The following is a 115,343-nucleotide window of genomic DNA, read 5'->3' on the forward strand; positions in this document are numbered from 1 at the left end:
GGCGCGAATCTGCTTGGCGATTATGCCGTGATCGATTTGTTCGGAACGCCGACCTTGCTTTCTCATGGCGACCTGCTCTGTACCGACGACCTCCCGTATCAAGCATTCCGCGAAAAATCGCATACCCCGGAGTGGCAGCAAAGTGTACTTTCCAAGCCTTTATGGCTAAGACTAATCGCCGCACGCTGGTACCGCTTGCGCAGCCATTTCCACAAACGCGGCAAAACGCAAGACATCATGGACGTCAACCAACAGACCGTTATCGAGATAATGCGCGAACACGGCGTGTTGCAACTGATCCACGGTCACACACACCGACCGGCGATCCATGAATTCGAAATCGACGGACAAAAGGCGAAGCGCTTCGTATTACCCGACTGGAAAAAAGGCAGCGCGCAAGTTCTATGCTGGACCCAGCAAGACCATCGCTTCGAAGTCATTTGACACTTCAACAAATAGCGAATCAATACCGCCACTCACAATTCATTTTTCCCTTGCTATAAAATAGTGAGCAGTGAAATGATGAGGCATTTCACTTACGTGTCAAGTCCTAATTTCCTCTTTCCTCTTTCCTCTTTCCTCTTTCCTCTTTCCTCTTTCCTCTTTCCTCTTTCCTCTTTCCTCTTTCCTCTTTCACCTTTCACCTTTCACTATCAAGCATAACGCCCAAACTCCGCATCCCTTAATCGACCGGCCAAATCCGGCGCTTGCTCCGACAACTCAACAACCTGCTCGACTGACAAGCGCAGCACGGTAATATACGTTTTAGCTCTAACCGTCGCGGTTCTGACCGCCTTGGCCGATAACGCATGCTCGCCGATAAAGCTGCCTTTACGTAATTCGGCGACATGAAAGCTTTGCCCCTGCTCATCCTGTTTGAATACATTGACGCTGCCGCTGACTAATATATAAATACAATCGCCTTTGTCACCTTCATTGAACAAGGTATCTCCAGGCAAGAAACTGATATAGCGCGCCTGCTCCGCTAAGCGCTTGATTACCTCCCTCGACAACCCGGAAAACAAAGGGACGCTATCAAACCAATCGTCTCGTTTAGCCAGACTCAAACTGGCTGTCATAGCCGGCAATTGTTTTTGCGCATCGAATAAGCACTGTTCTAATCGCCGAAAGACCTTAACCGACAATTTACCTTGTTCGTATTCCTCAACTACTAACTTATGCGAATAAAGCAGCGCCACTTCTTGAAACAGCCTGTTTTCATATTGACGATAAAAATCAGGAAATAATTCGCCGAAGCGCTTTAAACGCCCTTGCCGTCGATGCAAGCGGTTCCGATATATTTTTTTAATGATATTTAATTTGTCGCCGGATAAATTCGGATCGGCAGTTTTAAGTTTTTGCAAAGCGACATGCGCCATCAATACACCGGCAATATCATGCCGAATGAGATTCGAAAACCGACCGCTTTGGTATTTAATGAGCCAACCGAGCGTCCATTCGTATTTGCTTAAAAAGTGGATCATCGACATTTCAAACCGCAAAAACGGATTATTTTCATCTTTAGCGGATTCGATGAGCAACAACTCCTCTATCGTTTTCGCCCGGTCTTTTCTCAATAGATCCTGAAAATTAAAATAGGTGTAATAATTCACCAGACCGATATCGTGCAACCGCGCCAACTCATCCGTTTCGGCTTGCAATGCCAACAAATGCAATTGTTTTAACTGCTGATCCTCGGACATCGGCTTGTCGCTCGACGGCAATTTTTTGCGCAAATCGAAGACAACCGAGTTTTGAATATCACTGTCAAGTAAATGCAAATTGGCAAAGCTATGCAAGACATCGTCGACCGAATACTTAAGCTGAACCATGCCTTGCTGTAACTCGAGCCACTCTTCGTTGCTCAATCGATCTATTTTCAACCAATGCATCAGCGGCCTAAGCGTGGATGCATTAACCAGCATACTCACCATCACAACGCCTAGCGTCAACTCTTTCAATAATTGTTTATCAGCTACTGTATCGGGTATCGAGAAAGCAATCGCCACTGCCAAACCGCCCTTCAGACCACCCCACCACATAATATGCCGGCTAGTCAGATAAATCTTAGGCAACCCGAACACATAGGTCGTAAACGGCATGAACGCATAAACACTCACGGCTCGCGCGACTGCCACAGCCATTACCGCCCACAACACCGGGTTCCAATTACCGAGCAACGAGAATAGATCGACCGATAAGCCGATCATAATGAATAGCAGCGAATTAAATATTAAAACAATAATTTCCCAAAATTCTTTGACAATATGCTCGTGGTCTCCCGATAACCTTGGCAAGCCTACTATTTTAAAACATAGCGCCGAAGCCAACACAGACATGACGCCCGACACATGAAAAATATGCTCGGCCACGATAAACGCCGAATAAGCCATAATCAGCGTAAACACCAAAATAATACTCCGACCGCTTTGAGCCAATCGAACCATCAATTCGCTAAAAAGCAGGCCGCCGACAAAGCCGACTCCCGCGCCGCCTATAAACACCCGGATAAAATCCTGAACTGCCGATAGCGAATCAGCCCAGTCATATTGTCCGGTCAAAAGAAAACCAAGCACGATATTAAACAATACGATCGCCGTGGCGTCGTTGAATAACGATTCGCCCTCCACTAATACAGCAAGCCTTCGACTGACGCCAAGTTCCTTAAACAAGGCAATCACCGCGACCGGATCCGTTGCGGAAATTAGTGCACCGAACAATAGCGCGACAATCCAATCGACGTGTAGCGATACCACCAACCCCAACCCCACCAGAAATGCCGATATCAACATACCCGGTATCGCCATCACAACCACCGGAACCAGATCTTTTAACAAGGCCCGCGCATCGAGACTCATCGCGGAATCGAAAATCAATGCCGGTAAAAAAACAAACAACACCAATTCATGAGTCAACCGAAACCCACCCACAAAGGCCACTTGATCGGTCAATGTGCTAGTTAAATTAATCATTACGCCCATCAACACCAACAAAACGGTATAAGGCAACCGCAAATGCCTGGTCAATCCGGCAATAACCATTGCAACGGTCAGAAACACCAAAACAACAGAAAGCAAGTAGGAAATTTGCATAATAGAAGGTTGTTGATACAATGACCCTGATAAGCCGAACCCTGAGCTTATATTCCCGAACGACAGTGTAATTTAAAGGCTTGTCGTCCGCCTTAAAAGTTGACTTTTAGGAAAAAATCCTTAAATTTACACACCTGGCGCGGCACTTGTTAGTTCTCCGGTAGAGGGAATGATCGTCGCCCCATAAATTACTTAAAACTAATATTAGTCTTAAAAATCATAACCCGTATTCTGTCGTGTAACAGGATACCAGGAGGAAATATATGAAGAAGCCTGTCAAAAGCTGGCTGATTGCCTCAACTGTCGCTGCCTTGCTTGCAGTACCTGCAGTATCTCAAGCGAATAGCGAAGTTGAAAAATTGACCAAGAACCCAGCGAACTGGGCGACTTGGGGCGGTAACTATCATGGTACCCGTTACAGCGAACTCAAACAAATCAACACTTCTAACGTCAAAAACCTGCAACCGGCATGGACTTTTTCAACCGGCGTTCTGCGCGGCCATGAAGGCGGCCCTCTGGTTGTCAATGACGTCATGTATATTCATACTCCGTTCCCTAACACCGTTTATGCGATCGATCAAAAAACACAAGCGGTTATTTGGGAATACACTCCGCAGCAAGATGCCGACGTCACTATTCCTGTGATGTGTTGCGACACCGTTAACCGCGGTTTAGCTTACGGCGACGGTAAAATCTTCCTGCAACAATCCGATACCGTATTAACTGCGTTGGATGCCAAAACAGGTAAACGGGTATGGAGCGTTCAAAACGGCGATCCTAAATTGGGCATGACCAACACTCAAGCTCCATTAGTCGTTAAAGACAAAGTCATCACCGGTATCTCCGGCGGTGAATTCGGCGTACGCGGCTTCTTGGCGGCTTACAACATTCGCACCGGCGAGTTGGATTGGAAAGGCTACAGCATGGGACCTGATGCCGACACCTTGATCAATCCAACTAAAACCACCACTTGGAAAGACGGTAAAGTCCAACCGGTCGGAAAAGATTCGAGCACCAGCACTTGGGAAGGCGACCAATGGAAAATCGGCGGCGGCACCACTTGGGGCTGGTACAGCTACGATCCTGAATTGAACCTGGTTTATTACGGATCCGGCAACCCTTCGACTTGGAACCCGGCGCAACGCCCTGGCGACAACAAATGGTCGATGTCATTGTGGGCTCGTGACGCAGACACCGGCGAAGTCAAATGGGTTTACCAAATGACTCCGCATGACGAATGGGATTACGACGGCATCAACGAAGTCGCGCTAGTCGATCAAGAAATCAAAGGCCAAATGCGCAAAACTGCCGTTCACTTTGACCGTAACGGTTTCGGCTACACACTGGACCGCGTCACAGGCGAATTGTTGGTTGCCGAAAAATTCGACAAAGCGGTTAACTGGGCGTCTCATGTCGACATGAAATCCGGCCGTCCGCAAGTCGTTTCTCAATACAGCACGGAATACAACGGCGAAGACGTCAACACTGAAGGCGTTTGCCCTGCGGCATTAGGAAGCAAAAACCAACAGCCTGTTTCTTACTCTCCGCAAACCGGTTATTTCTATATTTCCGGCAACCACGTTTGCATGGACTATGAACCGTTCGAGGTTGAATACACCGCCGGCCAACCTTATGTTGGCGCGACGTTATCTATGTTCCCGGCCGGTAAAGATGTCATCACAGGCAAAGAAGACGGCTCTAACAACCTAGGTCAATTCACTGCTTGGGATGCTACAACCGGCAAAATCATCTGGTCCAACAAAGAACAGTTCTCGGTATGGTCAGGTTCTCTCGCCACAGCCGGCGGCGTCGTTTTCTACGGCACTCTGGAAGGCTACCTGAAAGCGGTTGACGCGAAAACCGGTAAAGAACTATACCGGTTTAAAACACCTTCCGGCATCATCGGCAACGTCAATACTTGGGAATACGAAGGCAAACAATATGTCGGCGTACTGTCAGGTGTCGGCGGCTGGGCCGGTATCGGTATTGCTGCTGGCCTCGACTCCGGTGAAGAATCTTCTAACTCTGAAGGTTTAGGAGCGGTCGGCGCATACAGAAGCCTGAGTTCTTACACTAAATTGGGCGGCACATTAACTGTATTCGCATTGCCTAATTAAGAAATTATCTAATTTTTAGATAGAAACAAACCCCGGTCGATTTTCGACCGGGGTTTTTTTTTGACTAATACACCCTACAGAACCGGAACCCAATAATGCCTGCGTTGTATACTCTTCGCACTTCAAATTTCGGCAGTGCCTTAGGAGGCACCGGGGTGCTCGGCAAAGGCTTTGCCAGCATGGAGCTGGCATAGAGCCTACAGGGACGTATTCACGGCGTCCTTTGACGGGCACCCCGGTGCCGAATTTTGATCTCCGATAGGTATAACTTAGCCTTTACGGCTCAGATACATTAAACTAATGGACCTAGTTCCGAACTCACCAGGAGAAAGAATGACTCTCAGGACTTTATTATTTAGCGGTTTGTTATTTACCGCCATAACCTCCCCAGCTAATGCCGAAGACAAATTCAGAGTCTGTGCAGACCCGCTGGATCCTCCGTATTCCACTAAAAACGGCGATGGCTTCGAAAATAAAATTGCCGAATTATTCGCCAAGAAATTGGGGCAAGAACTTGAGTACACTTGGTTTCCCAATCGCATAGGCTTTATCCGCAACACACTAACCGCGACAGTCGGCGATTCCGAAGATGAGTATAAATGCGATGTCGTCATAGGCGTCCCGGCCGGCTACGATCGAACAATGACAACCAAGCCCTATTATCATTCGACCTATGTCTTGCTAATCGCCAAAAATCGTGGCTGGGACGATATCGAGTCTGCGGAACAATTAAACGATTTACCACTCCAGCGTCAAGAATCGTTACGCATAGCAATGTTCGACAGGGGGCCGGGTACGGCTTGGCTGCAAAAGTTGGGCTTACTCGATCAAGGCGTACCTTACCAAACCATGACCGGCGATAATGAAAACAATGTGGCGATGCAGATCGATAAGGATCTAAAAGCCGGAATAATTGATATGGCTATACTCTGGGGTCCGATGGCGGGCCATGTGCTCTCGCAAAGCCCCAAAGGCAGCTTCACAACCATCCCTATGAGCTCGTCACCGGGCATGAAATTCGATTTTTCGATAGCTATGGGGGTTCGGTACGGTGATAAGGCGCGAAAAGAAATGCTCAACCGGCTCATTGACGAAAATTTCGATGACATTCAAAAAATTATCGCCGGCTACCAGGTCCCATTATTACCGATTCCAAAACAAAAAATCCGCAAAGATGACGATTAATACAAACCGTTATCTTCCCGACTAATTCGCCGGATATTTTATTGCCCTTTTACTTGAATTCAAGCTAGGAGCAAGTCAAGCATTCGGCTTTTATAGCTGAGGCGAGAATCAAAATGCAGACATAAAACCCACCAGGCTAAATCATTTGAATTTAGCCTGGTTTTTTTCAGGATTAATTCTTTTTGGGAGGCGTTAACACCGCTTGCGGACCGGGCGCCGTTTGGCTGTGTTTTAAGACGACCCCACCTAAAGGCGGCAAGGTAATATAGAGCGAATGAGGCCGATTCATCCAAGCCTGCTCTTGAGTCCAAATACCCTCCGGTGAATTTATCACCCCGCTGCCGCCGAATTCCTGCGCGTCGGAATTAAGGATTTCATCATAACGCCCGGCTGCCGGTACACCAATGTGATAATACTCACGAGGCACCGGGGTAAAATTCAACGCCACAATGAGAAACGCGCCTGTCTCCGGATCCTTACGGATATAGATCAGCACCGAGTTATGGGCATCATGGCAATCGATCCACTCAAATCCCGCATCGGTAAAATCATTGGCATGCAAAGCCGTCTCCTTTTGATAGGTGTGATTCAGCGTCTTAACCAGATGCTGCAGTCCTTGATGGAAAGGGTAAGCCAACACATACCAGTCAAGCACTTGACTGCTGTCCCATTCGCGCCCTTGACCGAATTCACAACCCATGAACAGCAACTTTTTGCCGGGGTGGGTAAACATATAAAAATACACCAAACGCAAATTAGCGAAGCGCTGCCACTCATCGCCGGGCATTTTATATAACATCGATTGCTTGCCGTGAACCACTTCATCGTGAGAAAACGGCAACAAAAAATTTTCCGTAAAGGCGTAAATCAGACTAAAGGTTAATTCTCCCTGATGGTATTGGCGATAGATCGACTCTTTTTCCATGTAGCGCAACGTATCGTTCATCCAACCCATATTCCACTTCAAATCGAAGCCAAGCCCACCGACATAAGGAGGTTTAGTAACTTGCGGCCAAGCGGTCGACTCTTCGGCCATAATCAGCACGCCGGGAACTTGCTGATGGGTAATTTCGTTCAAAGATCTTAAAAAGTCGATGGCCTCCAAATTTTCGCGACCGCCGTATTTATTGGGTATCCACTCGCCTTCTTCACGAGAATAATCAAGATACAACATTGAAGCTACCGCATCGACTCGCAAGCCGTCTACATGATATTCCTCGAGCCAGAATAGCGCACTCGAGATCAAAAAGTTCTTAACTTCATAGCGACCGAAATTAAAGATCAATGTCGACCAATCACGATGTTCGCCGAGCCTTGGATCTTCATGCTCGTAAAGCGATGTGCCGTCGAACCATGCAAGCGCATGCGCATCTTTTGGAAAATGCGCAGGCACCCAATCGAGAATGACACCGATCTCGTGCTGATGACAATAATCGACAAACCAGCGAAAATCTTCGGGACTACCGAAACGGCTAGTTGGCGCATAGTAACCCGTCGTTTGGTAGCCCCACGATTTATCATAGGGATGCTCAGTAACCGGCAATAACTCAAGATGAGTAAAGCCCAGGGTCTTGGCATATTCCACCAAGGCCACCGCTAATTGCCGGTAATTGAGCAACTCGCCTTCGGAACCTCGTTGCCAAGACCCCAAATGCACCTCGTAAATGCTAATCGGCTTGTGCTGCCAATCGAACTTCTCACGCTGTTTCAACCATTTTTGGTCATGCCAATTAAACTTATCGTTTGCCGTTACAATGCTTGCCGTATTCGGGCGAACCTCATAAAACCGACCGTAAGGATCTGTCTTTAATAAAATATCGCCGTTCTTCGCGCGAATTTCATACTTATAAACCAAGCCAGGCTCTAATCCTGGAATAAAAAGTTCCCACACCCCATTGCCATGCACTCGCATTTGATGGCATCGACCGTCCCAGCGATTAAAATCGCCGACTACACTGACCCGCTCCGCATTAGGCGCCCACACGGAAAACAGCACACCGGCGACATTTTCGACTTCATGTACGCGCGCGCCCAGCAAACGGTAAGCATGCCAATGTTTACCTTCACTGAATAAATGTAAATCGTAATCCGGCAATTGCGGTCCGTAGCAATAAGGATCATAACCAATGTGCTCGTAATGGTCTTGATCGCGCCAAATCAGCCGATAGCGTGAAGGAACTTGTGATGCTAAGCCATGCCATTCGAAAAGAGCAGTACCTTCAATTCGAGTCAATGGCACGTTTCCTTCAGCCAATGCCACGCTTTCGGCATGGGGCAAAAAAGCACGCACCACAACCTGTTTATCATCTTTGGGATGACGGCCTAAAACGGCAAAGGGATCGCTGCATTTTGCATCGACAAGACTCTGTAATTCTGTGGACAGTTTTGTTTTACTCATCTGCTTTTGCGGGAAGCCCGCGAATTTATACCCCCTGCTTGTCAAATTTCGGCGCTGGGGAGCCCGTCAAAGGACGCCATAAATACGTCCATGTAGGCCCTGTGATAGCATCCATGCTATCAAAGCCTTTGCCGAACACCCCGGCGCCTCCATAGGCTAATGCCGAAATTTAAAGTGCGAAAGGTATATCATTCGGGTGGGGATAGCTCAGCTCGCCTCGGCAAGCCCGGTTCCCGCTCTCCTGTTCTAATGTGCTATCCTGGTTTAGCATCGATTCGGCGTCGTTAGGCACCTGTAGTTATAAAATTCTAATTTTGTCAAACCGCTTACTGCGTAGTAACCATCACTCGAACCATGCCCGGCAATAAGTCGAAATGATAAGGACTCGGCACATAAGCTAGCGGATACTCCGGCGAAAGATCGGTAAACGGCGCGCGCGACTGAACATATTGATAGAGATCGGGCGTCGAAAACTCATGACGGTGCCAAGGGTCCTTATTTAACAAGATCAAAGCTTCTTGTTGCCCGGATAGGCTGGCTTTCCAGAAAAAGAGTATCGGCGACTGCGTATAACCGATTAGGTTAAAAGGGCCCTCTTCCTGGAATATAGGGTAATCGGCTTTCACCGTGTTGACTTGAGTAATAAACTCGGTCAAATTCACCTCGGTATTTTCCCAATCCTCGGGGCGTGTATGCACCACATGCAGCGGTTTACTAAAACCGTATTCGTAACCCATCGGCATCATCACGCCGCTGCTGAACACTGCGGAAAACAAGTAACGCTGCTTTAGGGCTTCAGCATTGCCGTTGCTTTCGGCAAATAAACGAGGCGTATCGTGGCTTTCGGGAAAACCGATCGACGGAGCGGCTTGGCGCAACAATTGATACTGTTCCGGTAACCAAGGACTTTCGAAATCCCACCATTTGGAACTATTGAAAATATAATCAAACCCGGCTTGCGCGGTTTGCTTGGTACGCTCGGCGCTACAGCCTAGCGTTTCAGCGGTAAACACCACATCGGGATGTTTTTGTTTCGTATCCGTAATCAATTGCCGCCAAAGTTCGGGCGATAATTGATAGGCGGCATCGCAACGAAAGCCTTTAAAACCCAGATCGATGTATGACTCGATGATTTTACGAAAATAGGCATAAAGCCCATTATCGTGACTGCGGCCATGATCGAGTTGCGCTAAATCCTCCCACACCACTTTATGGCCGCCGTCTTCGAGACAAAAAGGACGCTGCACCTGCCCATGCTCACGAACAAACCATTCAGGGTGCTGTTTTAACAAGGGCGAATCGATCGCACAGTGATTCAATACCAAATCGGTCATAAAGCGGAGTCGGTGTTTTTTCTCAGCCTGATGAATCAAGGTCCGCAATTGTTGCTCGGCGGTCTTTTTGGATTTCGGATCGACCAACAGCGGGTTTAACTGAAAATAATCGGCAATGGAATACAGACTGCCGGACGCCCCGGTTTTTTGTAACGGGTTGACGAAAACCCAATCGAACCGCATCGCCGCGGCCCTTTCCAAGTGCGTCTCCCACTGCCCGAAGTGGCCTGCCAACAGGGGGAACAAGTTGTACATCCTCATGAATCGGCCTCTTTATTTGTTACGAATATAATCATAGATATTCAGGTAATGTTGGCCCGGATATTTCCAGGAGTAATCGTAACGCATTGCATTTTTTATCAATTCCCGAAAATGATCCGGAAATTGATAATAACAATCGATCGCTCGCGACAATGCCGACTCCAGTCCTTCATTGTTGTAATCCCTAAAAACATAACCGTTGCGCTCGTGTAAAGCTTTATGATGAGCATGGTCCTTATCGAATACCGTATCGGCCAAACCGCCGACCTCGCGAACGATTGGAACCGTGCCGTATTTCATCGATATCAACTGCGTTAACCCGCAAGGTTCAAATAGGCTAGGCACGACGATCATATCCGCACCGGCATAAATCAAATGAGCCAAGCCTTCGTCGAAGCCGACTTCGATATGGCAATCGGGGCTGTCGTTCAAATGCCGCTTCAACTCCCAGAAATAGCTATTGATATCCCGCTCGGGACTTGAGCCTAGCAACACGAACTGCGCCCGATGATTCAATGAATAAAACAATGCATGACGAACCAAGTCCAGCCCTTTCTGAGGATCGAGCCGACCGACGAAGGCAACAATCGGTTTTTCATTATCCGCTAGCAACAAGCGACCGCGTAAAGCTCGTTTATTGACATATTTATTGTCTACTTTTTCCACGGTAAAGGGAGCGGCGATATGCGGGTCGATTTCGGGATTCCAGACATCATAATCGATCCCGTTGACCACACCGCCGAACTTATAATGATGCGTATGAAGGGTCGGTTCCAAACCGAATCCTTGACCGCCGTCTTTGGTTTCTCCGGCATAGCGAGGCGATACCGTCGTAACGAAGTTGGAATAGACTATACCGCCTTTCATTAGATTCAACGCATGCGGAATCCGATTATCCAACAAGCGATCATGATGAAAATAATACTCCGGTCGATGCAGGCCCGTCGCATTCAATAAGAAGTCGCCCGTCAACCCTTGATGTTTGAAGTTATGAATCGTAAAACATACTCTCGGATGCCAGAAGCCTAAATTCTGATAGATTTCATATAAAAACACCGGCACCAATGCCGTTTGCCAATCATGGCAATGAATCACATCGGGATGCTTGCCGGATTTCCAAAGAAATTCCAATGCGGCGCGGCAAAAGAACGCATAACGCAGCACGTCATCATTAAAGCCGTAAATCGTGCCGCGATTGAAGAAATTATCCGGGGAATGGGGCTCGATGAAAAAGCATTTACGGCCATGAACGAAACCGAACCAGACCGTGCAATGAATATGGCCGTTATACCAAGGCACCCAAAGGTCGTCATAGGTTTGACATAAGCCCCAAATATGATCGTAATGCATACAATCGTATTTAGGCAAAATAATCTCGACACTGTGTCCGCGCAATTCCAGCTCCCGGCTCAAACCGGTCACAACATCCGCCAAACCGCCAACTTTCGCGAGGGGCGCCAATTCCGGAGTAATCTGCACGACAAACATATGCGGATAGTCGGGACCGGGTTGGTCGTGGTAGGGAGCATGCTCGAGGTGCGACATCATGTCGGCAACGGGCTCGGGCTCCGGCGCCGAAGATTCGGGTGTCGGCGATATTGGCTCTGCCTTTCTATAATCGGGCTGCCGATAAAGCTTTTCCGACGGCAAATCGGGACTGATGGATGCCGCCTGAGCAACCTCGGGTAAAGGCGTGATAAATGCCGTATTGGGCTCCCGGTATACGGATTCGGCGCCCTTGGAAGATGTCGTGGCTTGGGTTTCTACGGTGGTAGCGGACGGTTTTGGAACGGCTTTTTCGGGAACTTGACTAGGAGCCACAGCACCCTTCGAAGGAACATTCTCTGCCACCGCAGTCTCGTTTTGCGGAACAACAGGCAAAACCGGCGCAGGCGACAACGACTCCGTTTTCGGCTTTTCCTGCTCTGTTGTTTCTGGTGCTTTATTTTGCCGATCAGATTCAGTCGGCTTATCTGATATTGTGTTCGCTGACTTACGCACTGGCGCCGACTTAAGTTGCTCTGCAGACTTAGTGTTCGGAGAATCCTTAGCTTTTATTTCGGCTTGACCCTTCTCTTCATCCTTCTTAGCTTGAGTCGGCGTCTTGACGCTAGAGACGGTCTTGGTTTTTTCAGAAGGCTTGTTTTTAGGAGCTGCTTTCGCTTTAGGCTTAACAGGAGATTTTGCCGCATTTGCAGTTTTTGACGAAGCCTTTTTCACAGGCTCTGCTTGGGACGGTTTTGTAGTCTGCGCTTTAGGTGAAGACTTAACTTCCGGCGCCGTTTTAGCTTTCGGATCCGCTTTAGATTTTGCTGCCGTTTCGGATTCCGAAGACAGACTAGGCTTCGGCGCTTCATCTGCCTGAGTCGGCTTCTCCATTGCCGAAGACTCGGCTTTAGGGTCGTCTTTTACGGTCGACCCAGCTTCCCTCTCCGCCTCAAGTGTTAACTTCGATTGATTCTCTATCTTCGGCTTTTCGGGCGCCTTATTCGTTGTTGCTGTTTTTGTTGAGCTTCTGGTTTTAGTTGTAGTTTGCTTTGCCATAAATCAGACCTATCATGCCGATTAAAAGATATACCATCCCTCTGGCCTTAGTATGTTGTCCGCGGTTGTGTTTTATAAGTCCGAAAATCAAGCATCGGAAAAATATCATCCATCACTTCTAACGCCGTCAAATAGTGTTCGTTTATTGTATCCATACGAATGTTTTCTTGCAGATAATTAAAGCGAGCCAAATGATCGAGAATACGCTTTTTAGCGTACTCGACGGTCGTCCCTGCCTTCATAATGAACGGCCAGTCCGAGGCCTGCGCCAATAATAACGACCGTGCCGCCTGATTCAAAGCCCGCTCCTCCAAGGAAAAACGGGGAACTTGTTGAAACTCTTCGGCTAACTCCTCCATCAACATCGCCGATTTGTGTAAAACGGGATAAATCCAAGCATTGGTTTCATTGAGCCAGTATCCGGAATAGCCCTGTTCGCCCCAACTCGATGCCGAAGGCGTTGCGGTTTGCAAGTGTTGAAAACGCGACAAATAATCGCTGCCACTGACCAACTGCATTCCCGACTTATTGCCGCCAACTAGGCGTAATAAAAACTCCAGCCATTGCGGCCCCTCAAACCACCAATGACCGAACAGCTCTGCGTCGTAGGGGGCCACAATAATCGGCGCTTTTCCCATACGATAACTCAGATCGTCAAGCTGTCGTTGCCGCTTCAAATAAAAGTCTTGAGCATGCTGCCTAGCCTTAATCAATGCTTGACGCGGTCGATAAGCCGCTTTCGGGCCTCCGCCTCCCGTCACTCGCCGATATTTGATGCCGACGGGTACGCGAATCGTTTCTTCCAATAAATACGGTGCGAGATAACTGTCCGGAATAGTGGAATCATAACCGATATCGCAATGATATTCACGATAGTCGCTGTCTCCCGGATACCCTTCCTGCGCGCTCCAGACTTGACGCGACGATTCGGGATCACGGGCAAAAGCCGCGACTCCGTTGGCGCAGGCTATCGGCGCATAAACGCCACATTCAGCTTGGGGTCTTGCTTGAGTTAAAGCATGACTATCCACAAAAAAATAACCTAGACCGGCTTCGTCAAGCTGTATTTCCAAGCCAGGGTAATAACCGCATTCGGGCAACCAAAATCCTTTAGGCATAAAACCGAAACACTGCTTGAAGGTTTCAACGCCCATGTTGATCTGATTGCGCACCGCGCTTTCGGAAACGTTCAGTAACGGCAAAAAACCGTGGGTAGCCGCGCAGGTAATCAATTCCAGGCCGCCTAATTCAGCCTGTTTTTTGAAAGCCGCAACTAAATCGCAATCATAATACTGCCGATAACATTGCAATGCCGCCTTGAAATTACGTCGATATAAACGAGCCAAATACTGATATTCGGCTTGCTTGCGAGTTCTGATAATTTCCTGCTCAGCTAACCTGATTAAACCTTGCAAATGGCGAACATAGCGCTGTTGCAATAATTCATTATTCAACATCGTCAACAAGGTCGGCGATAACGACAGTGTCAGTCGATATCGCACACGATCCCGATTCAAGCGCTCGCACATGTTAAGCAACGGCAAATAACACTCGGTTATCGCTTCAAATAACCAGCGCTCTTCAAAAAATTGCTCATACTCGGGATGATGTACATAAGGCAAATGGGCATGTAATACAATGCATAAACCGCCCCTATCCATCTTAAGTACCTAAGGAACGAGCATGAAATAACTTCGACAACTGTTGTAAGGCAGTTTGCTCGGCAATTCCCAATTTGGGCATCAAAAAGGGTATCGGAGATGCTTTGCGAGGGTTTCGGCAGCGGGGAGTTACCCACATGCACCCACGAATGGGCTTACGACATTCTGTCAAGCGATCCATCGAACCGCCGCAAAGCCTATTACTTGTAAGAGTTATTTTGTGCATATTCCTAAGTGAGTTTTATTTCTATTCTGCAGACAGGATATACCTGCGCTCGAATAACTATCCATATCATGAAGCTCAAATCGTTCCGCTGGGCTCAAGTGAATCGGAGACGCCGGAGAAAAAGGGATTTTTTCGACATCCGGCTCGCTTAATGTTTGCCGAATTTTAGCGTCAATATCGGCTTCATCAAAGACTAAAGGCCCTGTTAGTTCGGTCACCGGCGTCATCGCAGAAGAAGGCATACTAACAGGCAGCGAGCGAACATATACAATAAAATCTCCATTACTGTCGCATTGACCGATCGCCGCCGTATAAATTGCGCCGGCGACCGGCAATTGAATTTTAGCATTGGCGTACGAGGATACTTCGCCGGCATCAAACCATGGACGCTGATGCTCTTGTGTATCCGCCCAATCAAGTTGCCAGAACAAGCGTAATATTAACGGATTATTCTTCGCCTGCAGCAAAGGAGTTACGCCAGCAATACGCCAATAGGCATGAAGATGATAGGGATCTATCGGTAAAATAATGAGCGCTGGAAAATTAAGCGGTTCAGCCTGACTGAATTGCAAAGGATGATAGGTATGACTAATGGTTTGACTGATGTGTTGAATTTCTTGAGACGATAGAGCGAGCTTAGGGTTATGCCTGGAATGCCAATATCTCATTCATTATTTCCTGATTTTATAAAACTTTTACTCCCTTTTGATCGAAAAACAGTCTAAGAATAAAAGGTATGGGAGTGTCTATCGAGGACCGCCGTTCACCCAGCACCTAAATTCCATAGCCCAATGACTATGATTAACTATCCGGGATAATTTAGGTGCTGGGTAAAGCCATCCATGGGGGCTCTGACGGCAGCTCGAACGCCAAGGATGGCGTGAATGCGGATTCTGCAGGAGAAAAAAATCCGCCCTGCTGCCGACATCCTCGCTAGCCACATCTCATACCTTCATCAAGTTAGCCATTTTTTGAGTATAAGGGGAGTAACCGCATTCGCAGTACTGAAAAGTAACCGTCATATCGACATGACTCATTAGCGGATTATCCTGACTGAAGCCTTAAAGTGTCAATTTAAATTATTCTTTTTGCCCGCCAATGTTGCTGAAAAGGTAAACCTCAGCAAATCTTCGGCAAACGACAACCAGCTTAATCTCGCCCGTAAAGTTTAATCGCACGCGCCAAACGTTGACTGTGCAATGGTAATAACTGATCCCATGTAAAACGCCACAGCCAATTCCCTTCGGTCGTACCGGGAATATTCATGCGATGCTCGGTATCTAACTCAAGAATATCCTGCATTGGAATGATAGCGAGATTCGCAACCGAAGCTAAAGCGGTTTGTATTAGCGTATAGGGCATCGAGCTGGCAGGCTGACCCAAGTATTCATAAACATAAGCTTGCTCTTGCTCACTGATCTGACGGTACCATCCTAAGGTAGTGTCGTTATCGTGCGTGCCGGTATAAACGACGCTGTTTTTATCCAGATTGGCCGGCAAATAAGGATTACTCGGCCCGCCGCTGAACGCGAATTGCAGAATTTTCATGCCCGGCAAAGAAAAATCGTCCCTGAGCTTTTCGACTTTATCGGTAATTACGCCTAAATCTTCCGCAACCAATGCAATAGGCCCAAACGCATCGAAGATCATTTTTAACAAGGCTTGCCCCGGGGCCTTGATCCAGCAACCATTGATTGCCGTAGGTTCGGATACTGGAATTTCCCAGGCGGCCTCCAGCCCTCTGAAATGATCGATACGGATAATATCGAACATTTCGACTTGTGTCTTGATTCGATCAAGCCACCAATGAAAGCCATTTTTTTTAAGATATGACCAGTTGTAATGCGGGTTACCCCAACGCTGCCCTGTTTCCGAAAAATAATCGGGCGGAACTCCTGCCACAACCGACATTTCGAACTGCTCATCCAGTTTAAACACCTCCGGATGAACCCAAACATCGGCGCTATCGTAAGAAACGAAAATAGGAATATCGCCAAACAACAATACACCATGGCGCGCAGCATAATCTTTAAGCTCTTGCCACTGTGTAAAGAATACGAATTGCTCGAATTTAATTGCTTCAATTTCAGTGCTTAAGCGCCTAGAGGCTTCTTTGAGCGCCGAAATATTGCGCGATTTGTACCGTTCAGGCCATTGATTCCAGCTAAGGTTATTGAATTCTTTTCTCAGCGCGATAAATAAGGCGTAATCATCCAACCAAAACTTTTTGTCGATACAAAATTTGGTAAATTCGATTTTTTCGTGCTCGGTCGCGTGCAGCTTAAAGCCATAGTATGCGTGATTGAGTAAGCACTCCCTTGCAAATGACGGACTGCCGCCACACTCTTGACAACGCTCGCCACGACTCAGCCAACCTTTGTCAACCAACTTATCCAAATCGATCAAGGCGGTATTACCGGCATGAGCGGAGATGCATTGATAGGGAGACCCATCATCGTGAGGCATGTTTAATGGCAAAGTTTGCCAAACCGTTACACCGACACTGTTTAGAAAGTCGACGAACCGATAAGCTTCCGGTCCTAAATTACCATTATCACTATTGCCTGGGAGTGATGTAATGTGCAATAAAATTCCGGCACGGCGTCTATGTAAAATATCAATCACAAACGGCTTCCCTGGCTAAACGTTTTCAATACCCGGCCTCATCGTGCCGCCCATGGCGGGAGCTCCGGATCCCTGAGTGAACGATAATGCCAGATAAGCCGGCGGATCTTCTCCTAACAACAGATAGAGATTACTCAAGTTTAAACGAAACTGTTTTTCAAAGCTGCTCACAGCCTCCCCCGGATTGTAATCGCCGAACCACCAAAACCAATCCGAACCTTCGCAAATAGCAAGCTGATGCTCGGCAAGAGCCAACTGCTCATCGGTCAAGCGCCCGGTGGATACGACTTTGTCAAACGCCCATTTGGCATCGCCCAACATATCCCACCCCCGATTTTTATCGACATCGCCGATCCAGGTAGAAAAAGTTCCGTATACCCAGCTGCCGGCCATCAACTTCGGCAGAGATTGTATTTCAATGGCTTGGTCGAGGCATTCGGAAAATGTTGTCAGCTGAATCTCAGGATGATGGCTCAAGCGTTTATAGAGCGCGCTGAGAAAATGATAGCCGTTTTGCGGAAAATACTCCCAAGCATTTTCGCCATCCATGATAATCGATACCACCTTATCCGTAGAAGTGTCATGCTTATGGATTTGTTCCAAATGATTGACCAAATCGGCAACCGCATCGTCGGCATGCCACTTGGAATATTCGAATCCGATCAAGTCCGATAAACCATCGTCCCTAAAAAAACAAGGAATACCGGTTCCGCTAGCGCGAAACGGATGATGCGGACTCACGCCATCGATGTCAGATAATCGCAAGCTGTTATGCAACACGTTACCGCCGGTTGCAGCCCAATCAAAACCGAACTCGGAGAGCATCTTCAATGTCTCGGTACTGACCGCTCCTTCTGATGGCCAACAGCCTCTCGGGATGAACCCGAAAAATCGCTTAAAGGTTTCGACACCGTGTTTCAGATGCCATTTCACCCTTTCCTCGCCTCCCGGATAAGTATCCAGTTCGGGAAGCGGAGCATCCGGCATCGCCTGCAACGTGCTTTTGATATCGATTAACAAAGGCATAATCGGATGCGCATAAGGCGTTACCGAAAGCTCGATGCGTCCTTTTCTTGCCAACGCCTTGTATCGGCATATTGCCGTCGAGAGCTGTTCACCGATGACTTCGACGATTTCGATCCGTTCATGTAATGTGTAGCCTGAGCCTTTGGCAATCAAGCGCTTGACTCTGACATCGGTCAGTTTGACACTTTCGCCCATCCAAGCCAGATGATACCACGCCAAAAGATCGCTAATGAATTGGGAATTCATATAGCTCAACGCATCATGATTCTGTTCCATCCATTCGGCCATTTTGACCAGTTTCTGGAACGTCGGATATCGTCCGATCTGCCGCTCTCGATTAGCGCGCATGCAATCCTTAACCAGTTTGAGCCGTGCATCGGGATCCGAGGGAGTCGATGGAGCAACCAGTGCCGCCAACAAAGGATCCTTGAATGAAATGCGATCGTGCAGATAGCGACCCACTTGCCTGGCATAGTCCTCGATCTGCTCTAGAAGAATCGGCGCAAAATTAACTACCGCTTTGGCTTCCGGCGCTGCTTCAAGATGAGCGATCATGTCGACATAATCCTTCATGACATGCAAATAAGTCCAAGGTAGTTGAAATTCGCCGGTTTGCAAATCGCGATACTCAGGCTGATGCATGTGCCAACATATCACTAGCTTCAGTTTTTTATCTGACATAGTGCCTGCTCTGTCCTAACATATCCGGGGTCACCAATACGACTCCGCCCGGGCTGACATGAAATCTTTTTTTATCGTCCTCGAGGTTCTCTCCGATTACCGTACCTTGGGGCACTTCGCAACCTTTTTCGATGATTGCCTTGGTAATTCGGCAATGCCGTGCAATATTGACCTCAGGGAGCACCACCGCATCTTGTAACGTCGTGTAAGAATTAACCCGGACATTGGAAAATAACAATGAATGCCTGACCTTGGCGCCGGAAATAACGCAACCGCCGGATACCATCGAATCGACCGCCTGCCCTCTTCTTTTGTCGTCGTCGAAGACAAATTTTGCCGGCGGCGTTTGTTCCTGATAGGTCCAAATAGGCCAAGTCTTATCGTATAAATTCAAATCGGGCTTGACGCCGATTAATTCCATATTTGCCGCCCAGTAGGCATCTATCGTCCCTACATCGCGCCAGTAACTTTGATCGCCTTGCAAATTCAAAAAGGGGTATGCACTGACCCTATATTTATCGATAACCGCAGGAATAATATCCTTGCCGAAATCCCGGTTCGAGCCTTTGGTGTCGGCATCCTTGATCAACTGCTCGAATAAAAATGCCGCATTGAAGACATAGATACCCATCGAAGCCAAGGCTTTGTCAGGCTTACCCGGCATCGAAGGCGGATTGGCGGGTTTTTCGACAAAGGCTTTTACCCGTCGATTTTGATCGACATCCATGACCCCGAACTCGGTCGCCTCTTCAAGGCTTACCTCGAGGCAACCAATGGTCAAGTCTGCATTATTGGCCACATGATCGGCAAGCATTTCGCCGTAGTCCATTTTATAGATATGATCGCCGGCCAATATCAGAACATACTCCGGTCGGCGGGTTCTTAGAATGTCGATATTCTGATAAACCGCATCGGCGGTTCCCTCATACCAAGACGTTTCGAGGCGTTGTTGAGCCGGCATCAAATCGACATATTCACCGAATTCGCCGCGTAAAAAACCCCAGCCTTGTTGAATATGTCGAATCAAAGAATCGGCTTTGTATTGCGTTAAAATGCCGATTTTCCGGATTCCGGAATTAATGCAATTGGATAGCGGAAAGTCGACAATCCTGAATTTTCCGCCAAAAGGAACCGCCGGTTTGGCGCGCCAATCAGTCATGTTTTTTAACCGTGAGCCGCGGCCGCCCGCAAGAATCAAGGCAATTGTATTTCTAGTTAGATGACTGACGAACCTGTCTTGAGGTTGGTTGATTGACTCTGACATTTTAATCCCCTTCTGGAATTGACTATTACATCTGTTGCTTAGGTGGTAACATTCCGATAAAAATCATTCTACTACATTGAGGCGTTTCGAAGTGAAAAAGCAATCCAATATGCCGCTGTGTGATGATTTATGCAAAATCATTGAAGCCAAACATCACGATCCTTTTTCCGTTTTAGGTCGACTCAGCGATAACAATTTGAACAAGGTAAGTCCTACCAAAATAAGGCTCTATTTGCCTTACGCCGATTCGGTCCGTTTTGCAGAGAAAGGCCCTGAAATACTTCGACTCGCAGAAACGGACTTTTTTGAATATACCGCTCAGCCCGGCGAATTACCAGAACATTATCAAATTTCTTGGATCGACAAAGAAGGCCAACAACACACCGATTACGACCCTTATGACTTTCCCGAGCAATTGCCGGAATTCGATCGTCATTTGTTCGGCGAAGGCAAGCATTGGCATATCTACCAAAAACTTGGCGCGCATCGACACAATATCGACGGAATCGGTGGCGTATTATTTACCGTCTGGGCCCCGAACGCGGCGCGCGTTAGCGTGGTCGGCGATTTTAACCGCTGGGACGGTCGCTGTCACTTAATGCGGGTGCTAGGCAACAGCGGGATCTGGGAGCTTTTTATTCCGAGTCTCGACGCGGGCTGCTTATATAAATTCGAAATACTGAACCGTCAAAACCAAGAAATTTTAATTAAAACAGACCCTTATGCCCAGCAATATGAGCATCGCCCTAAAACCGCTTCGATCGTCGTCAAAGAAGAAGCCTATCAATGGCAAGATGCGAAATGGATGACTTATCGCAAAACCCGCGACTGGCTACACGAACCGATGTCGATTTACGAAGTGCATTTAGGCTCGTGGCAACGGGACGATGCCGGCAATTTCTTGAATTACCGAGAGATCGCGAAACAGTTAATCCAATACGTCAAAGACATGGGCTTTACCCATATCGAATTATTGCCTATCACAGAGCATCCTTTCGATGCGTCTTGGGGTTACCAATCAACGGGTTACTTCGCCCCGACTAGTCGGCATGGGACGCCCGACGATTTCAGGTACTTTATCGACCTCTTCCATCAAAATAATATCGGCATTATTTTAGACTGGGTCCCCGCGCATTTTCCGAAGGACTTTTTCGCACTGGCTCGGTTTGACGGTAGCGCGCTCTATGAGCACGAAGACCCCCGCAAAGGCGAGCATAGAGATTGGGGCACCCTGATCTTTAACTTCGGCCGCAACGAAGTTAAAAATTTCTTACTGGCGAGCGCGATATTTTGGCTTGAAGAATTTCACCTTGACGGCCTTAGGGTCGACGCCGTCGCATCAATGCTTTATCTGGATTATTCCCGCGATGAAAACGACTGGATTCCCAACATGTATGGCGGCAACGAAAATCTCGAGGCCATCGCTTTTTTGCGAGAACTCAATACCGTAACGCATGAACAACACCCCGGTACAGTCATGATGGCAGAGGAGTCGACCGCTTGGCCTCAGGTAACCCGCCCGACCTGGACAGGAGGCCTCGGTTTTTCGATGAAATGGAACATGGGCTGGATGCACGACATTCTCGATTATATAAGCCGCGACCCGATACACCGACGCTATCACCACGATCAACTGACCTTCGGCCTACTTTATGCCTTTACCGAAAACTTCGTCCTTCCGTTCTCTCATGATGAAGTCGTTCACGGCAAAGGTTCGTTACTCTACAGAATGCCGGGAGACGAATGGCGAAAATTTGCGAATTTGCGCCTACTTTACACCTTGATGTTTACCTACCCGGGTAAAAAATTATTGTTCATGGGCAGTGAGTTCGGGCAAGGCACCGAATGGAATTTCAACCAACCCTTGGATTGGTACGTGCTGCAATATCCTCGACACCAAGGCTTGCAAACTTTGGTCAAAGATCTTAATCATTTGTATAAAAACCACCCCGCACTTTACCAATACGACTTCAATCACAGCGGCTTTGACTGGATCGATTGCCATGATGTCGAACAATCGGTTATCAGCTACCGCCGCAAAGGCGCCAGCGATGATTTGATCATCATACTTAATTTCACACCGATTGTGAGAGAAAACTATCATATCGGCGTGCCTTTCGAAGGGGTTTATTTTGAAATTTTTAATTCAGACTCTGCCTATTATGAAGGCAGCAACGTCGGCAACCGCGAGATACTATCGGAACCGGAGCCTTGGATGGGACACCAACAATCTATATACTTGACTTTACCTCCGCTAGGCGGAATCATCTTGACGCAGCAAACGAAAGTCATAAACAACTCTGCTTCCTAAATTGAGTCCTGTTTGAGAAAAAAACCCAGCGAGCCGTTGCGCATCGCAAATTAACTGACGACAGCCTAGCTTATAGAAAATTCGCTTCGATATTTATGCGTGATAGGCGCACCTACGGGCAAAATATCCGCCAAATAGAGCTGCCGCAGCCCCGAAAATGAACTTAACCCAACCTCAACATCTGCCGAACATAAGCTGTTGAATATTATAATAAAATCAATATTTCGGCATTACAAAGCCATTTTCGGTACATTTTTTAATCCTTATGATTCAATAATATAGCCCGTAGATACTACCTTTAGTTAAAGCTGGGTTAAACTGATTCTTCAATAAAGCCGGACGACTCTACTACAGCAGACAGTGAGCCAATAAACCCTCAATCGACTATTTTGGTGAAATATACCTCGATAAACTTAATTCCTTGAAATGCCTAGAACCGAATTTTGACTGCCATTAAATTTAATTATGAAACGAATTCTTTTTGTTACCAGTGAAGCACATCCTTTAATAAAAACCGGCGGCTTGGCAGATGTTTCAAGCAGCTTACCTAAGGCTTTGGCGGATCTAGGCCAAGATATCCGTATCATCATACCCAACTATCAAGCTATAAAAAAAACCGAAAACGTCCAACATCGGTGTACGTTGAGAATCAATAATTGCGATGTCAATATTCTCGAAACCCGCTTGCCGGATTCGAAAGTGATTGTATGGCTGATCGATTGCCCCCAGTTTTTTGACTACCCGGGCAATCCATATCACGATGAATACGGTAATGCCTGGGCAAACAGCGCCGATCGCTTTTCGCTGTTCTGCCGCATAACCGTAGAAGTCGCGATGAACAGAGCCTACTTAGATTGGAAACCGGAAATCGTCCACTGCAACGACTGGCAAAGCGGTCTGGTTCCCGCCTTGTTGACGCTGGAATATAACCGCCCGGCAACCATTTTTACGATCCATAACATGGCCTACCAAGGAATCTTTCCCCACTCGACCTACCATGCGCTTAATCTTCCAAGACAGCTTTGGAATCCAAACGCACTTGAGTATTACGGCAACATGTCGTTTTTAAAAGGCGGCATTGCTTGCTCCGATCGAGTAACGACGGTAAGTCCTACCTATGCCAAAGAAATTCAATCATCCGAGTTTGGTTACGGGCTAGAAGGCTTGTTAACTCATCGCAAGGAATTTCTAAGCGGTATACTCAACGGAACCGACAATGACTGGAATCCCGAATTCGACAGCAACATCGTACAACGCTACAGCCATAAAACGCTCCATCACAAACAAGCCAATAAGGCTGCATTACAAGAACGGCTCTCGCTGCCTCTCGAGCCGTCCATTCCCATTTTCGGATTAATTAGCCGTTTGGTTGAACAAAAAGGTATCGACTTGTTATTAGAATGCTTGCCGGAGTTACTAAGTATGTCAGTACAATTTGTCTTACTTGGCAGCGGCAACAAAAGCTTCGAACAACGTTTATATAATTTTGCCGAAGCCTACCCTGAAAAAATGTCTATTACTATCGGCTACGATGAACAATTGGCTCATTGGATAGAAGCGGGAAGCGATATTTTCTTGATGCCATCGCGCTTCGAGCCCTGCGGATTAAACCAAATGTATAGTCAACGCTATGGAACTTTGCCGATCGTAAGGAAAACCGGCGGCCTTGCAGATACGGTAGTCGATGCTCTACCCCATACGATTGACAACAAAACGGCAACCGGAATTACCTTCAATGAATCGACCCCCAGTTCGCTTCTGGAAGCCATCAAACGCGCGTTGATTTTATATAGGGTCCCGGAAATTTGGACACAACTGCAAACCAATGCCATGAAGAAAGACTTTTCGTGGAATAGTAGCGCTAAACAGTATTTATCGCTCTATGATCATTTATAACTCGATTGATTAAGGGTTTGGTCGTAAATATACCCATCGCAGATGAAAATTCGGCCTTGGGGTGCCCGCCAAAGGACGCCGTAAACCCAGCACCTAAATTCCATAGCCTATTAGCCATGATTGATTACATAGATAATTCATCCAGCACCTAAATAAGCCATGATTTTGAATCATTGCCAAGGACCTATGGAATTTAGGTGCTGGATTTAGGTGCTGGGTAAATACGTCCATGTAGGCTATGCTGACAAAGCCTTTACCGAACACCCCAAGGCCTCCTGCGATAATGCCGAAATTTGAAGTGCGAAAGGTATAACTTCCCTGTTTTATGGAGGGCTCGGTAACCCGATTGACAGGTATCGGCGGCAGGACAGATTTTTTGCTCCTCGGCAATTGCTGAGTAACTCACAAAACCCTTAACCCAGCTTTAACAAGTGTAGTACCTACCGCCTATGCTATTGAAATATAATAATTAAAAATCATGCCAAATTTAACTTTGTAGTGCCATAAAATTAATTATTGCATATTATTCAATAACCTATTGACGCGCAATGTTAAGGCTGGGTTAAGCCAATTCTTTACATTTAAGCTTTTCCGGGCCCTTGCCATCAAACCGAGACATGCGCTTTTTTCGCCGGCGCGCATTATTCGCTCTTTTCTTATTTGAATTAGCGTTTATTTTTTTGATATCCAGCTTTTGCCGTTGAATCTCAATCGTTTTCAAATGGTGAAAAATATCCTCCGGCATGCCTTCCGGCAATTCCACAATAGTAAATTCATTACGCATATCGACAAGGCGAATCATTTTCCTTTCGACACCGGATTCATCGACCAACACATCTTTGATTAGCTCTTTCGACGCGCCATGTTTATGACCGACCGACAATCGATAACGAACCATTTTGGGCATAACGGAAACTATGTCCGAAATAGACGAATCCAAAACATTCGTTTCCGACATCATTCGCATGCCGCCTTCAAGCTGTTGCAGATGCAACAAAGCAGCCGCGCAATCCAATAACCCCAGGTTTAATTCATCCAGTATTTGCTGAAGCATTTGTCGCTCATCGTGCAATGCTTGCGTTTCGATAACACGCCTTAAACACTGTATTATCCTGTCTTCCTTAAGTCTCATTGAGGTCTCGATGCCAAACGCGCGATTATCGTGCTAAACGTGAATTTAAAGCAAACCTCATCGAATCAAAGCCTATCATGAAATATCTCGACATAAGCTTCATCGCGCAAACGCCGCAGCCACAATTCGGTTTCTTCTTCGATCTTACGTTTACGAATCGCTTCTCTTACTTGTTCCTTTTTGTAGTCCTCACTATCGTCTTGCTGCTTTCTGCCGAGCACCTGTATCAGATGCCAACCGAATTGCGTTTGAACCGGTTTACTAATTTCGTCGATCGCCAATGCATTCATCGCCTTTTCGAACTCGGGAACCAACGCACCGGGGGCCACCCAATCCAAACTTCCGCCATTAAGTGCGGACCCTTTATCATCGGAATGCGCTCTGGCCAGCGCATCGAAACTGTCACCATCGGCAATTCTGCGCTTTAAGTTATTCAGTCTTTTTTTCGCTTCGTCATCGTCAATCAGCTCATTGGTTTTAATCAATATGTGACGAACATGCGTCTTAGTCACAATATGCTGCTGATCGCCGCCTCTGAGCTCTAGCATTTTTATGACATGGAAACCGCTGGGACTTCGAATCGGGTCCGAAACGTCGCCCTGCTTCAGGTCGCCGACCTCATCGACAAATAAAGTCGGCACTTGATTAATCGAGCGCCAACCTAAATCGCCGCCGGTCAAGGCTTCGCTGCTGTCGGATTGACTCATCGCCACCTGCACGAAATCCCGCCCGCCCCGTAAATCCTGAATAATTTCCAAGGCTTTTTGTTTGGCTTTCTGTATCACTGTCGACGAAGCGCCTTCCGGAATCGCCACCAGAATATGCCCTAAATGGTATTGAGTGGCTTCGCCGCCGAGTTTACTTTCGGTTTCGAGAAAATGCTCGACTTCCCGATCGCTAACATTAACGCGACTGCCGATTTCCCTGCCCCGCAACTGATTGATGATGACTTCGTTACGCAGGTTTTCCAAAAAACTGCGATAAGAAATCGACTGTTTTTCCAGTTCGACACGAAATTCTGCCGGCGTCATATTATTTCTGCGCGCGATGTCTGCCGCGGCACTAGCCAACATTTCATCATTCAAGGCGATGCCGGACCTTTCCGCCAGCTGCCGCTGCAGCTTTTCGATAATCAATTTTTCAAGCACTTGCTTGCGCAAAATATACGACGGCGGCACTACCGCGTTACTGGCTTTGATGCGTTGCGCAATGACATCGACTTCCGCTTGCAACTCGCCATCGAGAATCACATCATCTTCGACAATTGCAACGATACGATCCAGTGTTTGCGAAAAAACCGGTACGGAAATACTGATTAATGCGATCAAAACACCGCTGATAAAATGCTTTTTCATAGTAAACAAACAGTCAGTTTATTGCGGTCTGACATAGCCGTAGATATTTCGTTCGAAAAATTCATCCAACCGGTCGCCGAATGCCGTTAAGCCTTTCAATTCCAACTGAACAAATACGCCGGTTTGCGTTTCACCGGTTGGCTCTTGCCCGGCAAATACATTAATGCTATTAATATAACGCCGCCCAATGATTCTAAAGCGCCAGCAGCAACTTTCTTTTTCAAAACCGGCGAAACTTTCCACCGTTCTATCAAACAACATCGAATACTGCCATCGTCCAACCGCATACCAATTATCATAGATCGGCCAGCGAAAAGAGACATCCGCCACTTCCGTTAAGTCCTGACGAAAACGATATCCTAAATTAACCAACTGCTCGGGCTTGTTCGTATACCGCAACGCTACCTCGCCTCTGGTTAGGTCGTTTCGCGCATGATCCCACTGCCCGGCTGTCCTTAAGGACAAATGCTCGGTCAATTGCGCACTGAATTCGGCAATTAAATTAGCGAAACTATTGGTCGAAGATTGTTGATTGACTAAACGCGGATTACCGAAAATATCGGTGCTTCCCCTTGGGTCATCAAGTTGCACTAAACGGTCGCGGAAATAAAGAATTTCGCCGATGCTAAGCCTCATGTTTTCGCGACCCGTTCGCGGATCGATGATTCGATTGGTCAAAGCCGCCGTCACTTGATTGGCATCCTGAACCCTGTCGGAGCCGCTGAAACGGTTTTCCCGGAATAAACTGTAGAAGTTATAGTCGTATTCTCCGGTATCGAACAGCGGAATATCGCTTTGATCTTTATAAGGAATATAGAGATAAAACAAACGCGGCTCAATCGTGTGAACATAAGACGATGCGCCTGATCCGAACTCTCGCTCCAGCGTAAACCCGGTATCGGCCGAAAATATCGGCAAAGTACGAGTAATGCTATCGGGCCTGGGCCTACCTACCTCCTGATTTTCCAACATATATTGAGTGTGTTTGAGCGACAATTTTGGCGTTAAATAAACACCTGCCGCTTCTAGCGGAACAGCGACAGCCGGCTCGATGTTGAAACGTTGACCGCTAACGCGCTGGTCTTGTTGAAAATAGACATATTCCGCCCCCATGGATACATCAACTGGCATAAAGTCGAATGAATGATTTAAATCCAACCTCGCCTGGGGCAGCCTGCGATAGGGCTGAAACTCTTTTGGAATGGTTCTATCCGTCGTCTGATAGTTTTCAAGCTGCGAAAAGAATGATACGCCCGGCATGCTGTAACGAATATCGGCATGGCTTCTTAAAAAACGAGTATCGTTAATCGTAATACTATTGCCCATATCGTCGAAATAATCATCGTCGGAGACATAACTTGCATCGATCGTAGAGATTAAATTCGGTAAAAATGTCGTGGTATTTTGAATACCGGCGAGATATCGCGTTTTATTACGTATTTGATCATCCGGCAACACTTCAAATTGCAAGCGACTGTTGGTTAATTCGGACAAATGTCTAAAGTCGCCGCCCCATTGCATTCCTCTATTTGTCATATACCGAGGACGAAAGGTCAAGTCGTAATTAGGTGCGATATTCCAATAATAAGGCAGGGCGACATCGTAGCCATTTCTATCGTTAACGGATAAATTCGGCGCTAAAAACCCGGATTTGCGACGATCATCGAGCGGAAAACTGATATAAGGCGTATAGATTACCGGCACGCCTTTAAACTCGAGCCAAGCATGTTTAGCCGAACCTTCGCCGCTTTCCTTGTTCAGCTTTAAGTCCGATGCATGCAAAACCCAATCGGTATTGCCGGGCTTACAGCTTGTGAAGGCGACTTCATTGTAACGGGACAAAACCTTGCTATCCCGGTAGACGGTTCGCGCGCTGCCTCTCAACGGCGTCGTCGGCGAAATAAACAGAGTATTACGCAACCTGGCCTCATCGCTTGCCAGTTTCAACATCATCGTATCGCTGTATAAAGACAGCGCGTCTTCACTGTAATAAACGTGTCCTTGCGCATCGAGAGTTTGCGATACGGTATCGTAATGCATGGTATCAGCGGCCATACGTTGATCGGCCCGAACAATATCGACATTACCGAAAAAACCGGTAATTTCATTATCGAAAATTTCCGAATAATCGGCCCGAACATCTATAGGCGTCTCGTCCCGCAGATCTTTGGTCGATAAAAATCCGGGCGGCGCGCCTAATGATGTCGTGCAGTTTTCCCAAGGATCGTAAGGCAATTGCGAATGCATAATATCGAAATTCAGTTCCTGCTCATGATCGAAAGCAGGCGACAATAAACTGAAACTACGCCGCTCATCAGGCATCACACGAGGCTTGCCTTTCGGATCGGTACCGGTCAGACTACAATTCCAAGTTTCATCTCCTTCTCCGGCAGCGCAATCCCATCCTGCGGCTCTTGCGATTTTGCGCGGCGGCTCTAACTGAATAATCTCCTGCGGCGCTTGATTTTGCTCATTCGCTCCCTGGGGATTTTTCGCAACCTTGTCGGGACTAGGAGCGTTTTTTTGCGTAACGACAGAACTCCCCGCCGCCTCAGTGCTCTCCGAAACCGTAATAGGCTTTGGGCTTTTGGCAATCGGCGCATCGGCTCCGCAAACCCATTCTCCGCTGCCGTTTTGTTCACAATCCCACGCCGGCTCATTCGCCTGAGAACAAGTCGAGCTAACCAATAAGAAAAACAATAAAATGATGCGGCAGTGCATAGGTAAGTATGGGAGTAAATATGGCTTGATTAGGCTTAAATAGAATAAAATGCCGAACGGACATTCTACCTCAATTTACTCCAGCAATATAATTTAAAGAATCCCATCCCACTATGACCAACGAAGACCCTCGAGCCGCTTTAATGCTCGATTGGCTATCGAGCGATCTGTCGCTAGCCATTGACCGTTTTGAACCGGCATCGAGTGATGCCAGTTTTCGCCGCTATTTCAGAATATACTCGCAAGGAACGACTTACATTGTCATGGACGCGCCACCCGACAAAGAAAATATCGAGGCGTTTATCAAGGTCGCCAAGCTTTTATCCGTTCCAGGCATCCATGTGCCGACAATTTTTCAATCGAACCTCGCACAAGGCTTTTTATTACTCGAAGACTTCGGTAGAACCAGCTATTTGGACTGTCTTAAACCATCGAACGCGGACCGCCTGTATCAATACGCCCTCGACAGCTTGTTTCAACAACAAACACTGATTGCGCTCAACAACCTCGAAATCCCCCATTACGATCGATCGCTGCTAATTCGGGAACTAGGCATTTTCGAGGAATGGTTTACTTCGCATTTTCTGAATATTCCCACCCCCGAACCGCTCGGAATCGAAGTCAATGAATTTCTGATTACTACAGCCTTAGAACAACCTTTAACCTTCGTACATCGTGACTATCATTCACGCAATCTAATGGACCTTGGCGACGACAAACCTGGAATAATCGATTTCCAAGATGCGGTAATAGGCCCGATCACCTACGATTTGGTATCGCTGCTGAAAGATTGCTATATTAGCTGGCCGAAAGCGCAAATCGATCATTGGAGAAACGGTTATTTTCAGCGCCTTCTTCAACATGGATCGATCGACTGCAGTCAAGCGCAATTCAAACGTTGGTTCGACCTGATGGGTTTACAACGTCACTTAAAAGCTATCGGCATTTTCGCGAGATTACACTTACGAGACGGAAAGTCCGCCTACCTTAATGATATACCTCGAACACTAAATTATGTTACTGAAACCAGCACCCACTATCCCGAACTATCCGAATTTGCAGGCTTTCTAAACCGGCAAATTCTGCCGGCTTTCCGGAGAAAGACATGAAAACGATGATTCTGGCCGCGGGCCGCGGCGAAAGAATGCGTCCTTTAACCGACCGCCAGCCCAAGCCTTTATTGATGGTAGGGGGTGAACCGCTTATCGTGCATTTGTTGGAGAATTTGCGTGATGCGGGTTTTAGCGATATTGTAATCAATGTGGCGCATCTGGGAAGCCAAATCATCGACTACCTGGGCGATGGTCGCCGATTCGGCGTGAGCATCGCTTATTCGGACGAGGGCGAAACACCACTGGAAACAGCCGGCGGCATTATCCGTGCCTTGCCTTTGCTGGATAACAAACCCTTTCTAGTCGTAAACGGCGATATCGCAACGAATTTTCCATTTAAAACACTCAAACAACGCGAAATCGATCTTGCGCATTTGGTTTTAGTCAACAACCCCGAACATCACCCCTCAGGCGATTTCGGATTTAACGGCGATCTATTAAGCGATAGTGTTGCCGAAAAATATACGCTCAGCGGTATTGGGCTTTATCATCCGGATTTATTTGCCGAGAGCCGACAAGGCACACTCAAACTTGCGCCGATTTTACGCAAAGCCATGCGTCTAAACAGGGTGTCGGGGGAAATATTTAACGGTTTCTGGATGGATATCGGAACGCCGCGAAGGCTAAAAGAATTAGACCACCTTTATCAACAGCGAGGAACACACCATGTCTGACCATATTTACAAAAAAATCGAATTGACCGGCTCATCATCCGTCAGCATTCAAGACGCCATCGAAAAGGCTGTCGCAAAAGCGGCTAATACGTTGCACGATTTGCGCTGGCTGGAAGTCGTCGAAACCCGCGGCCATATCGACCAAGGCAAAGTGGCGCACTGGCAAGTCACGATTAAAGTCGGCTTTACGCTGAAAGATTAGCCCCATACCTTGATCAGTCAACCGGCGGAACAAACCATAAGATGAACCTACTCCTTTCGTAGTGAAAAATCGAGCGACATCATTTTAGTACTGTGAAAGTTCGTAGATTTTAGCTCTTTATCTAATTTTTCGATATACGGCGCTCGACAGAGAAAATGCCGGTTCCGGAGAGGGTGCGGTTGCTCGACCGACAGCCGCCGTCGAGCCTACATGGACGTATTCACGGCGTCCTGTCGGGCGAGTGACCGCACCCTCCGCCCACCCAGAGAACTTTCATTTACTGGGGCGAGGCCGGGCCTTCATGATCGTTATAGAGCGTGTCTATCGAGGACCGCCGTAAAACCAGCACCAAATTCCATAGCTCATTGGTCATGGCTAATTGTCTTGGATAATTTAGGTGCTGCGCCTTTGACAGCCACCCGGGTGCCGAATTTTGATCTACGATTGGCATATAAGGGTACAAATCGAATTAGCCGAGTCCATCATTTTGAAAAAGCAATAAACTTTCGGTAAGGCGAGTCGTTCTTCCAGGTAAACGCCTCGGTATAGTAATGCAGCAACGCTAAATAGCCTATCACACCTAAACTGACAACTTTACGAATTTCCACGCCGAATAAGAACTCGGTCAGAAACTCAACAGCGGCGTCTCCGTATTGATGCAGAAAGAGAGCTGCCCCAAAAGACAATAACGGTAAGACCAAAAGTACCGGTATATTGCATGCTTGCGCCCAACGATAGATAAAGTTTCGGGCTTGCCGACCATGACGATTATAATCGTGGGTCACATAAAAAAAATAAGCCGTCGCATCATGAACCAATCGAGGCACCAAAATCGCCAGAAAATAGTATTGCTGAACAAACAAATAGTAAGTGCTCACTACAAGCATGGTATTCGCCCAAAGAAACAGCCTGCCGAACCCTGTCGTTACATAGCGCTGACACCAAATAGTAGCCAATAAGAGAGCTAAAGTTAAGCTACCGGCGATATGCCTAAGCCAATCAACTTGTTCAGGTTCTAAGCTATTCTTGAGAAAAACACCAAGATAAATCAATAGACCTGCGGCAACACTCAATCCCAATAACAAACGATAAGACCATGCCGGAAGCTTACAAACACCTCGCGCAATACCGTGCTGCTGCTTAAGTACATGGTAGACCGTCCAAGCCGCGACCAAAATATAAAATACGAGATAAGGAATAAATAGACCGCCGATACCGAAAAATACCGCAAGCACCAACGTCATCATCATGATTCGGTGCCGGTAATACCCGAAGTATTCGCGATTAGTGGTTAAAATCAACGCGCTGGCAATGATATGCGGCGTTCCGAACAACAACTGAAATAACAGGAAATGCTCCGGACGGCTCGGCAACATCTCTCGCAAACTACCTTGCCAAAGTAGAATATCGAACCATCCCACTAATAAACAAATAGGGATAATTGCATACAAGCCTAATATAAACCGAAAAGAAACCTTAAGCCGATCATCGCTTACCCGTTCTTGGCTTGAAAATAACTGCGCCGACATAATCTTATCCTTTTCTTATAGTTATAGTTAGAATAGGCGGCCAACATACATCGTTTTATACTTTTATTTCAAGTCTAAACTTATGGCCTTTCAGTTACATCCACAACTACAAAAAGATTGCATCCTGCTCGGACGCTTGGAATTATGCCAACTGCTGCTAATGAACGACAGTCAATATCCTTGGTTCATTTTAGTGCCTGAAATTGGCGATATCCGTGAAATTTATCAATTGTTGCCCACTAAGCGCTCATTATTACAAGAGGAGTCGTGCCAACTGGCCAAAAGATTAGCTAGGCTATTCAACGCCGACAAAATGAATGTGGCCGCGATCGGTAATCTGGTACCGCAACTGCACATCCATCACATCGTTCGCTATCGCTCGGATAAAGCATGGCCGGCCCCGGTCTGGGGGAAATTCGACGCCGTTCCTTACACGGAACACCAACTGGAAGAGCTGCTTCCAAAGATTAAATCCACATTTGACGACCTTTTAACAAGGGAGCTCTAAACTAATTAACCAAAAACTCGGAAAAAAACACATCTCTAAAACCGTCGCTATTATCATATTTATCGAGCGCATTCCTAACGGCTTCGACACTTTCCAGGCGCAAGGCCTCCCTTTGCTCCTTGGTTCCCAGCTCGTTGGCATTGCGACCGCTATATAACATAATCAATTCGTGTCTCAGCGCGGGTAAATGCTTTTTTATTTTTTCCATATTATCCTTACCCTCTACCATCAATTGCACATTGATCAATAAATATTTTCGAGGTACGTCCAAATTCACGGTAAACTTAGGCGACATTTCCAAGTATTCTATGGCCGGCTGTACATCGTCGGCGGCATCCTGGGCCAAAACCCAACCGGAAAAAATCAACCCTAAAAATAGTAACAAAAAACGCACGCTTAACTCCCTATCAATCAATAATCGCTTAAGTATAAGCCAGTTTTACTAAATTTAATTAACAATGTTAACTCGGAAACATGACCACTAAATCCGCAATCGGCCCCATCATGATCGATGTTGAAGGCTTGACTTTAACTGCTCATGAACAAGAAAAGATCCGTCACCCCAACACCGGCGCGGTAATTCTTTTTTCCCGCAATTACGAATCACCCGAACAACTTATCGCTTTGATCGACAGCATTCGCAACGCCCGCAAAGGCCCTATACTCATCGCCGTCGATCAGGAAGGCGGACGCGTGCAACGATTCAGGCAAGGCTTTACGCGCTTACCGCCGGCCGGCTGTTATCGTGAACGGCCCGAACTCGCCGAAGCGGCAGGTTGGCTGATGGCGTCAGAGATGCTGTCCGTCGGCATTGATTTTAGCTTCGCTCCCGTACTTGATGTCGATTGCGGCATCAGCGAAGTCATCGGCGACCGATCATTCTCGCCCGATCCACAACTCACAGCCCAATTAGCGGCCAGCTTTCGCAAAGGCATGCGATCGGCCGGCATGGCCGCAACGGGCAAGCATTTCCCTGGACACGGCGCGGTAGCCGCCGATTCGCACATGGCATTACCGATCGACGAACGAGAATTAAACGAAATCCGCGCCAAGGACTTAGTCCCATTCAAATTATTGATCGAACAAGGTTTGGAAGCCGTCATGCCCGCGCATGTCGTCTACCCTGCCGTAGACAACATGCCTGCCGGATTCTCCGAAAAATGGCTGCAAAACATTTTACGGCACGAACTTAATTTCAACGGCGCCATATTTAGCGACGACCTAAACATGGAAGGTGCCGCGATGGGCGGCGATTTTTTCGAACGCGCGAAATTGGCTCAACATGCCGGTTGCGACATGCTATTAGTTTGCAACAATCCCAAAGCGGCCGAACAAGTGCTCGACAGCGTACCGATCAAGAGCGATCCACTCAGAGCACAACGACTTGATGCGATGCGCGGCAAACCCAAAATGACCAGAGCAATTCTCCAAGCATCTAGCCAATGGCAACTAATATCACAACAAATCGCACAACTTTCCAATGAATATGCTTGAAGAAATCGACCACGTCCAATCAACCGCCGACCTACTACACAACAAGCAGGAAGTCGACACGGCAATCGACAACATGGCTCATAAAATCAACCTGCTTCTGGCGGATAGAAACCCTATTTTTCTATGCGTCATGAACGGCGGCTTGGTCATCGGCGGCGAACTCCTGACTCGTTTGACCATTCCCTTGACCGTCGACGCGATCAATGCCAGCCGCTATCAAAACCAAACATCCGGCAGCACTGTTGAATGGGTCTTAAAACCGAGAACACCGCTGCAAGGCAGAACGGTTCTAATCGTCGACGACATTTTAGACGAAGGCTTCACGTTGGAGGCGATCTACCGATATTGTTTATCGGAAGGCGCGACTTCTGTCTACAGTGCGGTATTGGTCGATAAGATTTTAGACCGCGAAAAACCGGTCCAAGCCGATTTTGTCGGACTCTCGGTCGAAGATCGCTACTTGTTTGGCTATGGGATGGATTACAAAGGCTATCTACGCAACATGCCGGGTATTTACGCTTGTCAGGACAACTTAATCGACTAGGACAATGACTATGACACAGTTAGCGATCATCGGCGGAACCGGATTGACTCGTCTTGAAGGCTTGAAAATCATCGAACGAAAACCTATCGAAACGCCTTTCGGCATACCTTCGGCCGATTACGTCATCGGCGAGATTGATGAAAAATCCGTCGTCTTTCTAGCCAGGCATGGCGACCCGCATACAATCCCGCCTCATAAAATCAATTACCGCGCGAATATTTGGGGACTCAAAGAGCTTGGCGTCCAAAAAATAGTCGCCGTGGCCGCGGTTGGAGGTATTACGTCAAAAATGGCTCCCGCTCATATCGCGGTGCCCGATCAAATCATTGACTATAGCCATGGACGAAAGCACACTTTTTTCGAAGAAGATCTCGAGGAAGTCACGCATATCGACTTCACAAGCCCTTACTCGACAGAACTTCGGGAAAAACTGATCTCTGCTGCAGCAAATGCAAAGATTTCAGTTACGCCAACTGGCACATACGGCAGCACACAAGGCCCGCGACTTGAAACCGCCGCTGAAATCCAACGCATGGAACGTGACGGTTGCGACTTAGTCGGCATGACCGGCATGCCGGAAGCCTCGCTAGCCAGAGAGCAGGACATCGACTACGCAGCGCTTGCGGTCGTCGCAAATTGGGCGGCAGGAAAAACAGAAGGCGAAATCACCATGGTTGAAATCGAACAAAATCTACACAAAGGAATGGCCGATACCGCCAAACTATTAAAAGCGTTTATAGCCCGGTTATAACGCCAATGATTTCTTAAGTCGGGTTTCGCCGCCGGTGCCATGCTTTTCACTCTTCAAGCTTCGGCAGTGCTTAAGGAAGCGCAGGAGTGATAGGCGGATTTTTTCTCAAATTGGAGTACGCTCATAAAAAGTTACTCACAGAAGCTGTGGACAAGTCTGTGAGTAACTTGATGACTCGCTTCTTAAAGCCGCATATTTGTTACAACTTTTTTAAATTGACTAATTTTTACACAAAAGCCTTTCGAATTAATATATCAATCACTTATATTGAACATCTAACATTGAAAGAGCTTCGTCTGACTTGTCATTCATTGACAAACCGGCAAAAACGAGCGTGTGTATAAAAGGAAATACAGCGCCTTCCCTGGCCATGTTGAATCCTTGTTTTTAAAACGCACGTCCCGGTTTCACGCCGAATTTTTTCAATATCATCGCCAACGGGCAAAAACCGGTAAACGACGCTTGCAATAAATTCGCACCGACGAATGCGGTAAACCATAACCAGTTCGATGAATGAAAATGCGCCAAAAGCAAGCTCAACAAAATAAAAGTGCCGGCAAACGCCATCACTAAACGATCGATACTCATGATTCGTCTCCTCCTTATTTAAGACGCACAACCCCCATAAACTTCAGCATCATTCTTTCATAAAACGGCTCGCTAATTCCTTTCCTGACTTTACGCATGAAATATTTCTCGAATATGATTTTGGACAGATGCACCCATTTCCCTTTTTTCGACCAGGTCGTATTTCTCGGCGGTATTTGCGGCACCGCCAAAAATGCAACTCCGGTATCGCCCAAATCGGCCAGACACAATGCACTCAGACTCGGCTTGTCCGAGGGCTCTTTTCCGGCCAATTCATCACGGATGTTATGCGCGGTCGCGGTTACCATAGACTCGATCATGTAACCGGTTTTAGGAGTACCTGTGGCGACCGGTGTTTTTTCAACCGGTGGAATCGCCACACAAACACCGACCGAGTAAATATTTTTAAAAGTCGGATTGCGCTGATATTCATCGACGACGACAAAGCCCCGCGGATTCATCAAGCCTTCGACGCCGCAATTACGCACCGCGTCAACCCCGGTAAACGCAGGTAACATCATGGAATGCTTGAACGGCAACTCATGCTTTTTCGTCTCGTTGCCATCGTCATCGACTTCTGTCACATACATCATGCCTTGTTCGATACGATCAACTTTCGCGTTAGTCACCCATTTGATCGTTCTATCTCTCAAAACGCTTTCTAACATACTTTTGGTGTCACCGACACCACCTAAGCCTAAATGTCCGATGTAGGGTTCCGATGTAACGAAAGTCATCGGCACCTTGTCGCGTATTTTGCGTTTACGCAGCTCAGTCTCTAGGATCATCAAATATTCATAAGCGGGACCGAAACAGGATGCGCCCTGCACAGCGCCGACGATGATCGGGCCTGGGTCTTCCATAAATCTATCCCAATCCTGAGCAGCCACGGCTGCATGATCGACATGACAGACCGAAGTCGTATAACCTTCCGGACCTAGCCCCGGCACCTCATCGAAGGCAAGACGAGGGCCGGTTGCAATCACTAAATAATCGTAATCGACCGCAGTACCGTCGTTTAAATGAATTTGATTGCTGGGGGGATCGACCTTCACGGCCGCTTTTTGAATGAATTCGATCCCTTTTTTCTGCATAATCGGAGCTAATTCGATTTTCAGATCTTCCGGTTTACGCCATTTCGGCGGCACCCAAGGATTCGAAGGTACGAAATGGAACGTCGGAGAATCGGATATCACGGTGACTGTGTGATTATTCTTAACTAACTCTTTCATTTCATAGGCCATCGGAACACCACCGATACCGGCACCTAATATTACAATTCTAGCCATAAATTTCTCCTCGTGATGAATCAAAATGCACTATTATTCTTGTTGAAGACTTCGCACGGCCACATTTGCTGGTAAGCTGACGCGATCTTTTTCCGGTAGCTGCGTTACCTACATGGATGTAGGCAAGGGGCGGAACCATTGAGAAAACAGTTGCATAGCTTATCGCCTGTTTTGGCACCTTGCTCGCGAACAAAATAACATTGTCATAAAAGCCGAAAACATGACCTTGCAAAGTTATACATTTCGATCGATTTGGTTTAATTCAGAAAACGTTGACGTTTCCGTTTTTGGACTTGGAAAACAAATTCCCAATCAATACATTTTCAATAACCGCATGTCACTGAAAATGTCGGCACCTCATTGTGTCGATTCAAAGATACACCGGCTTGGAATGAAACTTAACCCTACTTTAACATTTGTCGTTCATAAAATATTGGAACACAAAAACAACAAATATTACGACACTACATTGCTTAAGACCGGGTTAGGATCGTCACCATTCAAACGCAAACATACAACAATAAAAACATAAATGTTTGGAACCGGCGTTACCCAAAGAATATTAGCATTTACTAAAATACGCAAATTTATTTTTACTCTTGTCCTTCCCGCAGTGAAAAAATCCTTCTTACTAAAACACCTCCTCATCATAGCGCTTTTACCGACGCTTATGAGTAACCTCGCACAAACCGGCGTGCTGTTAGCAGAATATCAAGCGACGCGGGACAGTCAGGCGCAACAAGCATTCATTGAACCGGCCCAAGCAATCTCGATCACACCATTGGTTAAACGGATCAAGATCAGCGCCCTCATCGGCTTTGTCTCGGTCTTAGCTTCTGGATTAGTCGCCCTAGCGGCTTACCGGCGTCTTAAGGAAAGCACATCCAACGATAACGAAGCCTCCGGCCCAACCCCCACTCGTAACCATCTATTGGATATGACGAGCCCCGTCGATCAAACGAAACTGTCCCTATCCCCCCGTAAATTTTCAATTTTAATCGCCGACGACAATTCCATTAACCGCTTACTGCTCGTCAATCAATTACAAGATCATTGCGATCAAATTACCGCGACAGAAGATGGAATCGAAGCTTTGAATTATCTGAAGAGCAAACGATTTAACCTGGTTTTTTTAGATCTGCAAATGCCGGGCTATAACGGCTTTGAATTAATTGAAACCCTACGACATACCGAAAATCCGAATAGGGATACTCCCATTATCGCCGTAACGGCGCATGCTTTACCAAACCAACGCAAAGACATCATTGCCCTTGGCTTCGACGAATGTCTTATTAAACCGATTTTATCCGAGCAACTAGAGGAAATCGTCACCCTCTGGCGCCCCACCGAACCTCGTGAGGCTTTAAGCGACTCTCCAAAGCAGGCCGGTTATGCGCAGCAACTCCTGGCTAAAACCGCTTACGACCGAGACTTGGCATTAAGCATCCTAAACAAACTATACGAGGAGCTTCCTCAACAACTTGACTCAATTCAAAAAGCACTACGCCATCGGCAATGGCAACAAGCCTTATCGATCACCCATAAGCTGCACGGTTCGGTCAGTTTCTGCGGTTTAACGGATATCCGTCAACAGGCCTTAACATTAGAGCAAAATTTGATTTCGAAAGACTTCCTCGAAACAGACCGGCATTTCGATAAATTACGAGCTTTGATTCAACAATTCATTACAAAAAAAACCGAACTTATCGAGGAATTGTCAGATAAAAATAGCGCCTGAAAAATAAGGGCGCGTCTTTAACGTTTATAAACCTGATTTCGGCAGTTTATACCTTTCGCGCTTCAAATTTCAGCTGTGGCCAAGGGGGCTCCGGAGCGCTCGACCCCTCACCTAGCGTTAGGATTTTGTGAAAAAAACTTCCTGGAGCCATGAGTTTTGTGGCGGGCTTGGTAACTCGCTTGACAGGACGACGCCCTGAACTCAGCATTTAAATTCCATAGCCCATTGACTGTGGTTAACTATCTCGGATAATTTAGGCGTTGGATTCACAGCGCCTTTTGAGACTCCTCCCCTAGTGACGAATATTCACCTACGATAGATATGTAGACTCCAACAATTCAGTTGAGCGAAGTATAATCGTTTCGACACCAACTAATACAAGAAAACTATGTCCGAATTTAACCTTGCCATCCACCATGTTAGCCTTATCGTCTCCGATACAGAAAAGTCCTTGCATTTTTACCGGGATATATTAGGACTTCAACAAACAGAACGCCCGAACCTTCCATTTCCGGGCGCTTGGCTTCAACTTGGCGAACAACAAATTCATTTATTGGAACTGGAAAATCCCGACCCAACTTCTGGTCGGCCAGTCCATGGAGGAAGAGATCGCCATGTCGCACTAACATGTTCGAGCCTATCTCCCGTCAAGGAAGCCCTCGATAACAACGGCTTTCGGTATACATTGAGCATTTCCGGACGCCAAGCATTGTTTTGCCGGGATTTTGACGGTAATGCCATTGAAATTATCGAACGCCCGAAAACCGAATAAAAAAAGGCCCGATAACGGGCCTTTTTTTATTTCAATTCATCGAGAATCGATTGTGCGATCTTTTTTTGCTCCGAACTTCCTTTATCCAATACTTCCTGTGCGATATCCTTAGCGGCATCACTATCTCCCATATCGATATATGCTCTAGCAAGATCGATTTTGGTTTCGAATTCATCCATATCGGTCAGATCGGAAACCCCTAAGTCAAGATCGTCAGGAAAACTATCATCACTCCCTTTCTTAGGTGTCGAATCCAAGTCGAAGTCGAAATTAAAATCGAAACCGATATCATCCTTTTCCGCTTCGGTCACACCGGATGCGCCTTCGGCCCTAGTTTCATTTTCGTCGAAAGATACGTTGAATTCATCCATCGAAGAAGAATCAGCAACATCGGTCTTTTTCTCCGTATCGTCATCGAAGGTCTCAAAATCGAACGATTCAAATTCCTCAGAGCTCGAGGCGTCCGTTTTTTCCTCTGTCAGTGCTTCTGCTCCCGAACTCAAGTCAAATTCGATCTGATTATCGTATTGCCCATTCTGCTCCTCCGATGATTGCTGTTTTGAAGCCTCAGATGTGCGATCCCCTGACCCAGGCACCGAAAAATCAAAACTCTCCAAGTCGAAATCGAGGCTGTTATCCGACTTTTCAGCTTCCTCTTCTTCCTCTTTTAAAGGCGATTCTTCCGTTTCAGACTCAAGCTCATCGAACTCAGGCAAATCGAAATCGAAACGATTGTCCTCAGTTATATCAGCCGAATGAGCGGAATCGGCTTCCTGGGAATCTTTATTAATCGCCGACTCGTCCTCGACATCGTCTTCCGTATCAATATCGTCAGTGAACAAGGCCGATCCCGGATTAATTTCACTGGCCATCTCAGCAACTTTTGCCCAAAAATCGATATTTTCGTTTTTTCCGGCTTGCTTCAGTTCATTAGCATAACTTTCGAAACCCTCCTTGTTTTCGTTCGCGTAAAAAATCTCTAAGAGTTTCAATTTGTAATCGTCATTCTCTGGATGTTCGGCAATCGCTTGTCGAATCAGTCCTTCGGCTTGTTGATAACGACCGTATGCCAAATAAACATCAGCCTCGGAAATCGGATCGACTTCATGCTGGTCGCTATCGAAAGCGTCAAAATCGCTCGGAGTAAATTCGCTTAGGAACGAGCTTTCACCAACGGTCCCCACATCATAGGCGGACTCGTCTTCCGCGGCCAATAAATTCAACTCCTCATCAGAGCTGGGAAGACTAATCTGCGATGATGCCGCGAACATACTATCCGTATCGGTTTCTTTTTCCGTTTTGCGCTTCCTTAACCACAACCAGCCTAAACCACCTAACAAACCGGCGCCGACCAGTGCTATTATCGCGTAATAAAAGGAATCCAGGAGTTCACTTACAGGCTCTTGTGCCACAGCTTGCGGCGGTTTTGCCGCCGGACGGGGCGGAGGAACGGTTTCCTTTACCGGTGGCGTAACAACTGGGCGTGCCGGCATCTCAACTTTTTCGGATGGTTCTTTATGCTGCAAAGCGGCTAGCTGTTCGTCTTTTATAGCCAGCATTTGCTGCATCACCGCTAATTGTTCCTCCAACTTCTCCAATCGCGCGCGCAATTCCGCATCATCTCTGCTTGGCTCATCCCGGTCGGCTTTGTCAGGATCGACCGGTTGCAACAAGCTATCATCCCTTTCACCGCTGACAACGCGTTCGGCCTCTTCAACATCTTCTTGAGCAGGGGCAACGAGTCTCAATTGCGAGTCGATAACTTCCTCGTCAACCGGTGCCTCCGTTACTACCGCAACCTGACCTCGCCACACTTGATTTTGCCGACCATACTCTGCCAATGCTTGCCGGTGAGAAAGCTTCAGTATGACCTCTCTTTCCGGAACCTTGAGCCTCGCTCCAGCCATTAATGCATTGATATTGTCTTTATAAAATGCGCTCGGATTATTCTCGAAGAGCGCTATCATGGTCTGTTCAACCGAGACATCGTTTGACGGCCTAACTTTTGAGGCAATTGACGAAAGCGTTTCATTTCTGCCAACCGGTCCGTACACGCCCGATGCAGGCGCGCGTTCCTCTTCACGACGCGGAGCAGGTGCTACCGGACGCTCAACGACTCGTGCATATTCTTGCTCGGCAGGCGTCACACCGTAATCGCTAGGAACCGGCAATACAGGCTGTTGATAAGTTGCGGGCGGGTCGACCAAAACGGTGAACTCGCGATAAAGCGTCCCTTTCGGCCAGTTCACCTCAATCAAAAAATCTAAAAAAGGCTCCTTGAGCGCCTCAGTAGAACTGAGTTTAATAACCGCGCGCTTATCGGACACGGAAACCAGGTTGAATTTAATCTTGGAAAGAAAATAGCTCCAAGGTAATCCCGCCTCATCGAATTTATCGGGAGGCGCGAGTTTCACGGTAATGTCGGACGAATTTTCGTCGGGCGAAAGCATCAACGCAATCTCTGCATCAAGGCTTTGATTAAGGGCCGAGTGCAATGTGATATCGCCAATTCCCAACGGAAGAACACTAGTCGGGGTCATCAACGATAAAAGCGCTATGGATTTAGTCAGTTTGCGCACATTGCTCTCCTTCATACACATATACCACAATCTATTACCCGGAACAGTCAAATATGAGATTAAGCTTAGACTAGATGTAATTTTTTACCAATTCTTCTGCAATTTGCACACTGTTTAAAGCGGCGCCTTTTCTGACGTTATCACCAACAACCCATAAGTCGATTCCCAGCGGATGCGAGATATCTTCGCGAATACGCCCGACAAAAACACTATCGTGCCCGGAGGACTCTGTCACCGCCGTCGGATAACCTCCGTCCCGATGTTCGTCTAGAACTGTCACTCCAGGCGCCTTTTCGAGTAGCGCGCGCACCGATTTACTATCTATTTTGTGACGCGTTTCAATATGCACCGCTTCGGAGTGACCGAAAAAAACAGGCACACGCACAGCGGTAGGATTAACTTGAATCGATTCGTCACCGATAATTTTCCGCGTCTCCCAAACCATTTTCATTTCTTCCTTGGTATATCCATTTTCCATAAATACATCGATTTGCGGCAACACATTGAAAGCGATTTGCTTTGGATAAACGCTCGGTTCAATCGGTTTTCCGTTCAATAAATGCGCGGTTTGCAGACTGAGCTCCTCGATCGCTTCTTTACCCGTCCCGGAAACCGCCTGATAAGTGCAAACATTGATTCGACTGATACCGACCGCATCATAAATCGGTTTCAACGCAACTAACATCTGAATCGTCGAACAATTCGGATTGGCAATGATGCCTCGGTTTTTATAGTCGGCGATCTTCTCGGGATTAACTTCGGGCACGACCAACGGGATATTTTCGTCATAACGAAATTGGGAGGTATTATCGATCACGATGCACCCGGCTGCCGCGGCTTTCGGCGCATATTCGGCGGAAACCGAAGCGCCAGGCGAGAACAAGCCGATTTGTGCTTTGGAAAAGTCGAACTCAGCTAGATCCTCTACCTTCAACGAGCCACCCTTAAACGGAATGCGTTTTCCAACCGAACGGCTACTGGCCAACGCATAAACCTCACCAACCGGAAAATTTCGCTCTTCTAGGATCGAGATCATCGCTTCACCAACAGCACCGGTGGCACCGACCACGGCAACATTATATAATTTAGTCATATTTAATTACCTTTTCATTTAAACAGAAACCACAGCATCACTTGCCTTCGGGATGCTAATATTCATCGCATTAAAAAAATCGGCAACGCCCGTCCCGGCCCTTCATACGAAAAAGGCGATATCAACGTCATAGCTTTCGCTATTCAGAATGCTGCCATAAATCATGCGATAGACTTAACCCAGCCTTAACATTGCGCGTCAATAGGTTATTGAATAATATGCAATAATTAATTTTATGGCACTACACTTGTTATCGCTGGGTTAAGAATTTTTTCGGGCTTATAAACGCAGGGAAACAGCGCTGAATGTCGCTATTATCATGATAAACGGGGACTATTTAGCTCAACGAAGACTAAGAAAACATACGGATGACCATCGATTTCATACCTATTCGCAATACGGACAATGCCGTTTACGACAAAGAAAATCTTACTGAAACCACCGGCATTAACACTACTACCTCCCGGTTTATGGATTTTGAATCGTTTCGTGACTATCGATAACCGAATAATTTTGGATATATGCGGTCAAAATAACCCGGCATTATACACTAGACATAGCCTTCACATACTTTTTGCAAATCAAAACCAACAAGAATGCGGAGTATGCTTGACGAGCATGTCTGCATGCCTTATATGGCATAAGAGCTACCGTCAAGCCCCCCATCAATGAGTTCATCAAACCATTAACACTCAAGCTGGAAATTGCAGAGTCAAAATGCGGCGCCCCGCATTCAACTTAACTCTTGATCAACATTTCCTTCGCGATTTTGTTTTCCCGCGTTCTTTCTTGAAAGACGAGCCAATGCTAAATATTGCTTTCGGAGTAACTTCAATTCTTCGTCGCCGATTTCTTCCAAATCCAACAGCTCGTTGTTAGCTCCTTCAACGGCGCGGATCAATTCGTCCAATTTTACTTGCAACGCATCGGTGTCGCGATTTTGGCTGTTCTGAATCAAGAATACCATTAAAAACGTTACGATAGTCGTCGCAGTATTAATGATAAGCTGCCAAGTATCGCTAAAACCGAATAAAGGCCCGGTAATCACCCAGGTCAAAATGACCAATAATGCCGCATTGAATGCGATTGGTTTACCGGCCATTTGGGACCAGGTGCGTGCGAACCGGTCGAACCGAGCATTCCAAGCTGCGTTATTGTGAAATTGATCGGTAAGACGACCGGTGAGTTTCAAAAAAGCATCTCGAAAACTTACTATTTCATTCATGACTTTAGCCTCTTTGTTTGCGCTGAGGGAACAGAGCATTTACTCCGTCCTTACCGAAAAAACCGCTCTCTTTTGTTAAAGAGTGCGGGGTGAGTCAGGCGAGAAGTCCAACCCCTAACTTAGCGAAATCCAATCTTACAAGAAAGGATGCTGGATTCAGGAGCGGGAAGCCCATCCTTGGGACTTGACGGTAGCTATGCCTTTCGCACTTCAAACTTCGGCAGTGCCTAAGAAGACACCGGGGCGCCTAGAAAAGCATTTCCCGCATGGATGCTGACATAGAGCCATGGACGTATTTACCCAGCACCTAGATTCCATAACCCATTGGCCATGGTTAATTGTCTTGGATAATTTAGGTGCGGGTTAACGGCGTCCTGTCTGTCGAATAACCGCACCCTCTTTACCCCATAAGCGCCAACTTAGCGCTCATTCTATGGTGCATTTGCCGCTTTATGAAAAACAACACCGGTTCCGAGGAGGGTGCGGTTGCTCGACCGACAGGCGTCGGCGGCAGGGATAGCCGCCGCCGAGCCTACATGGACGTATTCACGGCGTCCTATCGGGCGAGTGACCGCATCCACCACAGTTTGCACTTTCATTTGTCTGACGATTGCCGGGCCTTCATGAACGTTACTTAAGTTGGCGCCAATGCCTCTTTACCCCCCGGCACTTCCATTTTCAGGAATGCTGAAAACTTTATCATGCTCGCATGCTCGTTAGTTGCAGGAGTGAATGCCGATTCTACAGGAACACACATCTGCCTAATGCCGACACCCACGCCAAATTGAAAAGTAGACGTTTTTCGCTCCGATGGGAGCCATTAATTTACTATTCTATGCAAACAACCAAGGCGCTCGCTTCGCACGTTCCGTCTCGTATGCACGAATTTGATCGGCATGCTGCAAGGTCAAGGCGATATCGTCAAGCCCGTTCAACAACCTGAATTTTCGATTGGCATCGACGTCAAAGACAATTTCCCGACCGGAAGGCGTAACGATCTTTTGCGAATCCAGGTCAACTATCAGCCGATAACCTTCGGTCAATTCGTTGAATAATTCATCGACAATGCCAGCATCGAGCACAATAGGCAAGATACCGTTCTTGAAACAATTGTTATAAAAGATATCGGCGAAACTCGGCGCGATGATCGCTCTGAAGCCGAAATCTTCGAGCGCCCAGGGCGCATGTTCGCGAGACGAGCCGCAACCGAAGTTCTCGCGGGTCAACAATAGTTCGGCGCCCTTGTACTCCGGTTTATTCAGCACGAAATCAGGGTTAATCGGTCGATTTGTGCAATCCATGTCCGGTTCGCCATGATCCTTATACCGCCATTCGTCGAACAGAAACGGTCCGAACCCTGCCCGACGAATGGATTTTAGAAATTGTTTCGGAATAATCGCATCGGTATCGACATTGGCTCGATCCAACGGTGCGACCAGCGCGTCTATTTTGGTAAATGCTCTCATGCTTGCGCTCCTTGATTTGTTTCGGTGCTGACATCGACGAAATGCCCCGCAATCGCGGCTGCGGCCGCCATTGCCGGACTGACCAGATGCGTGCGTCCGCCATATCCTTGCCGCCCTTCGAAATTACGATTAGAAGTCGACGCACAGCGCTCTCCCGGCTCCAAACGGTCGGCGTTCATCGCTAAGCACATCGAGCATCCCGGATCTCGCCACTCGAATCCGGCTTCAATGAAAATTTTATCCAAGCCTTCGGACTCGGCTTGCTGCTTGATCAGACCCGACCCCGGGACGACCATCGCCAATTGGATGTTAGCAGCTAGCTTTTTACCTTTCGCGACTGCGGCAGCCGCTCTCAAGTCTTCGATTCTCGAGTTCGTGCAGGAACCGATGAATACTTTATCGAGTTTAATATCGGTAATCGCCACACCGGGTTTTAGATCCATGTATTGCAGTGCGCGCTTCATGCTTTCTCGCTTGGTTGCATCGCTCTCTTGATCTGGATCGGGCACACTGGCATCGACCGGCACCACCAATTCGGGCGAAGTCCCCCAGGTCACTTGCGGCTTGATGTCGGCGGCATTCAACTCGACAACTTTATCGAAAACTGCGTCCGGGTCGGAATGCAACTGCTGCCACATACGCTCGGCCATGAACCAGTCGCTGCCTTTCGGTGAAAGCGGTCGTTCGCGGTAATAATCGATCGTGACATCATCGACCCCGATCAAACCAGCGCGCGCGCCCGCTTCGATTGCCATATTGCATACCGTCATGCGGCCTTCCATCGACAATGCGCGGATCGCGGATCCGGCAAACTCGATCGTATAACCGTTGCCGCCGGCGGTACCGATTTTACCGATGATCGCCAACACGATATCTTTCGCAGTGATGCCGGGCCGCACTTCACCATCTACTTTGATTAGCATGTTTTTGGCTTTTTTCTGTACCAAACATTGTGTCGCCAAGACATGCTCGACTTCCGACGTGCCGATGCCGAATGCCAACGCGCCGGACGCACCGTGTGTCGAAGTATGCGAATCGCCGCAGACCACGGTCATGCCGGGCAGTGTCGCGCCTTGTTCGGGCCCTACGACATGCACGATGCCTTGGCGAATATCGGACATATCGAACTCGGTGATACCGAATTCGGCACAGTTTTTTTCGAGGGTTTCGACTTGCAGCCTTGAAACCGGATCGGCAATGCCTTTGTCGCGATCGGTGGTCGGCACGTTATGGTCGGCAACGGCCAAATTTCTCGCTTGTCGCCACGGCTTGCGTCCGGCAAGACGGAGTCCTTCGAACGCTTGAGGAGAAGTGACCTCATGGACTAAATGGCGGTCGATATAGATCAATGAAGAGCCGTCATCCTCGGTATGGACAACGTGATCTTCCCATAATTTGTCGTATAAAGTTTTACCTGACATAGCTACTCATTGTATTAACCGCGTCAGCGGAAAGTAAAAGTATGCGTTAAGCGCCTATATTAGGCGCTAGCGCGTTATCCTAAAACGGCAAAAATCTTTTGCGTAATTTCATCGACCGACCCGACACCGGCAATCGATGCAAAGTGGGTCTTGCCGCCCAATGCCGAATAGTAACCGACCAGCGGCTTGGTTTGTTCGTGATATACGCTCAGTCTTTTACGAACGGTGTCTTCCTGGTCATCATCTCGCTGAATTAAGGGTTCGCCGGTTACATCGTCGACACCGGCCGTTTTAGGCGGGTTGAATGCAACATGATAAGTCCTACCTGAGCCAGGATGCACGCGTCTACCGCTCATTCGCTTAACGATTTCCTCGTCTTCGACCACAATCTCGATAACATGATCAATCACGATATCCATAGCAGCCAATCCCTCGGCTTGCGCGATCGTGCGAGGAAAACCGTCCAGTAAAAAACCGTTTTGGCAATCCGACTGCGCAATTCTCTCTTTGATCAATCCTAAAATAATATCGTCCGAAACCAAGCCTCCCGCATCCATGACTTTTTTAGCCTCGACGCCCAACGGCGTACCTTCGCGCACAGCGGCCCGCAACATATCTCCGGTCGAGATTTGCGGGATATCATATTTTTCGGTAATGAATTGGGCTTGCGTTCCTTTGCCGGAACCGGGGCTACCCAAAAGAATAATGCGCATAATGAAACTCCAAGTTTATCTGGTTATTTGTAATATATGTCGGATTCGCGCCTAAGTAAAAACACACTTTAGCTGTTAATTCGCACTCGCAAAACAAGACATTTTATATCAAAATAAACATTAACTCTTGTAAAAAACAGATATTTTCCCTATTCTTACTCGGTTTATCAATTATCTTTAGGAGTGCAACTGCATGCGCGTTGAAGATCTAATGACTTCGCAAGTATTCACAGTCGAACAACATGACATGATCGATCGTGTCTTTTTCTTGCTGCATTATGAAAAAGTTCGTCATTTACCCGTCGTTGAAAAAGGCAAAGTCATCGGCATCGTATCGGATCGAGACCTATACAAAGCCTTAGGACCGAAAAGCAACTCCAACTCGGTTGAAACCGTCGAAGGCAAAACTGTTTTGCAGGTCGTTCCGCAAAAAGTTCAACACATCATGCGTCGAGGCGTATTGACCGTTAATCCCGATACCTATGCGTCAGAAGCCGCCAGTATCATGGCCGAAAATAAAGTCGGCGCACTCCCTGTCGTCGACAAAAACAATAAACTCGTCGGAATCGTATCGGCCACCGATATTTTGCGCGTTTTTGCGAAAATCGAAAAAGCTAGCGAAGAACGGGAAAAAAGAATTGCGGCCGGTGTCAGCCATACCTAAGCAAACGAATCACTTCGAAACTCCCCCCCGATCTTGAAGTGACTATCGCCCCGGAAGAATACGCAATAAGGGCATGGCTAGAAACCGTTGTCATCGGTCTCGACTTATGCCCTTTCGCCGCTAAACCGTTTCGCCAGGACGGTATTCGTTTCAGCATTTGCCGAAGCGCCGAGACCGCAAGGGGCCTTGAGCGTTTGATCGAAGAATGCCGGCATTTAGATACCGACTTGAGCATAAACACAACACTGCTGATTTACCCCCATTCGCTGCACGAATTCGACGATTATCTCGATTTTCTCTCCCTGGCCGAAACACTATTGTCGGAGCAAGGCTACGACGGTATTTATCAACTGGCCAGCTTTCATCCCGACTACTGCTTTGCCGACAGCGACAGTGACGATCCGGCCAATTATACGAACCGCTCGCCCTACCCCATCCTGCATCTGCTTCGCGAAGACAGCATCGCCGAAGCCATCGAGCGCCACCCGGACCCGGAAAATATCCCCAGGCGCAATATCGCACTTGCCCGTAATCTCGGCAAATCACACCTGCACACACTCATTGCCTCATGCCGCCAGGCAGGTGCTCCGAGAGAATAAACATGCGCAGCAGTATCCGGCACCATGTCGACCAATTGCTGATCGAACAAGGCCGATTTTCGCCGATCGCATGGCTGCTCGCCACCGGCTATCTGAGTTATTCAAACTACATCGATTGGCGAGACGGCCTTATCGAAAACCTGGACAGTCGTTTTACGGCGCCGCGCGAACGTATCATCGAACAACTCGCCATTGCTACGAATTATGCTCGAACGCTAGGCTTGAGTGAAACGCGCGGCACCTATCTTTCAACCGAACAAAACGAACTCATCATCAGCCGCAACTCGCAAGACGACATCAATTTCAAAACGGATTTCGCGCCGCCGCAAGACCGCATGCAGATGGATTTGTTTTTCGACAGCGCGCCGATTTATGCCGAAAACGAGTTAATCGACGCGATCATTACTCGCAACAAACGCAAAATCCCGGAACTGCTAGACACCTTATACGCCTTTGACCCCGAAAAGCACGAAGACTATGCGCTCTTGATCGTGCAGGAAAAAAAATTCCGGGCTCCCGGCTTATCGTTACCCAATAAACTTGATACCTTAGATAATACACTGATGCCGTTAGCGGTAAAGTTATTACGATCCGAGGCCATTCGTTTTCTGACGCCGCTTTGGCAAAGCTTGTCCGCCGAATTAACCGACTGCCCCTTCGATCCCGAACTACCTAAGCTGCATGTCAGCTATTCAGGCATGAAAGCGTTTCTATGGCATGACGTTACCAAAGCAATCGAACAAGAGCCTGACTATTTTAAACAACCAATTTTGCTATTTCGCTATGCCGAGGCTAGCTTCAAGCAGGACCGAGAACTGTCCGGTCTCGAGCATTGGTTTTTATTATTCCTATTGCATACCGAAATTGCCGAACAACTGATAAAACAGACCGGACATCATTTGCTTTCCGACGACTGGCAACGATTTCAGAAGCTTGACCTCGAGCTGCCGACACAGTTTTTCCCGGCCTGGATACTATTGATCAAGCCGGCTCTGGCCAAACAAGACCTTATTTTAAACGGCGAAGCGGAAGGTTTTCTCGCATTCAACCTAGCCAAGCAATTAAGCGCCGAACCGCTTGAGTCGACATCGATCGCTTTAAGAGCGGACCTAAAAAAACTTAATCCGGATTTGTTCCGGCATTTTCTTGATTCCCGCTAAAAAGTGAGCACGCAAAAAACTTGGCGTAACCTTACAAAAACTGATAGATTTTAACGCCCGCTTCCTCTTGATACTCTAATAAACAATGAATAACAAAGACATCGACAACGTCAAAAACTTTCTACTGGATTTACAAAATCGGATCTGCGCCGCGCTGGAAAGCCAGGAACCGAACGCAAGATTTATCGAAGACGACTGGCAAAGACCTGAAGGCGGAGGCGGCAAGACCCGAGTATTAAGCAACGGCCACGTCATCGAACAAGGCGGCGTCAATTTTTCTCACGTCTTCGGTAACCAACTACCTGCGTCAGCGACAGCCGCGAGGCCGGAGTTGACAGGCCGCCGATTTCAAGCGATGGGCGTTTCATTAGTCATTCATCCGCGTAACCCCTATGTTCCGACTTCACATGCCAATGTGCGCTTTTTTGTCGCGGAAAAACCCGGCGAAGAGCCGATTTGGTGGTTCGGCGGCGGATTCGATTTAACGCCTTTTTATCCGTTTTATGAAGACGTGCAGCATTGGCATCAAACCGCACGCCTAGCCTGCGAGCCTTTCGGCAAAGAGGTTTATCCTCGCTATAAGAAATGGTGCGACGAGTATTTTTATTTGAAACACCGCGGCGAAACACGCGGTGCGGGTGGGTTGTTCTTCGACGATCTGAATGAATGGGGCTTCGGGCAATGCTTTGCATTCATGCAAAGCATCGGTAATCACTATATCGATGCCTACGTACCGATTATCGAAAAACGCAAGAACATGCCTTACGGCGATCGAGAACGCGAGTTTCAACTCTATCGTCGCGGACGTTACGTCGAATTCAATCTGGTTTACGATCGCGGCACACTCTTCGGCTTACAATCGGGCGGACGCACCGAATCGATTTTAATGTCGATGCCGCCGGTTGCGAACTGGCGCTATAATTGGCACCCGGAACCAGGCTCGCCCGAAGCCGAATTGTACGAGCGCTATTTAACGCCGCAAGATTGGCTGGGCCAAGACCAATAAACTTACTCCCTTTTGATTGAAAAAACCGTCTAAGAATAAAAGGTATGGGATGCGTCTATTGAGGATCGCATCCAAACGCACTCCAAGCACTTACATTCTGCGGAACGATGAAAGCATCTTCATGATCGTTGTTAACAGGAAAAGACCGATAAGATTCGACTATATAACCCCGTTCGCATAATTGCCGCAAAACACCTTCTTGCCCGGCTAAATGCAACACGCCGACTAAAATCAACTCGCGCTCGGGTGTTCTTAGCATCGCCTCAATCTTAGGCACCCAAGCATTATTGCGACTCACCAGCAGATCTCGATATAGGCGAGGGTAATCGCTACGCATCGCCGCGATGCCTAACTCATCCAAAATATCAAGATCGCCTGAACGCCATGCAGACTTGAGCTCCCCCAGCAACGCGGGGAGTTCTTGAATTTCTCTTAACGTGGACAAAATGAGTTCGTTCCCCTGCCCCAGTCCCATCTGCTCCAGTGCGGATATTTGCGTCTCCAACGATTCTAACGCCCCAACGGGCTTATTATCAGACTTGGCTTTCGCGCTAAAAAAATGATCCACGCCGGCTTCGGCTAAACCAAGACGATGTAATTCAAACATCATCAGACTAATCGCGACCAAAGGCGGCTTCAAGTTCTGTAAAGACTCAATCGGTATGCCCGCATGTTTACAAAAACGCTGCAATTCGGCATAGGTCTCGGCGTTAAGCTCATCACGCAATGTCGTACCGTCGACATATTGTAAACGCCGCATCATAGCTATTTGCGCTTCCTGCCCGGAAAAGTCGGCTAAATCGACTTCCAACACTAATTTGTCGGCTTTTCGATAAACCCGATCAAACGCTTCGGGTAACGGATAATCCGAAGTACTCAGCAAATGAATAGTACCGCCGATAAACAATTCGGCATCATCTTTACTAACCCGCCATAGCGAGGTTTCAGAATAAACCGGCCCCGCAATTAAAAGCGCGAACCCTAAAAAATAGCAAACGACTTTGTCATGCGCGGCAGATTTGAACGTCTTCATAATGATGAAAGATGGAACGTTTGTGTTGCTCGGGCTCTAGCAACGCATTCGGTTCTCGTAAAAATATTGAGTAATTGCGGCTTAGTGATCTACGCCGCCAACTCCATGAATATGGCCGTGAGCCAATTCATCCTCTGTCGCAGCCCTGATATCGGTGACTTCAACATCGAAATTCAGCGACTCTCCAGCTAGAGGATGATTACCGTCAATCGTCACTTCGTCGCCTTCGACCTTAATAACGGTGACAATACCGGGACCGGAACTGACATCGGCATGAAACTGCATACCGACTTCCACGTTATCAACACCTTCAAACATCTTGCGCGGGATAACCTGAACCATCTCTTGAAAATATTCGCCATATCCGTCTTCCGGAGCGATGGCAACTTGGAATTTGTCTCCGACCGATTTACCCTGTAAAGCTTTTTCTAAACCGGGAATGATATTGCCGCTGCCGTGAAGATAAACTAACGCATCACTGCCTATCGAGCTATCGAGTTGCTCGCCTGCCGAGTTAGTTAATGTGTAATGGATCGAAACCGCCATATTGTCAGCAACTTGCATAAATAAACCTTTAATTGATTAATGAAGGGCTGTTTATGATATAAAATTGACGCACGTTTGTGTGAAAATCTTCAAAATTTATTTCAATACTATAGTAATCATGAGCCGCTGGAGACCACCTCAACCTAAATCATCTCCCTACATCACCCGTCATGGCTATCAAGCCTTGGAACAAGAGCTCAAACAGATATGGGAAAAACGTAAAGAGGTAACTGAAGCGCTTGCCGCCGCAGCCGCAGAGGGCGACCGTTCGGAAAACGCCGAATATATCTATCGAAAAAAAGAACTGCGCGGTCTCGACAGACGTATTCATTACTTGCAAAAACGCTTGCCGATACTAAAAGTGGTCGATCAAACACCGAACGATGAAGATCGCATCTATTTCGGTGCTTGGGTAACAGTGGAAAACGCCGAAGGAAAGGAAGTCAAATACCGAATCGTAGGCGCAGACGAACTCGATCCGGCTAAACAGCATATCAGCTTGGATTCGCCACTCGCCAAGGCTTTATTGAAAAAGACTTTTGACGATGTGGTCGTCATTAACATTGCTAATCAAGTCATACAGTATACGGTGCTGGACATTGCCTATGAAGTATGACTCGGAAAACTATTGAATCACGCCGCGCGTATCGATCAAAATTTTCTCTTTGAGGTCGGCCGCCTTCAACGATTTAAACGGCTTATGATCGACTAACAGCAACACGATATCGGACCGCTTGATAACTTCTTGATAAGGCAAAAGCGTAAAGTCCTTGTATTCCGTTAAGTTGGGTTCGGCGACCAGTACCTCGCCAATGGCTTGCTTTCGTATTTCCTTGACGATATCCAAAGCCGGCGACTCCCTCAAATCGTCGACATCGGCTTTAAAAGCCAAACCCAAACAGCCGATAACAGGATTTTTGAATTTATCGGCACTGACTTTGACTTTATCGATGACCCAATGCGGTTTGGCATCGTTGACTTCACGAGCGGTTCTAATGAGTCTGGCTTGATCCGGCGACCTCGCCACAATAAACCAAGGATCCACGGCAATACAATGCCCGCCGACGCCAGGGCCTGGTTGCAATATATTAACTCGCGGATGACGATTCGCCAATTTGATCAATTCCCAAACGTTGATATTTTCTTGATCGCAAATCAGCGACAGTTCGTTAGCGAAAGCGATATTGACATCCCTGAATGAATTTTCGCTCAGCTTGCTGAGCTCAGCGGTTTTGGCATCTGTTGCCAAAATCTCTCCGCGCACAAAGGCTCGATAAAATTCGACAACTTTTTCGGTCGAAATTTCGTTAATACCGCCAACGATGCGGTCATTTTCCACTAACTCCGTCAATATCCTTCCCGGCAACACGCGCTCCGGACAATGCGCGACATAAACGTCCCTTCCGACGTCATGACCTTCCTCGCTTAAGATTTTTGCGACGATATCGTCGGTAGTGCCGACCGGACTGGTCGATTCCAAGATAACAATGTTCCCCGGTTTTACGAAAGGAGCGATAACTCGCGTAGCGGCTTCAACATAGGACAGATCAGGTATATGGTCGTCTTTGAAAGGCGTCGGTACCGCCAGAATAAACACATCGGCTTCTTGCGGCTGCAAGCCGGCTTTCAGGTTTCCTGATTGCACGGCCGATTTGACCAAAATATCGAGATCGGGTTCGACGATATGAATCTTGCCTTGGTTAATGGTATTGACGACACGCTCGGAAGTATCGACTCCAAAGACCTCAAAGCCCTTGGTTCCTAATAAAGACGCGGTAGGCAATCCGATGTAACCCAGCCCAATGACGCAAACTTTTGTTGCCGATGGTTGCATAATTTTTCCTTATAGACCCTTTAACAATTGATGTTGATTGGCCTCACCTTTAAGTGAGAAGTCATTTTGGACATTTAACTACCTCATAAAGCGCTTAATTTTTCTTCATCGTCATTTTATATCAAAATTTCACTAATTAATCTCCGTCAGGCACAGCATTTAAATTTTTTTCAAAGCGCCAACGCTTGCGTTTTATTGGCGATGGTATTCTATGACCAAATTTAAGGCAAAAAAAAGCCCGTGTTGAATGATCAACACGGGCTTTTGGGATAAGCGCCTGGCAATTCCCTACTTTCACATGGCAAAGTGCCACACTATCATCGGCGCTAAGCGGTTTCACTTCCGAGTTCGGGATGGGATCGGGTGGGACACGCTCGCTATGGTCACCAGGCAAACCGGTTACAGCAGGTTCAAGGTTTCAGCGGCCAGGTTAAAGGCTATTTTCTTTAACCCTAATCCGGCTTAGCTATCGAGCCTACTCAAAACTCTTTACTTCAGGTGTTTTCGGTCTTATCGGGTTTTCAGCTCTGGTAGCCCAGCCTTCGGCCTTGCTTCTGTCACCTTTACCCTTGTTTCTTTCACCTGTTTTTTTGGAAATCTGTACACGCTTTTCGTTCTCTCGCTTTAGCGATTGTCGGCTGTTGGATAACACCGTCGGTGCAAACCGATTGGGTGTTATATGGTCAAGCCTCACGGGCAATTAGTATCAGTTAGCTTCATACATTACTGCACTTCCACACCTGACCTATCAACCTGATCGTCTCTCAGGGCCCTTCAGGGGACTCACGGTCCCAGTGAGATCTCATCTTGGGAGAGGCTTCCCGCTTAGATGCTTTCAGCGGTTATCCCGTCCGATCATAGCTACCCGGCAATGCCACTGGCGTGACAACCGGAACACCAGAGGATCGTCCACTCCGGTCCTCTCGTACTAGGAGCAGCTTCCCTCAAATCTCAAACGCCCACGGCAGATAGGGACCGAACTGTCTCACGACGTTCTGAACCCAGCTCGCGTACCACTTTAAATGGCGAACAGCCATACCCTTAGGACCTGCTTCAGCCCTAGGATGTGATGAGCCGACATCGAGGTGCCAAACACCGCCGTCGATATGAACTCTTGGGCGGTATCAGCCTGTTATCCCCGGAGTACCTTTTATCCGTTGAGCGATGGCCCTTCCATTCAGAACCACCGGATCACTAAGACCTACTTTCGTACCTGCTCGACTTGTCCGTCTCGCAGTCAAGCGTGCTTTTGCCTTTACACTCATCGCATGATTTCCGACCATGCTGAGCACACCTTCGTGCTCCTCCGTTACTCTTTGGGAGGAGACCGCCCCAGTCAAACTACCCACCAGACACTGTCCCCAATCCGGATTACGGACCTAGGTTAGAACTTCAAACATACCAGGGTGGTATTTCAAGGTCGGCTCCACACCAACTGGCGTTGATGCTTCACAGCCTCCCACCTATCCTACACAAATAGGTTCAAAGTCCAGTGTCAAGCTATAGTAAAGGTTCACGGGGTCTTTCCGTCTAGCCGCGGGTACACTGCATCTTCACAGCGATTTCAATTTCACTGAGTCTCGGGTGGAGACAGTGTGGCCATCGTTACGCCATTCGTGCAGGTCGGAACTTACCCGACAAGGAATTTCGCTACCTTAGGACCGTTATAGTTACGGCCGCCGTTTACCGGGGCTTCGATCAAGAGCTTCCCCCTCACCTAGATTATCTATGCTGTCTCGTATCCGCTCTTTTAAGCTATGATACGCTTTACCACTACGCTTTAGTCGACCTTCTCGCCTCTTCGCCGCCTGCTCTGTCAAGTAGGCTTCATAATAAGAAACTATCCAGTCTTGTGCTTTTTTAGTCGATTTGTTTTCGCCTTGCTGATGTTGCCACAGACGCATTTTTAAATCTTCTGTCGAACCCAGATAAAATTCATCTTCCGTCCGACTGTACAGTACATAAACGTAATACATGGTTCTAAATAATCTAGGTGAGGGGTAACCCCATCAATTAACCTTCCGGCACCGGGCAGGCGTCACACCCTATACGTCCTCTTTCGAGTTTGCAGAGTGCTATGTTTTTGCTAAACAGTCGCAGCCACCAGTTTAATGCTACCCTCTTCAGCTCCATCCGCAAGGGACTTCACCTAACAAGGGCGTACCTTCTCCCGAAGTTACGGTACCATTTTGCCTAGTTCCTTCACCCGAGTTCTCTCAAGCGCCTTAGAATTCTCATCCCACCCACCTGTGTCGGTTTAGGGTACGGCCGCAGATAACCTGATGCTTAGAGGTTTTTCTTGGAAGCAGGGCATCAATCACTTCGTCTCCCTATAGGGAAACTCGTCGTTACGTCTCAGGATTGATCCTCCGGATTTGCCTAAAGGATCTCCCTACGCGCTTAAACTGTCACTTCCAACCGACAGCTGACCTAGCCTTCTCCGTCACCCCATCGCAGTTACCTCCGGTACAGGAATATTAACCTGTTTTCCATCGACTACGCCTTTCGGCCTCGCCTTAGGTGCCGACTAACCCTGCGTCGATTAGCGTTGCGCAGGAAACCTTGGGTTTTCGGCGTGGGGGTTTTTCACCCCCATTATCGTTACTCATGTCAGCATTCGCACTTCTGATACCTCCAGCCGACTTCTCAATCGACCTTCGCAGGCGTACAGAACGCTCCTCTACCACCTTACTTACGTAAGATCCGTAGCTTCGGTACTATGCTTAGCCCCGGTGAATCTTCCGCGCAAGCCGACTCGACCAGTGAGCTATTACGCTTTCTTTAAAGGATGGCTGCTTCTAAGCCAACCTCCTGGCTGTCTGGGCCTTCTCACATCGTTTCCCACTGAGCATAGATTTGGGGACCTTAGCTGACGGTCTGGGCTGTTTCCCTTTTCACGACGGACCTTATCACCCGCCGTGTGTCTCCCGTGCTCGCACTTGTTGGTATTCGGAGTTTGCATCGGGTTGGTAAGTCGAGATGACCCCCTAGCCGAAACAGTGCTCTACCCCCAACAGTGATACACGAGGCGCTACCTAAATAGCTTTCGAGGAGAACCAGCTATCTCCGGGCTTGATTAGCCTTTCACTCCGATCCACAACTCATCCGAATCCTTTTCAACGGATCCCGGTTCGGTCCTCCAGTTGGTATTACCCAACCTTCAACCTGGTCATGGATAGATCGCCCGGTTTCGGGTCTAATCCCAGCGACTATGACGCCCTATTCAGACTCGCTTTCGCTACGCCTCCCCTATCCGGTTAAGCTTGCCACTGAGATTAAGTCGCTGACCCATTATACAAAAGGTACGCAGTCACCCAGCACCTAAATTGCTCTATGTACTAAGTCCACAATGTTGATTAAAACGTTGTGATTATACCTGCCTGATTGCCCCTAATTGGAATTTAGGTGCTGGGCAGGCCCCTTAGTTGTTTTATTTTGGCTTTCCCAAAATATTGACATTGTTCGATGGCCTTTTTGTCAATTTTGCGGGGTTTACCCAGAACCTAAATTCTTCAACTTAGCTACTGAATTCAATTTCCCATCAAAATTCTTTCTATTCCGCCACTCTCAACGCCTAAAACAATTTAGGTGCTGGGCTCCTACTGCTTGTACGCATACGGTTTCAGGTTCTATTTCACTCCGATCTCCTCGGTTCTTTTCGCCTTTCCCTCACGGTACTGGTTCACTATCGGTCGATAAGGAGTATTTAGCCTTGGAGGATGGTCCCCCCATATTCAGACAAGGTTTCACGTGCCCCGTCCTACTCGTTTTCACACCCAGCAAATTTTCGTATACGCGGCTATCACGCTGTATCGCCAGACTTTCCAGACTGTTCTACTAATTTGCTCAATGCTTAAGGGCTGCTCCCCGTTCGCTCGCCGCTACTAAGGGAATCTCGGTTGATTTCTTTTCCTCCGGGTACTTAGATGTTTCAGTTCCCCGGGTTCGCTTCCTACACCTATGTATTCAATGCAGGATGACCAGGTTATCCTGGCCGGGTTGCCCCATTCGGAAATCCGCGGATCAAAGTTAGTTTGCAAACTCCCCGCGGCTTATCGCATGCTACTACGTCCTTCGTCGCCTCTTATCGCCTAGGCATCCACCGTATGCGCTTATTCACTTGACCATATAACCCCAATCAGTCTGACCGGTCTCGCGCTACTTTTCGGTAGTGTTTGATTCGGTTCAGGACTGCGGCGTTATTTGTCAGCTGACATTTTCGCTTTCTGCTTGAGAACTCATTCACGTCGCTTCCGGTTCGTCTGGGTTGTCCGCTGTCTTCGCCTTGCGGCGTGGACAGTGACAAGCCTTGCTTTACCGTCTGTTTCGGTGAACTTGTTTTGTGTATCTTCTCGGTTTAAATTGCTTTAAACGCTGAAGTTACAGTGTACAGATTTCCAAGTTGTTAAAGAGCTATTACTGACGTTGTTTCCGTCACCAATGCTATACCGTCTGTGAGGCTTTTCGCCGTTCAAACGGTATAGCATTGGTGGAGCCAGGGAGGATCGAACTCCCGACCTCCTGCGTGCAAGGCAGGCGCTCTCCCAGCTGAGCTATGGCCCCTTTGGGGTTCGTGCAAACTAATCTCGGCTAGCTTGACGGGCGGTCCTTCCGCTTCCAGGCTTGCGCCGCGTTGGTGGGCCTGGGAGGATTTGAACCTCCGACCTCACCCTTATCAGGGGTGCGCTCTAACCAACTGAGCTACAGGCCCAGGCTCGTGACGTCTTCGATCAAAATAATTTGTTGTGGGCACTCATGACGAACGCTTGCTGTCTTTGTAAGGAGGTGATCCAGCCCCAGGTTCCCCTAGGGCTACCTTGTTACGACTTCACCCCAGTCATGAATCACAAAGTGGTAAGCGCCCTCCCGAAGGTTAAACTACCTACTTCTTTTGCAACCCACTCCCATGGTGTGACGGGCGGTGTGTACAAGGCCCGGGAACGTATTCACCGCGACATTCTGATTCGCGATTACTAGCGATTCCGACTTCATGCAGTCGAGTTGCAGACTGCAATCCGGACTAGGACCGGCTTTCTGGGATTTGCTGACTCTCGCGAGTTCGCTGCCCTCTGTACCGGCCATTGTAGCACGTGTGTAGCCCTACCCATAAGGGCCATGATGACTTGACGTCGTCCCCACCTTCCTCCGGTTTATCACCGGCAGTCTCCCTAGAGTTCCCACCATGACGTGTTGGCAACTAAGGATAAGGGTTGCGCTCGTTACGGGACTTAACCCAACATCTCACGACACGAGCTGACGACAGCCATGCAGCACCTGTCTCAGAGTTCCCGAAGGCACTCTACGATCTCTCACAGATTCTCTGGATGTCAAGGGTAGGTAAGGTTCTTCGCGTTGCATCGAATTAAACCACATGCTCCACCGCTTGTGCGGGCCCCCGTCAATTCATTTGAGTTTTAACCTTGCGGCCGTACTCCCCAGGCGGTCAACTTAATGCGTTAGCTGCACCACTAAGTCTTAATAAAGACCCAACGGCTAGTTGACATCGTTTACGGCGTGGACTACCAGGGTATCTAATCCTGTTTGCTACCCACGCTTTCGTACCTCAGCGTCAGTTTTAGGCCAGAGAGCCGCCTTCGCCACTGGTGTTCCTTCCGATCTCTACGCATTTCACCGCTACACCGGAAATTCCACTCTCCTCTCCTAAACTCAAGTTAACCAGTATCAAATGCCGTTCCCAGGTTAAGCCCGGGGCTTTCACATCTGACTTAATTAACCACCTACGCACGCTTTACGCCCAGTAATTCCGATTAACGCTCGCACCCTCCGTATTACCGCGGCTGCTGGCACGGAGTTAGCCGGTGCTTCTTCTATAGGTAATGTCAAGGCATCAGCTCTTAACCAACGCTTTTTCCTCCCTATTGAAAGTGCTTTACAACCCTCAGGCCTTCTTCACACACGCGGTATTGCTGGATCAGGCTTGCGCCCATTGTCCAATATTCCCCACTGCTGCCTCCCGTAGGAGTCTGGGCCGTGTCTCAGTCCCAGTGTGGCTGATCGTCCTCTCAGACCAGCTATGGATCGTCGCCTTGGTAGGCCTTTACCCCACCAACTAGCTAATCCAACGCAGGCTCATCTGATAGCGCGAGGTCCGAAGATCCCCCGCTTTCCCCCGTAGGGCGTATGCGGTATTAGCTCGGATTTCTCCGAGTTGTCCCCCACTACCAGGCAGATTCCTACGCGTTACTCACCCGTCCGCCACTCGTCGGCTCCCGAAGGACCGTTACCGTTCGACTTGCATGTGTTAAGCATACCGCCAGCGTTCAATCTGAGCCATGATCAAACTCTTCAGTTCAATATGGTGTGTGACTAAATAAGATCAGTCACCAATCTTGGCTCGACTAAGAATTAAACGTAAACTGCTTGAATTAACGTGTTGTTCTTGCGTCGAATAGCTTTAACCGCTAAGCTATTCACCACAAGCACCCACACAAATTATTTTGATCTGCTTGTTAAAGAGCTGGAAGACTTTCTCTCCCGTTGAGCCCGCCTATTATACAGAAGCAAAACTCAATGTCAAACTTTATTTTCAAGGTTCATTTAATAACTCACACAAACCTTAATTCTTTCAATGGTGCCCAGGGGCAGAATCGAACTGCCGACACGAGGATTTTCAGTCCTCTGCTCTACCGACTGAGCTACCTAGGCACGCCGTGAAAGAAGGCGTATTAAACAGGATTCTTAATCTTGAGTCAAGCCTGTTTTGATCTTTTTTCTGCTGTGACTAATTTATCCATTTAAATCAAACTGATGACTTTTGAAAAAATTCCGAAGCAAACTCCATCGTATACATTCGTCTGTGCACACGGGAATTCATTAGCGAATAATGACAATAGAGACAAACCACAACTACTTCACCTAAACCGTTTTTTTGCTCTTAATAAAACATCTTGCTATACCCTTCTTACTTAAAGTTTCGGTGATGCTTAAGGATGCTCCGGAGTGCCCGGCAAAGGCCTTGCCCACATAAGTGCTGGCATAGCGCTTACATGGAGGCATTCACCCAGCACCTAAATTCCATAGGCCATTGGCTATGATTAATGGCTTTAGATCATTTAACCCGGGGTTCACGACGTCCTTTGACTGACCCCAGCGCCGAATTTTGAAGCACGATGGGCATAATTCTTAGAAGTAGCCAAGCAACATCACTTCAAATGTCGAGCAATATTAAACAAGCGCAACCCATTCACACTTTAATATTATGGATACCCAAATTTTAGTACTCAAATCAAACCCGCAGGAACTCATTTGATTTATACTTTCGGGCTGCGTCTATTGAAATTTCAATCGCGCCCCCCATATTCTGTATCATATCCATGTCAACAATTCAGATTCTTTTCCTTATATGGAATAAGACAGGTAGAATTGCCATACTAACTCATTATTGAACCGGGAATTAGAAGTGAACTTCAGAGGAACAACCATTCTTTCCGTCCGACGCGGAGATAAAGTGGTCATTGGCGGTGACGGCCAGGTCACGCTTGGCAACACTGTTATGAAAGGCAACGCACGTAAAGTTCGGCGGCTATATCACGATAAAGTGATCGCTGGCTTCGCCGGCGCTACGGCCGATGCATTTACCTTGTTTGAGCATTTTGAAGGCAAGCTGGAAAAACATCGCGGTAATTTAACTCGCGCAGCCGTTGAAATGGCTAAAGATTGGCGCACCGATCGTGCTTTACGCAGGCTTGAGGCTTTGCTTACAATTGCGGACGCGAAATCCTCTTTGATCATCTCAGGAACCGGAGACGTTATTGAGCCGGAACATGAACTCATAGCTATCGGGTCCGGAGGGCCTTATGCACAATCAGCAGCCCGAGCCCTATTAGAAAATACTCAACTTAGCGCGCGTGAAATCGTTGAACGCTCACTAAATATCGCTGCAGACATATGCATTTATACAAACCATAACCTGCGCATTGAAGAACTCGACGCTGAACCCAAAGAGCCGACCGAATGAGCCAAATGACACCAAGAGAAATCGTCCACGAACTGGACAAACACATCATAGGACAAGCTAATGCCAAACGAGCTGTCGCAATCGCGTTACGTAATCGCTGGCGTCGTAGCCTCGTTAGCGGGATTCTACGCGATGAAATCACCCCAAAAAACATCTTGATGATTGGCCCTACTGGCGTCGGCAAAACTGAAATTGCCAGACGCTTAGCCAAACTAGCGAACGCGCCATTTATTAAAATAGAGGCTACTAAATTTACCGAAGTAGGCTATGTCGGCCGCGACGTTGAATCGATCATTCGCGATCTGGTCGATACCGCGGTAAAAATGACCCGCCAAGAAGAGATGGATAAGGTTCAAAACAGGGCGGCCGATGCCGCTGAAGAGTCCGTACTCGACATCTTGCTACCCAGCGCCAGCGGCGGCATGCTTTCCGAAACCGAGTCGTCCACGCGTCAAAAGATGCGCAAAAAACTACGCGAAGGCGAATTAGACGATAAGGAAGTTGAAATCGATGTCCGAGTTGCCCCGCTCGGCGTTGAAATCATGGCTCCTCCCGGCATGGAAGAAATGACGAGTCAATTACAAGGGATGTTTCAAAATCTCAGTAGCAGCCGAAAAAGTACTCGTAAAATGAAAATCAAGGATGCTTTGAAAGTACTGCAAGAAGAAGAAGCCGCCAAACTGGTCAACGAAGAAGATATCAAGCTGCGCGCCGTTGAATCCGTGGAACAAAACGGCATCGTGTTCTTAGACGAAATCGATAAAATTTGTAAACGATCCGAAATGGGTAGCGGTGGCGGAGAGGTTTCCCGAGAAGGCGTTCAACGTGATTTGTTACCACTGGTTGAAGGCAGTACGGTCAGCACCAAATACGGCACAATCAAAACCGATCATATTTTATTCATTGCCTCAGGCGCCTTTCATTTGACCAAACCATCGGATCTCATTCCAGAATTGCAGGGCCGTTTTCCTATTCGAGTTGAACTTGACGCCCTAACCGCCGATGACTTTGTACGAATTCTGACAGAACCGGACGCCTCATTGACTGAGCAATACCAAGCTTTATTAGCTACCGAGGGAGTATTGCTAAACTTTTCTCAAGAGGGCATTCAACGCATTGCCGAATTAGGCTGGCAAGTCAATGAAACAACGGAAAATATTGGCGCAAGAAGGCTGCATACCCTATTAGAGCGCTTACTGGAGGAAATATCCTTTAACGCACCTGACTTAAACGAACAATCGATTACAATTGACGCAGGCTACGTCGACGCCCATCTTGCCGAGTTAGCTCAGGATGAAGACTTAAGCCGATACATACTATAGGCGGACTGTGAACTTATGCGCCTGACCTTACAAGAAATAGACACAACACCGACCGAAATCAAGTTACACCAGAATTCACGAATTTTGGAAATTAGTTTCGATGACGGGCACACCTTTTCGTTGCCTTATGAATATCTTCGCGTATACACGCCTTCGGCGGAAGCGGTAGGCCATGGACCCGGCCAGGAGATATTACAAATAGGCAAGGAAAACGTCACTATCAACGAACTTAAACCGGTCGGCAATTACGCGATAACCCCGGTTTTTAGCGACGGCCATAAAACGGGCATTTACACTTGGCCGCTACTTTATAAATTAGGCTTGGAATACAAGGAGCTATGGGCTGCGTACTTGGACAAACTGGAAGCGGCTGGACAACCACGTCATCAGTAACCCAAAATCTCCCTCCGATATTATGCGAGCATTCTCGATGCCGAGACAGTCATGCGGCTTAAGATTTTGCCTACTTAAGCCCTTGTCTTCGGATCAATAACCTTGCTTTCGACTAAATTCGATCACTGATTAGCGCCTAACCGGAAAAAAAACATGACTAACGAAAACACAACACATTTCGGCTTCAAACAAGTCGCTAAGGAAGAAAAAGTTCAAATGGTCCGGAGTGTCTTCGACTCCGTTGCCGGCAAATACGATATCATGAACGATTTAATGTCGTTCGGCATTCATCGCATTTGGAAACGCATCGCAGTACAACTTAGTAATGTCCGTAGCGGCGAAAGTGTACTTGACCTAGCCGGTGGCACCGGCGACCTAACAATGCTCTTCGAAAAACGCGTCGGCAAAAAAGGGCAAGTAGTCCTTGCAGACATCAACGCAGAAATGCTGCGTAATGGTCGCGATCGCCTGATTGACCACGGCATCATCGGCAATATTCGCTTCGCCCAGGTCAATGCCGAATGCCTGCCTTTCGAGGACAACTCTTTCGACTGCGTTTGTATCGGCTTCGGGTTGCGCAATGTTACCGACAAAGACGCTGCATTAAGATCGATGTATCGCGTGCTAAAGCCGGGCGGAAGGGTCATCGTGCTGGAATTTTCCCACCCGACCGACAAATTGACCGAAAAGGTTTATGACTTTTATTCATTCAACTTGATGCCCAAAATCGGAAAGTTCGTCGCAAAAGACGAAGAGAGCTACCGGTATTTAGCCGAATCGATCCGCATGCATCCGAAACAAGACGACCTCAAAAAAATGATGGAAAACGCGGGACTTGAACGCTGTGAATATTTTAATTTAACTCAAGGCATCGTGGCGGTACATAGAGGCTATAAAATATAATAATGCCGCCCCCTAATTTAATGACGATTCACTCATGACCGTAAACCCCCTTCTGCTTAGCGTTTTCGAAACCGCCTTGAATCGCTTCGTCGCACTTGACCGCGATGCCAGTTATTTATTGGCGCCGCTATCCGGCAAAGTGATCGGCATCACCATCCTGCCGTTCAATGAAACCCTCTATCTTTGCCCTTCGGACACCGTTATTCAGGTCTTAGACGACTACCCAGCCCCGACAGATGCTTTATTGACCGGCACGGCACTAGCATTCGGCGCAAAAGGCTTGGGAAGCACATTATTCGACGGCTCAATCGAAATCAGCGGCGATAGTGAAGTCGGGCATGCATTCATTAGTCTTTTCGAAAAGATAAATATCGACCTCGAAGAACCATTATCGCGTTATACCGGTGACATCATTGCACATCGCATAGGTAACTTTTTTCGTACCGGCCAACGCTGGACCGGCGAGATGCTCGAAAGCTTCCGACTCAACCTAACGGAATTTCTTCAGGAGGAAGCTCGAGACTTACCCGCAAAACCAGAGACCGATATTTTCTATCGTAAAATCGGCGACCTGCAAACCGATCTCAACCGATTACAAAACCGCCTCGAAAATCTTGAGATTACCTACACCACGCAGCCTTAACCCTATACTTAAACCAAGTCTTTAACTCATCTACGACAATATTACTACAAGGTAACTCAGTGATCCGCCCCAAAATTTTGCTGCGCTTGATTCACATCAACTGGGTCCTGGTCTTCCACGGCCTTGATGAAATTGTCCTCAAAACGCATTTATTCCGCCCTATTCGGTATTTTGCCTTCTTATCCCCTACCTTTTGGCTAAGGCGTGGAACAGAAGCGCGCGGCGTCAGAATTCGTCGCGCACTCGAAGATTTAGGCCCCATCTATGTAAAATTCGGTCAAGCCTTATCTACCCGTAAGGATCTACTACCTGAAGATATCGCGGATGAACTGGTCAAGTTACAAGATAAAGTTCCTCCGTTTTCCAGTAGTATCGCTCGGGCGATTATCGAAAAAGAATTGGGAATACCGATCAGCGAGGCTTTCGCCGAATTCGACGACGAGCCGTTAGCGTCGGCCTCGGTCGCACAAGTGCATACTGCCGTGTTAAATAGCGGTGAACAGGTCATCGTCAAAGTATTACGACCCGACATCGAACAGCGCATACAATCCGATGTAGGCTTGCTATACGAATTAGCTCGTTTTGCCGAACGTTTTTGGAGCGACGCCCGACGATTAAGGCCTCGGGAAGTTGTCATGGAATTCGAGAAATCGACACTCGATGAACTCGACTTAGTCAGAGAAGCCGGCAACGCCGCTAAATTGCGCCGTAATTTCGAAAACTCGGAAATGATTTATGTGCCGGAAGTCCATTGGCCGTTGACTCGCCAAAAGGTCATGGTCATGGAACGCATCAAAGGCATACCGGTCGGCAACATCGAACAATTGCGAGCCGGCAACGCCGACTTCAAGCTACTTGCCGAACGCGGCGTCGAAATTTTTTTCACGCAAGTCTTTCGCGATAATTTTTTTCATGCCGACATGCATCCCGGCAATATTTTCGTCGAACTCCCTGCCAAATACCTCGCTGTCGATTTCGGCATCGTCGGCACTTTGTCAGAATCCGATCAGCGTTACTTGGCCGAAAACTTTCTAGCCTTTTTCAATCGGGATTACCGCCGGGTTGCGCAAATGCATGTTGAATCCGGCTGGGTTCCCGGAACGACGCGTGTCGAAGACTTTGAATCGGCAATCCGAAGTGTTTGCGAACCGATTTTCGAAAAACCGCTCAAGGATATCTCTTTCGGACACTTATTGCTGCGTTTGTTTCAAACCGCCCGGCGCTTCGACATGCATGTTCAACCACAACTGGTGCTACTGCAAAAAACCCTGCTTAATATTGAAGGACTCGGCCGCCAACTTTATCCTGAACTAGATTTATGGCAAACCGCGAAACCATTTCTGGAAAAATGGTTTCACGAACGTCTAGGCCCGAAAGCCAAAATACAAAAAGCCTTGCAACAGTTTCCCGAACTCGCAGAGCAATTCCCGGAAATCCCGGCACTGGTTATCAAGGCATTGAACGACGCAGGTCATGCCCGCGCGCAAATGGATCAACAAAACCGCGAATTGCATTTATTACGCAAACAAATCGAACGTAACCAAAATACCACATTGACTACGATTTTGATCGGCGCGGCAATGATAGGCGCCGCTATTTTGCTACAATAATACAACTTTAGATCACGCGACTAATTTGCCATATTCATCTCGGAGCAGTGTGGATTTTTGCTCCGTGCAATATCCGCATTCACCTTGCAACTAAACTCCATAGGTCATTAGCTATGAATCGAAATCATCCATAATTTAGGCGCGAAGGCCTCGGCGTCCTTTGACGAGCTTACAGCGCATAAATTTGATTAGGAATATGCACAAAGTAACTTATACAAGTAGTAGGCTTTGTGGCGGTTTGGTGACTCGCTTGACAGGACGCCGTGAATACGTCCATGTAGGCTTGACGGCGGCTATCCCTGCCGCCGACACCTGTCAATCGAGCCACCACCCCCCCTCCAACAGTTGTCTAAGTTATTTCATGCTCGTTCCTTAGCTACATTTTAAACCCTATCTCAACTCAGCATCAGGAGCCAAACATATGTCGATAAAAAAAATGGTCGATCTGGACTTATCAAGTAAACGCGTATTGATTCGTGAAGACTTAAATGTCCCCATCAAAAACGGGAAAGTGGCTAGCGACATCCGCATACAAGCCAGCCTGCCCACTATTAAACACGCCTTATCAGCCGGTGCCGCAGTCATTCTGATGTCGCACTTAGGCCGTCCCGAAGAAGGCATTTACAGCGAAGAAGCCTCGATGAAACCGGTTGCCGAACATTTGCAAGGCTTACTTGGCAGACCCGTACGCCTAGAAAAAGACTGGATCGACGGTATCGAAATACAGCCGGGTGAAGTGGTTTTATGCGAAAACGTACGCTTCAATAAAGGCGAAGGGAAAAACAGCGAAGAGCTTGGCAAAAAAATGGCTGCCCTATGCGATATTTTTGTAATGGACGCATTCGGCACCGCACATCGAGCCCAAGCGTCCACGCACAGCGTTGCGCAATTTGCACCGATCGCTTGCGCCGGCCCCTTATTAGCTAAAGAATTGGACGCCTTAGGCAAAGCATTGGAAAGCCCAGACCGGCCTCTGGTCGCAATCGTAGGCGGCTCGAAGGTTTCGACCAAGCTCACCGTACTCGAATCCCTATCGCAAAAAGTCGACCGACTCATCGTCGGTGGCGGTATTGCCAATACCTTTATTGCTGCCGCCGGATTTCCGGTAGGAAAATCCCTTTATGAAGCCGATTTAATCGATGAAGCAAACCGATTGATGGATCAAGCCAAACGTAACGGAGCTGAAATCCCGGTGCCGGTCGATGTGGTTTGCGCAAAAGAGTTTTCGGAAAACGCCGCCGCAACAGTCAAAAAAGTCGCCGATGTTCAAGACGACGATTTGATTATGGATATCGGCCCTGAAACTGCCGCGCTTTATGCCGACATTTTAAAATCGGCCGGCACAATCGTGTGGAACGGTCCGGTCGGGGTTTTCGAATTCGATCAATTCGGTGGCGGCACCGAAGCCCTATCCAAAGCCATTGCCGACAGCAGTGGCTTTTCAATTGCCGGCGGTGGTGATACGCTAGCGGCAATCGACAAATATGGCATCGAAGAAAAAGTATCCTACGCTTCGACCGGCGGCGGCGCTTTTCTTGAATTTTTGGAGGGCAAAGAATTACCGGCCGTAGCCGTTTTAAAACAACGCGCTTAAAAACTCCTAGGCAACCGATAACTCGTAGAGGCATGATTTCGGTAAAAATTTATCGCATCTTCGGAATTACTGCCTGCCTAAGCTTAACACCACTGTCTCAGCCTCTCGCGACTGTTACAAATCGTTCGTAATTTGAACTGCAAAAGAGTTATCAGAGTCTTTTATTGAAACGCTGATTTAATCAGCGTTTCCTTTTATAATAAATGCCCTTTTTCATCCGGTCTATAGGCCGGTATTTATTGTTTTACAGGATCACCATGGCCAGAGTTACTATTGAAGACTGCCTTGAGCACGTCGAAAACCGTTTTAAACTGGTGTTGTTAGCCAGCAAACGCGCCCGCCAATTGGGCAAGGGCGCGGAAGAATTTATCCCGCGCGGCAAAGACAAAGACACCGTACTCGCCTTGCGCGAAATTGCAGCGGGACATGTCAATGCCAATAACATCAATCTTTTGCATCGAACCGGCGACGATACCGAAGTCGATTTAACACTCTAATAAAGCCATGTTACAACTAGCTGACAGTCTCGAACTCGAACGTCCTCAGGATAAACTGATCCGGCGTTTATGCTCGACTCTGGAAAGCTATATGGACCAAGCCCAAATCAACGATATCTGCAGGGCCTATCAGTATGGCGCGGAGGCGCATGCAGGCCAGTTTAGAAAGAGCGGAGAAGCTTACATTTGCCATCCTATCGCCGTAGCAATCAGCCTGGCGGAAATGCGCATGGATGCGAAAGGCATCATGGCAGCGCTACTGCATGATGTCATCGAAGACACGCACGCCAGCAAAGATGACCTCGGCCGCTTGTTTAGCATGGAAGTGGCCGAACTGGTCGACGGCGTTACAAAGCTGAGCAAAATCGATAGCAAATCGCGGGCCGAAGCTCAGGCGGAAAATGTCCGAAAAATGTTTTTGGCCATGACCAAGGATTTGCGTGTCATCATGGTCAAACTAGCCGATCGTCTGCATAACATGCAAACCTTAGGCTCGATGCCACCTGAAAAAAAACGCCGCATCGCTCGAGAAACACTGGATATTTATGCGCCCATCGCCAACCGACTGGGCATGAACCATATCCGCCATCAATTGGAATCCCTCGGATTTAAAGCCTTATACCCCGGTCGACATGCGGTCTTAAAAAATGCCGTCAAAAAAGCTCGAGGGAATCGAAGAGAAATCGTCGAAATCATCCAGAATTCGATTAAAAACCGCCTACGCGAAGCCGGCTTGGAATGCGAAGTCGAAGGGCGTGAAAAGAATCTTTATAGCATTTATCAAAAAATGCTGAACAAAAAAATATCCTTTGCCGACGTGTTCGACGTTTATGCCTTTAGAATTCTTTGCGATCAGCCCGACACCTGCTATCGCGCACTGGGCATCGTACATAATCTGTATAATCCGGTCCCCGGACGATTCAAGGATTATATCGCACTATCCAAGGCCAATGGCTACCAGTCTCTGCATACCATATTGATCGGCCCTTACGGCGTCCCTATTGAAATTCAAATCAGAACTCATGAAATGCACCGAATGTCGGAATCGGGCATTGCCGCGCATTGGCTTTATAAATCCGATAGCGATAAAGCGGATAGCGAAAAAACCGAGCATGCCCAAGCCCGAGCTAATGAATGGCTGCGCGAATTACTGGAGATTCACAAGTCGGCCGGTAACTCCATGGAGTTTATCGACAATCTCAAAATCGATCTTTACCCCCAAGAAGTCTTCGTATTCACGCCTCAAGGCGGTATTATCAAATTGCCACGCGGCGCGACGATCGTCGACTTCGCTTATGCGGTACATACCGATATCGGCAATTCCTGCGTCTCGGCTCGGGTCGATAAACAACTGGTGCCGTTGCAAACGCAACTCGAAAACGGCTTAACCGTCGAAGTCATCACCACATCTTGGGCTCGCCCCAATCCGCTCTGGTTAAACTATGTCGTCACCGCGAAGGCTCGCAGCAGCATCCGCGCCTATCTGAAGAACTTTAAACAACAAGAAGCGATCAACCTCGGACGCCGCCTCCTGGAAAAGGAATTACAAGGCATGAACTTACAATTGGACACCATTCCATCGGAACGCGTGAACAAACTTTTGGAGGTGTTGTCGGTCAACTCGATGGACGCCTTACTCGAAGACATTGGACTCGGTAATAAAATGCCGTTTTTGGTCGCCAAACGCTTGAGTCAAGACGACATCTCGTCGGCGGTTAGACTCGACGATAACGAACAAGGCGTCAACAGCCCGCTAATTATCAAAGGCACGGAAGGCATGGTCGTCACACTGGCCAAATGTTGTCGCCCGATACCGGGCGATTCGATCGTCGGTTTTTTCAACCCCGGACGCGGCATCGTCGTTCATCATCATGAATGCAGAAACAGCAGCGATTCGAGAAAAAAACAAACCGGTTGGCTGGATGTCGAATGGAGCAAGGATACCAGTGGAGAATTTCCGGCTGAAATTCGCATCGAGATACTCAATCAACGAGGAACGCTCGCGACTATCGCTGCAACCATTTCAGAAATGGATTCGAATATCGAAAACGTCACGGTAGTCGATCAGGACGACCGAGTCTCGGTCGATTTGATCACACTCACCGTTAAAGATCGAGTTCATTTAGCCAATATTATGAGGCGCCTGAAAAAATTGACGATCGTTCTAAAGATTACGCGAGTCAAGGCCTAGATAAAAACTCAAACTAAAATCCTACTCATGAACAAAAAAATCATCCATACCCAGGACGCGCCACAAGCCATCGGCACTTATTCGCAAGCCGTTAAAGTCGACAATACCGTTTACTTATCCGGTCAAATCCCCTTGAACCCTAAAACCATGGACGTTGTCTCGGAAGACATTCGTAACCAAATCACCCAAGTGTTCCATAACTTGAAAGCGGTCGCATTAGCGGCTGGCGGCGATTTAACGGATATCGTCAAATTGAATGTTTATTTAACCGACCTCTCCAATTTCCCAATTGTCAACGAAGTCATGGGCGAATTCATCAGCGAACCCTACCCGGCCCGTGCCGCGATCGGAGTCGCTGCATTACCGAAAGGTGTTGGCGTAGAAATTGACGCGGTCATGCATTTACGTAACGAACTCTATCCGGCATAAAACCGACACTCTACGATGGACCGTACCGATCCGCTTGATCAATCGGTCGCTTCATTGGGCGGCATCGGCAAGCAAACGGCAAGCAAGCTAGAAAAGCTGGGCATCCGAACCTGTCAGGATCTTATCTTCCACCTCCCCCACCGCTATGAGGATAGAACTCGAATCCAAGCAATTGGCGCCCTAAAACCGGGGGTGACTGCCTTGATCAAAGGCAAAGTCGAATTAACCGACACGCTGCTGCGAGGCCGTAAAAGCCTGATCTGCCGAATCGGCGACGGCACCGGGTTTATTAGTCTACGTTTTTTTCATTTTAGCGCCGCGCAACTGACGCAGCTGAGCCCGGGAACCTACCTCAGTTGTTTCGCGGAAGTGCGTCACGGCTATGCGGGCTTAGAAATGATCCATCCCGACTATAAAATCCTCAACAATCCCGAACAAACGGTCACCGAAGACACCTTAACGCCGGTTTATCCGCTGACCGAAGGCTTAAGCCAATCCTTACTTAGAAAAGCGATCAAACAAACGTTAAACCTGCATCTTAAACACTTGACCGATTGGTTGCCGGAATCGCTTTTACAGCGTTTCCATTATCCTACGCTAATAGAGGCCATCAACTTCCTGCATGCCCCAAGCGAACAGATGACCGCCGAGACATTACTCCAAAACGATAATCCGGCGCGAAAACGGTTAGCCTTTGAAGAACTGTTAAGTCATCATCTCAGTTTGAGAGTCGTCCGTGAACAAGCCCGCGCACAGCCTGCCCCTCCTTTTACTATTGACGAGATTACCCGTCGGCATTTTCTAAAATCGCTGCCGTTCCAACTAACCGGTGCGCAACAACGCGTTATTACTGAAATCGAAGCCGATTGCAGTCAACAACAACCCATGTTACGCCTGGTACAGGGCGATGTCGGCTCCGGCAAAACCGTCGTTTCGGCATACGCCGCCTTACTAGCCTTGGCAACGGGATATCAAGTCGCGGTCATGGCGCCGACTGAATTGCTGGCCGAACAACATTTTCGAAATTTTAGCGCATGGTTCGACAGTTTTCAGACTCAAATCATCTTCTTGACCGGGCAAATCAAAGGTAATGCCCGAAAGGCCTCGCTCGAAACGCTTGAAGACGGCTCTACCGGCATCGTGATAGGCACGCACGCCCTGTTTCAAGAGTCCGTCACCTTTAAAAAACTGGGGTTGATCGTCATCGACGAACAGCACCGCTTCGGCGTGCATCAACGTATGGCGCTCAGAGACAAAGGCCGTAACGCAGGCATTCGTCCGCATCAACTGGTCATGACCGCCACACCGATCCCGCGAACCCTGGCTATGCTACAATACTCGGACCTGGATATCTCGATCATCGACGAATTACCGCCCGGCAGAAAGCCCATCATCACTAGCGTCATTCCCTCCGAACGCCGCGAAGAAGTCATAGCCCGTATCGGTCACTGGGTCGCTCAAAAACGGCAAGCCTACTGGGTCTGCACCTTGATCGAGGAATCCGAGGCCTTACAATGCGAAGCCGCCGAAAAAACCGCTGAACTACTCACCCAAGTATTACCGGACATTCGTATTGGATTGGTACACGGACGTATGAAAGCCGCCGACAAGGATGCTGTGATGCAAAACTTTAAGAACCACCAAATCGATCTTTTAGTCGCGACCACCGTCATCGAAGTTGGCGTGGATGTTCCCAACGCCGGACTCATGATCATCGAAAATCCGGAACGCTTGGGCTTATCCCAACTTCACCAGCTGCGAGGACGGGTAGGCCGGGGCAAAAACGATAGTTATTGTTTGCTACTCTATCAATCCCCTCTCTCCGACACGGCGAGGCATCGACTCGGTATTCTTAGAGATACAAACGACGGCTTTGTGATTGCCGAAAAAGACCTAGAACTACGCGGACCGGGCGAAGTCATGGGTACCCGGCAAACCGGACAAATGCAATTTAAAATCGCCGATTTGGATCGAGACACGGACCTACTGGATAATATCCCAACGATTGCCGAATCGCTGCTACACCATTCCCCCGACGCCGTTCAGCCGTTAATCAAACGTTGGCTCGGAGAAACCGTCAATTACGCCGAGGTATGATACGCTTGTCGATTAAAAGCCTTTTATTAGCACAAGAACCGAACTGGATCGTCAGTCGCCCCGGAGAACACCATACGATTCCGCAGTCAGCGCAATCCTGGATCTACGAACCCGGATCGATCACGCAACGATTGCGCAGCTACTACGGCGATGCCGTCAAAGTAAAAATACTGCTCAATTGCCGGCGCTTGCCTTTTTTAGGCGAACGTAAACGGCTCAAGCTCAATCAGGGACGCTACACCTTAACCCGCGAGGTGTTATTGCATGCCGACGGCAAGCCGCTAGTCTTGGCTCGTACGCTGATTCCGGAAAAAACAATCAAAGCCGCTCGGCGCAACCTAGCCCACCTTGGCACTAAACCGCTAGGAGAAGTGATTTTTTCTTATCCTAAGTTAGCCAGACTGGAAATGGATTTCGCGCTTATCGACCCGCCGCTTTGGACGCCCTTTGCCGTCGACGAAGCCCGTATCGAACAACCGCTCTGGGCAAGAAGAACCGTCTACGCCATCCGCCATAAACCGCTACTGGTTAACGAGTTCTTTTTACCGGAAGTTTTAAACTTGATTTAAATCGAATTCGGCGCAGGCGGATATTGCAAGAACCTTCACCGCCAAGCGCCGAATTTAAAACGCGAGCGCTAGAACCAGTTAGCGCTTACCGAATAGATTAGGGCTTTTCGGTTGAGCTTTTTTTTGCAGACAATGGTATGCCGCGCTTTCGAATTTAATCCTAAGCGACTGTGTATTTTTATTTTCTTTGACGAATAGCTCGGCTTCCTTGGCCGTCAAATCCTTGAGCAAATAAGTCGCGATGCACATGCAAGGCTCGGCAAAACGTTTTCTGTCGAGTTCTTTATTGACTGAATTCTTAACCTCCCTTTCCACACATTGATCGGCAAATTGGTGTTCGAATTGATGCTTGACCAAATCGCTGACTTCGCTCCCATGCGCGTGATCAAACTTAACATGAGCTTTGGTTTTAACGGGCTCCGAAGGTCTCGAAGAAGACTTATCGTCCGAGCATCCGGCGATCAAAAAAAAGCCCGTCAACAAGACGCCCCACACTAGACTAATATTTTTTATATAATGCATTGTTTTGATAATAGTTTTAAAGTTTAGATACTTAAGGCCAAACGAAACAATAATATGATGATTTCATGTCTTTGTATACCCTAGTACAATACGAGCAGCAATTCCCAATTTGGGGATCAAACAGGGTGTGGGGTATGCTTGGCGAGGATGTCGGCAGCAGGGAGCTGCCGTCAAGCCCCCATGGATGGGTTCACGGCGTTCCTCGACAGGGATACCCCACACACTAAATCCAGCGAGAACGCTCAAACTGGGAATTGCTGCAATACGAGTCGAAACCATCAGTCCTTTACAAGTACTTTGACCCGCTCTAATTAAAAAAAATCATGACCCATTCAAACGATCTATTCTCCGCAGCAAAACAATTCATTCCCGGCGGCGTCAATTCGCCGGTTAGATCATTCGGCGGCGTCGGCGGCACCCCGGTTTTCATCGACCATGCTTCCGGCCCTTATGTTTTCGATAGCGAAAACAAGCGTTACATCGATTATGTCGGTTCCTGGGGACCAATGATTTTAGGACACGCCCATCCTGAAGTGATCGCGGCCGTCACTGAAACCGCCCAAAAAGGCCTTAGCTTCGGTGCGCCGACCGAAATTGAAACCCGCATTGCTCAAACCGTCTGCGAACTGATGCCATCGATCGAGTTGGTCAGAATGGTCAGTTCCGGCACGGAAGCGACAATGAGCGCGATTCGCTTAGCCCGAGGCTTCACCGGACGCGATAAAATCGTCAAATTCGAAGGTTGTTATCATGGCCATTCCGACTCGCTTCTAGTCAAGGCCGGCTCGGGCGCACTAACATTCGGCGTGCCGAGTTCGCCGGGCGTTCCTGCGGCTCTGGCGGAAAACACGATCACATTAACCTACAACGATAACGAATCGGTCGTCGAGTTATTCAAACAAATCGGCAACAGCATCGCTTGTATCATAGTCGAACCGGTCGCCGGAAATATGAACTGCATCCCGCCGGCCTCCGGCTTTCTCGAAACGCTACGCCGAGTCTGCGACGAATCCGGCGCGCTATTGATTTTCGACGAAGTAATGACCGGCTTTCGTGTAGGATTGCATGGCGCACAAGGGGTTTACAACATCACGCCCGACCTGACCACGCTCGGTAAAGTCATCGGCGGCGGCATGCCGGTCGGCGCTTTCGGCGGCAAACGACAAGTCATGGACTATCTCGCACCGGTCGGACCGGTTTACCAAGCCGGTACACTCTCGGGCAACCCGGTCGCCATGGCCGCGGGACTGAAAACACTCGAGCTGATTGCGAAACCGAACTTCTACGAAGTTTTAACCGAGAAAACGGCCCGTTTCGTCAATGGCATGAAAGACCGCGCCAGCCAAGCGGGAATTCCGCTTTCAACCAATGTCGTCGGAGGCATGTTCGGCTTGTTTTTCAGCGAAGACAAGCAAATCACTTCGTTCGCACAAGTCGCTCAATGCGATCAAGACCGTTTCAAACGCTTTTTCCACTCAATGCTCGACAATGGCGTCTATTTGGCGCCATCGGCCTTCGAAGCCGGTTTCGTTTCAGCCGCGCATAGTGACGAGATCATCGATGAAACGCTGGATATCGCGGCAAAAGTGTTCAAGACTTTATAAACACGCGGGTTATACTCATCGTAGATGAAAATTCGGCCTCGGGGTGCCCGTCAAAGGACGCCGTGAATACGTCCATGTAGGCTCGACGGCGGCTTTCCCTGCCGCCGACGCCTGTCGGTCGAGCAACCGCACCCTCTCCGGAACCGGCATTGCCAGAACGGAGTTTTGCATATCGAAAAATTAGATAAGGAGTCCGAATCTACGAACTTTCACAGTAAAATCGGTAGTTTCACCATAAAGCACATGCAGTATATTAGTCAATTCAATAGGTTGCTTTAGCAACCCACTAATTTTTCGGGTGAACGAAAGTTTTACACAAACGGGTAAGAAGCTATTCTTCATGATCTTCATGGTGAAATGCTTTTTTAGGATCAACCAATTCAAGTTCTTTAATGCGCGATGACAAGGAGATGATATGAAACCGGACAGCCTCTCGATCAAAAAACGCTATGACCGACTAGCGCCTTATTTCGATAGCCTTGAAGCCGTCATGGAAGGCTTATTTTTCAAAAAATGGCGTCACCGTTTATGGGCCAAAGCAGAAGGCGAGCATATTCTTGAAATTGGCGTAGGCACAGGTAAAAACTTCGATTATTACCCGCATGGCGCCCGGATAACCGCAATCGACTTCAGCGGCAAAATGCTGGATATAGCAAGACACAAAAAAAACCGAAAACAGATCGATGTCGACCTTCATGTAATGGATGTCGAATCGCTTGAATTTGCCGACAATTGTTTCGATACCGTGATTGCCTCTTTCGTATTTTGCTCGGTACCCTCGCCCAGAAAAGGGCTAAAAGAATTGCATCGAGTCTTAAAACCGGGCGGACAAATCGTGCTGCTCGAACACGTTTTAAGTTCAAGACCTTTGCTTGCTCGCTTGATGAATCTATTGAACCCGCTGACAGTTTCATTGGTCGGCGCAAACATCAATCGGCAAACGATCAAAAACGTGCAAGCCTCCGGCTTCAGTTCGATTCATGTCGACTCAAGCAGCGGCGACATTATTAAACTGATACAAGCGCGAAAATAAACTCGATTGACGAACGACTCTCGTTCGCGCGATCAGTTCTTCATGACATGCAGTGAATAAACCCCGTTATCAAAATCGTCGAAATAATATTCCACCATCGGATTATGAATGCGCTGTTTGTTCTGACTGACCATCAAATTGCATTCCGCGACATAGGTTTGGTGGCTGGCATTATCGACCAAGACATGATACCACGGTTGATTCTTTGCGGGTCGACTGCGCGCGACTTTTTCGTACCATTCTTCTCCGCCGCGAAACTCGAAATCGACATCGTAGATAACCCCTCGGTAATTAAACAATTTATGATGAACGATCTGCCCTAAAAAATATTTTGCTTCTTTCATAACCCGTCTCTTCAAGCCAAGCCGCTCTTATATCCAAATTTGCAGCCACATCGTCCGCACAAAATCCGACTTCAACAAAAGAATATCATAATCATCACAAAGACCCTAAGCCGTTGAAAATGCATAAACCGGGAATTGCCGAAAAATCCTAAAGTTTTTCGCTATGAACCTAACGAATTGGTTAAAATACAGCCTATTACATTATTTCGATTAGAAGACGTGAAGCCACAGATAAAAAATCTCGTTCAAACCCGCATTCCAACCCGTTACGGCGAATTCGTTCTGCATTATTACAGCAACAACATCGACACTAAGGAGCATGTAGCCTTCGTAAAAGGCTCAATCGCAAACCAAAGCCGAGTTCCGGTTCGCATCCATTCCGAATGTTTCACCGGCGATGTCCTCGGTTCGCGGCGCTGCGACTGCGGCGAACAGCTCGACAAGGCACTGCAGATCATCAGCAACGCGGGACAAGGCGTGTTGATTTATTTACGCCAAGAAGGACGCGGCATCGGGTTATTGAAAAAACTGCAGGCTTATAACTTACAAGACCAAGGCATGGATACGGTCGATGCCAACATTCATTTAGGCCATTTGGACGACGAACGCGACTACACATTCGCCGCTTTAATGCTACAAGACTTAGGCGTCGATTCGATCCAATTGATTACCAATAACCCGAGAAAAATCGATGCATTGACTCAACTCGGCATCAACGTCGAGGACCGTATTCCGATCGAATCGGTTTTCCATAACGACAACCGCGCGTATTTAACTACCAAAGTCGAAAAAATGAGTCACTTGTTAACCCTGCCGAATGAAGACAAAGACCAATAATCGACCCGTCAAACTTCCGCCGGCAAAACCGTTTCCACCAAGCTAACCCAATAGGCGGCTCCCATCGGTAAAATAGCATCGTTAAAATCGTAATGCGGATTGTGCAATAAACAACCGCCTTCCGAGGGGCCGTTACCGATCCATACATAACACCCCGGCACCTGCTGCAGCATGAATGCAAAGTCCTCCGAGCCCATGCTCGGCACCGGACACAAATCGACACCTTCGCTCCCCGCCACCTTTGTTGCCGCCAGCAATGCCAATTCGGTCGCATTCGGCGCATTGACCAACACCGGATACCCCGGATTCTCGGGATTGAACGCAACCGACCCGCTGACACCCAATCCCGTACAAATTCCTTCGACCGTCTTTCTAATCTTATCGGCAATCAATTCCTGCACCGCAGGTTTAAAACATCGAAACGTGCCGCGCAACACGACCGCCTCGGGCAAGGCATTCCAAGTATCGCCGCCATGAATCTGCGTAATGCTAACCACCGCCGAATCGAGCGGGTCGACCGTACGACTGACAATGCTTTGCAAAGCACCGATCACTTGCGCCGCGGCAACAATAGCATCGTTGCCCAAATGCGGCATTGCGGCATGAGCGGCATGCCCGGTGACAATAATCTCGAAACAATCGAACGAAGCCATCATCGGACCGGATTTGACGGCAAAATGTCCTTCCGGAATATCGTGATAGTTATGCATACCGAACACGAAATCGACTGGAAACAACTTAAACAAGCCGTCATCGATCATCCGTTTCGCACCGGCCCGGCCTTCCTCGGCCGGTTGAAAAATAAAATATACGGTTCCATCGAATTGAGGATGCCGACTTAAATATCCTGCTGCACCGAGTAGCATCGCACTATGACCATCGTGCCCGCATGCATGCATTTTTCCATCATGCTTCGAACGATGCGCGAACTTATTTTGCTCTTGAATAAATAAAGCATCCATGTCCGCTCTTAGCGCAATTTTTCGAGAACTCGTGCCCGCCGTCAAGCTCGCTACAATACCGGTTTTCCCTAAACCTTGATGAACATCAAGCCCGAATTCCCTTAATCTTGCGGCAATAAAACGAGCCGTTTCGTTTTCTTCGAATGCGGTTTCAGGAAATTGATGCAAATGCCGCCGCCATTGCCGCATCGGCTCATACCATTCCGATAATTTTTTTACTGTCGTCATCGCCAATCCGTTTATTTTGTCTTTCGCACATTAAATTTCGGCACCGAACACCCGTTAAAGGTCCTGCACCTAAATTAATGAAGATGATCACTTATCGTCAGTAGCCTATGGGTTTAGGCACTGAGTGCATGACAGATTTGCAGAAGCAAAATCCGCCCAACACACTGCGTCTCCATACACTACTGTCGAAATGTGGCGCTCGACCGGGATTACAAAAATAAATATTGTTTTCTTTTTGTTCTTTATGTACTATTTTTACAAAACGAATAGAGAACAAATTGTGCAGCATTTTAATTTAACCCGTAAGCAACAAGAAATCTTTGATTTTTTACTTGATCAACATGACTTTGCATATCCGCCTACGCTCGACGAATTATGCGCCGCTATCGGACTAAAATCGAGAGGCTCGCTGCATAAACATATTCAAGGACTCATTAAAGCCGGCCTAATTGAAGCTCCGAACCGAAAACAACGCGGCATCCGCTTAACAGCTCACGCCTTGGCACTGAAAGAACCTTCGGCTAACGATCAACGCAATACGCTACCGTTAGTCGGTGCAATCGCCGCCGGCAAACCGATCGAAGCCATTGAAAATATCAACTACATGCACGTCCCCGATCAACTCAAATCCGAAAAGCCTTGCTACATCCTACAGGTCAAAGGCGAATCGATGATCGACGAGGGTATTTTCGACGGCGACTGGGTCGTCATCGAACAACGCAGCCACGCCCTTAACGGCGAAATCGTCGTAGCATTGATCGACAAGTTGGAAGCCACGCTCAAAATCATCGAACAATACCCGCATGAAACGATACTGGTTCCAGCGAATCCCGACTTAAAGCCAATGCGCTATAAACCTCATCAAGTCGAAATTCAAGGCGTATTGATCGGGCAAATGCGCAGTTATCGGCACAAAACCCCATCCCGCCACCTAACCGGAGAAAAACCATGACCCCACGTTATCACATGCAGGATCAAGTCCATGATCGTATCAAAGATCTGATGGGCGAAAACGAAACTTTCCCCTGGAGCGGAGGCCGACTACCGAATATCGCCGCACCGGCCATTATCCTATTATTTTTGCTCCTGGGCTTGAATTGGTAAACGTTACTGTGAAAGTTCGTGGATTCGGACTCCTTATCTAATTTTTCGATATGAAAAATAATGCCGGTTCCGAGGAGGGTGCGGTTGCTCGACCGACCAGGCGTCGGCGGCAGGGAAAGCCGCCGTCGAGCCTTGTATGATTAATTTAAATGAATTTTAGCTAGGAAATACTTTAAGCTTTACCGAGTTCATTGGGAGGCCGCTTGAGCCTGAGGACTGGATTAAACCAGAGCCTGTCATGTAGATTGGCCCCCGCCCTATTCACCTATACCGCGGAGTATCTGAGGCTTAGAGCCTGCATTCACAAGGATGGTAGGTGCATACGCAGGGTCGGGAACCAATGACTAGTTTACTTTCCTTATCACAGAATAACAATTAAACATGGCAGATCAACAAATTAACAGCGCTTCACTTGACACACAAACCCGTATCTTCGCTGGCGTCGATGTAGGATCTAAAGAACTGGTTTTGGTGGTGCGCAAAAATGGCAAACCTTTCAATCCGCAGAAGTTCTCCAATACCCCAGCTGATCATGCCCGGATGGCCAAGAAACTGAACAAATTGTCCGGCATTATCGTGTGCATGGAAGCCACCGGCAGTTATCATTTCGATTTAGCCGTTGCGCTCCATGATGCCGGCGTCAAGGTAATGGTCATCAATCCCAAGGTCTCTCATAACTTTGCTAAAGTGTTGATGAACAATAGTAAAACAGATGATGTGGACGCGAATACTCTGGCGGTGTATGCCGAACGGATGGATTTTGTGCCTTGGTCCCGTCCTTCGAATGAAAAGATCGCTTTACGTTGTTTCTCACGCCGTATTAATGCGCTAACCGATCAAAAAACAGCAGCAAAGAATCAGTTGCATGCCTTAAGCGCAACAGTTGAAACACCCAAAGCCGTGCTAAAAGATGCACAAGCAGCCATCGATCAATTAGATAAGCGTATCGATCAGTTAACGGCTGGCGCCTTGGCATTGATCGAAAAACATCCGGAACTCAGTCGAGCATTAGTTTTGTTCACGAGCATTAAGGGTATTGCCAATACCAGTGCGATTGCCCTCATGGGAGAACTACTGATTTTGCCTGCGGATATGTCGCACCGTGAGTGGGTCAAGTTTGCGGGGCTCGATCCAAGAGCTTTTGATTCCGGCACGAGTGTCCACAAAAAAACGCGTATACCCAAGGCCGGTAACAGCCAGATTCGCGCCGCCCTGTATATGCCTGTCTGGAGCGCTGTGCAGCATGATCGCCATATTAAGGCGTATTACCAACATCTCCTGGATATGGGTAAATTACCGTTGCAAGCCTGTTGTGCGGTCATGCGTAAATTGTTACATGCGATTCACGGCATGCTCAAGCATGATAAACCATTCGATAACACGCGTTTTTATGCAATTCCGTCAATCGCTGAATAGCAGAAAAATGCCTATTTTTAACTTGATTTTAAACAGAGTATCTACATGGACGTATTCACCCAGTACCTAAATTCCATAGACCATTGGCTAGAATTAATTGTCTTGGATAATTCATCCAGCACCTAAATAAGCCATGATTTTGAATCATTGCCAAAGACCTATGGAATTTAGGTGCTGGGTTCACTGCGTCCTTTGATGAGCTCCCCGGCGCTTCCTTAGTCACTGCCGAATTTTGAAGTACGAAAGGTATACAACGGGTATAATTCGCTAATTTCGGGAAACCCGCAGAACATTCCCCCTATTTGACCTTCACCTTTTTTAGACGATTAAAATCACTATGATCAAACATATCCACATGCTTTTTGTCGCGCTGTCCATCATCAGTTTTACCGGACGCATATTCTTGTCGGAAACCCACTCTGCATTACTATCGCAAAAATGGTTAAAAATTGCCCCGCATGTCATCGATACGGTGCTGCTAATCAGCGGCATTTCATTGGTTTTTATCGGCGGCTGGCTTTCTGCCGATTTCGGTTGGATCGTTGCCAAAATCGTGGCATTGCTTGGTTATATCGGCCTAGGTATACTGGCGATGCGCAGCCAAGGCAATCAACGCTGGCTGGCATTTGCGGGCGCCTTACTGTGCTTTATTTACATAGCGCTCGTGGCCGTCAACAAACAAGCCTTTTTCTTTCTATAATTCCTAACCCTAAACCGGAGCAATTCCCCATACGCTTCAAGCTAACAACAGCCTCTCTCCAGTCTTTGCCAAGTTAAAGCATGTAGCCCGTATGCAGCGTAGCGGAATACGGGAATGACATGGCTACGAACTTCCCGGATGAAGCGTAGCGTAATCCGGACTCCTGCGGGACGGGTTATTTAACCCGTCCCCAACGTTTCGGTTTGACTTAAGCGTTTTGGTTGATGTCGGCCACGGTAGAAACGTTTCGGACGGGGTTGCAAACCCCGTCCTGCCAAAGGACGGTTTGCTTTGCCGCGTGAAAAATCACAGCGTGTAGCCCGTATGCAGCGTAAGCGGAATACGGGGATTGCGTGGCCTCGAACGTCCCGGATTGCGCTTGCGCTCCATCCGGGCTACGTTGTTTAGACTCGCCGGAAGCGGTCGGTAGCGATTCAGCAGCGAGGATTTGTGCTTAGCTACTCCTTCGCCAATAGCGAATTTGACTCATTCAAAAGCTCTTCAAATTCATCGATCGCCACCGGCTTTGAAAAAAAATAGCCCTGAAAAACCCGGCACCCCAGATTTTGTAAAAATAATAGCTGCTCATGGTTTTCAACGCCTTCCGCGATGGTACTTAACCCAAGGCCACCGGCCATCGAAATAATGGCTCTGACAATTGCTTGGCTTTTACTATCGACAATACAGTCCCGAACAAAAGACTGGTCTACCTTCAGTGTATCCAATGGGAAATTTCTCAGATAACTTAAATTGGAATAACCGGTACCGAAATCATCGATCGATATTCGAACCCCGATATCCCGTAATTGGGCCAGTGTTTTGATCGATTCGTAAGAATGGTGCATCAAGCAACCCTCGGTTAATTCCAGTTCCAGCATCGACAAATCCTGAAGCCCGCTAGACAAAATGATATGTCGTAAACGTTGCGCGAAGTCTTTTTTAACAAATTGACGCGGCGAAACATTCACAGCCAGATAGCTGCAGGTTTTCTTGAATGGCACCTGAGTTTCCTCCCATTTCCTGAGTCGCTCGCAAGCTGTCGCCAACACCCAATCGCCAATATCATGAATCAACCCGGTTTCCTCGGCCAGGGGAATGAAATCCATAGGTGAAACCGAGCCTAATTGGTCGTTAGTCCAGCGTATCAAACATTCGGCGCCGATAACCGATTGCAGATGGGTGTCCACTTGCGGTTGATAGTGGAGCTCGAACTCGCCGTTTTCGATCGCTTTCTTTAACAACGTCTCCAATGTAAAACGTTGACGCTCCCTCTCGGCCATACTGGGGTGAAACAATTTAAATCGGTTGCGTCCTCTTTCTTTCGCGACGTACATCGCCGTATCGGCATGCTTGATTAAATCATTGCCGGTTGCGGCATCATGAGGGTAAAACGCGATACCGATGCTTCCCGTCACCGTCAATTCATGATGCGCCAAATGGATTGGGGACGCCAATACCTTGCGCACCTGTTCAGCTACTTGGACCGTATGCAATTCGGCGACTGATTTTTCTCCCCCCAAATTGGTCAATAAAACAATAAACTCGTCGCCGCCCTGCCTTGCCACGGTATCGGCTTCTCTGAACATATTTTTTAGCCTTTCGGCAATCGCCATCAATAACTGATCGCCGACCGAGTGCCCTAATGTATCGTTGATATTTTTAAAGCGATCCAAATCGATGAACAATAATGCCACGCTGTTGTCGGTTCGTTCGGACTGAGCCAAGGCTATTCGCAGTCGATCGCTCAACAAGGTTCTATTTGCGAGCCCCGTCAAATCGTCAAAGTAGGCTAACTTGCGGATTTCTTGTTCCTGCGCCTTTTGATTGGAAATATCGGTAAACACCGCAATGTATTGGGCGACGTTCCCTTGAGCATCGGCAATAGCGGTGATACTCAACCACTCCGGATAAATCTCACCATTTTTACGCCGATTCCATATTTCGCCTTGCCACTTCCCGTTTTTTCGCAAGCCGTTCCATAACGAGCGATAGAATAGCTTATCTTGCTTTCCGGATTTAAGAATGCTGATATTTTTGCCAAGCACATCCTTCGCCGCATATCCGGTAATCGCTTCAAAAGCGCTATTGACTCGCAACAGCACGCCACGAGCATCGGTAATTGCAATACCGTCCAACGTATTCGCGAATACGGAGGCGGTTAGCCGAACTTCCAACTCCGACCGTATGCGTACCAACAAGTGAGTCAATTTTTCCGCAATACTTTTAAAAATACGGGCTCCGGCGCCATTATCAGTCGCCGGCGTATAGAGTAAAACGCCCAATAACCGGTCCGCTTCGATCAATGACAATGCTTGCCACGGCGGAAAGCCGTTACCGGCAACTAATGATTGCGTCGGCAACCCCTCGATTCGCTCAGGATAATGCGTTAATCCGGGATCGGTTTGACCAACGAACTTCAATCCTTCATCATTCATTAGATAAAGCGCACAGGAACGGCTGAACGACTGAACTAAAGGCTCCTGTGCAATCAAATTTAGGGTTTGCCTTGCCATTTCTTCGAGCGAATCGAACGTTCCGCACTTCAATGCCATCAACGATGACAACAAGGCCTGCAAGCGAATGTCGTTATATTGATCGCTAAGCGCTTGTGCGGCGCGCAACATATAACGAACATGGTGGATCAGCACCGGCCAATTGATCGGTTTCGTAATAAAATCGCTGGCTCCAGCCTGATATGCCTCTTCAATCGACCGAGTGTCGTCGGAGCCCGTCAAGATCAGAATCGGGACATGCTGCCCTTGGGGTAATGCTCTGATTATCCGGCAAACTTCGATGCCGTCGATTCCGGGCATATTGATATCGAGCAAAATAATATCGGGATGAACTTGCTCATAAACAACCAGGCCGCGCTCTCCGCTTTCCGCCGATTCAACGGTAAACCCATGGGGTGCCAATGCCTCGCTAACCAAGATCCGAATCGCGGGATCGTCATCGATGATTAACAAAAGCGGTTGTTCGGCTGTTCGGTCTGTTGGCGACATAGTTGCGTTCACGATAAAGAATCGAGTTGCGCGCGCAAGGCATCGGCGACGCAATCGAATTCATTTTCAATAGTGGTTATTAAATCCGATAGATCTTGCCACTGTGCAGCGATCGCCTGGATCTCTAAACGTTTACAAACTGCGGATAAGGTATCGGCACCGAGATTGGCACTAGACGATTTTAAGCTGTGCGCGGTTTTTCTCACGACATCCCTATTCTCTTGCGCATAAGCCTGCTTGATTGTTCGAATTTGTTCCGGCGATGTCTCTAAATAAATCGTTATGATTTTCGCTAAAATAGCGGTCGAACCACCGGGATCTAAGTCTCGAATTCTGGCGAGTGCATCCATATCCAACACCGAATGATCGGAACTTTCAATTGATCTTATTGAAACGCTTTGAACTTTATGCGGCAACCAATGCTTCAGCTTATCGATTAAGTCTTCGACGATAAAAGGCTTACTCAAAAAATCGTCCATACCAACTGTCGCGCAACGCTCCCGATCGCCGGAAATTGTTGCCGCCGTCAACGCAATGATGGGCGTTTTAATCCGCTGCTGTTCGCATTCGAGCGCACGAATTTTTTCGGTGGCCGTATAACCATCCATGACCGGCATCTGGCAATCCATCAAGATCAAATCGAAATCATGCTCGGTAAATTGCTCGACGGCTTCGGCACCATCGGCGCAAAGAGTCGTGCGGCATTCGAGGCCTGCAAGAATGGCCTTCGCGAGCTCTTGATTAACAAGGTTATCTTCAACCACTAAAATAGCCGCTTCCGGAAGTTTAACTAAATCGCATCGAGAAGAATTCTCACCAGCCCCGGGACAATTATCCGTGGCAAGAACGGAAGGCTTGATGCATTTTTGCAAATCGAGTAGATGATAGGGTTGATTCAAATAGGCATCCGCCTGTTCGGACAACTCCGCATTACCCCACAGCACTGTCCGTAACCCGGTTAATCCTGACGTCTTGCCGATTTCCGTCAACAAGGCGCCGAGTCCCGACAAACGATCATCAATCACAATCGTATCGAACGCCTCCGCGTTATCGGCAGCCTCGCGCATCTTCGCTAATGCCTCATACGTTGTTGCCGAAGTTACCGCGCCCCCCGACCATGCCTGTATCTGTCTCGCCATAATATCAACCTGTGCACCCGGCTGAGCCGCAATTAAAACCTTGCAACCTTGCAAAGACATCGCAGGCTCACTGTGCATCGGCGCCGGCTTCTCCAGCGACAACTCCACGGTAAATTGCGATCCCACACCCGGTTCGCTGCTGCAATCGATAGAGCCTCCCATTAATTCGACCAATTGCCGGGTAATACTCAAACCTAGTCCGGAACCGCCGTATAAGCGGCTCGACGACTCATCGGCCTGAGTGAAGGGCTCGAAAATGAATTTGAGCTTGTCCGGCTCGATGCCGATACCGGTATCTTGGATTTCGATGCGATAGCGAACCGACAAAGCATTTTCGTCCAGCACCCGCACCCTAATAATCACTTGGCCTCGATGCGTGAATTTAAGTGCGTTACCGACCAAATTCACCAAAACTTGATGCAAATGCGCCTGATCGCCGCAGACCCATGTCGATAATCCCGGCATCACGTCGAAACACAAATCGACATTTTTAGCCGCCGCTTGCGCCGAAAATAAATCGGCGATTTGATTCAAGGTGACATAAAGATCGAAATTGTCCGAATGTAAATCAAATTTACCGGCTTCGATCTTCGAAAAATCCAGAATATCGTTGATTAACGATAATAACGACTGCGATGAATTGGCGATCAATTGCACATAATGCCGCTCTTGCTTATTCAAGCCTTCTTTCAGTAATAATTCGCTAAAACCGATGATCGCATTCATCGGCGTCCTGATTTCATGGCTCATGTTAGCCAAAAATTGCGATTTAGCCCGATTCGCGGCTTGCGCTTCTTCAGCCAGCATGACGGCTTTATCGGTAGCGACTTCCAGCGCTTTCGTGCGTAGCCGAACTTTTTCACGCAAATCTTCACGCTGCGCCATGATGCGGGAGCGGTAAATGCTCAATCTTCTGAGCATCTTATTGAACGCTTCGGTCAACTCATTAATTTCCCTGCCACCCTTGATTTTTAACTGCTGATCGAAGTGCCCGTTGGAAATATCGATCGCCGCATCGGCCAAACGCCGGGCGGGCAAAGTAATTTTCCTCGTCATCCTGACCGTCAACAAAATCGCGACTATTGAAATCGCCAAGCTCACCAATAGCGCATTAACGATCGCGATTCCTGCCGTCCGAAAAAAAGGCCCCAATAACAAACCGTATTCAATGCGCCCGATATATTCGGGCGTTTGAGAGCTATCGTTCAATTCCAGCAACATGGAATCGTCGGGCGCCTGACTGTAGCCATAAATCTCTTTGCCGAATGCCAAGCTTGCATAACGGCTTCTGTGCGTCAATAGCGTCAACAATCGCGGCCGCGCTTGCTCAGTTGGGGACGTAGGCTCATAATCGCCGTAGATAGTACTATGCCGATACATCAGCTGATTATCGGCATCGTAAAAACGGATATAAGCGATCTCGCCTATTTGATCCAGTTTACGTGCAATCTCATGCAATTCGCGGACATTACGGGTATAGAGCGCATATTCGCTGTTGATCGCAATCATTTCAACCAAAACCCGGGCATGGGTCAGCAGACGACTGTAATTATCGGCAATAGACTGATAGGCATTGACGCCCGTAATAATCAGCGACGTACTGAGAATCAGCAAAATCACGAACGCATTGAACTCCTGAGTCAGGCTCCTTTGCGACTTTACGTTAAAAAACTTCATGGGCATCTTGAATCAAATTTTCCGGCAATTCCAACTTCATATGCCGTAGCGTTTTCATATTGATCGAGTAAAACACTTTCCGGGGCGGCTCCACCGGAATTTGTTCGGGAGGAATGCCGTTCAAAATTTTCACGATTTTTTCGCCGCACTGAACTCCAATATCGAAATAGTCTCGATCGAGCGAATAAAGCGCCCCTGCCTTGGTCCACTGATTCGACAAACCGACCAAAGGAATTCGGTTTCGAAACGAATAAAGCAACACATGCTTGGCGGTTTGCGCATTTAAAATACCGGATTCGGCGAAACTCCATAACGCTCCGGTATTCTGCGGCAAACGTTTCAATACGGACGGCAAATCCGAGTGATCGTTGACGGCTTGCGCATGAAGCCTGAGCCCGATTTGCTCGGCAAGTTGCTGAGCCCTACCTAATTCGGCACCGCTTTTTTCTTCATGATACAACACGGCAATCGACTTATCGGAACCGATAAACATCTTGAGCCATTGCAGTTCGATTTCCAACGGAAACTTCAGCACTAACCCAGTGACATTCTCGCTATCGCCCAAGGCTTTTTCGTCAACGATCAGCCCCGCGCATATGGGCAATTCGCTAAACTCAGATACGGCAAATGCAGTCGCCTGACTACCCAGCGATAAAACGGCTCGGGACCGACTGGCCGAAACGGCTGCTTTAATCGGGGCATTATTGCTGGCGTCTTTATAAACATGCACATCGAGCTCAATACGGAACCCGCTGACCGAAAAAGCTTGTCGAACACCCTCTAGAACCTCCTGATAAGGTTCCGCATCCCGACTCAAAATCGCGGTAATCGTAATACTCTGCGTATCGGCGAGACACTGGGGCACGCAAATCAGCAGGCTTGACAACCAGCAGCCGATTACGATCAATCGGCTCATCGGTTAAAACTCATAATTGAACTTAACCAAAAACAAACGCCCGTTTTGTTCGATGGTTTCGGCGCGCAAGTCGGTCGTAGAAGGATCGTGATAACGACTATCGAAGAGATTATAAATACTGCCGCTCAGCTCCAGCCCCGGAATCAAATTGCTGGAAAAAACGGTCATATTAGCCAGAAAATAGCCGGGCACGTTTGATGAAAATGTGTTGCGCCGGCTGGTATAACTCAAGTTAAAACCGGCAAAGACAAGATCTTGCCACAAAGGACCGGTAATATTGAGTTTGGTTAGGTGTTCGGGCGAGTTTTCGGGTTTTCTGGGGTCGCCCTGTACCTTCGATTGCTGGTAGGCATAACTGAAAGCCGCGCGCCAACCGTTTTCCCACTGCCCTTGCAGCTCGGTTTCGATGCCGTAAGTTTCGATCGAATTGACGTTTTTATAAATATAAGGATTCTCAACCGTCCCGCCTCCGGTCAAGCGAATCATATCGAATTCCTGGTTGAAATAAGGCGCGAGCGTAAGCAGATAATTGCGTTGAATACGCTGAATGAGATTCACTTCATAAGAGCGCATCGTCTCAGGCTCTAAATCCGAACTCCCGACCCAAATATTGCCGAAACGGTAATTTTCCTCGAAAGCGCTCGGCACGCGAAACGACTGGCCGTATAACAGCTTTAAGGTCGTATCGGTAAACGGTTGGTAAATGAGCGCAGCCCGGGGATTTACTGCATCGGCGATACCTTCATAACGGTCATACCGCACGCCGGCATTCAAGGTGAGATTATCTAAAATACGGTAATCGTCCTGAATATAAACACCCCAAATCGTGCGTTTGATAGCCACATCCGCAAATTGTTCGCCGGATCCCCGCTCGAAACTGCGCATCGCCTGCTGAAAATTATACCGGTATTCGCCGCCGACAATGACGTGATGGTCGCCGAATGATTTCGACAATTTCAGCTCGTTACCCCATAACTGACCGCGAAACACGTCGCGGCTTAAATCGTCCGGCACGAAGGCATAATAACCGTCGAAAGCATTGAAGTCGTAATAGGTACGCGCCATGACTTCGAGACCGTTATCGAAATAATGTTCGTAGAGCAAATCGGCATAAGCGCGATCGTCATCCAGACTATTACGGGAGTCGTTGAAAATCGTGTCGACAATCGGCACCGGCGGCCGCTTGCTGCGGCTGACGTAAGCGCCGCTCAAGGTAAAATCGCCCACCGTGTATTTGGCAAAACCGCGCTCGGAACGGTCCTTATCCACATCGCGAGCGGTCCCGAGACCGGCCACGGACAAATTATCCTCGCCCTCGCTCTGAAAATGCGAACCGGACAAATAGAGCTCCGATCCGTTGTCGAAGCGTTGCCCGTAAGTGAATTTCCCCTTATAGGTCTCCTGACTGCCGAATACGCCGGTCACGGACGGGCCTTCAAGATCGCGGCCGCGCTTGGTAATGATATTGAGTATGCCGAGAAAAGCATTGCTGCCATAGAGAGAAGATGCCGGCCCGCGAACCAGCTCGACGCGACTGATATCGTCGACATCGACCATGAACTCGGATCCGATCGCGCTGAAATCGACCAGATTGTCGTTGCTGCGATGACCGTCGATCAATACCAAAACACGGGTATTGTAATCGCCGCTCCGATTGAAACCGCGAATACCTATACGCTGATAAATCCGATCATTGCTGGTATACATGCCGCGCATGCTGCCTACAATATCGCCTAGATTGCGATAACCGAATTTTTTGATATCCTCTGATGTCACGATACTGACAGACGAAGGCGCCTGCGTGACCGGCTGCTCGTATCGCGATGCGCTATAGACCGAAGGAATGTCTTCAAACAATATTTTTTCGTCGAGCGCTACCGTAAAATCTTCGGCAACAACACGAAATGTCAGCACCAGATTCAGCAAAAAAGACCTGGCAAATACTTTCGGGATTATCAACAGGATTGCTCCACCATTCGACTCGATTGCTCGTGCAACCAAACGAAATACCGGAACGCAACGATGCAAGCCGGTTATTATACTTTAGAAATAAGCGAACAGACATTGTCTTAAACGCGAAACCAAGCCGCAGCTCGATGCTTGATTATCGCCCCCGGGCAACCCTATCCTGGAAATTGCCGATACCTTACATCAACGGCAAAATCTGATCCAAAACCTTGCCGTTCGTGACCAAAATCTGTTTCGGAAAAATACCGGGATTACCCTTGAAGTCGGTCACGGTTGCACCCGCTTCCTTCGCGATCAATGCGCCCGCCGCGACATCATAAAGGTTCAATTCTTGCTCCCAAAACGCATCGACCTGAGCATCCGCAACCAAACACAAATCCAACGCCGCCGACCCCAGTCGACGCTGCCCGGCCGTCACTTGCGCTATCCGGCAAAAGCGCGCCAAGTTATTGTCTGTCAAATAACTTCGCAAACACGCAAAACCCGTGCTGACCATCGCATCGGCCAAGTTGGTTTCCGAAGACACATGAATACGCTCGCCATTCTTGTATGCGCCTTGCCCTTTTTGCGCCCAATAATAATCGTCGAACGCCGGCGCATAAACCGCGCCGAATTCCATTTCACCCTCAATTTCGAGCGCCACGCTGAGCGACCAAAAATACTGGCCTTTCGAAAACGAATGCGTGCCGTCGATCGGATCGACAACCCAACGACTGCTTTGGTTTTCGGTCTTACCGCTTTCCTCGCCCCAAAAACCGAATTGCGGATAGCGCCCGGTCAACTCCTTCTTCAAAAACGCTTCAACCGCGACATCGGCTTCGGTAACGAAATCGCGGGGCGCTTTTTTAGTAATTTCTATATGCTTCAAAGCTTTGAAATGATTCAATGCAATGGAACCGGCTTCGCGGATAACCCGCTCAAGATCGCTTGTAGAAATAGACATTATCGGCCTTAGAAATGAATTAAAGCCGTTTATTGTAAAGCATCGGCGGCAAGGCGGCCTATCTCAGTATGATGCAGAATTTTTTCAAAAGGTTGTAAAACCTGCCTAGGCCCTTGCATAAATACATACACCGGAGTCGAGGTGTGCGTGCCGGTGGCCCAGACCGCGTGCTGTTGTTCGGCAACTTCTCGCGCAAGCAGATTTTGACGATTGCCTGCCGGATAAGCAAAAAACGCGCTGTTAAAGCCCATCATAGGCACGCGCTTCAAACTCAATGATTTGTGGTTTGGCTGGTAATAGCGGTTTTTTTCAGTCGCCAAAATACGCTCGGCTTGTCTTTCATCGATTTTGAATTCGGTATAAAGATTAACCATCTCGACCAACCTAGCCGGCGTCTGTTGCGCCTTCGGTAAGGACTCGAAGCGCTTGAACAGCTCATAGTAACTCAACTGCTGTGCATACAATCTATCCAACACTTCAGGATTGCCGTAATTAAAGGACGGTTGAAACTGCCTGCCTTCTTGAAAATACGCACCAGGAAGCGAGCGGGGCTCGGGTAAATCGGCCGCCGAATAACTAAAGCCGAAGCCGCCGGTTTCATGATCGGCCGTGACGATCAATAAGGTATCGTCTCGCCCCTGCATCCAGTCAAGCACTGCTTCGAGCGTTTCATTCATCCGAAGCATTTCGTGCAATAAGGTGCCGGTATCGTTGCCGTGCGAAGCCCAATCGATCTGCCCGGCCTCGATCATCAGAAAAAAACCTTGTTCGTTTTTCGACAAGATGTCCAGCGCCTGCCGCGACATTTCCTGCAATGTCGGAACGGTACGTGCCGGGTCTTGTTTGGCTAGGGTCTCGGCAATGCCATTCGGTAATTCGGACGCGGCAAACAACCCTAAGGTTTTGTCTCGGGCTTGCTGCAATTGCGATTTATTGAAAACCAACTCATAGCCCTGTTGCCGTGCTTGTGCCAATAGATTTTTTCGATCGTTCCGTTTCGAAGCGATCGAGTCGGTCCGGCCCAGTAATTGCGCTGCCGATCGGTAATCTTGCGATTGTTTGTCGTTGACGGTTTCGGGCAACCAATAACTCCATCCCGCCGAAAACATAACATCCGGACCGATAGCCAGCAAATCTTCGGCAATTTCATTTTCGAGACTTCGATGTGTCTGATGCGCGGCAAATGCCGCCGGCGTCGCATGCGTGATGCGCGTATCGGATACCAGCCCTGTAGCCTTACCGATACGCTTGGCTTTTTCGACAATCGTTTCGCGGCGGTTGCCGTCTTTATCCAGCCCCAGCATTTCCGAACCGGCAAAATAACCGGTCGCCAATTGAGACGCCGAAGCTGCGGAATCGGTGACTAACGTGCCGGCCGCGTGTGTCGTCGAAATGGCTAAATTGGCATCGCCCTGTTCAATCATGCGGTCGAAAGCGGTTTTGCGCGATTGGATCACGCTACCCGGCGCTTGCCTGGCATAAGACAATAACAAGCCGACCTGCTGCGGCCCCATGCCGTCGCCGATCACTAAAATGACGTTGTTAATACGAGCATCTTCCGATTGCGCCAGGTCAACACAGGCACATCCCGTCAATGCTAGACTCAATAACCCCGGCAAACAGATCGCAATGTAAATTTTTTTCATATCAAATGCCAGTATTCGAATAAGCTTTAGTCAATAAGTTATCCTGATTACATATAAGCTTCAGCCTATTTGAAATCCGAAGTGGGTTTTGTGTCGCTATCGCGACGCTTATATGGAGTCGGTTCGCGGACCGGCAACCGCGATACTTTTCTTTGCTTGTCCAAAGAAAAGTATCCAAAAGAAAAGACACCCGGAGGCCGCTGTATCCTGCGCGCTGACGATTTTGCCGAGGGTTTTCAGAAGGGCTATCCCTAGCCCTCCGAAAACGAGCGGCATCCTTGCCGCTCCCCTGGCGGGCTATTCTCGGCAAAATCGCCAGTGCTCGGCGCGGCCTAACGGGCCCCAGGCGGGCGCCCTGAGTCAAGTTGGCTGAACGTTCTCAGTAATCAGGTAAGTTATATTGTGCATGATTGTTAGATTCAGCACGAGCTCCCAAGCTCTAACCGTTCCGATGAATCAACGCTTATGAGTCTAACAAGAAACGAACGCCAAACACCGAATTATCGATTATGATAACGTTATCGATACTATAAATTCGCCGATCGGTAAAGCTCATGGAAACCGCCATGTCAAAAATTCTCTCCGAAATAGACCCGCAGCAATTGCCGGCTATTCCTAAAGTCTTATTGAATCTGATCGAAGCCTTTCAAAATCAAGATACCGGCTTCGAGGACTTGACTCGAATCATCTCGCAAGACGCAGGGCTTAGCTCGAAAATATTGTCCGCGGCCAATTCGCCTTTCTACCAGCAATTCGGAGATGTGAAAGACTTAAATCGTGTGTTGATTATCCTTGGTCTTGAACCGTTGAAGACCATCACAATGACCAGCGTAGCACAACAATTTTTTAACCAAGTCTCGCCGTCCCACCAAAATTATCTCGAAGTCATTTGGTTCAGATCCTTGGCATGCGCTCATTTTGCCAGGCGATTGGCAAAACTCATCGGCTTTGAATCGCCCGATCAGGCTTATTTGGCCGGTCTACTGCATCGCATCGGACAATTAGGCCTCTTGCAATGCTTCCCCAAAGAATACGGCGCATTGCTAAACGATCATTCCGAAGACCTCCCCGAATCGTTCGAAAAAAAAACATTAGGAATATCACATTGCGAAATCGGCGCTTATATCATTGACACCTGGAATATTCCCGGCTTTCTCGCAGACGCCGTTTTGTATCAAAATAAAACCTCTCCCGCAATACTCGATAGCTCTATCTTAGTTAAATTGATCAACTTGGCAGCGCAATTAAGCCGATTCGATAAACAAAACAGCGCAGTTGTTTACGCCGAAGCCCATGCGCTATTCGGACTCGGACAAGCGATTCTTGACGAAATAGCGGGCGATGTAAAAAAACAGGTCGAACAGACTGCGGGAAGCCTTGGAATTGCCATCGCGAAGCCTGAAGACGGCACGACGATCATAAGAGCGAAACTCGAGGAACGTAACGCGATTCAAAAACGTCTGGGAAAACATACCAAGGATTTGGCCTTCCTCGGCGCCATTGCACGCAACAACGATTTATCCGAGCAATTCGATAAAATCCTAACGACACTACTTAGGGACTTAAATATATTATTCGGGTTCAGGTCGACAGCCGTGTTTCTAGTCAACCCGGAAAAGCCCATGCTTGAAGGTTATCCATTACCCGAGCAAAACAACGCCAATCTCATATCGAATTTGTCGATTGAACTCAAGCCTAACCGCAGTTTGGTCGCGAATGCGTTATTGAACCAACGCTTGCTAGTATCTTATCAAACCACCCTGCCCGATCCCACTCCGGTTATCGACCGCCAAATTTGCCGATTACTCGAAAGCGAAGGCATGTTAGCCATTCCTCTTAGCGCGAATAATCGACACTGGGGAGTCATCGTTGCAGGATTGGCGCCGACCGACCAACTCCAAGTCAAGGCTAAAAGGGGTTTGATCTCGTTATTTGCCGGAGAAGCAGCCCGGATGCTCTCAAGTCATCGTGTAGCCGGCGAACGCATCAAAGAAAACATCGACTCGATGCAATCGGACTTTCAATTACATGTAAAAAAAATTATTCATGAAGCCAACAATCCGCTGAGCATCATCAATAATTACCTTTATTTACTCAACCTCAAACTCGGTAGCGACAGCCCTCAAGAAATCGGGCTCATTCAAGAGGAAATCAACCGAGTCGGCGAGATCATCCTACGCCTTTCCGACACACCGACACAAGAAAATGCCGCCGGCGATGATTCCGGCCCGATCGATATCAACCAAACCCTAAGCGATTTGATCTCCCTTTTCGAGGGCGGACTCTTCGCCCCTCGTCGAATAGAGGCCTGCTTGAAACTCGATGATCGGCTCCCGAAAATCGCCGTCAGCAAATCCAAGCTGAAACAGATACTAACTAATTTAATCAAAAACGCCGCTGAAGCATTGCCTGACGGCGGTCAAGTCACGATCTCAACCCGCGACCGCGTTTATTTAGGCAATCACTGTTACGTGGAAATTCAAATCCACGATGACGGTCCAGGTTTACCCGATACGATCAGCGAACAGCTATTCCGACCGGTTACCAGCACGAAAGGCGAAGGTCACTCCGGACTCGGGCTTACTATTGTCAAAAATCTGATCGACGAACTAGCCGGCACTATCGGCTGCAACTCGACGCCGAACGAAGGAACGACCTTTCAAATTTTTTTACCCAGAACGCTATAACCATGCCTATAATTAACGCTTAGGATTTCGGTATTAAATATGGGCGCCATTGCTAGCTTACATTCTAATTCAGACATCGAGATACTGATTATCGATGACGAACTCAAGGCGCGCGCAAGTTTACACGATATTCTCAAATTATCCGGCTATCGCGTCGCTATGGCGGAAAACGTAAACTCGGCCATCGAATTGATTAATGAGCATAATTTTCCTTTGATTTTGCTCGACCTGAATATGCCTGTTTTAAACGGTCATCATTTTTTGGACTATCTTGCCCATCACGATATCGACACACAAGTCCTGATCATCAGCGGCGAAGCGACTTTCGCCCAGGCCGCACGCTCATTACGTTTTAACTTTGTTCAGGAATTCATTAAAAAACCCTATGCGGTCGAAGCCTTGCTGCATTCGGTTAAGGTTGCCGCCGAAAAAATCCGCCTGAAAGAAATCAATAATAAAGTTCAGGCGCAATTATCGAAATCCGAACAATTGCATCGCTTTTTCGTCGACAGTTCGCCCGACATCATTTACATGCTGAACGATCGAGGCGAATTCGTGTTTCTGAACAATGCCATCGCCAACATCCTAGGCTACGACAAGAGCGAAATCATCGGTAAACATTATTCCTCGTTGGTATACCAAGCCGATCTCGACAAAGCGAAATACGCTTTTAATGAACGCAGGACCGGCGATCGCTCCACCAAGGCAATTGAACTTCGTTTACGGTGCAAAAACAGCGATCAGCCGAAATATGTCGAAACCAATTCAATTACAATCGTACTGAGTTCCAAAGGCGTTTATAAGAAGAAAAAAGAAAATAAGGAATTTGTCGGTACCTATGGCGTCATCCGCGACATCAATGACCGCAAGCTCTCCGAAAACACCTTGCGCAAACTCAATTTAGCGGTCGAAAACAGTCCTAATTTGATCTATATCACCGATAGTAAAGGCACGATCGAATACGCCAATCCGAAAATTTTTGAAATCTCCGGTTACACCGCCGAAGAAATCATCGGCAAAACACCGCATATTTTTAGTTCCGGAGAAACACCGCCGCACGAATATCAAGAGCTTTGGAGCACCATCACCTCGGGAAAAATTTGGCGAGGCATTCTCAAAAACCGAAAAAAAACCGGGCAACTGTATTGGGCTCAACAATCGATCGCACCGATGCTGGATTCGGACAACCGGGTAACGAATTATGTTGCGATTCAAGAGGATGTGACCGAAATACTCGCTCAGCGCGATATGATTACCTATCAAGCGACCCACGATCCATTGACCGACTTGATCAACCGCACCGAGTTCGACCGCCGTTTGAAACGGATCATCAACACGGCTAAAACCAAAGGCTCGACACATGTTTTGTGCTACCTGGATCTCGACAACTTCAAAATCGTCAACGACACCTGCAGCCATACGGCCGGCGACGAATTGCTTCGCCAAATCAGCCGGCAGTTATCGACATTGATCCGCAATCGCGATTCCCTAGCCCGGCTCGGCGGCGATGAATTCGCGATACTGATGGAGCACTGCACACTGGAGCAAGCGCAAGCAACAGCCGAACGCATTCGGCAACACATCGAACGCTACCAATTCCGCTGGGACGACAAAAGCTTCCGAATCGGGGTCAGTATCGGCATGGTCACGATCCATGCCGAAAACGGCGGTTTCGATGAATTACTGAAACGCGCCGACATCGCTTGCTACATAGCCAAGCAAGACGGCCGAAACCGCTCCCATGTCTTCACCGAATCCGATCAGGCTTGCATTGATTACCGCAACGAAGCCGCCTGGCCTGAAAAAATCGAACAAGCCTTGTCGCACAATCGCTTCCGACTCTATCGGCAGCGAATCGTCGCACTGAAAAGTATCGAAGGCGATCATTACGAAGTGCTGTTGCGCTTGCAGGAAGATTCCGGCAAAATCATTGCGCCAAACGCATTTTTACCGGCCGCGGAACGCTATCAATTGGCCGCTTCAATCGATCGTTGGGTTATTCAACAAGTGTTCAACTGGATGCTTGAACATCCCGATCGGTTAAGTTCACTAACGTTGTGCTCGATTAACCTTTCCACGGCAGGCTTGAATGACAAAGGACTAATCGAATTTATTATCGACCGATTCATGCAAACTGCACTTCCTGCCGAAAAATTCTGTTTCGAAATCACCGAAACGGCAACCATCGTCAATTTGACCGCAGCAACACAATTCATTACTTCGCTTAAGGAACTCGGCTGCCGATTTTCGCTGGATAATTTCGGTAGCGGCCTGTCTTCGTTCGCTTATCTTAAAAACCTTCCGGTCGACTTTCTCAAAATCGACGGCGTTTTCGTCCGCGATATCGAAACCGATTCGGTGGCGCTAGCGATGGTCAAATCGATTAACGATATCGCCCACGTCATGAATAAAAAAACCATCGCCAAATTCGTCGAAAACGATTCGGTAATGAAAATCCTTTTGGATTTGGGCATCGATTATGTTCAAGGTTACGGCAGCGACGAGCCTTCACTTTTGAAATAAATCAGCCTCTCCCTTCTTGTTCTTGTAGAATCCCGAGCTTGCAAATGCCCTAATCCTGAATTCGGCAGTTTTACCATGAAGCACATGAAGTTCATGAAGGATTTCAAGAAATTACCTAAATCTTCTCGCTAACCTTTTTGGTGAGCGAAAGCTCTACTCAAACGCGCAATAAGTTATTGAATTAACTTCCTATTCTTCATGATCTTCATGGTGAAATGCTCTTTTTAGGCTAATGGATGTCGTCTTGAAAAGACTGTGACCTGCTTTTCGGACCGACACTTGACCAACGAAAGGTATACGATGAATGACAGCAAAGTCCGGCTTTCCGGTTACCACCGACTGAAAAAATTACGCACTGCCTTAGCAATAGCCAGGGGCACTGTTCTGCTTGCCGATTTAAAACGTGAAGCGGAAGGGACTATCTCGCATGACCAAACCAAACGGGTCACTTATCTGACCAATCTGTTCTCAAGAATTCATCGAGAACTGTTTCAAGACTGGAAAGACCAAGCCACGATTCGGCACCGCCCCGGTACGATGACCGATGCCGATAAGCGCCTGAAATTTCGTAAAACCATCGGACGCCTGGTACTAGACGAAGAAGCCAATAGAGATACGGCTATTTTCGACAATAACGGCTTTGTCATCAATGCCGACAACATCGACAAAAGATTGGCCGATTTTTATTTAAAAATGCGTATCGTTAGACCCTTTGATTACGGTAATCGCATCACGCTCGATTTTTTCATGACCATCTTGGGAAGATTGCCGGCCTTCAAAGCCGTTTATGAACACGGCATCGATTTTCGCCGTATCGATCAACATGACGCCATCGCACTGCACGATACATCAAGTAATATTGAAGCGCTAACGCGCGCCTTCCATCATTCTCTCGACCCGCTACGCAACCAGTCATTAATCAACCAAGCCAACGGCTACGGAATTTGGCCCGAGAACAAAACCTTCGTCTCGGGAATCCCTTTCTTATCCTATGTCACCGAAAACGGCACCCAATGTCTGGTATCGGTCAACGGCGGATTGGTGCCGTTGGACAGCATACAAGAAGAACTCTTTACCGCCGGCAAACACATTGCCGATTATCCCTTATGCTCACCGGATAACATTGTCGGCTACCTGCCCGGCACCGAAGCCTTGCGTACAACGGAAAAAACCGAAATCGACGGCATAACCGTCGGCAAACAAGGAGAGGCGCCGCTATTTTGCCTTGACGTGAACATGTTGACCGGCTTGCGTTCGCCCAGTCATGCCGAATTGTTGGAATTGGTCAAGCAGTGCGCGGGCAATCAGGCAAGCATTTTTAATCTGGCCGATAACGAAGCGCTAAAACAACAATTATTGATTGCCGCGAACGGCGACGAACGTTTACAGCGAAGCGTTGAAATTGCCTATGTCAGACTCGCCAAAATCGTGCGCATTCTCAAACACGCCGAAGACGATATTTTCTTCGGAAAAAAGCCGGTCGAAGAACCGAGGCTATTTATGTCGATGGGCGGGGCAGGTTCCGGAAAAAGTGTCGTCGAGGAAATCGCGACAAATCATTGCGGGGACAATTTCGTAATTGCCTCGCTCGATGAATTCAGAAAACAAAGCGACCTCTATAAAGTGCTGACCGCCGCCAACCATCATAGCGACGATTATGTTTACGTGGAACCATTCGCCAATCGATTACGCGACGAGGTAGCCCGTCGCGCCAAACTCGAGCGGATCAACATACTCTACGACGGCACAGGCATCCCTTATTCGCCTCGTTATTCAGGCATTATCAATGAATTCAAACAAGCGGGTTTTTATACGCAAATCACCGCTGTCGATGCCTTTATAGTCAAACCCGGCAATCGCGAGCATGAACTGATCCGTTCCACCGTCATCGATAGCGTCAAACAACGCTTCGAAAAAACCGGCAGAGCCTTACCCTGGGTCATTACGGTTTATAAACACATTCGCTCCCCGGAGTCGTTTCTCGATGCTTTAGAAGACCCGGCTCTGAATAAAATTTCTCTATTTGCTAACGACAGCGAACCGGGCATGCACTACTTGATCGCCGAAAGCTTCAATTTACCCGACCGCGAAGTCAAACTACTCAAAACCCATCAACTATCGGGTTCGCTCGCGAAATCCCTGATCTCGCTGAGTAAAACCAACGACGATTCGCTACTAAAAAATCTAGCACACAACGACAAAACAACCCTTAGGCGAATGATCGACCGAAATCCCGAGTACAACGAGCAAAATGTCGCTTACTTAATTCACAACAGACTTCACGATCACCGAGTATTGGTCATTTACAACTGTCGGCGAATGATCGATTTTATCGATAAACGGCAACTCAATCCGAATGCGTCAGGCGAACAAGGTCTATTACACAAACCGGAAGCATTGGCCTTCCATGTCGACCCTCTCTCCCGCACCCCCTGGTTAATCACGCTTCAGGATTCGACTTGATTGATTCATTCGCCTGTTTAGCAAACCGAAAATATCGAAATATCCTTGAGGCCTAAAGCGCAATGGAAGCTTGGAAGTTCACCTACCCATTACCAATTATGGATACTCCATATAGACAAAAGTCGCTGATTTCCGATGTATATACCTATCGGAGATCAAAATTCGGCACCGGGGTGCCCGTCAAAGGACGCCGTGAATACGTCCTTGTAGTCTCTATGCCAGCTCCATGCTGGCAAAGCCTTTGCCGAGCACCCCGGTGCCTCCTAAGGCACTGCCGAAATTTGAAGTGCGAAGGGTATAAATATAAAAACACTACCAAGTCCTAATTGCTCACCCAGAGCTACTAGGTTATCCTTAGCAACCGGTAATCATAAGTTTCCAGGGCGAAAGAATATGGATATATCGGTCTTTTGCTATAACAACTAAAATAAAAACAGAGGTTCTCGAGATGGCAATGAATTTTTTGGATCAACTACTTAACCTAGCAGGGCTTAAATTGCCCGAGGCTAAAGAACGTTATGATCCTTCCGTGTATATACAAGAGGAGATCAAACCTTCGACCGCTAAGGCAGACCCAGCACGGACTAATAATACAGCACAACAGGAACAAGCGACTTCAGAATTAACCGGCGTGGCTAAATACATGGCGAAACAAAAACAACAAGAACAACCGCAAGCCGCTCAGGAAACGCAATCTGAAACAGGCGAGCCGCAAACGGCAAAATTATCCGGTGTCGCAAGATATGTAGCAAAGCTGGAACAAGAAGCACGAGAAAAAGCCGAGGCGGAAGCTGCTGCTTTGGCCAATATGAGTGGGGTTGAACGCTATCTCGCCAGACTGGAAGGCAAAACCGTAGCCCCGCCAAACCAAACACCCGTAACTAACACACAGAAAGAAGTCGCACCGACCCGAGTCGAGCGCTATTTGTCGAGTCGGGTCGAAAAAGAGTCTGCTAAAACGGTAGCGACACCAACCAAACCTGCTGTAAAAGAAACGAAAGCAGCGGCGAACTCCGTCGAGCCCCAAGCAAAACAACCAGAGCCTGCACCTGTCAGCAAGCAAGAGCCGCCTGCCAAACCCGCCGAAAAGAAAGCAAGCAAACCGTCCGCGCCAGTCAAAAAAGAACCTGAAGTTAAATCGGCGCCAAGCGATAAAATTATCGACCTTACCGTTAACGGCGAACAATGCCATGCCACGACCTCTAGAGGTAAGCGCTGCCGCCGATCAACGGGTTTAAAAGCCATAGAAAGAACGATCGACGGCAAAAAATACAGATTTTATGCTTGTCCTCAACACAACAATAAAGACTTTCAACCGTCTCCCGAGTTATTGGAAAAATAAAAACCGGAAAGTAGGAGAGTCCGGAAAAAACTAAATCGAGGTTGCACGGGCTAAACTTACAGGCTAAGAAACCGGTTTTTTTTAAAGCCGGACGGACCTAGACTGTCGAAAAAAGTCATTTCAGCTATTTTCTGTGTTCCCGCTTTTTAATTTCAAAATATCTTGGAAATTGTTGGTGTTCATAGGTTATTAAGCGCTAGGTGTAGGGTGCTCATCGCGCACCTGGATTTGGGATCTGCGTAGGGTTCCGCTGTGCGTACCATGGCAACCTTCATAAAGTTAACCATTTTTTGAGTATAAAGAAAGTAGGTACGCGCAGCACACCCTACAATTTATGCATAACGATGGGCGCAGTGCGAGGGAACGAGAATTGCCGGGGACTGAAGAGTTACACTTATTCCGGTTCAGAAGGCAAGGCATTCTCTGGAGTAAGCCGACAAGATTCACACAAACGGGCTAATTCCAGAAGGCTGGTTGCTCCCGTTTTTTCCATGACTCGCGCACGATGTACTTCGACGGTACGGTGGCTGATGCCGAGCTGCCTTGCGATTTTCTTATTGGAATGCCCATCCACCACTAGCGACATCACTTCCGACTCGCGAGACGTGAGACCGTTTAAACGCCTACAGAGCGCTTGGTCGGCCAGTAGCGAGTCTTCGTAATTCCGGGCTTCTTGCTCTAGGACTCCTCGAATCCGTTCGATCAATAACTTACTGGAAACGGGCTTCGTCAGAAAATCAACCGCTCCGGCTTTGATGACGCGAACGGTCGTGGGGATATCTCCATAACCGGTCAGGAAAATGATAGGCAAATGAATATCCCGACGGATCAATTCGGTTTGCAACTCATCGCCGGTCATATCCGGCATATTGAGATCGAGAACCAAGCATCCGTTCTTGCCCGGACAATAAGCTTGCAGAAAATGCTCGGCGCTCTCGAAAGTTTGATAGTGAAAGCCCGCGGCTTCCATGACTTCACCGAGGCCGTCACGCACCGCATAATCGTCATCGACGATGAAGACGTAGTAGGTTTGAGTGCTTATATCGCGCATGGCAAGGTAAAGTGAATGCTAAGGCCGTTGCCCGCATTTTGCTCGGCCCACATTTTTCCGCCGTGAGCCCTAACCAAAGTTCGACTTATCGCAAGCCCCATGCCTAAACCGCCGGGTTTCGTGCTATGAAAAGGCTGAAAGATAGCTCTAAGCTCCGCCGAATCTTCGATACCTTTGCCGCTATCGCGCACTGTCACCCGAATCATGGCTGGATCGGTCTCATCTCGATGCGTCGTCACGATGATCTTATCGGCACCTTCTCTCTGTTCCAGCATAGACTCCAGGCCATTGCGTAATAGATTGAGCAACACCTTTTGTATTTGTAGCGCATTGGCCCTAACCGGAGGCAGTTCAACGGCAAGATCCAGCTCAATTTTAAATTCGTCAGAGAGTCCGTCGGTTTTCATTAAATCGATCACCTCATGGATCGAGGCATTGATATCCACCGGTTCGCTAACGGTTTCCCCTTTTTGCAACAGGCTCACTAATTGCCGTATCACTTCGCCGGCGCGCTGCGCTTGCTGCGAACATTTTTCCATGACCTGACAGAGCTTTTGCGGATTAGGTTTATCCGTTTGGCATAGATGCAACGCCACATCGGCATAGGAGGAAATGGCTGATAGAGGTTGATTCAATTCGTGGGCAAAAGCGGCGGCCGTCTGGACCGCAATATATAATCGAGAAGACTGTTCCATTTTGTCGCGCCGCTCGTTCAGCTCCTTCTGCTTCATGTAGTCGGTAATGTCCAAATTGATGCCCAAGATACGGTACGCCTGATTATTTTGGTCGCTCAACAAAACACCGCGCGAATGAATCCAACGATAAGACCCGTCTTTGTGACGCAGGCGAAACTCTATTTCAAAATTCGGCTTGTGATCGTCAACACAATTTTTTATCGTCACCATGACATATGCGCGATCATCCGGATGCAAGCGGCTTTCCCAATCCTCTCGGCGGTTGAGTAATTCGCTGTCATCAAAGCCTATTTGCCGCTTTAATTCGAGCGATAAAAATAGCTGACGGGTAGTCAAATCCCAATCCCAATATCCGGCATTGACCTGTTCGACGACCAGAGCGAGTCGAGCTTCGGTGTTGTGCAATTCTTGTTCGGCCTGTTTGAGCGCCGTAATGTCTAGAAAAGCCCCCACGGCGCCGCGAGGTTCGCCTTGTTCGTTAAATAAGGGCGAAGCATTACCTATTATCGTTAGCTGTTGACTGTTGGGCTGAATAATATCGATGACTTGATTTTTGACTACTTCACCGCGAACGGCGCGCCGCATCGGCAAATCCTCGATTAGCAGCTCGAGCCCATCTTGCATGGCGCAAATTTCGGCCAAAGCATCACTTCGCTTAGAGGGATCGGTACCCATCGGTAAGCCGAGCATCACTTCAAGCGACGGATTACCGCGAATATCGTAACCTTCAGAGTCATCGACAATGCACAGTCCGATCGGCACGGTATTGAAAATAACTTGCATCTCTTCTATTCGGCGCTCCAGGCTCCGGTTTAGTAGAGCAATTTTTTTCTCGGTCAGCTTTCTATCCGTTACATCGACGACATGCACGACGACACCTTTGATTTTTCCGGCTGTATCCGCATTAGGAATATAAGTGGCCTGGACCCAACGAGGCTCTCCATGCCCATAGGGTATTTGTTGATCGAAATTTACCGCCTCCCCTGCAAGGGCGCGTTCGAAATAAGGTTGAACGATGCGCCAAGCTTCTTTACCGATAATATCCGACGCCTTTCGGCCAAGGATAGCATCCTCGGTGAGACCGAACCATTTTTCATAGGTCGCATTAACCCGCATATACCTATATTCGGTATCCAAATAAGAGATCAGCGCGGGCGTCGCGTCCATGATCAAACGTAATTCTTTCTCTCGGTCGTGCAATGTCAATTCGGCCAATTTGCGGTCGGTAATGTCTTGGATATAACCATGCCAGAGCATACTACCGTCTATTTCGCGTTGCGGCATCGAATGACCTTCAATCCAAATCTCGCCTTTGATCGGATGATTGTAGCGGAACGCATCTCGCCAAGCTTGCAAGGTGCGCGCGGACTCGGCAATGGTTTGATGAATATGATCGAGATCGTCGGGGTGGGTGCGAGCGAAAACAGGGCTAAAATCCTCGGCTACAACATCGGGGCTGATCCCATATAACGATTCGAACAATGGACTGGCATAAGGCATGCTTGCCGAGCCATTAGGACGTAATCGGAATGAACAAATGACTCCAGTCACCGTTGCGGCAACCTTGGTTAATTGATCCTGTAACCTTATCCGCTCCTTCATGGCCAATTCCGCACTCATGCGCTCGGTCACGTCGCGCATGATCACGGTAAAGGTTTTCTCGCCGTTTATCTCGCACTTGGAAATGGAAGCCTCGATCGGGAACTCCTCGCCATCGGCTCGTATACCCCTAATAGAGACGAGTTCATTTTTTATTCGACGAGCAATTCCTGCCTTATCGAATCCACGTATATATTTACCATGTGCGGCTCGGAACCGCTCGGGAATAAAACGCTCGATAGTCCCGCCGATGGCGTCATGCGCCGAACAGCCGAACATTTTTTCCGCTGCGGAGTTGAATAGTAAAACGCGTTGACCGGCGTCGATTGTAATGATTGCGTCGATAGCCGACTCGACTATATCGGCATAGCGCTGCCGACTGTCCAGCAGCGCCAATTCGTTGCGTTTACGATGATGATATGGACTCCTCTCACTCTGTTGGTGTCAAATAGCACCTTAGTAAAAAACAAAACAAGAGGAGTCCGAGATGAATACTAGCGTAATTGGTTTAGATATCGCAAAGAACATTTTTCATCTGTATACGTTGAATGCGGATAATAAAGTCATCAAGAAAAAACTCAAACGGGCGCAAGTCTTGACCTTCTTCGCCAATTATCCGGTCAGCACGATTGGTATCGAGGCGTGCGGCAGTAGCCATTATTGGGCTAGAGAATTAACTAAACTGGGCCATGAAGTGATGTTATTGAACGCGAAGTTTGTCAAGAGCTTCTTGGTCGGCAACAAGAATGATTTTAACGATGCCCAAGCGATTTTTGATGCGGTCGGCCGGCCCAATAAGCGGGTGGTGGCGATCAAAACCGAGGTACAGCAAGATATGCAACTGCTTCATAATCTACGCCAGGATCTGGTCAAACGACGAACTGCTGTAGTGAATCAGATTCGTGGAGCCTTGCTGGAGCGCGGCATTGCCATTCACAAAGGGGTCGATCAAGTCAGAAAACAATTGCCTGATATTTTAGAAGATGCCGAGAACGGACTGACGGCGCTGTGTCGAGAGCTGATTGCGGAGCAAGCTGAGCGGTTGAGAGAATTGGATAAGGTGATTAAGGAGCAAGACAAACGGCTGGGCAGGCTCAGTCAAGCCGATGCATTAAGCCGGCGCATGCTGGATGTTCCCGGGGTGGGTCCGATCACCGCCACGATTGTGGCATCTGATATCGGGGACGGCAAAGGCTATACCAGTAGCCGAGATTATGCGGCGAGTCTGGGCCTGGTTCCCGGGCAGCATAGCAGCGGCGATAAACCCCGCTATCTGGGGATCAGTAAGCGGGGTAATCGTTATATCCGAACCAACTTAATTCATGGTGCCCGCGCGGTGGTCAAAAACTGTGCTGGCAAAACGGATCAACTCAGCCGGTGGCTGCAGTCGCTGGTCGAGCGACGCGGCTTTAACAAGGCCGCGGTTGCCCTGGCCAACAAAAACGCCCGCATCTTGTGGGCAATGACCACGAAAAATGAAGCTTATCAAGGGGCGCCTGCCTAACGCGGGCATTGGGCCGGGTTATCCACCCTTTGCCCACCGGCTCCCAGCTAGAGAAGAGAGCTCGGAGCCCGTGGACAAAGCGTGGATAACCCTGATGAGTGAGATTGATTTAACCGAGTACACAAGATTGCGGAGGCAAGTAGACAATCAGTGATGACAACAACAGGTCAGACCGGTGCTTTTACAACCCGTTATACCCATAGGTTCTTAAGAAACCGTTACGATGGTTGAGGAATAAGCGCGCGGATAGATTCATCAGGAGTCCTGAGGCAATAAAGCCTCTGTTGAGAGACCGAATATATGGCAGCAATCTTGATCTCTGTTTTGACATCATTTTTTGAAAACTTGGCTTGCAATAAACGAGGAGTCCATATATGGGTAATATCCTGCGTGGTCCCGAACCCGCCCAGCAAATTACCCTTTTTATCGTATTCCAGCCAAGCCTTTTCTCGAACCCACTTCACTGCGCCATCTACCAACAAACGGTGTTCGATATCATACGGTTCGCCGCGTAGCCCTTCTCGCCACATTCGGTCGACATAGTCTCGGTCTTCCGGATGCACGATGGCTAGAAAAGTCTGATAAGTCTTCGGCGTGCCTATCGGAATACCGAAAATACGGTGATTCTCGTCGGACCAAATTAATTCGTCACGTTTGATATCCAGCCGCCAGCTACCGATTTGCCCGACCGTTTGCGCACGATCCAAATCTTGTCGACTTTCCCATAGCGCATGGGTAAGCCCCCTATAAAAGCTGGTTGTCGCGACCATGACCAATGAAACGAAGCAAAAGGCTGCATTTAATATCAATAGATCGTCAAATTCGGTCTTAGCCGGAAACAATATCAGTGCATTGACAGCGATCAATGATAAAGCCATCGCAAGAAAACCGGGGTTCTTCCCTAACCAGAAAGAGACCAGATTAATCCCGAAAGCAAATAACAAAAATGCCGCCCGCTCACCTATCTCTGGCAAATAAATGGTCGCGAATGTCGTGGCGATAACGACCAGTACTGCCAATCCAAATCGCAACACGGCAGGTTGATCGCCTAAATTAAAGAAAATTGTTTGGATTTTACATCGCTCGTAGGTCATCGGCTCTTGTTGTCAATGCTCATTGCTGCGCGTCATGTTACGTCAAACCAAGCAATCGGTATTGGCTCAACGAATCAACCATCATCCTAAAGATCATGAAGGTCTGGCCATCGCTCCGGCAAATGAAAGTGCGGGGGTGTGGCGGAGGGTGCGGTCACACGCCCGACAGGACGCCACTTGATCTACGATTGGCATATTTTTATCATGGCGTTAAAAACATCAAAATTGCCTTATTGATCGAAATAAAATGGCTGCCGAACTAGTAGAGGCTTTTTGCTGATCGGTAAATAAGCTAGCCAAGTCAGGGAATGAACATCAATATCGCTATAAGTCATCTTTTTAATAAAACAGCTAACCCCTCGAGTTTATTGAAAACAATGAACCTAGACTAGGTGTCGATCGCGCCTTTGATTGAGTTCTTTGTCAGTAACTTACCCTGTTCAAGTATTGATCCAATTTCTTCAAATTGAAGGACATTTCTATCGGCCGATAAAATAAAGTCGGCCAGCGCAGTGATTGCGAGCCAATTTGACCTATCATTGATAAAACTAAATGCGTCCATGAAGAGCGCCTTGAGTTTTCTCTCTCTTAGATCCCGAGTCACAATAAAGCAATCAAGATACTCGTTGACTAGCTCCAAATCGGATGATCCGCCATAATATTGCAGCGCCTCGATATTCACTAGCCGAGAATTAATGGGCTCATTGTCGCGCAATGCGATATATCTGGCTTCGGCCAACGGTCCAACGAGTAAATTGATAATATCGGCTTCGAAAGCACACTGATAAGCAAGCTTTTGTGCATTAGAAAAGTATTTTGTGGTTTCGTGAAACGATGTTGCTATCGTATGAATCAAGCGGCCGCCTTCTACTTTAGCCATATAGCGAGCCGATCGATCTCCTAAACACTCGGATGACTGAAAGTCGGTATTTAACGGTTTGACACATATCTGAAAAAAAACCGGCGGCAGTCCTTTCTGTTGGTTGCCCAAATGTATGGCGGCGGCATGGCCCGCTTCATGGAAAGCGATGTTACGGCTAATTTCTCTATGGGATTGTGAAGATGCGTCCTTAAGATTAAAGGTGCGATTCATCATGGTGAGCCCTCTCTTAAGATATAGGATTATTCTGTTTTATCGGGGGTTTAGTATTTATGAATCGTCATCCGAAATCTATACGTATGAATATTTACAAAGCGTATGGATACTTACAAACGGATGTTTGGAGAAAAAAGGGGTCAGGTTAAATTATTAACCTTATTCTAACACTCATGAAGGACTGGCAATTGCCTCGACAAATGAAAGTTCGAGACGACGCGGGGAGGGTGAGGGGTAATTTGAGGCTTCATCAAGCCGGTAAAAGTGTTGTCGACCGTCGTCCTTCGACTCGGCTTAGCACGAACGGTCTACAACACATGCCAACTGCTATTTTTAGGGTTATACTTTTTTCTGATGACGTTATTTGTCGTATAGCTCGCTGCTGCCATCCATATCGCCGGTCTGACTATAGAGCATTGAAGGACCGCTTCTAAGCATCGCCGCGTCGACGACCCTCAGCACAGCGATGCGATGATCGCCGGCATCTGTGAAATGACTGAGCTCGCAATCGAAATAGGCGAGACTTTCTGATAATACCGGCGCGCCGGTTTTCTCCTGCTGCCAAACGTATCCCGCCATTTTATCGGGCGCGGAGCGACCGAAATGCTCGGTCATAATCATTTGATCCCTGCCTAGAACATTGACCGAACAGCATTTGCCGGCCTCAAGGAGTCGATAAGAATAATGCTCAGGATTGATGCTCAACGCCAGCATGACCGGGGAGAACGACACCTGCATGACCCAGGCGGCGGTAAAGGCATTGGTTTTTTCGCCGTCCCGCACGCCGATCACATAAACGCCGTGACTGATTAGCCGGCATAAATCCGCTATTTTTTCGCTCATGTCAATTCACCAGGTTGATACGCATCGACAAATCGATCGCTTTGATATTTTTGGTCAATGCGCCGATCGAAATAAAATCGACACCGGTTTCGGCAATTTTTTTAACGCTTTTCAGATCGATATTACCCGAAGCTTCCAATCCGACTCGGCCGCCGTTAAGCTTAACCGCAGTCTTCAAATCTTGAAGGCTGAAATTATCGAGCATGATACGGTCCGGCGCGGCAGCAAGCGCCTGTTCAAACTCCCGAAGGTTCTCCACTTCGATTTCGACCGGCAGTTCGGATATTTCGCGTGCCATTTGCACTGCTGCGGCAATCGAGCCCGCCGCAATGATATGATTTTCCTTGATCAAGATGCCGTCGAATAGGCCGATCCGATGATTAACGCAACCACCGCAAACCACTGCGTATTTTTGAAGTTTTCTCAACCCGGGTAGAGTTTTACGCGTATCGAGGATACGGCACTCCGTCCCGGCTACCGCATCGGCATATCCTCTAGCTTGCGTCGCGGTTGCTGACATTGTTTGTAGAATATTTAACGCACTTCGTTCGCCTGTCAACAAGGCACGAGCATTACCCTGCAAACGACATAGCACAGAATCCTTAGAGACCTTATCACCCTCGGTGACTAGCCATTCGACATGGACATTTTCGTCCAGGAACCGGAACACGGCATCGAAACAAGCGTGTCCGCACAAGACCATGTCTTCACGCGTGATGACTTCAGCTCGAGCGTTTTTATTTTCGGGAATGATTTGCGCGGTAATATCGCCGGTACCGATATCTTCTTCGAGAAAAAGTTGGATTTGCTCAATAATGGACGATTGGTTCATACTTTCGTACTCCGAATAATTATAAAACCCCATGAAACTCACCAATCACTGTCTCGATGATTGTAAGCAAAGGCCTTCACCGAATCATGACGAACGCCCCGACCCCGACGATATTTCGCTGGTTGTGATACATTGCATCAGCTTACCGCCCGGCGAATTCGGCACGCCGCATATCGACCGCTTGTTTAGCAATACATTATGTCCCGGCGATCATCCTTATTTTCAAGACATTCATCAAATAAGAGTCTCGGCGCATGTGCTAATCCGAAGGACCGGTGAAGTCATACAATACGTCCCGTTCGATAAACGCGCCTGGCATGCGGGCCTTTCAAGCTTTCGAGGCCGCGAACGCTGCAATGATTTTTCAATCGGCATCGAGCTCGAAGGGACCGTAACGTCTCCCTATACCGACAAGCAATATGAGCAACTCGCGGCAACGCTCAAATGCTTATTTGCACATTATCCGAAATTATCCAAACAAACGCTAACCGGACATAGCGATATTGCACCAGACCGCAAGACCGACCCGGGCCCGTCGTTCGATTGGGATAGACTGTTCGATTTGTTAACGTAGAGTTCGCTTCCGAGAACTCTTTCGAGCGAGCAGATCTGGATACTCATCGACAAGGTACGCGTAGCGTACCCCATACGCATCAAACTAAAAACGGCTAACCCGCATCACGCTCTTGTTCTCGCGCAGGGGCGCAGAGAGTTTTTCTCTCTCCTAAGCTCCAGCCCTCATTGTTATACATAAGTCATAAATTATCCTTTTGCCATCTTAGCCAATGTGGCCTCGATACACTTTATTGTCACTTAACACTCTCGGCCTTCCCTCACCTAACGCTAGGTGAGGGACGATCAGGGGATCGCTCCCACAGAGCATCCGCCGCCCGCTGTGGGAGCGACGCCTTCGTCGCGACTATCGAAGCCGCTAACGCTCATACACCAAAAGGCTTTTCGGACGACACGACAACCTAG

Annotated in this window: 85 protein-coding genes, 3 tRNA genes and 3 rRNA genes (1 of these 91 running past the window's edge); 45 read left to right on the plus strand and 46 right to left on the minus strand. The window is 48.1% G+C overall.

The features are described from left to right. Positions 1-444 carry the 3' portion of a UDP-2,3-diacylglucosamine diphosphatase gene (gene lpxH / locus WJM45_RS18230; RefSeq protein ID WP_341326454.1) on the plus strand. Its footprint begins 282 nt before the window's first position, so the window shows 444 of its 726 coding nt (coding positions 283-726); the start codon falls outside the window, past its left edge; the stop codon is at positions 442-444. A gap of 209 nt (positions 445-653) precedes the next feature. On the opposite strand, the gene WJM45_RS18235 is transcribed toward lpxH, so the two are convergent. After that, positions 654-3,092 carry a cation:proton antiporter gene (locus WJM45_RS18235; RefSeq protein ID WP_341326455.1) on the minus strand — a complete coding sequence of 813 codons (2,439 nt, stop codon included), beginning with the start codon at positions 3,090-3,092 and terminating at the stop codon, positions 654-656. Positions 3,093-3,355: 263 nt separating this feature from the next. Here WJM45_RS18235 and WJM45_RS18240 point away from each other — a divergent pair, with 263 nt between their 5' ends. Both WJM45_RS18240 and WJM45_RS18245 read left to right on the plus strand, forming a co-directional pair. Continuing rightward, positions 3,356-5,209: a methanol/ethanol family PQQ-dependent dehydrogenase gene (locus tag WJM45_RS18240; RefSeq protein ID WP_341326456.1), complete on the plus strand. Its 1,854-nt coding sequence runs from the start codon at positions 3,356-3,358 to the stop codon at positions 5,207-5,209. 333 nt (positions 5,210-5,542) lie between these two features. Then, positions 5,543-6,394: a quinoprotein dehydrogenase-associated putative ABC transporter substrate-binding protein gene (locus WJM45_RS18245; protein WP_341326457.1), complete on the plus strand. Its 852-nt coding sequence runs from the start codon at positions 5,543-5,545 to the stop codon at positions 6,392-6,394. Between the two features lie 172 nt (positions 6,395-6,566). Here the strand turns inward: WJM45_RS18245 and glgB (WJM45_RS18250) are convergent, their stop codons facing one another. The 8 genes from glgB (WJM45_RS18250) to glgC all read right to left on the minus strand — a co-directional run bounded on the left by glgB (WJM45_RS18250) (position 6,567) and on the right by glgC (position 20,414). Further along, positions 6,567-8,792: a 1,4-alpha-glucan branching protein GlgB gene (gene glgB / locus WJM45_RS18250; protein ID WP_341326458.1), complete on the minus strand. Its 2,226-nt coding sequence runs from the start codon at positions 8,790-8,792 to the stop codon at positions 6,567-6,569. A gap of 326 nt (positions 8,793-9,118) precedes the next feature. Further along, on the minus strand, positions 9,119-10,387 hold the full coding sequence (locus tag WJM45_RS18255) for an alpha-amylase family glycosyl hydrolase (protein WP_341326459.1): 1,269 nt from the start codon (positions 10,385-10,387) through the stop codon (positions 9,119-9,121). Between the two features lie 12 nt (positions 10,388-10,399). Beyond that, positions 10,400-12,931 carry a glycogen synthase GlgA gene (gene glgA / locus WJM45_RS18260; RefSeq protein ID WP_341326460.1) on the minus strand — a complete coding sequence of 844 codons (2,532 nt, stop codon included), beginning with the start codon at positions 12,929-12,931 and terminating at the stop codon, positions 10,400-10,402. A 47-nt stretch (positions 12,932-12,978) separates the two neighbouring features. Beyond that, positions 12,979-14,592 (minus strand): 1,4-alpha-glucan branching protein domain-containing protein, encoded by a 1,614-nt coding sequence (locus WJM45_RS18265; protein ID WP_341326461.1) that lies wholly within the window; start codon positions 14,590-14,592, stop codon positions 12,979-12,981. Positions 14,593-14,805: 213 nt separating this feature from the next. After that, entirely contained in the window at positions 14,806-15,390 is a 585-nt protein-coding gene (locus tag WJM45_RS18270; protein ID WP_341326462.1) for a DUF4912 domain-containing protein, read from the minus strand. A gap of 577 nt (positions 15,391-15,967) precedes the next feature. Further along, entirely contained in the window at positions 15,968-17,443 is a 1,476-nt protein-coding gene (gene malQ / locus WJM45_RS18275; protein WP_341326463.1) for a 4-alpha-glucanotransferase, read from the minus strand. A 15-nt stretch (positions 17,444-17,458) separates the two neighbouring features. Then, on the minus strand, positions 17,459-19,150 hold the full coding sequence (locus WJM45_RS18280; RefSeq protein ID WP_341326464.1) for a glycoside hydrolase family 57 protein: 1,692 nt from the start codon (positions 19,148-19,150) through the stop codon (positions 17,459-17,461). After that, positions 19,140-20,414 (minus strand): glucose-1-phosphate adenylyltransferase, encoded by a 1,275-nt coding sequence (gene glgC / locus WJM45_RS18285; RefSeq protein WP_341326465.1) that lies wholly within the window; start codon positions 20,412-20,414, stop codon positions 19,140-19,142. The genes WJM45_RS18280 and glgC overlap by 11 nt, the downstream gene beginning before the upstream one ends. 91 nt (positions 20,415-20,505) lie before the next feature. On the opposite strand from glgC, the gene glgB (WJM45_RS18290) reads away from it, so the two are divergent. After that, on the plus strand, positions 20,506-22,725 hold the full coding sequence (gene glgB / locus WJM45_RS18290) for a 1,4-alpha-glucan branching protein GlgB (RefSeq protein WP_341326466.1): 2,220 nt from the start codon (positions 20,506-20,508) through the stop codon (positions 22,723-22,725). Between the two features lie 465 nt (positions 22,726-23,190). Continuing rightward, entirely contained in the window at positions 23,191-24,621 is a 1,431-nt protein-coding gene (gene glgA / locus WJM45_RS18295) for a glycogen synthase GlgA (RefSeq protein WP_341326467.1), read from the plus strand. A 562-nt stretch (positions 24,622-25,183) separates the two neighbouring features. Here the strand turns inward: glgA (WJM45_RS18295) and WJM45_RS18300 are convergent. The 3 genes from WJM45_RS18300 to lptD form a co-directional block, all read right to left on the minus strand. Next, the gene (locus WJM45_RS18300; protein ID WP_341326468.1) at positions 25,184-25,753 is read right to left on the minus strand and encodes a DbpA RNA binding domain-containing protein; all 570 of its coding nucleotides are present in this window, start codon (positions 25,751-25,753) and stop codon (positions 25,184-25,186) included. Between the two features lie 65 nt (positions 25,754-25,818). After that, positions 25,819-27,108: a peptidylprolyl isomerase gene (locus WJM45_RS18305; RefSeq protein ID WP_341326469.1), complete on the minus strand. Its 1,290-nt coding sequence runs from the start codon at positions 27,106-27,108 to the stop codon at positions 25,819-25,821. A gap of 18 nt (positions 27,109-27,126) precedes the next feature. Continuing rightward, positions 27,127-29,829 carry an LPS assembly protein LptD gene (lptD, locus tag WJM45_RS18310; RefSeq protein WP_341326470.1) on the minus strand — a complete coding sequence of 901 codons (2,703 nt, stop codon included), beginning with the start codon at positions 29,827-29,829 and terminating at the stop codon, positions 27,127-27,129. A gap of 113 nt (positions 29,830-29,942) precedes the next feature. Here lptD and WJM45_RS18315 point away from each other — a divergent pair, with 113 nt between their 5' ends. From WJM45_RS18315 to WJM45_RS18325, 3 genes are read left to right on the plus strand one after another with little or no spacing between them, the layout of a single operon-like run. Continuing rightward, positions 29,943-30,938, plus strand: a complete 996-nt coding sequence (locus WJM45_RS18315; protein WP_341326471.1) for a phosphotransferase — start codon at positions 29,943-29,945, stop codon at positions 30,936-30,938. Beyond that, on the plus strand, positions 30,935-31,615 hold the full coding sequence (murU, locus tag WJM45_RS18320) for an N-acetylmuramate alpha-1-phosphate uridylyltransferase MurU (protein ID WP_341326472.1): 681 nt from the start codon (positions 30,935-30,937) through the stop codon (positions 31,613-31,615). The genes WJM45_RS18315 and murU overlap by 4 nt, the downstream gene beginning before the upstream one ends. Beyond that, the gene (locus tag WJM45_RS18325) at positions 31,608-31,817 is read left to right on the plus strand and encodes a dodecin (RefSeq protein WP_341326473.1); all 210 of its coding nucleotides are present in this window, start codon (positions 31,608-31,610) and stop codon (positions 31,815-31,817) included. The genes murU and WJM45_RS18325 overlap by 8 nt, the downstream gene beginning before the upstream one ends. Before the next feature lie 482 nt (positions 31,818-32,299). Here the strand turns inward: WJM45_RS18325 and WJM45_RS18330 are convergent, their stop codons facing one another. Next, entirely contained in the window at positions 32,300-33,346 is a 1,047-nt protein-coding gene (locus WJM45_RS18330) for a hypothetical protein (protein WP_341326474.1), read from the minus strand. 82 nt (positions 33,347-33,428) lie between these two features. On the opposite strand from WJM45_RS18330, the gene WJM45_RS18335 reads away from it, so the two are divergent. Next, entirely contained in the window at positions 33,429-33,854 is a 426-nt protein-coding gene (locus WJM45_RS18335; protein ID WP_341326475.1) for an HIT domain-containing protein, read from the plus strand. Between the two features lies 1 nt (position 33,855). Here the strand turns inward: WJM45_RS18335 and WJM45_RS18340 are convergent, their stop codons facing one another. Then, the gene (locus WJM45_RS18340; protein WP_341326476.1) at positions 33,856-34,248 is read right to left on the minus strand and encodes a flagellar basal body-associated FliL family protein; all 393 of its coding nucleotides are present in this window, start codon (positions 34,246-34,248) and stop codon (positions 33,856-33,858) included. A gap of 80 nt (positions 34,249-34,328) precedes the next feature. Between WJM45_RS18340 and nagZ the strand changes: the two genes are divergently transcribed. Genes nagZ through WJM45_RS18355 form a run of 3 tightly spaced genes read left to right on the plus strand, consistent with a single transcriptional unit; the run spans position 34,329 to position 36,643 of the window. Further along, positions 34,329-35,348: a beta-N-acetylhexosaminidase gene (gene nagZ / locus WJM45_RS18345; protein ID WP_341326477.1), complete on the plus strand. Its 1,020-nt coding sequence runs from the start codon at positions 34,329-34,331 to the stop codon at positions 35,346-35,348. Further along, a complete protein-coding gene (locus tag WJM45_RS18350) occupies positions 35,341-35,892 on the plus strand; it encodes a hypoxanthine-guanine phosphoribosyltransferase (protein ID WP_341328974.1) in 552 nt (183 codons plus the stop codon). Before nagZ ends, WJM45_RS18350 begins: the two co-directional genes overlap by 8 nt. A gap of 10 nt (positions 35,893-35,902) precedes the next feature. After that, positions 35,903-36,643, plus strand: a complete 741-nt coding sequence (locus WJM45_RS18355; RefSeq protein WP_341326478.1) for an S-methyl-5'-thioinosine phosphorylase — start codon at positions 35,903-35,905, stop codon at positions 36,641-36,643. A 387-nt stretch (positions 36,644-37,030) separates the two neighbouring features. Here the strand turns inward: WJM45_RS18355 and WJM45_RS18360 are convergent, their stop codons facing one another. Beyond that, positions 37,031-37,231 (minus strand): DUF2892 domain-containing protein, encoded by a 201-nt coding sequence (locus WJM45_RS18360; protein ID WP_341326479.1) that lies wholly within the window; start codon positions 37,229-37,231, stop codon positions 37,031-37,033. 14 nt (positions 37,232-37,245) lie between these two features. Next, a complete protein-coding gene (locus WJM45_RS18365) occupies positions 37,246-38,520 on the minus strand; it encodes an FAD/NAD(P)-binding oxidoreductase (RefSeq protein ID WP_341326480.1) in 1,275 nt (424 codons plus the stop codon). 670 nt (positions 38,521-39,190) lie between these two features. On the opposite strand from WJM45_RS18365, the gene WJM45_RS18370 reads away from it, so the two are divergent. Both WJM45_RS18370 and WJM45_RS18375 read left to right on the plus strand, forming a co-directional pair. After that, positions 39,191-40,258: a response regulator gene (locus WJM45_RS18370; RefSeq protein ID WP_341326481.1), complete on the plus strand. Its 1,068-nt coding sequence runs from the start codon at positions 39,191-39,193 to the stop codon at positions 40,256-40,258. 388 nt (positions 40,259-40,646) lie between these two features. Continuing rightward, entirely contained in the window at positions 40,647-41,030 is a 384-nt protein-coding gene (locus WJM45_RS18375) for a VOC family protein (RefSeq protein WP_341326482.1), read from the plus strand. A 26-nt stretch (positions 41,031-41,056) separates the two neighbouring features. On the opposite strand, the gene WJM45_RS18380 is transcribed toward WJM45_RS18375, so the two are convergent. From WJM45_RS18380 to WJM45_RS18390, 3 genes are all read right to left on the minus strand, one after another. After that, positions 41,057-43,609 (minus strand): FimV/HubP family polar landmark protein, encoded by a 2,553-nt coding sequence (locus WJM45_RS18380; protein ID WP_341326483.1) that lies wholly within the window; start codon positions 43,607-43,609, stop codon positions 41,057-41,059. Between the two features lie 70 nt (positions 43,610-43,679). Further along, a complete protein-coding gene (locus tag WJM45_RS18385; RefSeq protein WP_341326484.1) occupies positions 43,680-44,702 on the minus strand; it encodes an aspartate-semialdehyde dehydrogenase in 1,023 nt (340 codons plus the stop codon). A gap of 733 nt (positions 44,703-45,435) precedes the next feature. After that, entirely contained in the window at positions 45,436-45,927 is a 492-nt protein-coding gene (locus tag WJM45_RS18390; RefSeq protein ID WP_341326485.1) for a low affinity iron permease family protein, read from the minus strand. Positions 45,928-46,379: 452 nt separating this feature from the next. On the opposite strand from WJM45_RS18390, the gene WJM45_RS18395 reads away from it, so the two are divergent. Further along, positions 46,380-46,565: a hypothetical protein gene (locus tag WJM45_RS18395; RefSeq protein WP_341326486.1), complete on the plus strand. Its 186-nt coding sequence runs from the start codon at positions 46,380-46,382 to the stop codon at positions 46,563-46,565. A gap of 195 nt (positions 46,566-46,760) precedes the next feature. Here the strand turns inward: WJM45_RS18395 and leuD are convergent, their stop codons facing one another. From leuD to adk, 3 genes are all read right to left on the minus strand, one after another. Beyond that, a complete protein-coding gene (gene leuD / locus WJM45_RS18400; RefSeq protein ID WP_341326487.1) occupies positions 46,761-47,393 on the minus strand; it encodes a 3-isopropylmalate dehydratase small subunit in 633 nt (210 codons plus the stop codon). Beyond that, the gene (gene leuC / locus WJM45_RS18405) at positions 47,390-48,814 is read right to left on the minus strand and encodes a 3-isopropylmalate dehydratase large subunit (RefSeq protein WP_341326488.1); all 1,425 of its coding nucleotides are present in this window, start codon (positions 48,812-48,814) and stop codon (positions 47,390-47,392) included. Before leuC ends, leuD begins: the two co-directional genes overlap by 4 nt. 74 nt (positions 48,815-48,888) lie before the next feature. Beyond that, positions 48,889-49,527, minus strand: a complete 639-nt coding sequence (gene adk, locus WJM45_RS18410; protein ID WP_341326489.1) for an adenylate kinase — start codon at positions 49,525-49,527, stop codon at positions 48,889-48,891. A gap of 193 nt (positions 49,528-49,720) precedes the next feature. On the opposite strand from adk, the gene WJM45_RS18415 reads away from it, so the two are divergent. The 4 genes from WJM45_RS18415 (at position 49,721) to hemF (ending at position 52,956) form a co-directional block, all read left to right on the plus strand. Further along, positions 49,721-50,191: a CBS domain-containing protein gene (locus WJM45_RS18415; protein ID WP_341326490.1), complete on the plus strand. Its 471-nt coding sequence runs from the start codon at positions 49,721-49,723 to the stop codon at positions 50,189-50,191. A 38-nt stretch (positions 50,192-50,229) separates the two neighbouring features. Beyond that, positions 50,230-50,790, plus strand: coding sequence for a DUF1415 domain-containing protein (locus tag WJM45_RS18420; RefSeq protein ID WP_341326491.1), 561 nt, complete (start codon positions 50,230-50,232; stop codon positions 50,788-50,790). Positions 50,791-50,792: 2 nt separating this feature from the next. Beyond that, entirely contained in the window at positions 50,793-51,950 is a 1,158-nt protein-coding gene (locus WJM45_RS18425) for a hypothetical protein (RefSeq protein WP_341326492.1), read from the plus strand. A gap of 85 nt (positions 51,951-52,035) precedes the next feature. Further along, a complete protein-coding gene (gene hemF, locus WJM45_RS18430; protein ID WP_341326493.1) occupies positions 52,036-52,956 on the plus strand; it encodes an oxygen-dependent coproporphyrinogen oxidase in 921 nt (306 codons plus the stop codon). Between the two features lie 55 nt (positions 52,957-53,011). Here the strand turns inward: hemF and WJM45_RS18435 are convergent, their stop codons facing one another. Together WJM45_RS18435 and WJM45_RS18440 are read right to left on the minus strand one after the other, a co-directional pair. After that, positions 53,012-53,989, minus strand: coding sequence for a TraB/GumN family protein (locus tag WJM45_RS18435; protein ID WP_341326494.1), 978 nt, complete (start codon positions 53,987-53,989; stop codon positions 53,012-53,014). Positions 53,990-54,070: 81 nt separating this feature from the next. After that, the gene (locus WJM45_RS18440; RefSeq protein WP_341326495.1) at positions 54,071-54,553 is read right to left on the minus strand and encodes a peptidylprolyl isomerase; all 483 of its coding nucleotides are present in this window, start codon (positions 54,551-54,553) and stop codon (positions 54,071-54,073) included. 100 nt (positions 54,554-54,653) lie between these two features. Between WJM45_RS18440 and greB the strand changes: the two genes are divergently transcribed. Further along, entirely contained in the window at positions 54,654-55,151 is a 498-nt protein-coding gene (gene greB / locus WJM45_RS18445; RefSeq protein WP_341326496.1) for a transcription elongation factor GreB, read from the plus strand. Between the two features lie 9 nt (positions 55,152-55,160). Here the strand turns inward: greB and wecC are convergent, their stop codons facing one another. The 7 genes from wecC to WJM45_RS18480 form a co-directional block, all read right to left on the minus strand. Beyond that, the gene (gene wecC, locus WJM45_RS18450; protein WP_341326497.1) at positions 55,161-56,369 is read right to left on the minus strand and encodes a UDP-N-acetyl-D-mannosamine dehydrogenase; all 1,209 of its coding nucleotides are present in this window, start codon (positions 56,367-56,369) and stop codon (positions 55,161-55,163) included. 275 nt (positions 56,370-56,644) lie between these two features. Continuing rightward, positions 56,645-56,760: ribosomal RNA gene (gene rrf, locus WJM45_RS18455) — 5S ribosomal RNA — on the minus strand. A 288-nt stretch (positions 56,761-57,048) separates the two neighbouring features. Continuing rightward, positions 57,049-60,495, minus strand: a 23S ribosomal RNA gene (locus WJM45_RS18460). Positions 60,496-60,856: 361 nt separating this feature from the next. After that, positions 60,857-60,932 (minus strand) — tRNA-Ala (locus WJM45_RS18465). A gap of 71 nt (positions 60,933-61,003) precedes the next feature. Further along, positions 61,004-61,080, minus strand: a tRNA-Ile gene (locus WJM45_RS18470). A gap of 67 nt (positions 61,081-61,147) precedes the next feature. Beyond that, positions 61,148-62,682 (minus strand): 16S ribosomal RNA (locus tag WJM45_RS18475). Together the 16S, 23S and 5S rRNA genes with 3 tRNA genes alongside form the textbook arrangement of a ribosomal RNA operon. Positions 62,683-62,959: 277 nt before the next feature. Then, positions 62,960-63,035, minus strand: a tRNA-Phe gene (locus tag WJM45_RS18480). Positions 63,036-63,789: 754 nt separating this feature from the next. On the opposite strand from WJM45_RS18480, the gene hslV reads away from it, so the two are divergent. From hslV to WJM45_RS18540, 12 genes are all read left to right on the plus strand, one after another. Further along, positions 63,790-64,347 carry an ATP-dependent protease subunit HslV gene (gene hslV, locus WJM45_RS18485; protein WP_046061232.1) on the plus strand — a complete coding sequence of 186 codons (558 nt, stop codon included), beginning with the start codon at positions 63,790-63,792 and terminating at the stop codon, positions 64,345-64,347. Next, on the plus strand, positions 64,344-65,669 hold the full coding sequence (gene hslU, locus WJM45_RS18490; RefSeq protein ID WP_341326498.1) for an ATP-dependent protease ATPase subunit HslU: 1,326 nt from the start codon (positions 64,344-64,346) through the stop codon (positions 65,667-65,669). The genes hslV and hslU overlap by 4 nt, the downstream gene beginning before the upstream one ends. A 15-nt stretch (positions 65,670-65,684) precedes the next feature. Then, the gene (locus tag WJM45_RS18495; RefSeq protein WP_341326499.1) at positions 65,685-66,062 is read left to right on the plus strand and encodes a DUF971 domain-containing protein; all 378 of its coding nucleotides are present in this window, start codon (positions 65,685-65,687) and stop codon (positions 66,060-66,062) included. A 153-nt stretch (positions 66,063-66,215) separates the two neighbouring features. Next, positions 66,216-66,965 (plus strand): bifunctional demethylmenaquinone methyltransferase/2-methoxy-6-polyprenyl-1,4-benzoquinol methylase UbiE, encoded by a 750-nt coding sequence (gene ubiE / locus WJM45_RS18500; RefSeq protein ID WP_341326500.1) that lies wholly within the window; start codon positions 66,216-66,218, stop codon positions 66,963-66,965. 34 nt (positions 66,966-66,999) lie between these two features. Continuing rightward, the gene (locus WJM45_RS18505) at positions 67,000-67,608 is read left to right on the plus strand and encodes an SCP2 sterol-binding domain-containing protein (protein ID WP_341326501.1); all 609 of its coding nucleotides are present in this window, start codon (positions 67,000-67,002) and stop codon (positions 67,606-67,608) included. 59 nt (positions 67,609-67,667) lie between these two features. Next, positions 67,668-69,218, plus strand: coding sequence for a ubiquinone biosynthesis regulatory protein kinase UbiB (ubiB, locus tag WJM45_RS18510; RefSeq protein WP_341326502.1), 1,551 nt, complete (start codon positions 67,668-67,670; stop codon positions 69,216-69,218). 421 nt (positions 69,219-69,639) lie between these two features. After that, positions 69,640-70,812 (plus strand): phosphoglycerate kinase, encoded by a 1,173-nt coding sequence (locus tag WJM45_RS18515; RefSeq protein WP_341326503.1) that lies wholly within the window; start codon positions 69,640-69,642, stop codon positions 70,810-70,812. Between the two features lie 257 nt (positions 70,813-71,069). Next, a complete protein-coding gene (rpoZ, locus tag WJM45_RS18520; protein ID WP_341326504.1) occupies positions 71,070-71,309 on the plus strand; it encodes a DNA-directed RNA polymerase subunit omega in 240 nt (79 codons plus the stop codon). Positions 71,310-71,400: 91 nt separating this feature from the next. Next, on the plus strand, positions 71,401-73,500 hold the full coding sequence (locus WJM45_RS18525; RefSeq protein ID WP_341328975.1) for a RelA/SpoT family protein: 2,100 nt from the start codon (positions 71,401-71,403) through the stop codon (positions 73,498-73,500). A gap of 27 nt (positions 73,501-73,527) precedes the next feature. Continuing rightward, entirely contained in the window at positions 73,528-73,929 is a 402-nt protein-coding gene (locus WJM45_RS18530) for a RidA family protein (protein WP_017842067.1), read from the plus strand. Between the two features lie 15 nt (positions 73,930-73,944). Next, on the plus strand, positions 73,945-76,026 hold the full coding sequence (recG, locus tag WJM45_RS18535) for an ATP-dependent DNA helicase RecG (RefSeq protein WP_341326505.1): 2,082 nt from the start codon (positions 73,945-73,947) through the stop codon (positions 76,024-76,026). Beyond that, entirely contained in the window at positions 76,023-76,595 is a 573-nt protein-coding gene (locus tag WJM45_RS18540; RefSeq protein ID WP_341326506.1) for a chorismate lyase, read from the plus strand. Before recG ends, WJM45_RS18540 begins: the two co-directional genes overlap by 4 nt. Positions 76,596-76,673: 78 nt before the next feature. On the opposite strand, the gene WJM45_RS18545 is transcribed toward WJM45_RS18540, so the two are convergent. Beyond that, positions 76,674-77,117, minus strand: a complete 444-nt coding sequence (locus WJM45_RS18545; protein ID WP_014149968.1) for a hypothetical protein — start codon at positions 77,115-77,117, stop codon at positions 76,674-76,676. A 323-nt stretch (positions 77,118-77,440) separates the two neighbouring features. On the opposite strand from WJM45_RS18545, the gene hemL reads away from it, so the two are divergent. Next, positions 77,441-78,721 carry a glutamate-1-semialdehyde 2,1-aminomutase gene (gene hemL / locus WJM45_RS18550; RefSeq protein ID WP_341326507.1) on the plus strand — a complete coding sequence of 427 codons (1,281 nt, stop codon included), beginning with the start codon at positions 77,441-77,443 and terminating at the stop codon, positions 78,719-78,721. 415 nt (positions 78,722-79,136) lie between these two features. Next, a complete protein-coding gene (locus WJM45_RS18555) occupies positions 79,137-79,754 on the plus strand; it encodes a methyltransferase domain-containing protein (RefSeq protein ID WP_341326508.1) in 618 nt (205 codons plus the stop codon). Positions 79,755-79,786: 32 nt separating this feature from the next. On the opposite strand, the gene hspQ is transcribed toward WJM45_RS18555, so the two are convergent. Beyond that, positions 79,787-80,098, minus strand: a complete 312-nt coding sequence (hspQ, locus tag WJM45_RS18560) for a heat shock protein HspQ (protein WP_125218141.1) — start codon at positions 80,096-80,098, stop codon at positions 79,787-79,789. A 219-nt stretch (positions 80,099-80,317) separates the two neighbouring features. Between hspQ and ribA the strand changes: the two genes are divergently transcribed. Further along, positions 80,318-80,935, plus strand: coding sequence for a GTP cyclohydrolase II (gene ribA / locus WJM45_RS18565; RefSeq protein ID WP_341326509.1), 618 nt, complete (start codon positions 80,318-80,320; stop codon positions 80,933-80,935). 8 nt (positions 80,936-80,943) lie between these two features. Here the strand turns inward: ribA and WJM45_RS18570 are convergent, their stop codons facing one another. Next, positions 80,944-82,125, minus strand: a complete 1,182-nt coding sequence (locus tag WJM45_RS18570) for a M20 aminoacylase family protein (RefSeq protein WP_341326510.1) — start codon at positions 82,123-82,125, stop codon at positions 80,944-80,946. Positions 82,126-82,405: 280 nt separating this feature from the next. Here WJM45_RS18570 and lexA point away from each other — a divergent pair, with 280 nt between their 5' ends. The 4 genes from lexA to WJM45_RS18590 all read left to right on the plus strand — a co-directional run bounded on the left by lexA (position 82,406) and on the right by WJM45_RS18590 (position 85,345). Beyond that, complete coding sequence (gene lexA / locus WJM45_RS18575) at positions 82,406-83,077, plus strand: transcriptional repressor LexA (RefSeq protein ID WP_341326511.1); 672 nt, start codon at positions 82,406-82,408, stop codon at positions 83,075-83,077. Next, on the plus strand, positions 83,074-83,229 hold the full coding sequence (locus tag WJM45_RS18580; RefSeq protein WP_341326512.1) for a hypothetical protein: 156 nt from the start codon (positions 83,074-83,076) through the stop codon (positions 83,227-83,229). The genes lexA and WJM45_RS18580 overlap by 4 nt, the downstream gene beginning before the upstream one ends. A 381-nt stretch (positions 83,230-83,610) precedes the next feature. Further along, positions 83,611-84,645 (plus strand): IS110 family transposase, encoded by a 1,035-nt coding sequence (locus WJM45_RS18585; RefSeq protein WP_341326513.1) that lies wholly within the window; start codon positions 83,611-83,613, stop codon positions 84,643-84,645. Positions 84,646-84,982: 337 nt separating this feature from the next. Then, on the plus strand, positions 84,983-85,345 hold the full coding sequence (locus WJM45_RS18590; protein WP_341326514.1) for a SirB2 family protein: 363 nt from the start codon (positions 84,983-84,985) through the stop codon (positions 85,343-85,345). Positions 85,346-85,803: 458 nt separating this feature from the next. On the opposite strand, the gene WJM45_RS18595 is transcribed toward WJM45_RS18590, so the two are convergent. The 6 genes from WJM45_RS18595 to WJM45_RS18620 all read right to left on the minus strand — a co-directional run bounded on the left by WJM45_RS18595 (position 85,804) and on the right by WJM45_RS18620 (position 96,636). Next, positions 85,804-88,347, minus strand: coding sequence for an EAL domain-containing protein (locus WJM45_RS18595; protein ID WP_341326515.1), 2,544 nt, complete (start codon positions 88,345-88,347; stop codon positions 85,804-85,806). Between the two features lie 8 nt (positions 88,348-88,355). After that, complete coding sequence (locus tag WJM45_RS18600; protein WP_341326516.1) at positions 88,356-91,163, minus strand: ATP-binding protein; 2,808 nt, start codon at positions 91,161-91,163, stop codon at positions 88,356-88,358. After that, complete coding sequence (locus tag WJM45_RS18605) at positions 91,150-92,079, minus strand: ABC transporter substrate binding protein (RefSeq protein WP_341326517.1); 930 nt, start codon at positions 92,077-92,079, stop codon at positions 91,150-91,152. Before WJM45_RS18605 ends, WJM45_RS18600 begins: the two co-directional genes overlap by 14 nt. A gap of 3 nt (positions 92,080-92,082) precedes the next feature. Beyond that, a complete protein-coding gene (locus WJM45_RS18610) occupies positions 92,083-94,038 on the minus strand; it encodes a TonB-dependent receptor (RefSeq protein ID WP_341326518.1) in 1,956 nt (651 codons plus the stop codon). A 187-nt stretch (positions 94,039-94,225) separates the two neighbouring features. Further along, complete coding sequence (locus tag WJM45_RS18615) at positions 94,226-94,990, minus strand: inositol monophosphatase family protein (RefSeq protein WP_014149982.1); 765 nt, start codon at positions 94,988-94,990, stop codon at positions 94,226-94,228. Positions 94,991-95,019: 29 nt separating this feature from the next. Continuing rightward, a complete protein-coding gene (locus WJM45_RS18620) occupies positions 95,020-96,636 on the minus strand; it encodes an alkaline phosphatase (protein ID WP_341326519.1) in 1,617 nt (538 codons plus the stop codon). A 566-nt stretch (positions 96,637-97,202) separates the two neighbouring features. Between WJM45_RS18620 and WJM45_RS18625 the strand changes: the two genes are divergently transcribed. From WJM45_RS18625 to WJM45_RS18640, 4 genes are all read left to right on the plus strand, one after another. Continuing rightward, a complete protein-coding gene (locus WJM45_RS18625; RefSeq protein ID WP_341326520.1) occupies positions 97,203-99,323 on the plus strand; it encodes an HDOD domain-containing protein in 2,121 nt (706 codons plus the stop codon). A 39-nt stretch (positions 99,324-99,362) separates the two neighbouring features. Continuing rightward, complete coding sequence (locus WJM45_RS18630; RefSeq protein ID WP_341326521.1) at positions 99,363-101,846, plus strand: EAL domain-containing protein; 2,484 nt, start codon at positions 99,363-99,365, stop codon at positions 101,844-101,846. 300 nt (positions 101,847-102,146) lie between these two features. After that, positions 102,147-104,309: a zeta toxin family protein gene (locus WJM45_RS18635; protein ID WP_341326522.1), complete on the plus strand. Its 2,163-nt coding sequence runs from the start codon at positions 102,147-102,149 to the stop codon at positions 104,307-104,309. A 448-nt stretch (positions 104,310-104,757) separates the two neighbouring features. After that, positions 104,758-105,651, plus strand: a complete 894-nt coding sequence (locus WJM45_RS18640; RefSeq protein ID WP_341326523.1) for a hypothetical protein — start codon at positions 104,758-104,760, stop codon at positions 105,649-105,651. A gap of 394 nt (positions 105,652-106,045) precedes the next feature. On the opposite strand, the gene WJM45_RS18645 is transcribed toward WJM45_RS18640, so the two are convergent. Both WJM45_RS18645 and WJM45_RS18650 read right to left on the minus strand, forming a co-directional pair. Continuing rightward, positions 106,046-106,702: a response regulator gene (locus tag WJM45_RS18645; protein WP_341326524.1), complete on the minus strand. Its 657-nt coding sequence runs from the start codon at positions 106,700-106,702 to the stop codon at positions 106,046-106,048. Next, positions 106,690-109,392 carry a PAS domain S-box protein gene (locus tag WJM45_RS18650; RefSeq protein ID WP_341326525.1) on the minus strand — a complete coding sequence of 901 codons (2,703 nt, stop codon included), beginning with the start codon at positions 109,390-109,392 and terminating at the stop codon, positions 106,690-106,692. Before WJM45_RS18650 ends, WJM45_RS18645 begins: the two co-directional genes overlap by 13 nt. 91 nt (positions 109,393-109,483) lie before the next feature. On the opposite strand from WJM45_RS18650, the gene WJM45_RS18655 reads away from it, so the two are divergent. Beyond that, positions 109,484-110,500, plus strand: a complete 1,017-nt coding sequence (locus tag WJM45_RS18655) for an IS110 family transposase (protein WP_341326526.1) — start codon at positions 109,484-109,486, stop codon at positions 110,498-110,500. 218 nt (positions 110,501-110,718) lie between these two features. Here the strand turns inward: WJM45_RS18655 and WJM45_RS18660 are convergent, their stop codons facing one another. The 4 genes from WJM45_RS18660 to nadC form a co-directional block, all read right to left on the minus strand. Then, positions 110,719-111,594, minus strand: a complete 876-nt coding sequence (locus tag WJM45_RS18660; RefSeq protein ID WP_341326527.1) for a PAS domain-containing protein — start codon at positions 111,592-111,594, stop codon at positions 110,719-110,721. Between the two features lie 388 nt (positions 111,595-111,982). After that, positions 111,983-112,690 carry a hypothetical protein gene (locus tag WJM45_RS18665; RefSeq protein ID WP_341326528.1) on the minus strand — a complete coding sequence of 236 codons (708 nt, stop codon included), beginning with the start codon at positions 112,688-112,690 and terminating at the stop codon, positions 111,983-111,985. A gap of 360 nt (positions 112,691-113,050) precedes the next feature. Then, positions 113,051-113,533: a flavin reductase family protein gene (locus WJM45_RS18670; RefSeq protein WP_341326529.1), complete on the minus strand. Its 483-nt coding sequence runs from the start codon at positions 113,531-113,533 to the stop codon at positions 113,051-113,053. A 1-nt stretch (position 113,534) separates the two neighbouring features. Further along, on the minus strand, positions 113,535-114,365 hold the full coding sequence (gene nadC, locus WJM45_RS18675; RefSeq protein WP_341326530.1) for a carboxylating nicotinate-nucleotide diphosphorylase: 831 nt from the start codon (positions 114,363-114,365) through the stop codon (positions 113,535-113,537). Positions 114,366-114,396: 31 nt separating this feature from the next. Between nadC and ampD the strand changes: the two genes are divergently transcribed. Next, entirely contained in the window at positions 114,397-114,939 is a 543-nt protein-coding gene (gene ampD / locus WJM45_RS18680) for a 1,6-anhydro-N-acetylmuramyl-L-alanine amidase AmpD (RefSeq protein WP_341326531.1), read from the plus strand. Positions 114,940-115,343: the final 404 nt, after the last annotated feature.

This window comes from Methylotuvimicrobium sp. KM2, from assembly GCF_038051925.1.
Lineage (GTDB): Bacteria > Pseudomonadota > Gammaproteobacteria > Methylococcales > Methylomonadaceae > Methylotuvimicrobium.

Excerpts from the sequence above, each read along its gene's own strand:
- WJM45_RS18645 (WP_341326524.1), bottom strand. The coding sequence starts at position 106,702 with ATGCGCGATATAAGCACTCAAACCTACTACGTCTTCATCGTCGATGAC.
- WJM45_RS18530 (WP_017842067.1), top strand. The coding sequence starts at position 73,528 with ATGAACAAAAAAATCATCCATACCCAGGACGCGCCACAAGCCATCGGC.
- glgB (WP_341326458.1), bottom strand. The coding sequence starts at position 8,792 with ATGAGTAAAACAAAACTGTCCACAGAATTACAGAGTCTTGTCGATGCA.
- WJM45_RS18360 (WP_341326479.1), bottom strand. The coding sequence starts at position 37,231 with ATGAGTATCGATCGTTTAGTGATGGCGTTTGCCGGCACTTTTATTTTG.
- adk (WP_341326489.1), bottom strand. The coding sequence starts at position 49,527 with ATGCGCATTATTCTTTTGGGTAGCCCCGGTTCCGGCAAAGGAACGCAA.
- murU (WP_341326472.1), top strand. The coding sequence starts at position 30,935 with ATGAAAACGATGATTCTGGCCGCGGGCCGCGGCGAAAGAATGCGTCCT.
- wecC (WP_341326497.1), bottom strand. The coding sequence starts at position 56,369 with ATGCAACCATCGGCAACAAAAGTTTGCGTCATTGGGCTGGGTTACATC.
- WJM45_RS18495 (WP_341326499.1), top strand. The coding sequence starts at position 65,685 with ATGCGCCTGACCTTACAAGAAATAGACACAACACCGACCGAAATCAAG.
- WJM45_RS18245 (WP_341326457.1), top strand. The coding sequence starts at position 5,543 with ATGACTCTCAGGACTTTATTATTTAGCGGTTTGTTATTTACCGCCATA.
- glgC (WP_341326465.1), bottom strand. The coding sequence starts at position 20,414 with ATGTCAGAGTCAATCAACCAACCTCAAGACAGGTTCGTCAGTCATCTA.
- WJM45_RS18440 (WP_341326495.1), bottom strand. The coding sequence starts at position 54,553 with ATGCAAGTTGCTGACAATATGGCGGTTTCGATCCATTACACATTAACT.
- WJM45_RS18350 (WP_341328974.1), top strand. The coding sequence starts at position 35,341 with ATGCTTGAAGAAATCGACCACGTCCAATCAACCGCCGACCTACTACAC.
- glgA (WP_341326460.1), bottom strand. The coding sequence starts at position 12,931 with ATGGCAAAGCAAACTACAACTAAAACCAGAAGCTCAACAAAAACAGCA.
- WJM45_RS18390 (WP_341326485.1), bottom strand. The coding sequence starts at position 45,927 with ATGAATGAAATAGTAAGTTTTCGAGATGCTTTTTTGAAACTCACCGGT.
- WJM45_RS18325 (WP_341326473.1), top strand. The coding sequence starts at position 31,608 with ATGTCTGACCATATTTACAAAAAAATCGAATTGACCGGCTCATCATCC.
- WJM45_RS18365 (WP_341326480.1), bottom strand. The coding sequence starts at position 38,520 with ATGGCTAGAATTGTAATATTAGGTGCCGGTATCGGTGGTGTTCCGATG.
- WJM45_RS18625 (WP_341326520.1), top strand. The coding sequence starts at position 97,203 with ATGTCAAAAATTCTCTCCGAAATAGACCCGCAGCAATTGCCGGCTATT.
- lptD (WP_341326470.1), bottom strand. The coding sequence starts at position 29,829 with ATGCACTGCCGCATCATTTTATTGTTTTTCTTATTGGTTAGCTCGACT.
- WJM45_RS18330 (WP_341326474.1), bottom strand. The coding sequence starts at position 33,346 with ATGTCGGCGCAGTTATTTTCAAGCCAAGAACGGGTAAGCGATGATCGG.
- WJM45_RS18665 (WP_341326528.1), bottom strand. The coding sequence starts at position 112,690 with ATGATGAATCGCACCTTTAATCTTAAGGACGCATCTTCACAATCCCAT.
- WJM45_RS18505 (WP_341326501.1), top strand. The coding sequence starts at position 67,000 with ATGACCGTAAACCCCCTTCTGCTTAGCGTTTTCGAAACCGCCTTGAAT.
- WJM45_RS18305 (WP_341326469.1), bottom strand. The coding sequence starts at position 27,108 with ATGAAAAAGCATTTTATCAGCGGTGTTTTGATCGCATTAATCAGTATT.
- rpoZ (WP_341326504.1), top strand. The coding sequence starts at position 71,070 with ATGGCCAGAGTTACTATTGAAGACTGCCTTGAGCACGTCGAAAACCGT.
- nadC (WP_341326530.1), bottom strand. The coding sequence starts at position 114,365 with ATGAACCAATCGTCCATTATTGAGCAAATCCAACTTTTTCTCGAAGAA.
- WJM45_RS18255 (WP_341326459.1), bottom strand. The coding sequence starts at position 10,387 with ATGAGGATGTACAACTTGTTCCCCCTGTTGGCAGGCCACTTCGGGCAG.
- WJM45_RS18395 (WP_341326486.1), top strand. The coding sequence starts at position 46,380 with ATGAAAAACAACACCGGTTCCGAGGAGGGTGCGGTTGCTCGACCGACA.
- greB (WP_341326496.1), top strand. The coding sequence starts at position 54,654 with ATGAGCCGCTGGAGACCACCTCAACCTAAATCATCTCCCTACATCACC.
- WJM45_RS18620 (WP_341326519.1), bottom strand. The coding sequence starts at position 96,636 with ATGAAAAAAATTTACATTGCGATCTGTTTGCCGGGGTTATTGAGTCTA.
- WJM45_RS18655 (WP_341326526.1), top strand. The coding sequence starts at position 109,484 with ATGAATACTAGCGTAATTGGTTTAGATATCGCAAAGAACATTTTTCAT.
- WJM45_RS18435 (WP_341326494.1), bottom strand. The coding sequence starts at position 53,989 with ATGAAGACGTTCAAATCTGCCGCGCATGACAAAGTCGTTTGCTATTTT.
- ubiE (WP_341326500.1), top strand. The coding sequence starts at position 66,216 with ATGACTAACGAAAACACAACACATTTCGGCTTCAAACAAGTCGCTAAG.
- WJM45_RS18415 (WP_341326490.1), top strand. The coding sequence starts at position 49,721 with ATGCGCGTTGAAGATCTAATGACTTCGCAAGTATTCACAGTCGAACAA.
- WJM45_RS18385 (WP_341326484.1), bottom strand. The coding sequence starts at position 44,702 with ATGACTAAATTATATAATGTTGCCGTGGTCGGTGCCACCGGTGCTGTT.
- WJM45_RS18600 (WP_341326516.1), bottom strand. The coding sequence starts at position 91,163 with ATGAAGTTTTTTAACGTAAAGTCGCAAAGGAGCCTGACTCAGGAGTTC.
- WJM45_RS18580 (WP_341326512.1), top strand. The coding sequence starts at position 83,074 with ATGACCCCACGTTATCACATGCAGGATCAAGTCCATGATCGTATCAAA.
- ampD (WP_341326531.1), top strand. The coding sequence starts at position 114,397 with ATGAAACTCACCAATCACTGTCTCGATGATTGTAAGCAAAGGCCTTCA.
- WJM45_RS18670 (WP_341326529.1), bottom strand. The coding sequence starts at position 113,533 with ATGAGCGAAAAAATAGCGGATTTATGCCGGCTAATCAGTCACGGCGTT.
- hspQ (WP_125218141.1), bottom strand. The coding sequence starts at position 80,098 with ATGAAAGAAGCAAAATATTTTTTAGGGCAGATCGTTCATCATAAATTG.
- WJM45_RS18240 (WP_341326456.1), top strand. The coding sequence starts at position 3,356 with ATGAAGAAGCCTGTCAAAAGCTGGCTGATTGCCTCAACTGTCGCTGCC.
- WJM45_RS18515 (WP_341326503.1), top strand. The coding sequence starts at position 69,640 with ATGTCGATAAAAAAAATGGTCGATCTGGACTTATCAAGTAAACGCGTA.
- nagZ (WP_341326477.1), top strand. The coding sequence starts at position 34,329 with ATGACCACTAAATCCGCAATCGGCCCCATCATGATCGATGTTGAAGGC.
- WJM45_RS18545 (WP_014149968.1), bottom strand. The coding sequence starts at position 77,117 with ATGCATTATATAAAAAATATTAGTCTAGTGTGGGGCGTCTTGTTGACG.
- WJM45_RS18590 (WP_341326514.1), top strand. The coding sequence starts at position 84,983 with ATGATCAAACATATCCACATGCTTTTTGTCGCGCTGTCCATCATCAGT.
- glgA (WP_341326467.1), top strand. The coding sequence starts at position 23,191 with ATGAAACGAATTCTTTTTGTTACCAGTGAAGCACATCCTTTAATAAAA.
- WJM45_RS18660 (WP_341326527.1), bottom strand. The coding sequence starts at position 111,594 with ATGACCTACGAGCGATGTAAAATCCAAACAATTTTCTTTAATTTAGGC.
- WJM45_RS18570 (WP_341326510.1), bottom strand. The coding sequence starts at position 82,125 with ATGACGACAGTAAAAAAATTATCGGAATGGTATGAGCCGATGCGGCAA.
- WJM45_RS18595 (WP_341326515.1), bottom strand. The coding sequence starts at position 88,347 with ATGTCGCCAACAGACCGAACAGCCGAACAACCGCTTTTGTTAATCATC.
- leuC (WP_341326488.1), bottom strand. The coding sequence starts at position 48,814 with ATGTCAGGTAAAACTTTATACGACAAATTATGGGAAGATCACGTTGTC.
- WJM45_RS18300 (WP_341326468.1), bottom strand. The coding sequence starts at position 25,753 with ATGAGACTTAAGGAAGACAGGATAATACAGTGTTTAAGGCGTGTTATC.
- leuD (WP_341326487.1), bottom strand. The coding sequence starts at position 47,393 with ATGAGAGCATTTACCAAAATAGACGCGCTGGTCGCACCGTTGGATCGA.
- WJM45_RS18540 (WP_341326506.1), top strand. The coding sequence starts at position 76,023 with ATGATACGCTTGTCGATTAAAAGCCTTTTATTAGCACAAGAACCGAAC.
- recG (WP_341326505.1), top strand. The coding sequence starts at position 73,945 with ATGGACCGTACCGATCCGCTTGATCAATCGGTCGCTTCATTGGGCGGC.
- WJM45_RS18335 (WP_341326475.1), top strand. The coding sequence starts at position 33,429 with ATGGCCTTTCAGTTACATCCACAACTACAAAAAGATTGCATCCTGCTC.
- WJM45_RS18375 (WP_341326482.1), top strand. The coding sequence starts at position 40,647 with ATGTCCGAATTTAACCTTGCCATCCACCATGTTAGCCTTATCGTCTCC.
- WJM45_RS18370 (WP_341326481.1), top strand. The coding sequence starts at position 39,191 with ATGAGTAACCTCGCACAAACCGGCGTGCTGTTAGCAGAATATCAAGCG.
- WJM45_RS18355 (WP_341326478.1), top strand. The coding sequence starts at position 35,903 with ATGACACAGTTAGCGATCATCGGCGGAACCGGATTGACTCGTCTTGAA.
- WJM45_RS18615 (WP_014149982.1), bottom strand. The coding sequence starts at position 94,990 with ATGTCTATTTCTACAAGCGATCTTGAGCGGGTTATCCGCGAAGCCGGT.
- WJM45_RS18525 (WP_341328975.1), top strand. The coding sequence starts at position 71,401 with ATGGACCAAGCCCAAATCAACGATATCTGCAGGGCCTATCAGTATGGC.
- WJM45_RS18640 (WP_341326523.1), top strand. The coding sequence starts at position 104,758 with ATGGCAATGAATTTTTTGGATCAACTACTTAACCTAGCAGGGCTTAAA.
- WJM45_RS18280 (WP_341326464.1), bottom strand. The coding sequence starts at position 19,150 with ATGTCAGATAAAAAACTGAAGCTAGTGATATGTTGGCACATGCATCAG.
- hslU (WP_341326498.1), top strand. The coding sequence starts at position 64,344 with ATGAGCCAAATGACACCAAGAGAAATCGTCCACGAACTGGACAAACAC.
- WJM45_RS18235 (WP_341326455.1), bottom strand. The coding sequence starts at position 3,092 with ATGCAAATTTCCTACTTGCTTTCTGTTGTTTTGGTGTTTCTGACCGTT.
- WJM45_RS18630 (WP_341326521.1), top strand. The coding sequence starts at position 99,363 with ATGGGCGCCATTGCTAGCTTACATTCTAATTCAGACATCGAGATACTG.
- WJM45_RS18635 (WP_341326522.1), top strand. The coding sequence starts at position 102,147 with ATGAATGACAGCAAAGTCCGGCTTTCCGGTTACCACCGACTGAAAAAA.
- WJM45_RS18585 (WP_341326513.1), top strand. The coding sequence starts at position 83,611 with ATGGCAGATCAACAAATTAACAGCGCTTCACTTGACACACAAACCCGT.
- hemF (WP_341326493.1), top strand. The coding sequence starts at position 52,036 with ATGAATAACAAAGACATCGACAACGTCAAAAACTTTCTACTGGATTTA.
- hemL (WP_341326507.1), top strand. The coding sequence starts at position 77,441 with ATGACCCATTCAAACGATCTATTCTCCGCAGCAAAACAATTCATTCCC.
- WJM45_RS18315 (WP_341326471.1), top strand. The coding sequence starts at position 29,943 with ATGACCAACGAAGACCCTCGAGCCGCTTTAATGCTCGATTGGCTATCG.
- WJM45_RS18265 (WP_341326461.1), bottom strand. The coding sequence starts at position 14,592 with ATGGATAGGGGCGGTTTATGCATTGTATTACATGCCCATTTGCCTTAT.
- WJM45_RS18555 (WP_341326508.1), top strand. The coding sequence starts at position 79,137 with ATGAAACCGGACAGCCTCTCGATCAAAAAACGCTATGACCGACTAGCG.
- WJM45_RS18605 (WP_341326517.1), bottom strand. The coding sequence starts at position 92,079 with ATGAGCCGATTGATCGTAATCGGCTGCTGGTTGTCAAGCCTGCTGATT.
- WJM45_RS18425 (WP_341326492.1), top strand. The coding sequence starts at position 50,793 with ATGCGCAGCAGTATCCGGCACCATGTCGACCAATTGCTGATCGAACAA.